Raw genomic sequence first — 107,149 nt, 5'->3', positions numbered from 1 at the left:
CAATAGCCCATGACCGGCTCGACCCCGGCGCGGTTGTACCAGGACCGGTTGAAGATCACCGTCTCGCCCGCCGCCGGCAGGTGCGGGACATAGCGCTGGAAATACCACTGGCTGGTCTCGCGGTCGCTGGGTTTGGGCAGGGCGATGACGCGGGTCTGGCGCGGCGACATATGTTCGGTCAGGCGCTTGATCGCGCCGTCCTTGCCGGCGGTGTCGCGCCCTTCCAGCACGATGACCACGCGCGAGCCATGCTCGATGCTCCAGGCCTGGGTCTGGACGATGGCCAGCTGGATCTGTTCCAACTCGGCGTCATAGGCGTCGGATTTCTTTCCCATGGCAAGAGAGTGGGCCGAGGGCCGGCAGAGAGCAAGGGCGAGGGAGCCGACTGCGAAGCTGGGCGTTAAGGCGCCGGGCCCGTCCGGCCTGCGAGGGGCCGAATGAAGCGCGATCTGGCGGACATGTGGAATCTGGTGTGGGAGCTGGCGCTGCTGGTCTGCGCCGGCTTTGCGTTGCTGAACGCCTTCGCCCCGCCCCAGGACCTGCCGTGGAAGCCGCTGGATCTGGATCGGCCTTTGGGCCGCGCGACAGCTGCCAAGGTCGCCGGATTCGATGTGCCGACCGCCGCCACCCCCGAGGCCGTGGAGGGCGCGACCGAGGCCTGTATGCAGGCGCTGCGCAATGCGGGGGTTCAGGTCGAACGCGCGCCCGACCGCGACGACGGCGGCTTCTGCGTGGTGCGCGGGGCGGTGCGGATCACGGGCGGCGAGGTGACGCCGCTGGCCCCCGCCGATGTCGTCATGCAGTGCCCGCTGGCGGTCCGCTACGTTATCTGGGATCGACAGGTGCTTCGCCCGGCCTCGCGCGACATTCTGGGCTCGGCCCCCGCACGGGTGGAAAACTATGGCGCCTATTCGTGCCGCCGCATCTACGGCTCGCAGGATGAGGCCGAGCGGCCCAGCGAACATGCCAAGGCCAATGCGCTGGATGTCGCAGCGGTGACCTTGAAGGACGGTCGGACCGTCAGCGTGCTGAACGACTGGCGCGGCGAGGGGCCCGCAGGCGAGCCGGGCGGCCGCTTCCTGCATGCCTTGCGCGACGGGGCCTGCCAGCTGTTCTCGACGGTGTTGACGCCGGACTACAACGCCGCCCACGCCAACCATCTGCACATCGACGGGGGCGCGCGGGGCCTCTGTCGTTAAGCCTGAATGCGTCCGGTGCGACTCGCTTTGCTGTTGACCGTCTGGAAAAGCCGGGTGACAACATCGCTGCAGTCCGGATTTCGCGTGGGGTCCAAACCCGCGTTTCGCTCCTTCGCCTGAACGAGCTGTCCAGATGGATTGTCGGGTCACCTCGAGGGGGATCCGCCTGGAAAAGCGCGTTTACGGAGACGCAGACATGGCGACCGGCACGGTCAAGTGGTTCAACCCCACCAAGGGCTACGGCTTCATCCAGCCCGATAGCGGCGGCTCCGACGTGTTCGTTCACGTCACCGCCGTTCAAAAGGCCGGACTTCAGGGCCTCGATGAGAACGCCAAGGTCGAATACGAGCTGGAAAACCAGCGCGGCAAGACCTCGGCGATCGACCTCAAGGTCCTTTAAGTCGATCCAGCCTTCAAGGCTTAGAGGCGGGCGCGGGAGTTTCTCCCGCGCCCGTTTTCTTTTTTGGCTACCGCGCTTTGCGCTGCTTGAGCCCGTCGGGCTTCGCCCTCTGCGACCGCTGCGCCAGGACGATGGCGCCCAGCACCAGCACGCCGCCCAGGGCCTGAATCGGCGTCAGGGTCTCGCCGAAGATCCACCAGCCCAGCAGGCCCGCGACCACCGGCTGGATCAGGATGGTCACGGCCGTGACCGAGGCCGGCAGCTTGCCCAGCGCCCAGGCCACGCCGCCTTGTCCGAAGACGTGCATCACGCCCATGGCGACGCAGGCGGCCCAGCCGGCCGGTCCGGCGGGGATGACAGCCTCGCCCAGCGCCAGGGCGACGATCAACAGCAGGGGCGCGCCCAGCAGCGTCGCCCAGAAGGTCACCCGCATCGCGCCGGCCGTGCGCCGCGCCGCCTGCACCGCCAGGAAATAGCCCGAGTACCAGACCGCCACCGACAGGGAGAACAGGTCGCCCAGCATGGGATTGGTCCCCTGGCCGCCATCGGCGCCCGCCGCCATGGCGAAGGCGCCGCCCATGGCCAAGGCCAGGGCCAGGATAAACAGCCGGTGCGGCCGCTCCTTCAGCACAAACCAGCCGAACAGGGTCACGACGACCGGCGTCAGGTTGCACAGCACCGTGGCGTTGGCGACCGAGGTCATGACGATGCCGTAGTGCCAGAAGCTGAGGTCCAAGGCGAAGAACAGGCCCGCCAGCAGCGCCCACTTCGACGGCGTCGAAATCCCGCCGGGCTCGCGCGCCGCCAGGACCGTCAGCAGGGGCAGGGCGAACAGGAACCGCCAGAACCCCGCCGCCGCCGGCCCCGTTTCGGTCAACCGCACCAGAATGGGCGCCAAGCCCAGCACGCTGGCGGCGATCAGCAGAACGATCAGCGCAAAGGCGCGCGAGGAGGGGCGAAAGGCCAGGGCGGACATGGCCCGGCTCTTACGGCGCCCTGCGACCTGAAGCCACAGGAGCCGTCAGGCCGCGCCTTAAACGAGCGGGTCGATCCGCGCCCGCAACACGACGCTGAGGCCTGGCGCGCGGTCGCGATAGTCGATCGTCCCGTCCAACTGACCGACAAGGCTCTTGATCATCATCGAGCCGAACCCCTTGCCGGCCAGATGCCCGCCGGCGCCCTCGTCCTCCACCGTCATGCGGAAGAAGGCGCCGTCTTCTTGGAAGGCGATCCGCAGCGGTCCGGGCTTGCCGCCATAGGCGTATTTCTGGGCGTTGATGATCAGTTCCGTCAGGATAAGGCCGATGGTGATGGCGCGGCCTGGCTCGATGCAGACCGGGTCCAGATCGGTTTCGATGGCGGCGGCCCAGTCGGGCCCCATGCTCGAGCCCAGGTCGCCGATCAGGTCGCCGATGTATCGGCTCATGTCGATGGTGGTGACCTGGTCGCTCTGATACAGGCGGCTGTGGACCCCGGACACGGCGCGCACACGACGCCGCGCCTCGTTCAGCGCCGTCGCGGCCGGTCCGCTCGCCTGCTCGCGCGCCTGAAGGCCCAGGAAGCTGGACACCAGCGTCAGGCTGTTCTGCACCCGGTGGTTCACCTCGCGGATCAGATATTGCTGCTGCTCCAGCCGCAGGTCGCGTTCGGACAGGCGGTCCTGCAGCGATCGGTTCAGCCTGCGGATCTGATGGACGGCGGCATAGTCGGCCAGCGCGTCCCTCAGTCGGGCGGCGGACTCGACTGCGGCGGGACCCCAGCGGTGCGCGCGGCCCGAGACGGTGTCCGACCAGCTTTCGAACGAGGCGCGGGGCGTCAGAATGGCGTTGGGGCCAGTCTTCTCCGCCGTTGAGGGATTGCCGGCCCAACGCACCGTTTCCAGCACCTCCGAGCGGAACCACAGCAGCGAGACCGGCTGATCCAGAGGCAGGGTCACCGCCAGCAGACCGCTGGCGTGTGTCTTCCAGGCCTCGGCGGCGGGCAGAACCGAGGCCAGGTTGTGCGACGAGAAGGGGCGCAGGCCCGGCCGTCCCGCAGCCCAGGCGGCGATGGCGCGTACGCCGTCTTCGGGCGGCGTATGGCCAAAGGTCTGGATGTCCCCGTCGCTGACGATGGCCAGACCGTCCGCGCTGGTCAGCTGCATCAGGGCGTCGGCCTTTTCGGCCAGCGCTTCTCGCATCGGCCGGTCTGGCGACAGCCGCGAAAGCAGTTCGTCCTCCATCCGACGCAGGCGCGTGCGCTCGCGATAGAGGTCGGCGTCGGTCCTGGACTTCAGCTGTCGCGCCAGATTACGCGCCAGGGCCGTGCAGCCTACGCGCAGCTCATAGGGCAGCAGTTTAGGCGAGGCGTTGTGGCAGGCCACCAGCCCCCACAGGGCGTCATCGACGATGATCGAAACCGAAGCCGAGGCCCGAACGTCCATGTTGCGCAGATATTGCAGATGGATCGGGGACACCGAGCGCAGGCCGCTGTCGCTCATGTCCAGCGGCGCCTCGCCGGGCGCAATGGGGCGCAGGGGCTGGGGCGTATAGCGGCTGTCCGGAATGACCCGCACGGGGTTGCGCAGATAAAGGGCGCGCGCCTGCTGCGGGATGTCTGTCGCGGGGAAGTGGTGGTTCAGGAAGGAGCCGGACCCATCGGCGCGGCTTTCGGCCACGACCTGACCCGCCTCGTCGTCCTGGAAGCGATAGATCATCACCCGGTCGAAACCGGTCAGACGACGGAAGGCGTCCGCCGCCCGCTCGCACACCGTTTGGATCGTCACCGCCCGTTCCAGCGCGGCGCCGGCGGCGTCCAGGTTGGCGATCAGATCGACGCCGAGCCGGGCCTGCTGCGAGCTCTGCTCGACCTCGATGATCATCAGATCGTTGATCGTGCCGGAAGTCGTCCCCGGCGCACGATGCACCACAACGTCGTATTCCAGACGATTGGTCGCGCGCCAGCGACAGGCGAAGCCGGCCTCCTGATGCGCGGCCATGGCGCGCACGGCCCGGTCGGCGACATCGCCCAACACGTCGGCGACGGTGCGGTCGATCCAGACCTTGCGGCCCGTCAGCTCCTCGATCGCGCCCGCCCCCTGGCGGATGGTCAGGGATTGCAGATCCAGCACCAGCATGAAGCCGTGCGGCTGGATCGATTGAGGAATGTGGATCGGCTCGCGATCGCACTCGTTCAGCGCGGCGTCGGCCAGGTCGAGCGTCTCGGTCATGCCGCGGCCTCCTGCGGCTGGGGTTGCAAGGTGCGGTGGGCGAAGGCGAAACCGTCGACGCCGCCCTTCACCACCTGATCGATCGTGACAAGGCCGCTGACGCAGGCTCGGTCCAGCAAATCCATGAAGGCGCGCCAGCGTGCGCCGGTTTCTTCGCCGTAGGGATCTAGAAAGCCGAGGCCGTCCAGATCGCGACCCTCGGCGGCCAGCCGGCGTCGAATGATCCGACCGCCCAGCATCGACCCTTCGGCGACATAAACCCAGCCCAAAGCTTCGCCTGCCGAGGCGGGCGCAGCCAGGTGAGCGGGCGGAGGAATGCGATGGCCCAGTATCGTCAGGTCCTGGGCGATCCCGTTCGCGCGGGATCGCGGTTCAAAGCTGGCGTCCAGTTCAGCGTTCAACGCCGCCGCCAGCGGATGGCTGAGCGGCTCCAGTCCGGCATGAAAGCGGTAAAACGCCGCCACGGTCGCCGCCCGGGTGGCGTGGTCCGACAGACGCGGCTCGATCCGGGCCTGGACTTCCAGGGTTTCGTGGGCTGAGGCGGTGGCTTCCCGAAGAGCGAGAAGGGCAGGGGAAGCGATCATGGGGCTCAGATTAACACATTGTCTTGTCTTGTCGATTTGCACAGGCCAGAAGGCGCGGACCGCCACGGAACGGCCCAGACCGCGTGGCGTTCACCAGCAACCTTCTCATCTCCCTTTGATCGGCAGATTTTCATGAAACTGCGCGTCCGCGCCGAACTCGTCTATCGTTTCGATCCGCCGACGGACGCCATCTACAAGATCCAGGTCGCCCACTGGCCGGGTCAGGACATTCTGGAAGAAACCCTGACCTTCGACCCGCCTGTCGATTTTCATGAAGACGAGGACGTCGACTTCGGCGCACGGACCCTGCGTTGCCACGTCGAGGGCGAGGTCAAGCTGACCTATGAGGCGGTGGTCGAGAACGGCGTGCTGAAGGGCCTGCCGCCCAGCGTGTCCCAGCATGACTGGGGCGAACTGCCTGCCGAGGTCCTGCCCTATCTCCAGCCCAGCCGCTATTGCCCGTCGGACCAGTTCGGCCGCTTCGTGACGCGCGAGTTCGGCGACACGGCGGGCGGGGCGCGGGTGCTGGCGATCCTGAACTGGATCACCGAGAACGTCGATTACGAGCACGGCGTGTCGGACACCGAAACCACGGCGGCGCGCACCTTCATCGACCGGGCCGGCGTGTGCCGCGACTTCACCCATCTGGGCATGACGCTATGCCGGGCGTCGGGCATTCCTGCGCGGGCGGTCAGCGCCTTTGCTCACCAACTCAGCCCGCCCGACTTCCACGCCATCTTCGAAGTCTGGCTGGATAACGGCTGGTGGCTGGTCGATCCGACGGGCCTGGCGCCGGTCGAAGGCCTGGTGCGGATCGCCTGCGGGCGGGACGCGGCGGACATCGCCTTCCTGACGACGCAGGAGCGCTGTCAGATGGTGCGCCAGTCTGTGACTGTGGCGGCGGCTTAACGATTTTTATGTCCGCTCATCCCCGCGAAAGCGGGGACCTAGAGTTTTGGGCGCTCAGATGCAGATCAGAGTAGGCCTTGCTCAATCCGATTTGCGATGTGAAAGGACTGGGTCCCCGCTTTCGCGGGATGAGCGGGTTCAATGCGCCGCCTTCTGCGCCGCCTTGTAGGCCTGCAGCTCGTCGATCACGTCCATCTGGCGCAGCACCTTGTTCTGTGGATCGATCAGGACATGGGCGCCGGCTGGAACCGCAATCTGGCCCCGCCCGCCGGTCATGGCCACGGTCTGAAGGCGCCCGTCGATCTCGATCTCCAGCGGCATGGGGAAGACGCCGCCGTCACCCGTCGTCCACTCCAGCTTCAGCACATCGCCGTCCCGGGTCTGGTTCAGAACCGGCAGGGCGGCGTTGTAGAGATAGCCGCGGAAGAACCAGCCGTAGTCCCGGCCCGTGACGTTGTTGATGATCGCGAGGAAGTCGCCGGTGGACCGGTACAGCGGCGCGAAGTTGCCTGGTCTGGGGTCGGGTCGCCCATAGACGAGACGCGTGACCGCGTCGTGGAAGGCGGCGTCGCCGATCAGCATCCGCAGCGTATGGCTGATCAACGAACCCTTGTTGTAGATGTCGAGACCCGGCCCGACGTCGCCTTTGTAGACCTCGTCCTCGGTCTTGGGCGTGCCTGAAACGACGGGATATTTGTTGTTCAAACCCTCGCGCTGATTGGCCAGTTCGCGCTGCATGTAGCGGTCGCCCAGCAACCAGCGCGCATAGAGCGGCTGCATGTAGCTGCCCAATCCCTCGTGCAGCCACATGTCGTCGGCGTTCTGATTGGTCAGCTGATTGCCGAACCATTCGTGGGCGAACTCGTGCTGCAACAGCCAGTCATAGCCTCGCCCGTCGATGTTGTAGCTGTTGCCGTAGGCGTTGATCGTCTGGTGCTCCATGCCCAGGTGCGGGGTCTCGACCACGCCCATCTTCTCATCGCCGAAGGGGAAGGGGCCGACCGTGGCTTCGAAGAAGTCCAGCATCTTGGGGAACTGGGCGAACAGGCCCTGGACCTGTTCGGGCGTGTCCGATTTCAGATGCCAGTAGCGCATCGGGATCGTGTTGCCGAACCGGCTGGCGTACTCGCCCGACACCTCCTCGTAGGGGCCGACGTTCAGCGCGATGGCGTAGGTGTTGGGCGATTTCGCCGACCAGTTCCAGGTGGTCCAGCCGTCGCCGTGATCGACCTTGCCCAAGAAGCGGCCATTGGACGGCGCCGAGAGGGTCGACGGGACGGTGATGTGCAGATCGACCCGGCCCGGTTCGCCGTGCGGGCTGTCGATGCAGGGCCAGAAGATGTCGCAGCCCTCGCCCTGAACCGCCGTGGCGATCCATGGCTCGCCCGACGGCGCGGTGGACCAGACGAAGCCGCCGTCCCACGGTGCACGGGGCGCCACGCGCGGCTGGCCGGCGTAGGCGACGCGCAGGGCCACCGACCGGCCCGTGGCCAGGGTCTCGGGCAACTGCACCGTCAGCCGGCCTTCGGGGTTGGACCAGCGATCGACGGCGACTTCGACCCCGTCGATCTGGACCGAGGAAATCGTCAGCAGAGTGTCCAGTTCGACGACCAGAGCGGTCAGGAGCGCCTTGGAGGTGAAGTCCAGCACGGCGACCGCATCGATGGCCTTGTCTTCTGGCAGGACCTTGATCGACAAATCGGCCTTATCGAACTGCATCACCTGCTGTTCCGGCGTCAGCGGCTGATCGGTGGCCAGGGTGAAGGCGGTCGATTCGCGCGGCGTCGGCACCGGCTGGGCGACGGTGGCGCAGGCCGACAGCGTCAGGGCGCTGGCTGCGGCCAAAAGCAAAACCTTGATGCGCATGAACCGCTCCCCGTCTGAGGCGACAGGCTAGCGCGAGCGGGCAATGGCGCAAAGAAAAAGGCCGGTGTTTCCACCGGCCTCTTCCAGAACTCTATGTCGCGGTCGCTGATCAGGCGGCGGCTTGTTCGGCCAGCTTGGCGCGAATCTGGCGCTTGATGCGCTGAGCGGCGATCGACAGCTGCTCGTCGCGGGCCTTGACGATGAAGACGTCCAGGCCGCCCTTGTAGTCCAGGGTGCGCAGCGCGGCGTTCGAGATGCGCAGGCTGAACGTCTGGCCCAGGGCTTCCGACGTGACCTTGACCGTTTTCAGCGACGGCAGGAAGCGGCGCTTGGTCTTGATGTTCGAGTGGCTCACGTTGTGGCCGACCATGGGGCCGATACCGGTGAGTTCGCAACGACGCGACATCGTCAGATCCTTAAGGTGCGGCGTCCAGCCCGAGCGTGGGAGAGGACGCATGAAACAGTTGCGCGCGGGAACCAGCCCGCGCGAGAGGGGGCCGTATAAGGGAAGAGGCGGTTCGGCGTCAAGCCGAGTCTAGACCCATCGTCCCCGCGCCTCGTTCAGCCGTCATTCAAATGCCGCCCTGTATGGCCCATATGATGACGACCTCAAAAGAGACCCTAGCAGAACAGAAGGCTTCCATGTCCCGTCCGTCCTTGATCGATCGCCTGCCCAAGCGCGCGCTCGCCGTCCTGGCCCCGGTGATGGCCGGAGGCTTCATGCTGGCCTCGCCCGCCATCGCCCCGGCCCAGACTGCGGCTCAGTCCGAAGTCCTGCCCGGTTATTGGGAATACACCACCAGCGCGGTGGGTCAGCGCGACACCGAGCAGAAGTGCGTGCGGCCCAGCGAGATCAACCGATTCTTCGGCGGCCTGTCGACCAACAAGTGGCGCTGCACCTATCCGACCCGCGTGGTCGGCAACGGCAGCGCCCGCTTCGAGGGGACCTGCCAGGATCGCAAGGGCCGTCGCATCGCCGTTCGCCTGAACGGGACCTACACGGAAACCAGCTTCAGCTTCCGCGGCGGCGCCCAGATCGTGCGCGGCACCCCCTATATCCCCGCCAGCATAACCGCGCGCCGCATCAGCGCCCAGTGCCCGGCCAACGCCGAATACTTCTGACGGCGGCTCTGCGACGCATCCAAAAAAGGCCCCGGATCGTTCCGGGGCCTTTTCTTTTGTTCGAGGTCGAAGCTTAGGCGGCTTCGGCGGTCGGGACCGGCTTCTTGGCGCTGAGCGACTTGGCGAGCAGCTCGACGGCGGCGTCTTTGTCGATCTTGTTGGCGGCGGCGACTTCGCGCGCCATGCGGTCCAGGGCCGATTCATAGAGCTGGCGCTCCGAATAGGACTGTTCCGGCTGGGTGTCCGCGCGGTGCAGATCGCGGACCACTTCGGCGATGGAAATCAGGTCGCCCGAGTTGATCTTGGCTTCGTATTCCTGGGCGCGACGCGACCACATGGTGCGCTTGATGCGCGCGCGGCCCTTCAGGGTGGTCAGGGCCTTGGTCACGACGTCGTCGGCGGCCAGCGAACGCAGGCCGGCCGTCACGGCCTTCTTGGTCGGGACGCGCAGGGTCATCTTCTCGTGGTCGAAGGTCACGACATAGACCTCCAGCGACATGCCCGCGACTTCCTGGGTCTCGATCGCCGCCACCTTGCCGACGCCGTGCGCCGGATAGACGACCGCGTCGCCAACCTTGAACTCCAGACCAGTCTTGCTCGTCATAATCGTCCTTTCCCGGTCAGGGCCGGGCGAAACGAAGGCGCAGGAAACGCAAACAGAATCTCATCCGCCGGATCGCTCCGTCGGAGGGGATGATGTCAGGCGTCAAAAGCGGAAACGGATCACCAAACCTCTGGCCGATCCCGTCTAGGGCGGGATTCTGTCGCAAACACGGGCGGCGCGAAGATTTCGCGGACCGCCCGATCCAATGAAACAGAACCTATCACAAATCTGCGGAATTTCAAAACGTCCACAGGGCGGACGTGCAAATACGGCAAGGCTTGAGCGTCGCCAGTCCTGAAATCAGGAACCCTTGCCCGGCTTGGGGCTGAAGTATTTCTCGTATTTGCCCGTTTCGCGCTCGTACTGCTCGCGATCGGCGGGGGGCGTGCCCTTGACGGTGATGTTGGGCCAGACCTTGGCGTATTCGGCGTTGACCTGAAGCCATTTGCCGTCGGGCTCGTCCTCGGTGTCCGGCACGATGGCGTCGACGGGGCATTCCGGTTCGCACACGCCGCAGTCGATGCATTCGTCGGGCGCGATCACCAGAAAGTTCTCGCCCTCGTAGAAGCAGTCCACCGGACACACCTCGACGCAGTCCATGAACTTACATTTCACGCAGGCGTCGGTGACGATGTAGGTCATTGGGCGAAAAACGGGTGTCGGTCTGTGGGCGGGAGGCCTGCGACATGGCGGCCACGCAACCAACTGTCAACAGCGCGGCTTAAGGCGAGAGCCATTCGCAGCGCCTTGACAGAACGGCGCCTAATCGCAACTGTATTGATTGCATATCCGCCCATCGACAGGAACTCCCATGCGCAACCCCTTCATGAAATACGCCGTCGCCGGCGCCGCCGCCCTCAGCCTGGTCGCAGGCGGCGCGGTCGTGGCTCAGGCCGCTCTGACCAAGAACCCCGCCGAAGTCACCGCCGGGACCTACGATCTGGAATCCAGCCACGGCAAGATCACCTGGTCGGTCAATCACTTCGGCCTGTCGACCTATACGGGCCAGTTCGTGAACGTGAAGGCGGTGCTGAAGCTGGATCCGGCCAACCCGTCGGCCTCGACCCTGACCGCGACGATCCCGCTGACCGACGTGGCGCCCAACGACGACCGTCTGAAGGCCCACCTGCAAACCGCCGACTTCTTCGACACCGCCCAATACCCAACCGCGACCTTCGTCTCGCGCTCGGTCACGGTCGACGCCGATGACGCCAACGAGGCGACCGTGGTCGGCGATTTGACCCTGAAGGGCGTGACCAAGCCCGTCACCATCGAGGTCGAGTTCAACGGCGCCGGAACCGTCATGGGCGCCTACAAGGCCGGCTTCGACGGCGAAGCGACCATCAAACGCTCGGACTTCGGCATCAACTACGCCCTGCCGGCCGTTTCCGACGAGGTGAAGCTGCACATCGAAGGCGAGTTCGTCATTCAGAAGTAGGGGCTACCGCGCTCTCGCGCTGTTTAAGCCCTCAAGACGTCATAGAATAGAGCGCGCGGGCCTCTTCGGCAGGCCCGCGCCTTTCGCCCAGCGCCTCGACCTTCAGGCTGGTGACGCGGCCCTTCTGGGCGAAGGTCAGCAGGTCGCCGACATGAACGCACCGGCTGGGCTTGTCGAGCCGCGTCTCGCGCCCCTGATGCGTCAGTCGCACCGCTCCCCGCTCGACCAGACCGGCCGCCAGGCTGCGCGTCTTCACGAACCGCGCGCGCCACAGCCAGATGTCGATGCGACAGGCGTTCTCGTTCAAGCCTTCGCCTTTCGACGCGGACGACGACGCTTGGGCCGCGCCGGGAGAGCCTCCGTCAGGGCGGCAAGGGCGGCGAAGGGCGAGTCCTTGACGATCTTCGGCGCTGCGCCCGGCTTGTCGGGCAGGCGGGCGCGTTCGACCTTCAGGGCGGCGATGATCTGTTTGGCCTGATCGGCGCGCCAGCCCAGATCGGTCAGAGCCTCGTCGGACAGCCGGCCGTGATTGGCGGCCCGCAGCTCGGCCATCTTCTCCAGCGTCTCCACCGGCGCCAGCCACCGTCGCGCCAATCGCAATCCGTGTGCGGACAACAGCCGCGCCGACGGCGGCTCCACCGGGGCGGGGATCAGATCGGGCGTCGCCGGGATCAGCGGCGCGGCGACGAAGGCCTGGGCGAAATGGCGCGCGCGCGGCTTCTGAAGACCGGGCAGCCACACCGAATGCGCCCCGATGCGGATGGCGAAACTGCGCAGCGTACGGCGCTCGACCTGGCTTAGCGCAGCCAGATCGCGTTCGACCTCGCGCCGGTCGATCACGCCGCCGGCCTCGATCAGGCGAAAGGCGATGCCGCGCGGCAGGCCTTTCAAGGTCCCCGACTCCACCGCCTGACGCAGCCGCCGCAGATCGCGCAGCGCCCGGCCCGCTTCCGCCGCCAGCCACGCCTCGACGCGGCGCTGGGCGCGCTCGCGGGCGGGCGTCGGTCCCAGATCGCCGAGCAGGCGCACGGAGGGCGTAAAGGGATCGACCCCCTGCGGCGTCGCATTGATCTGCGCCGTCAGCACGCCGCGCCACAGCACCGCCCCGTCCGGCGTGACCGAAAAGCCGTCGTCGGTCTCGGCCGCCAGACGCCCCAGCCGTCGATTGATCTCGGGCGTCACCGCACGCACGGCCGCCTGACGCAGGGTGCGGTCTTCCAGGGCCGACGAGCCCTTCTCCATCTGGAAGCGCACGCCCTCCAGCTGGCCGACGACCTGGCCTTCGACCGTGACCTCGCCGTCTTCGGCGACGCCTGCGAACGTGTCTTCGCGCACGTTCAGCGCCCGCATCAGGGCGGTGGTGCGGCGATCCACGAACCGGGCGGTCAGCCGCTCGTGCAACACGTCGGACAGCCGGTCTTCCAGCGCGCGGGTCTTGTCGCGCCAGCCTTGCGCGTCATGGACCCAGTCCGGCCGGTTGGCGATGTAGGACAGGGTGCGGACCGCCGACAGCCGCGCCGACAGCTGGTCGATCTGACCATCGTCACGGTCCACGAAGGCGAAGCGCGGCGCCATCCAGTCGTCAGTCAGCCGGCCGCGCTTGCCGGTCAGGGCGTGAAAGACGTCCTTGGCCAGCCGGGCGTGTTCATCCAGCGTCGTCTTCTGGAAGTCCGGCAACTGGCACGCCTCCCACAGACGCATGACCGCCCCGCGCGAGCGCCCCACGCGCGCGATTTCCTCGTCCTTGATCAGGCGACGCAGCAGGGTCTCGTCCAGCGCCTCCGCCGTCAGGCTCAGCCCCGATCGCTGGGGCGTCACCGTCAGCGAGCGCAGCAGATCGGGCAGGGTGTCGAAATCCAGCCGGGCGTTCCGCCACTCCGCCGCCTCGATCGGATCGAACCGATGCTCGACCACCTGTTCGACCAGGTCGGGATCCAGATCCTCGGCCTCGGCCGTGACGCCGAAGGTGCCGTCGCGCAGATGCCGGCCGGCCCGCCCGGCGATCTGGCCGATCTCATGGGCGTAAAGCCAGCGGGTGCGTCGCCCGTCGAACTTTCTCAGCCCCGCGAAGGCGACATGGTCCACATCCATGTTCAGCCCCATGCCGATGGCGTCGGTGGCGACCAGGAAATCGACCTCGCCCGACTGATACAGCGCCACCTGGGCGTTGCGGGTCCGAGGAGACAGACTGCCCATGACCACGGCCGCGCCGCCGCGCTGACGCCGGATCAGTTCGGCGATGGCGTAGACCCGATCGGTCGAGAAGGCGACGATGGCGCTGCGGCGGGGCAGGCGGGTCAGCTTCTTGGAGCCTGCATAGGACAGAGTGGACAACCGGTCGCGCGTCACGATCTCGACATCCGGGACCAGGCGGCGGATCAGCGGCTCCATGGTGCCGGCGCCCAGGAACATCGTCTCGAACCGGCCGCGCGCGTGCAGCAGTCGCTGGGTGAAGACGTGGCCCCGTTCGGGGTCGGCGACCAGCTGGATTTCGTCGATGGCCAGAAACTCGACCGATCGCTCCAGCGGCATGGCCTCGACGGTGCAGACGAAATAGTGCGGGCGCGGCGGGACGATCTTTTCCTCGCCGGTGATCAGGGCGACGGCCGCCGCGCCGCGCTGTTTGACGATCCGCTCATAGATCTCACGCGCCAGCAGCCGCAGCGGCAGGCCGATCATGCCCGAGGCGTGACCCAGCATCCGCTCGACCGCCAGATGGGTCTTGCCGGTGTTGGTGGGCCCCAGGACCGCAGTCACGCGGGACGGGGCGAGGCCTGCGGACCGGTCGCTCATGTCGCGACTAAGGTGGCGACGAATCTCGTCCGGCTCAAGCGTCGCCGGCGCGCATTCCGATCCGGACCAGGGTGGACAGGTTCGCGGCCTGCATTTTCGTCATCACCTTGGCGCGAAAGATCTCCACCGTGCGCGGGCTGATCTCCAGCCTTTGCGCGATCTCCTTGTTCGAACAGCCGTCGATCAGGGCGTCGAAGACCTGCCGCTCGCGCGGGGTCAGGGTGTCCAGTCGGGCCCTGGCGTCCTCGCGCGCGATCCGCTCGGCTTCAAGACTGGTCAGCGAGGCCAGGCAGCTGGAGACCGCGTCCAGTATCCGCTGTGGATCGAAGGGCTTTTCGACGAAATCGACGACGCCCGCCTTCATCAACTGAACCGCAAGCGCCACCTCGCCGTGGCCCGTGATGACGATTACCGGCCAAGTATCGCCGCGCAGGCTTTTCAGACGCCCGACCAGCTCAGAACCCTGAAGCCCCGGCATCCGCACATCGGTGATGACGCAGGCGCTGCGGTCTTCGGGCAGATTGGCCAAGAAGTCGTCGGCGCTGAGGAAACTGCGCGCCCGATACCCCGCCCCGCGCAGCATCAGCACCAGAGCGTCTCGCATGAAAGGGTCGTCGTCGATGATGAAGACGGAATGTGAGCTCATGGGAGGTCGGGCTCCGTGAGGCGAGGCAGACAGAACGAGAATGTCGCTCCACCTTGAGGATTACGGCTGACGACCAGAGCGGCCCCGTGACTTTCAACAATCGAACGCGTCACGGATAGACCCAGGCCCATGCCGCCGGGCTTGGCGGTGGTCATCGGATGGAAGATCTCGTCCATCTGCTCCGCAGGTATGCCGTCGCCGTTGTCCGAAACCGCGATTTCATAGCCATCCGATCCGTGCGAGCGTCCCGTCAGGGTGACACGTCCGCCCTCGCGTCCGATGACCGCATCCACGGCGTTGCGCACCAGATTGGCCAACGCCTGCTGAATCTGGATGCGGTCGACCAGCACCCGATCGTCGGTCTCTTCCATGTCCAGATCGACAGGGGTGTCGGTATCCTGTCCGATCAGGGCGAAGACAGGCGCAAGATCCAGGACGATCAGCGACGCGCGTTCCTCTGTAACGGACCGAGCCCCCGTGGCGACGTGTTCGCGCATGCGACGGATGATGTCTCCCGCACGCAGCAACTGCGCCTTTGCCAACTCGATGGTCTTGGTCGGGCCGTCCGCTGCGGGCCCCAGACCTGCCAGCTCAACCTGGCTGGCATGCAGATAGACGGCGGCGGCGCTCAGCGGCTGGTTCAGCTCGTGGGCCAGTGTCGCGGCCATCTCCCCCATCGAGTTCAGACGCCAGACTTTGCTCAGCCTGGCGATCAGATCTCTTTCGCTGCGCCGGATTGTTTCGGCCTCGCTGTCATCGCCCAGCGTCAGGATGATGTGCTCTGGCGAGATGTCGTCGGGCAGGACGTTGGCGTGAAGCGTCAGGGGCGGGCCGGGCAGCGGCGACGGCCCGCTCGTCCACGGGCCGGACGATGGTGCGAGAACCTCGCCGCCTTGACGGGCCTTTGTCAGGGCCGTCTCGTCAAACCCCGGCAGCAGCGACCCGAATGGCTGGGCGATCGCCGCCAGACGATCCACGCGCAACAGATTAGCGGCTGCAGGGGTCACCCGACGCGTCCGTCCCTCGCGGTCCAGAGTCACGATCGGCGTGGAGGCCACGATGGTGTCGAGCAGCATCTCCCGCACCGCTAGATCACGCGTCAGGGCGCGGGCCTGTTCCAGCGCGTCGATCAACCGACGACAGACTTCTGCGATGACCCAGGCGATGACGGCGAACAGGGCCGCATTCGTTGCGGCGTCCAGCACGTCCTCACGTTGCACCAGCCATAGATTGGTTCCTATGGCCAACAGTATCGCAAGCGCCACGGCCAGTCTTCCAGCCAGCAAGGCCGTCGTCATCACCGCCGGAACAAGCGGAAGGTAATAGAAATTTCCAAACCGTTCGAGAACGCTGCGAATAAGCGTCGCAATAAGCACCGTTGAACATGCAATCAAGACCCCCTTCCACCCTGTCTTTGATCGAAGGATCATCGGCGTGGCTAGGTGACCGTAGGCGAAATCAATGCGAGGTGACGCGAGCTCATGAGCATGGACGTGTTCTACCGGGATCCAACGAACTTCGACACTTTTCTGACAACTTTTGTACAGGGCTTTTAGACCTACGTGAACCTACGTATTCCAAAAAATGTCCGATCCGCCGTCGTCGGTGTCGCGTGAAGCGCGGTCGGACTGCGCCATAAGCGTCGGAATGGATACGCAATCCTACTTAGCGCTCGGTTCAGATTTGATATTAATCATCGCCTCATCCTTGAGCCTCAGAATGCAGAAGCTTCAGGGGTCATCATGTTTCGTTCGTCAGCCTTCTTTGTTGCTGCGGCAGTAGGCCTCGCAGCGCCGGTCACTTCCCAGGCCCAATCGTTCGGTCTCGATGTCGGTGTCGCCAGCCAGTATGTCGGCAAAGGGCTGGGCAAGAGCAATCAGGACGTTGCTCCTTTCGCCAAGGCGGAAGTTGGCTTCGGCGAAGGCTACGCCAGCGTCTTCGTCTCGGACGCCGCCGGCGCTCAAGGCTACGACATGGAAATCGTCAGCATGGTCGGTTGGCGGCCCAAAGCGGGCGGCTTTTCCTTCGATCTTGGGGTCATGAACCGCGACCTGCCAGGGTCGCGCGCCGGCGTCGATAACAACTACTGGGAATATCAGGCGGACGCTTCACGCAAGATGGGCCCGGTGTCGACGCGCCTGCGCGTCAACTATTCGCCCGACGGTTTCGCCGCCACGAAAGAAGCCTGGTGGCTGGAGTTGCAAGGCACGGTCGCCGTCGCCGCCAAGACAAAGGTTTCGGCCGCCGTCGCCAATCGGATGGCCGACGGCGGGGTCGATTACAATGCCTGGAACATCGGCGCCAAACACAAGCTGACCGACGCCTTGGCCGTCGATCTGCGCTGGTACGACACCGACCGCCACAGTGTCGGCGAGCCCTACGAGGGCCGCCTTGTCGCCGCCGCCACCTATTCGTTCTGAGTAACCGATCCATCGGGGGATGCTGAGTTGAAGTTGATCGAGAATATGCCCGTCGGCCGCAAGCTGTTCGCGGCCTTTGGCCTCGTTTTGGCGGCGATCGCCGTCATGGGCGCCATCATCATCGCCAGCCTGTTGCAGCTTGAGGCCGCTGGTGAAGTGCGCACGGTTGAAAACCAGGCCAACCGCTCCACGGCGACTGCGGAGTTCTATATGGCCCGCCAGGAGAACGCCTTGCGCGGCTATCTACTGTCTCAGGATCCCTACTATCTCGAGCGCGTCGACGCGCACCGCGCCAAGTTCCTCGCGGCCATGAATGAACTGCGTGGCGAGCTGCCGGCCGATCGCGCCGCCCTGATCGACAAGGCCGTCGCGGGCAATGCGGTCTGGTACAAGAATGTCGTCGAAGCCGGTTCGGCGATGGTCCGAGACGGTCGCGGCGCCCAGGCCGTGCAGATGGTCGGTCGCAACGGAAGCGCTGACAACTTTGTCGCGCCGGTCGAGGAGGCGGTTGACGCGATCAAGGCCGCCAACGACACGGCGCTGAAAGCGGCGGTCGAAGCTCAGGACACCGCCAGCCGCACCGCGCTGATCGCTACGATTGTCGGCCTGATCTCGGCCTTGGTGATCGCCCTGATGGCCGGCTTTGTCGCAACCCGGTCCATCGTGCGGCCGGTCTTCACGATGATCGGCTATATGCAGAAGCTGATGGCCGGCGACACCGACATCAAGGTCGCCAGCGCCGAGCGCAAGGATGAGTTCGGAAAGATGGGGCAGGCCATCCTGGCCTTCCGCGACGCGGCGATCGAGAAGGTTCGCGTCGAACGGGAAGCCACGGCCCATCGCTCCATGAGCGAGCAGGAACGCGTCGAACGCGAGGCGGACAAGGCGCGCGAAGCCGCCGAGGACGCCCGTGCCATCGCGGCCCTGGGCCAAGGTCTGTCGGCCATGTCGAACGGCGACCTGACCCACCGCATCGACATCGAGTTCAATGCCAAATCGGCTCAGCTGAAGACCGATTTCAACGCCGCCATCTCCCAGCTGCAGCAGGCCGTTTCGGTGGTGGTCAACAACGTCTCAGGCATCCGCTCGGGCGCCGGCGAGATTTCGCAGGCCGCCGACGACCTGTCGCGCCGCACCGAACAGCAGGCCGCCTCGCTGGAGGAAACCGCCGCCGCGCTGGATGAAATCACCGCCACGGTGAACAAGACCGCCTCGGGCGCCCGCCAGGCCTCCGATGTCGTGCGCGCCGCCAAGGGCGACGCCGAGACCTCCGGCGTGATCGTGCGCGACGCCGTCCAGGCCATGACCGCCATCGAGGGCTCGTCCACCCAGATCAACCAGATCATCGGCGTGATCGACGAGATCGCCTTCCAGACCAACCTTCTGGCTTTGAACGCCGGCGTCGAGGCCGCGCGCGCCGGCGAGGCCGGTCGTGGCTTCGCGGTGGTCGCCTCCGAAGTCCGCGCCCTGGCCCAGCGTTCGGCCGAAGCCGCCAAGGAGATCAAGACCCTGATATCGGCCTCGACCGGCCAGGTCGGCGCAGGCGTCAAACTGGTCGGCGAGACCGGCGAGGCCCTGCAACGGATCGTGGACCGCGTCGCCGAAATCGACAGCCTGGTCACCGAAATCGCCGCCTCGGCCCAGGAACAGGCCGTCGGCCTGGCGCAGGTGAACACCGCCGTCAACCAGATGGACCAGGTCACCCAGCAGAACGCGGCCATGGTCGAGCAGTCGACCGCCGCCAGCCACTCGCTGGCCCAGGAGGCGGAAAGCCTGCAGGCCTCGGTCGCCCAGTTCCGTGTCGGGTCTTCGCCGTCGCGCGCCGCCTCGCCCGCGCCGGTTCGCACCCCCGCGCCCGTCGCCAAGCCGTCGAGCCACATGGCCGCCGCTCTGAAGGTCATCGGCCGAGGCGGCGCCGCACCCAAGCCTCAAGCCACCGCCGTCGAGGACGGCTGGGAGGAGTTCTGATGACTGAAACCCTGATCCTGTCCGACGTTCTGGACCTGAATGCAGCCGAGCCGTTGAAGGCGGAATTGCTGGCCCTGCGCGGTCACCCGGTAGTTCTGGACGCCTCCGCCGTCCAGCGTCTGGGCGGCCTGTGCCTGCAGATTCTGTTGTCGGCGCGAAAGACGTGGGCGGCCGACGGCGTCAACCTAAGTTTAGGGTCTGTGTCCCAATACTGGACGGAACAATGGGCCGCCTATGGCGCGCCGGACTTCAACACCGAGGGGGCGTTGGCATGACCAAGACTGTTCTGACGATCGACGATTCACGCACCATGCGCGACATGCTGCTGATGGCGCTGGAAGATGCGGGCTATACCGTGATCCAGGCCGTCGACGGCGTCGACGGGCTGGAGACGCTGGACGCCAAGGGCGCCGACGTCATCATCACCGACATCAACATGCCCCGCATGGACGGCTTTGGCGTCATTGAGGGCGTGCGCGCCAACCCGAACCACCGCACCACCCCGGTGCTGGTGCTGACGACCGAAAGCGACGTGGAGAAGAAGGCGCGCGCTCGCGCCGCCGGCGCCACCGGCTGGATCGTCAAGCCGTTCGACCCCGTCAAGCTGGTGGACGCCGTCCGCCGCGTCGCCGCCTGATCGCTTAAAGCCCGCCGGACCCCGAACCAATGGACGCCTTCGAAGCCATCAAAGCCACCTTCTTCCAGGAGTGCGACGAACTGCTCGCCGACCTGGAAGCCAAGCTGATGCTGCTTGAACAGGGTCAGACGGACCTTGAGACGATCAACGCCGTCTTCCGCGCCGTCCATTCGGTCAAGGGCGGGGCAGGAGCCTTCGGCCTGGAGGCCCTGGTCCGGTTCGCCCACGTCTTCGAGACCCTGATGGACGAACTGCGCGCGGGGCGTAAGCCGTGCGATCCGATCACCATCAAGACCCTGCTGCGCGCTTCCGACGTGCTGGCCGATCACATTCAGGCGGCCCAGGGTCTGATCCCGCCGGTGGACGAGGCGCGGTCGGCCGGCTTAGTCGCCGAAATGCAGGTCCTGACCCACGGCGGCGAGGCGCCGGTCGAGGTCGAAGAAGACGAAGACGACTTCGGCTTCACCCCCATGGCCTTCGACATGGCGCTGGACGACGCCGCGCCCCTGCCCATCGAGGATCTGGGCGGCGACTTGGGCGCCGACACGACGTCGACCGGCTGGCGCGTCGTGTTCAAGCCCATGGGCCGGATGTACGTCAACGCCAACGAGACCAGCCTGCTTCTGCGCGAACTGGGCCGCCTCGGCCCGGTCACGGTCGTCGTGGACGACAGCGAGACGCCGACGCTGGACGCCCTGTCGGTCGAGGACGGCTGCCTGACCTGGACCGTCGATCTGGCCGCAGCCGTCGATGAGGCCGCCGTGCGCGAGGTCTTCGATTTCGTCGAGAGCGACTGCGAACTGACCATCACGCCCTTGGGGAACGGCGCAGCTGGCGCATCCGACATCGGTGCGTTTGAGGACGAGCCGGCCGCCGTCCTGCCCGCCAGCGACGAGCTGGACATCGCCGCCCTGCTGGCCAAGGCGAGCGGCGCGGCCGCCGAGCCTGAGCCCCAGCTTCAGCCTGAAACCATCCCCTTGGCCGCGGTCAAGCCAGAGCCTGCGCCGGTCCCGCCCGTCGCTCCGCCAGTCGCCGCCCCTGTCGCTGCGGCGACGACTTCCGCCCCTGTCGCTGCGGCGACGACTTCCGCCCCTGTCGCCCCCGTCGCGCCCGCGCCGGTGACGATCCGCGTCGATCTGGATCGCGTGGACCGCCTGATCAACGTCGTCGGCGAACTGGTCATCCAGCAGGCCATGCTGTCGCAGCGTGTTTTGGAAAGCGGCCTGGCCCGGTCCTCCGGCATCGCGCTCGGAATGGAAGACCTGGAACTGCTGACCCGCGAGATCCAGGACAGCGTCATGGCGATCCGCGCTCAGCCGGTGAAGTCGGTGTTCCAGCGCATGCCGCGTCTGGTCCGCGAAGTCGCCGACATGGTCTCCAAACAGGTCCGTCTGGTGACCGCCGGGGAGGATACCGAGGTCGACAAGACCGTGGTCGAACGCTTAGCCGAGCCCATCACCCACATGCTGCGCAACGCCATCGACCACGGACTGGAAACGCCCGAAGAGCGCGTCGCCGCCGGTAAGCCGGCCGAGGGCACGGTGCGCCTCGCCGCCCTGCACCGCTCGGGTCGGATCGTCATTGAAATCTCCGACGACGGCCGCGGCATCAACCGCGAACGCGTCAAGAAAATCGCCGTCGACAAGGGTCTGATCGCCGCCGACGCCCCCCTGACCGACGAGCAGATCGACAATCTGATCTTCGCGCCGGGCTTCTCCACCGCCGCCGTCGTCTCCGACATCTCGGGCCGGGGAGTGGGCATGGACGTGGTCAAACGCTCGATCCAGGCCCTGGGCGGTCGCATCTCCATCAGCTCGGTTCCGGGCAAGGGTTCGACCTTCACCCTCAGCCTGCCGCTGACGCTGGCGGTGTTGGACGGCATGGTGGTAACCGCCGCTGAACAGACGCTGATCGCACCGCTGCCGGCCATCGTCGAGAGCCTGACCCCGCAGGCCGTGGACCTGCATTTCGTCGGCGGCGTGGATCCCGTCATCCGCTTCCGCGATCGCTTCCTGCCGCTGATCGACGTGGCCCTGATCATGGGCTTCCGCGAACAGCCGATGAACCCAACCGAAGGCGTCGCCGTGGTCGTCGAGACCGAAGGCGGCCAGCAGGCGGCCCTGCTGTTCGACGCCATCCAGGGCCAACGCCAGGTGGTCATCAAGAGCCTGGAAACCAACTACCAGCAGGTCGAGGGCGTCGCCGCCGCCACCATCCTGGGCGACGGGCGCGTGGCCCTGATCCTGGACGTCGACGTGCTGGTCACCGACATGCGCCGCAAATCCGTCCGTCCCGACTTCAAGCTCGCGAGCTGAACCATGACCGAAGCCAAAGATCTCCAGCGTGAACTGATCGCCTTCCGCATCGGCAGTCAGGAATTCTGCGTCGACATCATGTCTGTGCGCGAAATCCGCGGCTGGACGCCGGCGACGCCTTTGCCCCGTTCGCCGGGATACATGAAGGGCGTCATCAACCTGCGCGGCACCGTCCTGCCGATCATCGACCTGGGCGCACGCTTCGGTCTGACGACCTCGGAACCGACGGCGCGTCACGTCATCATGGTCGCCCATATCGGCGGCCGGATGGTCGGCCTGCTGGTCGATGCGGTGTCCGACATCCTGCAGATGAGCGACGCCTCGGTGCAGCCGACGCCCGATGTCGCCAGCGATCAGGTCAAGACGTTCGTCAAGGGCATCTTCTCCATCGACGGGCGCATGATCAGCCTGATCGAACTGGATTACATCCTGCCGCAAGTCGAGGCTGAAGCCGCATGAACGCCGCCGCCGGCCGGGGATCGATCGTCGAGGGCGAATTCGTCTTCACCGCCGAGGATTTCCGCCACATCGCCCAGATGCTGCACGCCCACGCCGGCATCGCCCTGAACGAGGGCAAGGCCGCGCTGGTCTATTCGCGCCTGGCCAAGCGCCTTCGCACCCTGGGCCTGACCAGCTTCCGCGACTACTGCGCCCTGGTCGAGGGCGTGGATGGTGTCGACGAGCGCCAGAAGATGACCGCGGCCCTGACCACCAATGTCACCCGCTTCTATCGCGAACCGCACCATTTCGACGACCTGCGCGACCGGGTCATGCCCGAACTGGCGGCGCGTGCCCGCGCCGGCGGCCGGGTCCGCCTGTGGTCGGCGGCCTGCTCGAACGGGCAGGAGCCCTATTCGATGGCCCTGACCGTGCTCCAGGCCCTGCCCGAGGCGGCCGAGCTGGATGTGCGCATCCTGGCCACCGACATCGATCCCAACATGGTCGCTCAAGGTCATGACGGCGTCTATTCGGAAGAGGCGCTGGAGCCCGCGCCCGTCACCCTGTGGCGCAAATATTTCGACCGCGCCGATCGCGGCCAGTGGGTCGCCGGCCCGCAGTTGAAGCGCCTGGTCAGCTTCAAGGAACTGAACCTGATCGGCGACTGGCCCATGAAGGGCAAGTTCGACGTCATCTTCTGCCGCAACGTCGTCATCTATTTCGATGACGCGACCCAGGAACGGGTCTGGAAGCGGTTCACCCCGCTGATGAATCCTGGCGCGACGCTCTATATCGGTCACTCCGAACGCGTCTCCGGCCCGGCGACCAGCCAGTTGCAGACGGCCGGCCTGACCACCTATCGTTTGGGTGGCGCATGAGCCCCGTTCGCGTCCTCGTCGTCGACGACAGCCTGACCATGCGTGGGCTGATCTCGGCCGCCCTGAAGTCAGACCCTGAGATCGAGGTCGTGGGCACCGCCGCCGATCCCATCGAGGCGCGCGCCGCGATCAAGGCCCTGAACCCAGACGTCATCACTCTGGACGTCGAAATGCCCAATATGAACGGGCTGGAGTTCCTGGAAAAGATCATGCGGCTGCGGCCCATGCCTGTGGTCATGGTCTCGACCCTGACGGCGGCGGGAACCGACGTGACCTTGGCCGCGCTGGAAATCGGCGCCGTGGATGCGGTGGCCAAACCCGCCGTCGCCAGCGTCGACGCCTTCCACGACCTGATCGGCAAGGTGAAGACCGCCGCCCGCTCGCGCGTCCGCGCCCGCGGCGACACGCCGGCCGGCGCCGCAGCGCCGCAGACCTATCACGCCGATCCCAACCATATCCTGGCCATCGGGTCGTCCACCGGCGGGGTCGAGGCCCTGCTGACCGTGCTCAGCGGGTTCCCGCTCGACTGCCCCGCGACCGTGATCACCCAGCATATGCCGGCGACCTTCACCGCCAGCTTCGCCGCGCGTCTGGACCGCGTCTGCGCCCCGAGCGTGAGCGAGGCCGTGGACGGCGCCCCGCTGAAGCCGGGGCATATCTATCTGGCCCCCGGCGGCGCGACCCATCTGGAGGTGACCGCCGGCCTGACGCCCCGTTGCCGCCTGGTCGCCAGCGATCCGGTCAACGGGCACCGTCCGTCGGTCGATGTGATGTTCGACTCCGTCGCCCGGCTTAAGCGTCCGATGACCGGCGTCATCCTGACCGGCATGGGCCGCGACGGCGCCAAGGGTCTGCTGGCCATGCGCCAGGCCGGCGGCCGCACCCTGGGGCAGGACGAGGCGACCTGCGTCGTCTACGGCATGCCTAAGGCCGCCTACGAAATCGGCGCCGTGGAGCGGCAGTTGCCGCTGCACCGCCTGTCCCCCGCCATTCTCGAACTGTGCGCCGATCCGGCCGCGCGGTCAGTCGCCTAACCGGGAGCGTAACCTATGCCCGCCGCCGCCTCACTTCACTGCCTGGTCGTCGATGATCAGATGACGATGCGCTCGCTGGTCCGCACCAGCCTGCAACAGCTGGGCGTGCGCGAGATCCGCGAGGCCGCCGACGGCGAAATTGCGCTGCGCGAGATCGTGTCCAAGCCCGCGCACCTGATCATCTCCGACTACAATATGCCGAACCTGGACGGTCTGGGCCTGCTGCGCGCCGTGCGCGCCCATCCCCCCACCTCCAAGACCGCCTTCATCATGCTGACGGGCCGCGCCGACCGCGAACTGGTCCAGCGCGCGGTGCAATTCGGCGTCAACAACTACCTGGTCAAGCCTTTCACCGTGGCCCAGCTGAAGGGCAAGCTGGAAGCCGTCTTCGGTCCTCTGACATGACGTTCGCGGCGCTGAAGGACACGACCGAAAAACGCGTTCACGTCGGTCAGGGCGAGCACCACATCACGTCCGATCCCAACGTCGTCCTCAGCACCATCCTGGGCTCCTGCGTCGCCATGTGCGTGCGCGATCCGCTGGCCGGCGTCGGCGGGATGAACCACTTCCTGCTGCCCGAAGGCTCGGGCGCGGGGACGGACGCTGGGCGTCGCTATGGCGCCTATGCGATGGAACTGCTGATCAACGACATGCTCAAGGCCGGCGCCCGGCGCGACCGGCTGGAGGCCAAGCTGTTCGGCGGCGGCCGCATGTTCGATTCCTTGCGAGACGTCGGACGCAGCAATGCCGACTTCGCCGAGAAATTCCTCCGCGACGAAGGCATTCCCGTGGTGGGCGGCAGCCTGCGTGGCGACGGCGGCCGGCGCCTGCACTATTGGCCCGTCACCGGCCGGGCCTTGCAACGCGCCGTGACTGACGTCGTCGCGCCCAAGCCCGTGCCCGTCATGGCCCCGGTCGACACCGGCGCCCTGGAACTGTTCTGACAATGAGCGCCCCTCCCGAACACGCCGATCTGCTGGCCGCGGTCGCTGATGAGCTGATGATGGTGCGCGAAGGCATCGACGGGATCGAGGCCCTGGTCAGCGATCTGGTCCGCCGCGCCCCGCCGGAGGAACGTCCAAACGCCCTGACCCAGGCCCAGGCTCTGGACGCCCTGACCCAACGTCTCGAAGCCCTGTCCGGCGTCCTGCGCATGTTGGGCGGCGGCGCCAGCCCGTCCGAGGCCGTCAGCCGTCTGTCGCTGGCCGACATGGCCGGCCGCCTGCGCCCCGCCGCCGGCGAGCAGCGGCAGGCAGCGACCGCCGACGCCGGCGACCTGATGCTGTTCTGACGTCATGGCCAAGAGCGATCGGGTCAACCTGGCGCACACGACGGTCCTTCTGATCGACGACCAGCCCACGTCGCTGGATATGCTGGCCTCCATCGTTCAGGGCTTCGGTTGCAAGGAGCAGATCAAGTGCACCTCGGCCCAGGCGGCGGTCGAGCTGCTGGCGCGGCGTTCAGTCGATCTGATCCTGATCGACTGCATCATGCCGGACATGGACGGTTATGACTTCGTCCGCTGGCTGCGGCGCGACGCGCCTGCGCCGACTCGCTATGTGCCCGTCATCATGATCCTGGGTCACGCCTCCCAGGCCAAGGTCCATCAGGGCCGCGACTGCGGCGCCAGCTTTATCGTCGCCAAGCCCCTGTCGCCCTCGCTGCTGCTCAAGCGGATCATCTGGTTGGGCGGCGAGGACCGGGATTTCGTCGAGACCGAACACTACATCGGCCCCGACCGCCGGGTGCACAACTACGGCCCGCCGCCCGGCACCGATGGTCGTCGCGAAAGCGATCTGTCCGGCGACCTGGGCGAGGCGGTGGAGGAAAACATGGACCAGGACGAGATCGACATGCTGTTGAAGCCGATGAAGGTCAGCCTGTGACCGGGTCCGCCGCCGCGCCCAAGCCGGCCAAGATCCGCCGAGTCCACACCTCGCTCCAGCGCCAGATGGCGCGTCCGGGCGGTCGTCTGATCGTCGAGGCCGAGTCTCGCGCCAACCAGGCGCTGGACGAACAGCGCGACAACGTCTTCGCCCTATTGGCGGCCAACGTCGACGCCATCGCGGCCCTATGCGCTACGCGTTCCGACGATGCTCCGGTCCAGATCTACGCCTTGGCCTCCGCCATGGTCGACATGGCCGGCTATCTGGATGTGCCGACCTTCTTCGAGGCCGCCTTCAGCCTCTGCGAGATCGCCGACCGGATGCAGGACGCCGGCGCATGGTCGTGGCCGTCGGTCGAGGTCCACGTGCGCGCGCTTCGGTTGACCCTGGCCGCCCAGGGTCAGGCCAGCTCAGATTCCGACCGCCTTCTGGAGGGCCTGCGCGCCCTGATCGCCCACGTCCCGCCCGTCGGTTAACGGCCGTTCCGTTCACGCGGAACAAGGGCGAAACGAATCAGGACCGAATCGCTGACATCGCCCGTTTCGTCCTTTGTTCACCGCGATATCTGGTAGGTTAAGGCCCCTTAACCACAAACGCCTTGCCAAGACGCGCCCCACTTTTTCGCCGCCCCGACTTCCCCCCGCCGCCCCGACCCGCTACGGCGTCCTGCGTGGCCCCGTAGCTCAGCTGCATAGAGCAAGGCTTTCCTAAAGCCGAGGTCGCAGGTTGGAGTCCTGCCGGGGTCGCCATCTTCGCCGTGTGATGTCATCGGTCCGACGGTCGACAACTGAGGCTGGAACGGAAGAGAGGCGCGGCCTTTCGACCGCGCCTCTCATCGTTTTACTCAAGGCTCAGCCGCGACGATTGTCGTGATCGCGGCGTTCGTAGCGGATCTGGACCGAGAGGCGGTCGAAGCGACGGTCCAGGTCCTGGCGTTCCCAGGCGGTCAGGCCGCCGCGGCGGTAGTTGGCTTCCAGGCGCAGCAGGCTGTCGAACTCGCTGCGCAGGCGGATAGCCTCTCGGCGGCTTAGCTGGCCATTGCGGTAGCCCTGGTCGATGCGGCGGTCCAGGTTGGCCTGGCGGGCGTTGATCGACTGCCACGAGCCATAACTAGCGTGATGGGGCGGGGCCGGGCGGTGGTGATAGGATTGAGCGAAGGACGGCGCGGCGACCGAGGCGGCGGCCAGGGCGATGGCGGGGACGATGAGCTTGCGCATGGCGATCTCCTCAAATGTTGTGCCGGTCGGGGTGACCAGCGATGAGGCGATTTGAGCACCCGGCGACTGAGCCGGTTCTGAACAGGATCGATCAGGTTCGGTTCATCTGGATGAAAAGACGTCACGCCGCCGTCTTTTGATCTGGTCTCCGGTTTGGAGCAGCGTTCGCTTTAAACTATACGACGTATTCAGCGCCCGTTCAGATGATCGGGACTAGATCGGTCGCCATGTTTCGTAAACCCGCCCCTCTCCTGATCGCCCCTCCGGCCCTGGCTCTGGCTCTCGGTCTGGCTTTTGCGCCCGTCATGACGACGTCGGCGCAGGCCCAGTCGCGCGACCAGGATCAGCGCTCGCAGGACCGTGGTCCGCGCGTCAGTCCCGACGAAGCCCGTCGTCGTGGCGGCGAGGCCGGCGGCGGTCGTCCCATCGACACCCAACCGCGCCGCGACGGCAACTATTCCGTCCTGGTCGAACGCGACGGACGCGTGCGCGAGGTGGTGGTTGACGGCCAGACCGGACAGGCGCGTCCAGACAACAACAATCAACGTCGCAGGCCGAACTGATGCGGGTGCTTCTGGTCGAGGACGACGCGGATCTGTCGCGTCAGCTTAAGGCGGCGCTGGGCGACGCGGGCTATGCCGTGGACCATGCACCGGACGGCGAAGAAGCCCATTATCTGGGCGAGAACGAACCCTATGACGTCATCGTCCTGGACTTGGGTCTGCCCAAGATCGACGGCGTGTCGGTGCTGGAGCGCTGGCGGCGCGAGGGCAAGACGACGCCGGTCCTGATCCTGACGGCGCGCGGCGCCTGGTCGGACAAGGTGGCGGGCTTCGACGCCGGCGCCGACGACTATCTGACCAAGCCCTTCCATACCGAAGAGCTGCTGGCGCGCCTGAGGGCGCTGCTGCGCCGTTCGGCGGGCATCGCCTCTGCGACCCTGTCGTGCGGCGGCTTGCGGCTTGATCCTCGCGCGGCGCGGGCCAGCGTCAATGGCGAGCCCCTGCGCCTGACCTCGCTGGAATACCGGCTGCTGCACTACATGATGATGCACCAGGGCCGCGTCATCAGCCGCACCGAACTGGTCGAACACCTCTACGACCAAGACTTCGACCGTGATTCCAACACCATCGAGGTCTTCATCGGCCGGGTGCGCAAGAAGGTCGGATCGGACCGCATCGAGACCGTGCGCGGCCTCGGCTATCGGCTGACGCCGCTGGCGGGCGAATCCGACCCGGCGTGACCGAGGCGACGGCTTCGAAACCCAACGCCGGCGGGCTCCACGACTGGGGCCGCTGGTTCGGTCGCCCCGGTCGCTCCCTGACCCGTCGGCTGATCTGGCTGGCCTCGGCCTGGATCGTGGTCGCTCTGGTCATTTCAGCGCTGGTGCTGACCCAGGCCTTTCAGGAATCCGCCCTGCGGCGTCTGGGCGCCATGCTGAACGAGACGATCGACGAGATCGTGGTCAGCGCCAGTCGCACGCCGCAAGGCGAAGCCATTCCGCAGATCCAGGACGCCCGAACCTTGCGCCTGCTGTCGGGCAAATACTGGCAGATCATGGAGGTTCGCCCCAACGGTCGGCTGGTCAATCTCGCCCGCTCCAACTCGCTGTGGAGCTATGACCTCGCCCTTCCCGCCGACCTGCCCGCGCGCCTGGATGCGGCCTTTGGCGACGTCATCACCTTCAACACCACCGGCCCCAAGGACGACGCCGAGACGCGCGAGCCGCTGCGCGTCGCCGCCAGTATGAAGTCGATCCCCCGGCACGAACATCCGGTCATCTTCATCGCCGCGCTGGATCGCTCCGACGTCGACGCGGACACGCGCCAGTTCGCCCGCGTAACCTGGATCGCTTTCCTGATCTTGGGGCTCGGACTCGTATCGGCGGTCTTCATTCAGGTGCGCATCGGCCTGCGCCCCCTCTTCGACCTGCGCGACGAGATCGCGGATGTGCGCAAGGGCAGGTCGGCGCGGATCGGCCGCTCATACCCCCAGGAAATCCAGCCTTTGGCCGAGCAGGTGAACCGCCTGCTGGATCACAATCAGGAGGTCGTGGATCGCCAGCGCACCCACGTCGGCAACCTGGCCCATGCGTTGAAGACGCCGATCTCCGTCATGCTGGCGGAGGCGGGGACGAGCGAGGGCGATCTGCCTGAGCTGGTGCGGCGCCAGACCAGGATCATGCAGGGCCAGGTCGATCACCACCTGCGCCGCGCCCGCGCCGCCGCCCGCGCCGCCCACGGTCTGGGCGAGACGACGCCCGTCGCCGAGGTGCTGGACGAGCTGGCGGTGATGATCGAACAGGTGTTCCGCGACAAGAACGTCGAGATCGACTGGCGCGCGCCCGACAGCCTGTCCTTCCTGGGCGAGCGTCAGGATTTGCAGGAAATCCTGGGCAATCTGATCGAGAACGCCGCCAAGTTCTCCCGGCGCCGGGTGCGCGTCTCGGCGGGCGGCAGCGGCCTGGGCCAGATGATCCTGGTGGTCGAAGACGACGGGGCGGGCCTGCCGGCGGATCAGCGCGACACGGTCATGCAGCGCGGCGCGCGGCTTGACGAGAGCGCGCCGGGTTCGGGTCTGGGCCTGTCGATCGTGGACGACCTGACGCGCGCCTACGGCGGGCGGCTGATGCTGTCGGACAGCGACATGGGCGGGCTGAAGGCGGTGCTCGAACTGCCGGCCGCCCAGGTCGACTAGGGCTGCCGGTCTCCGCCCCGGCGGTAGCATTCGCAGGCTGCGCGTTCCAAGGCGGCGCGATCCAGCACGGTTATCCGGCCGCGCGAATAGGCGATGGCCCCCGCCTTCTGAAGCCCCTGCGCCGCCTCGTTCACCGTCGTCCGCTGGGAGCCCAGCATGGAGGCCAGATACTCCTGCGTCAGATTCAGGGTGTCGCCCTCGACCCTGTCGTGGCATCGCAGCAGCCATTTGGCGAACCGCTGCCCGGCGTGGTGCAGGGCGTTGCAGGCGGCCGACTGCTCCAACTCGCCCTGAAGCCGCGCCATGTAGTCGGCGACGGCGTCGCGAACGCCCGGCCGTTGCGCCGACAGGGCGCGGAACTTGGCGGCGTCCACCCGGCGCGCCGTCCCGGCGACCTGGGCCACACTGCGGGTATGGGCTTGTTGCGGCACGACCGAAGCGACGACGCCCAGCACGCCCTCGCGGCCGATCATCACGGTCTCCACCGTCCGGCCGTCTTCCAGAACCGCCACCGAGGAGCAGAAGCCGCTGTCGATGAAATGCAGGTGTTCGATGGCGTCGTCAGGCTCGCTGAACACGTGGCCGGGCGCGAATTCCATCGCTGTGGCGATGGCGAGCAGGGCGTCTCGATCGTCAGGGTTCATCCCTTGGATCAATCGGTTACCGGACGAAAGGCGGTTCATGAGTTCGCGCATAAGGCGATCTGATCGCGGCGTCTGTCGAAACTCGACACAGCGTTGCTATATATCACACGGCTTGCTGGGGAAAAGTCGTGTCTTTACTGCGCTGTGTACGCCAGCGAGCAGAGCGCCAACGAGGTTCAGCGGGTGACGCGCCCGACCAGACGGCCGGCCTCCAGAACCTCCACCCCCGCGCAGGAGGCGTGATGCGAGAGCTGCGTCCTCGCCGCCTCCAACGCCGATGCGTCGTCGGCCCCGTCGAAGAAGTCGAGAAGGGGGCGGCGATCCGCCTCGTCGAAGAAGTGAAACTCGTAGATGTTCAACTGAACGCCTCCCAAGGACGCGAACCTTAACGGCATACGCCTGCGGGCGTCTGTCGGATGTCGACACAGGGTGAAGCGGAGCCTTTGTCGTCGTCACAGCGTTGAGGGCGTCCTGACGCCGCCGAGAGACGCCTCATGAACGCTGCCAAGTCCCTTCGCCTGCCGCCGCTGGCGACCCTGATCGAATGGGCGGCGCGGGTCGGCTATGGGGCGCGGGGCTTCGTTTACCTGTCGGCCGGCGCGCTGACCCTGCTGGCGGCGACGGACCGGATCGGCGATGCGGTGGGGACCAGCGGGGCGGCGGGCTGGCTGGCCGAGCAGCCGTTCGGCAAGGTCTGGCTGGTGCTGCTGGGACTGGGGCTTTGGGCCTTCGTCGGCTGGCGGGTGTTGCAGGCGGTGTTCGACGCGGATCACGAGGGCAGCGACCTGAAGGGCTGGGCCACGCGCGCGGGCCAGGCGGTCAGCGGCCTGTTCTACGGCGTGCTGGCGTTGGGGGTGTTCGAATATCTGGACGAGTTCGGCGAGGCGACAAACGCCTCGACGGCCCAGGCCGAGAGCGTGGCCGAGAATCAGGAGAAGGCTGCCATGCTGCTGGGGATGCCATTCGGCGAGGTGCTGCTGATCGGTGCCGGGCTGGTGGTGCTGGGCGTCGGCGTCGGCAATATCGTCAGGGCTGTCCGCGACGATTTCGACGACGCCCTGGCCTGCCCCAAGGCCTTCTGCGGCACGGCGACGGCGCTGGCGCGGGCGGGCTATGCGGCGCGCGGGTTCGCCTATCTGCCGCTGGGGGTGTTCGTGGTTCTGGCGGGGCTGCATGCGCGCTCGGGCGAGGTGACGACGACGGCGGCGGCCTTGGATGCGCTGGAGGCCCAGCCGGGCGGATCGTGGATCCTGGGGCTGACGGCGGCGGGGCTGATGGCCTTCGGCGCCTTCGCCTTCGTGGAGGCGCGCTGGCGCCGGATCCGCCCGCCGAGAGATTTGAGCCTGGGCTGAGACTTGTCGCGCGGCGCGGCGTCGCCATATCCTTATGCAACACACGCTGTTCCAGAAGGCCGCGCCATGAACGCTCCGCTCAAGACCCTGAAGATCGACTTCATCTCCGACGTCGTCTGCCCCTGGTGCGTGGTGGGGCTGGGCGGGCTGGACACGGCGCTGGACGCGCTGAAGGACGAGGGGATCGCCGCCGACATCGCCTTTCAGCCGTTCGAGCTGAACCCACAGATCGCGCCCGAGGGCGAGAACATCGTCGAACACATCGGCCGCAAATACGGCGCGTCGCCTGAGCAGTCCGCCGCCAACCGCGCCATGATCCGCGAGCGGGCGGGCGAGGTCGGCTTCGACATGCGCATGACCGACGACAGCCGCATCTGGAACACCTTCGACGCCCACCGGCTGCTGCACTGGGCGCACGAGACGGCGCCGGAGAAGCAGAAGGCCCTGAAACAGGCGCTGTTCAGCGCCCACTTCACCGAGAACAAGAACCTGACCGACGCCGGCGTCCTGACCACCGCCGCCGAAAAGGCCGGGCTGGACCGGGCCGAGGCGGGCGAGGTTCTGGCCTCGGGCCGCTACGCCCAGGCCGTGCGCCAGGCCGAAGACCTGTGGCGCGCACGCGGCATCACCTCGGTCCCGGCCGTGGTGGTCGAGGGCAAATATCTGATCAGCGGCGGACAGCCGGCGCAGGTGTTCGAAGAGGCGCTGCGCAAGATCGCGTCGGAGGTCTAGGCCGTCTCCTCCCTGCGCAGCGGGGAGGTGGCGCGGCGCCGCTTGGCGCCGTGACGGAGGGGGTCCTTCTGCAAAATCGACGTCTGTGAGGCCTCAAGAGCCCCTCCACCCCGCCCGAAGGGCGCGGTCCCCCTCCCCATCGCAGGCGATGGGGAGGAGACGGTCAGTCCGGCGGTCGGGGGACAAAAACACCGTCTATTTCGTCTAATTCGTCTGATCGCGGGGCCGGTTTCAGGTCGTCGAGCGCTTCGAGGCGGGCCATCAGGGCGTCACGGCCGGCGTAATCGCCGCGTTTGAGGGCGCAGGCCTCGCGGGCGATCTGGCCGACCTGTTCGGCGACGGCGGCGGCGCGTTCGCCCAGGTCGGGTTCCTTGGGCGGCGCTGGGGGCGGCGGCGGTGCGGGCGGGGACGGAGACGAAGGTGCGGGCGGGGCGGCCGCCATCCGGGTCAGGTCGGCGTGCAGCCGCACCCAGCGCGCGGCCTCCAGCGCGCGCCCGGCCTGAAGCGCCCGGTTCAGCCGAACCAGGGCGTGGCCCGCCATGGCCCCATAGTCAGGCAGACCCTCGGCCGTCTCGGCCTCCAGGTCGATCGGCTCGCGCAGCGGATCGGGCTGATCCTCGCGCCGCCAACCTTCGTCCCTGGCGCGGGCGCGAAAGGTGCTGACCGCCATGCCATAGACGGCGCTGACCTCCTCCGCCGTGGACCCCGCCAGATAGGCCGTGCCCGCCGCCTCCCACGCCTCCTTCGACAGGCGGCGATAGCCCCGGTTCTGCACCCGGTCGGCCGCGCGCGCAGCGGGGTCCGAGGCAGCCAGATCGGGCAGCCGCAACAGATGCATCGGCAGGCCGTGCGCGCGCCAGAAGGCGGCCTCGGCCTCGGGCGAGGAATCGTGATGCAGGGCGTCGCGATACGTCTGCTCCAGACCCGCCTCGCGCAGGATGCGGATCTGATCCAGCGCCTGCTGGGTCATCGCATCGTAAAACGGATCGCGCGGCCCCTCGAACCCGCCGTCGTCATAGCTGTGGTCGTCGTCCATCCCATCCCCGGCCTGTCGCCCGCGCCCGACACAGGACGCGCCGCCAGTCTAAGGCCGCCCCGAGGCGTGATCGGGTAGAGGGCGTCGATTTCGCGAAAGGCGAGGGATTTCAACGGCCGGGGTAGGGACGTCGTGCATAGGTAGAGGGGCTAGCTATGCATTCCCTCTCCCGTTGGGAGAGGGAAAGCTTAGGCCCGCTTCTTCGACGCAGGCGCGGCGTCGGCGGCGGTGACCAGATGCCCCTTCCAGCCGGGCGGCGGCAGGAACTTGCCGGACTGCTCCTCGCGCGTGCCATGCTTCGCCATTTCGGCGGCGCGGCGCGCGGCCTTCAGCGCCGTTTCGTGGTCGATCAGCATCTTGTTCATCGCGGTCCCCAATCTAGCAGATCGAGACCGTCGTCGCCATTGGCGTAGATTTTCCAGGCATCGACGGCGGGCTTGTAGGTCGTTTCGAGATATTCGGCGCTGAGCAGGAAGCGGCGGCGCAGGGTATCTTCGGGAATGCCATGTCCGCCGCGTGCGACCCGGCGGGCGACGCGTGCAACCGAATAGTCGGCGTTGGGCAGCCGCAGATAGACCAGTTCCACTCGATAGCCGAGCGCCCGCCAATGCCGAATGCGAACGGCATGCGAGCGCGTCGCCAGAGTGGTTTCAAGAATCACGTCCGCCCCGGCGCGCGTCAGCCCGTCCAGCCGCTCCAGAACCAGACGCCCCGCCGCCAGATCGCGTGCTGGACCGTCGCCGGTCAGGCCACGGGCGACTTCATCCGGATTGACGAACTGAAACGTCTCCGTTCGCTCGCGCAGGAAGCCGTTGATGAAGGTGGTCTTTCCGGCGCCGTTAGGCCCGGCGAGGAGGACGAGGGTGGGCATGGTCAAATCGCTAGGGCGGCGCGGAAGCCCGCTAAGTCTCCCGATTTTACCACTACGAGCGATACGCCCATCTCTTCTGAATAGCCCCTGCAAACGGTTAGCGATCGCTCTTGATGTTCATTGAGTTCTGAAGTTGTCCGCACGGGGCGTGGACGGTCACCAGAAAGTCGACGTGTCGCAATGGCGGCGGGGTCGTCCGTTAGAAAGATCAATCTACTAGGCTTAAGGGACGCAATCGCATCTACCGGAATGTCCACCAGCACTTTGTCATTATCAATAACGCTGTGTGCATCCAGAAGGATATGTCGAGTGCCGGCAGGGAACGGCCATTCACTGAGTGCTGACGCCAATACCTGCTGATTTTCGACCAAACGGTCTTGTTGGGCCGTTCGAAGCTCTTCCCCGGTTTGTGAATGTGCAGCCTTAAGCAAGTCGCTGGCGGAAACGTGAGAAATACCCGTCTCTTGATCTATTACTCGTCTTCCCATCGTGGTTTTTCCCACGCCCGAAAGGCCAAATAGAATAGAGACCTCTCGCTTCATTTTTGAACCTAGAGAAGTTGTAAAGTTTCGTTTTCATGGGCTGATCGCCGTCTTCCGGCATCATCCACGTACATATACGACTGAGGTGGTACAAAATTGTCGATTATTTCGTGTGGCATTACAGGCTCTGGGTACTGAATCACATTCTCAATTTTCAGAGCAAATGCACAGTCTCGCCCATTGAAATAGCTTTCAAAAAGTTGCTGAGAAATTCCAGCGCCTTTTCTTGTTGTCTCCCACAATTTTTCAGGAGTATCCGACATGATATCAGCAACATCAAACTCTCCAACCAGTCTTCCAACCGGCTGAGTTGCGTATACTACGACCGTTTTTACGGATCGATCTTTGTAAACGCTCTTTCTGAATTCGAAGGTTTTTTCGCCGGAAAATATTCTATCCGCGAATTCGGGTTTAATCGACAACAAGACTTTCATTGATTTTCCCTAACTTCAAAATGTGATCGAACTGAGTCTGGGAGAGTTCGAAAAAGTCATAGCGGCGCGTAGAGCTCAGCCCAACGGTGTCGATGAGCTGCCCTCGAGTGGTGCGTTTTTCAAAGGCGGCATTGTAGGTCATGCGAATGACGTGCATTCGCTTGCCGGAATCCCACCACGCCTCCAACTCGTCTTCACTGAAGACGCTATGTGGGCGAGCGTAATTTAGGAAGTCGCCCTTGTCGCGAAAATCCTTCCGCGACCGGACCTCTTCTACCACGCAGATAGAGGTTACGACGGACCGGAAATATGCCGCTCCCTTACCGTCGGAGCATCGGTACATTACGAGGATGTCGCCGCGCTTCAGTCCGCCCACATTCATAGAGCAAATATAGACTTTATGTATAGTGTTGGTGTGGGACAGGTCCTCTACAATATCTTTAGATTCGTTGTTTAATATTGAATCTGGTAGCAGTTTTGTGTGCCATTCGGGATATATGGCAAGTAGATACTTTTTGTGCCCATTTTGGTGAATGAATGGGTAGTCGCGGCGAATTTTGCCGGTCAGAACCGAGAAATCACGAATAAAAACTAACTCTGTTCCGTTTGGGCTCGTTTTTGTAGCGTATTGCGTGAATCCGTATCGTTTGAATAGACGTATTAGGCCCGCGTGCTCTTCGAAAACTGTAACGTAAACGCCATCGACTCCTGCCTTTATAGCTGCATCAAATATTTTCTTTACGTAACGCTCGCCAAGCTTCGTGCCGTGGGCAACGATTTTTAGCGTGCCCACCTTCATTCTGTCTGCAGCAGGGAGAGGTGGATCGACATCATCGATGATGCCGTGCTCGACTTTTAGGTAAAGAAAGCCGCGAAGCTGTCCATCTTCTTTAAATGTGACGTAGACTGGTTCGCTTGCCTTTGATGCAAACCAAACCGGAAACTCTTTGTATGCAGCTTTGAGAGAGTCGAAGAACGGGTCGCTCAAATCCACCTCAGCGAAGGTGGTCAGGATCATTGGAGCCGCCAAGTCGCCCTCCCAAGCGAATCATGTTCTCCGAATCTAGACTAAGTTGTCGGTTGTTAACCAGAGGTCATTGCGGCTACGCCCTCACACCTTCACCTCCACCACGCCGCCCCCGGCCCGGAATTTCGCGCTCATCTCCGCCATGCCGGCTTCGGCTTCCGACAGGGAGGCGCCGGCGTCGTTCTGGGCGGCGGCGGCGTCGCGGATGTCCTGGCTGATCTTCATCGAGCAGAACTTGGGGCCGCACATGGAGCAGAAGTGGGCGGTCTTGTGGGCCTCCTTGGGCAGGGTGGCGTCGTGGTATTTGCGGGCGGTTTCGGGGTCCAGACCCAGGTTGAACTGATCCTCCCAGCGGAACTCGAACCGGGCGCGTGACAGGGCGTCGTCGTGCAGGCGGGCGGCGGGGTGGCCCTTGGCCAGGTCGGCGGCGTGGGCGGCGATCTTGTAGGTGATGACGCCGTCCTTGACGTCCTGACGATCCGGCAGGCCCAGGTGCTCCTTGGGCGTGACGTAGCAGAGCATGGCCGTGCCGAACCAGCCGATCATGGCCGCGCCGATCGCGGATGTGATGTGGTCATAGCCCGGCGCGATGTCGGTGGTCAGGGGCCCGAGCGTATAGAAGGGCGCCTCGTGGCAGTGCTTCAGCTGCTCGTCCATATTCTGTTTGATCTTGTGCATCGGCACATGGCCGGGGCCCTCGATCATGACCTGGCAGCCCTTGGCCCAGGCGATTTTCGTCAGTTCGCCCAGGGTGCGCAGCTCGGCGAACTGGGCCTCGTCATTGGCGTCGGCGATGGAGCCGGGGCGCAGGCCGTCGCCCAGGCTGAATGACACGTCATAGGCGCGCATGATGTCGCAGATGTCCTCGAAATGCTCGTAGAGGAAGCTCTCCTTGTGGTGGGCCAAGCACCACTTGGCCATGATGGAGCCGCCGCGCGAGACGATGCCGGTCACCCGCTTCGCCGTCATCGGCACGAAGGGCAGGCGCACGCCCGCGTGGATGGTGAAATAGTCCACGCCCTGTTCGGCCTGTTCGATCAGGGTGTCGCGGAACACCTCCCACGTCAGGTCCTCGGCGACGCCGCCAACCTTCTCCAGCGCCTGATAGATGGGCACGGTGCCGATGGGGACGGACGAGTTCCTGATGATCCAGTCGCGGATGTTGTGGATGTTCCGGCCCGTCGACAGATCCATGACGTTGTCCGCGCCCCAGCGGGTGGCCCAGACCAGCTTGTCGACCTCGTCGTCGACGGAGCTGAGGACGGCCGAGTTGCCGATGTTGGCGTTGATCTTCACCAGGAAGTTGCGGCCGATGATCATCGGCTCGACCTCGGGGTGGTTGATGTTGTGCGGGATGATGGCGCGGCCGCGGGCGATCTCTTGCCGCACGAACTCGGGCGTCACGAAGTCGGGGATGCTGGCGCCGAAGGATTCGCCGTCGCGCTCCAGTGGCGAGTGGCGAGTGGCGAGTGGCGAGGTCGATGCGGGAAGCGGCACGGTCGAGCCGTCTGCCAGGGTGACAGTCTGAGCAGTTTGGCTCGCCACTCCCCACTCGCCACTCGCCACTGCATCCCGTCGCAGGTTCTCGCGGATGGCGACATATTCCATCTCGGGCGTGATGATGCCGGCTTTCGCGTATTCGTACTGGGTGACGGGGCGGCCCTCGACGCCCTTGAAGACGCGGTGGTTGGAGGTGTCGAAGCGCGGGGCCAGGTGGCGGCCGGACGCATGGCCGTTGTCCTCGGGCTTGACCTCGCGCGGATTGGCGACGGGGGCGATGTCGCCGCGATCCAGCTGCCAGCTGGATTTGACGTGGGGCAGGCCGCGCTTGATGTCGATGGTCACGGTCGGATCGGTGTAGGGGCCCGATGAGTCATAGATGGTCACCGGCGGCTCGTTGGCCGAGGGGTGGACGGCGACCTCGCGGAAGGGGACGCGGATGTCGGGATAGAGTTCGCCGGCGACATAGACCTTGCGGCTGCCGGCCCGTTCGCCGGTCGGGATGGTCCCTGTCTCCTTCATCACCTGCTCGCGGGCGTCTTTCAGCGCCAGATCCACATTCCCTTCGTGGCTAGCGCTCGCGACACGGTCGCTCGCTGCTTGAGCCAGGTCGAGCTCTTCGGGCAGGGCGGGCGGGGTGACTTGGATGTTCATGGCGGCCTCAAACGGTTTGAGGTCCGCCGACGTCGGGCGCGAGGGTCCTGTAGCGTGGACCAGAAGCGTACTCATCCCTTCGCCGGCATGACCCGGATCAGGTTCGACGGGTCAGAGGAGAAACCTCTATCTCAGCCGCTCGATTGCGACCCCCCGGAGAACGTCGCCACCATAACCCAGGCTCAGGGCGCCGACCAGCCCATGACCGAGACGGCTGCTGAGCGCGGATCGGCGTCGAAGCGGAGGTAGGCCTTGGCGTGGCCGTGGCCGGGGACATAGTCCAGGCTGGCGGTCGCGGTCTGATCGCCCAGAACCCCTTCGATGTCCACGGCGGCGGCGGTGTCGTCGCCGTCGTTCTGAACCCGGACGGTCGCGACCTGGCCTGCGGCGGTGACGTCCACGGCGACGATGCGGGCGCTGAGCGCGGGCGGGGCTGTGGGCTGGAGCGCCTCCCACACCACGATGCCGATGGCGGTCAGGGTGATGACGGCGCCGAGCAAGGCCATGCCCCATTGCAACAGAGGGCGGGTCGATGCGGCGGGCTTCTTCTTCGTGGGCATGGGGTCAGACCAACAGACGGGCGGCGGCGGCGCCTATGGCGGCGGGGAAGCCCAGGACGACCATGGTCTGGACCACGCCGGCGACGGCATGGCCGTCGGTGCGGCCGAACAGGAACAGGGTGAACAGGCTGACGGCCAGGGCGATGGCGTAGCCGGGCAGGGTGAAATGCAGGAAGGCCTTGATCGGATGATCGGCCTCTTCCTGACCGGCGAAGCCCGCCTTGAAGACGATCAGATGGAGCAGAAGGATGGAGACGGCGATCAGGGCCAGGATGTGGGCGGGCGTCGCCTTGTAGGCGATCAGGATCATCTCCTCGGTCGGGGCCACGTTCAGGGCGAAGAAAAGGGCGCCGGCCGCCATCAGGAACAGTTCGCCGAAATAGGAGGCCTGATCCTCGTCGGTGTCGCCCCCGCCGTCCCCGCTGAGCTGACGCCGGGCCAGAAGCGCGCCCATGGCGCCGGGAATGGCCTGAAGCGCGACCATGCCCAGGCCCTCGCGCGGCGGCGCGTCCCATTCCACGACGCCGAACAGGATCAGGAGCATGGAGGCGGTGATGAAACCGACGGCCAGGGCCACGGCGGTGTCCAGCGCTTCGTTGACCGGCCCGCGCCGCTTGGAGAAGCCGGCGTAATAGGCCAGGCCGTACAGCAGCGGCAGGCCGGCGACGATGAAGGTCAGCAGCCGCCAGCGGTCCATGATCACGCCCTGCGCCCACATCTCCATCGTCATCAACAGCGGGATGTTGAACACCAGGGCGCCGGCGAAGGCGCGGCCCAGATCGCGGACATAGGCGCGCTCGCGTTGCAGATCCAAGAGCGGCGCGGCGGCGGTCATGCGGCGGCAACGCTTGGGCACCGGCTTTGGCTCCCGACGTCCTCCGCCACGGCGATCAATCCGGCCAGACCTGCATCAGGCGATCGATCGCGGCCTCGATTCGGGCCCACCCCGGGTCGTCCAGTTCAACGCCGGCGAAGCGGCCCCGCGCGTCGGAAGCCAGGGCCAGGTGCTGAACCGCCGCCAGAACGATGACGTTCAGCGCGACCGCATCCCCCTCGGCGGGAAGAGCGATCTGAGGGCGACGCGCGGCCATCCAGTCCTGCATCACGCGCGACCGGGCCGCTTCCAGGCGCCGCAGAAGCGGCGTGTCCTGCGCGATCTCCCAGGCCAGCATCCGCAGAACCAGAGGCTGGGTGCGCAGGACATGCAGATAGGCCAGGACCGACTCGCGCATGAAGTCGCGATAGGTGCTCGCCGTCGACGGCGGCCGTTTTGCAAGAGCCTGGCCCAGCCAGATGTCTGCTCGTGCGGCCAGGCGTTCGACCACGCCGTCGAGATCGGTGAAATAGCGATAGATCAACTTGCGATCCACGGCCGCCTCGGCGGCAAGAGCCTGGACATTCAGTGCTGTCCAGCCGTCGCGGAGGAGTAGTCGGCGGGCGGCCTCGACGATGGCGGTTTCGGTCGCGGGTCGATCGCGAGGGCGAACCTTTGGGAGTACGGTTGACATGTCCCATACATGAGACATATCCATATGTCCCACAAGCGGGACATATGGAGCGCCTGATGAGCGGCATGACGACGGTCCCCGCGATGCGGAACTGGCTGAGGCTGGAAAGCCTGGCGATCCTGGTGTTGTGCGTCGGGCTCTACGCCCATATCGGCGCGCCATGGTGGCTGTTTGTAGCAGCCTTCCTGGCGCCTGACCTGTCGTTCGCGGGCTATCTGTTTGGCGGCCGCGTCGGGGCCTGGGCCTATAATCTGGCGCACAGCCAAGCGGGTCCAGTGGTGCTGGGTCTGGCCGGTCTGTGGGCGGCGCCCATGCTGACGCCGCTGGCGTTGATCTGGGGCGCCCACATCGGCTTGGATCGGATGCTCGGTTATGGGTTGAAGATCGGAGGGTCGTTCGACCAGACCCATCTGGGGCCCATCGGCAAGGCGGCCTCCACTGAGGCGTGATCGCGCGGCGTGGCATCGGAAAGGCCCGTCGTTAGCCAGACCGTGGGAGGGCCATGTGATGAGGGCGAAGGTTATTGCAAGCGCTTGTCGAACAGCGTTCAGGCGGAGTTCATTTTCTGTCACGCTTGGTGAGGGCCTCTAGGGAGAGGGAACCATGAAACAGATCAAGACGACCGCCATCTTGGCGTTTCTGGCGTGTGCGGGACTGACGGCCTGCGCCTCGGTGGATGTCGGCGGCGAGCCGATGGCTCTGTCGCCGGCCATGGCCGAGCAGGCGCGGATCGGCAGCGTCACAACCACGACCGGCTGGCTGGACGCCGAGGACGACTTCGCCGACACCTTCAACGACGAGGTGCTGAACGAAATGGGGCTGTGCGCCGGCGGTCGGCATCGGCTGAACCTGAGCATCCACGTCGAGGCGCTGAGCCGGGCGCCGCGCCTGGCCATTCTGGCCGGCGATCGCGCCGAACACCGGGTGCGGGCGACGGCGGAACTGCGCGATCCGGCCCAGGGCGGTCAGGTGGTTGGGCGTTATCCGCTGGTCGTGACGGTGGATGCGGGGGCCGGAGTGCTGGACGCCCTGATGGATCGGCAGGCGGTCACGTCGCAAGCCTTCGCCCAGGCCCTGTGCGACGCCGCCTTCGTTGCGCCGACGCGTGTGGCCGAGGCCGGCGCGCCGGGCTGAGGCCGAAGGCGGGGCGAAGGGGCGGACGGCCTGGGTCTGGCGCTTTTGAATGTCACGGGCGCGGGCTATCAAGACGGCGAACAGGAAACCGTCCCATGCATCTCGCCCGTTTCGCCCGTATCCGCCTGGCCCATCTGCCGACGCCGCTGGAGCCGCTGCCCCGCCTGTCGGAGGAGTTGGGTCTGGATCTGTGGATCAAGCGCGACGACTGCACCGGCCTGGCCGGCGGCGGCAACAAGACCCGCAAGCTGGAGTTCCTGCTGGGGGCGGCGTTCGAACAGGACGCCGACACCCTGGTGACGCAAGGGGCGGTGCAGTCGAACCATGTGCGCCAGACGGCGGCGGCGGCCGCCGCCCACGGTCTGGCCTGCGAAATCATTCTGGAAGAGCGGACGGGGTCCAAGGCGACGGACTATGTCGGCAACGGCAACGTGCTGCTGGACCGGCTGTTCGGCGCAACCCTGCGCACCGTGCCGGGCGGGACGGACATGGTCGCCGAGCTGGAGAAGACGGCGGACGTGGTGCGGGCGCGGGGCGGCAAGCCCTATGTCATTCCCGGCGGCGGATCGAACCCGATCGGGGCTTTGGGCTATGTCGATTGCGCGCGCGAGATCGTGGTCCAGGCCGATGAGATGGATCTGGAGGTCCACCGGATCGTGACGGCGACGGGCAGCGCGGGCACCCATGCGGGCCTGGTCGCCGGGCTGGCGGTCATGGGGGCGGACATTCCCGTGCTGGGCATCGGTGTGCGGGCGCCCAAGGACAAGCAGGAGGCGAACGTCTTCAAACTGGCCGAGGAGACGGCCGCTCTGTTGGGCCAGCCCGGTCGGGTGACGCGCGAGATGGTCGTCGCCGACTGCGACTATGTCGGCGAGGGCTATGGCCTGATCGACCAGGGGGTGATCGACGCCTTGACCCTGGCCGCGCGTCTGGACGGGATCGTGCTGGACCCGGTCTATTCCGGCAAGGCGATGAAGGGGCTGATCGCCCTGGCGCGCGCCGGCCGGTTCACTTCTGGTTCTGGGGGCGAGACGGTGGTGTTCCTGCACACCGGCGGGGCGCAGGGGCTGTTCGGCTATCAGACCGAGATCGAAGGGGCGCTGTAGGCGCGCCGTCGGTCATGGACCCGCGCGAGGCGACCCTGGCGCTGCTGGCCGCTCGGGCCGAGGGCGCCACCGTCTGCCCCAGCGAGGTCGCGCGGGTGGTCGCGGGCGAAGGCGGCGCGTGGCGCGAGGCGATGCCTGACGTCCACGCCGCGGTGGACGCCCTGGTGAACGAGGGCGCGGTGCGACTGAGCTGGAAGGGGCGGCCGCTGGCGGTCCGCGCGGGACCCTATCGGATCGCGCGGGCTCGAGGCGGTCAAGACGGGGGCTGCGACTTTGGATGATCGCGTCTATGCCGCGCTGCTTGTGCTGGTTTAGGCTGACGCCGGTGTCATAGCTGGGCTGCGGATCGGAAAGCGACATTGACGAAGGTGAGCATCTTGAAAGTTCTTGTCCCCCTGCTTGTCGCCGCGGGCCTTTTGGGTTGCGGATCAGAACCCGCCACTTCGGCCGAAAACAAGCGTGAAGCCAGTGCTGGGCAGGGTATCCAGCCGGTTGCCTCGAACACCTTGGGCCAATGCTCGACATTTATGGGCGCCTCGCTATCCGACGCCGATCGTGCGGCGCTTTGGGACGGTCGTGGCGACGCTCAGCCTCTGTGTCTGTTCGTGGCTTCGGTGGCTTGGGCGGATCATGATCGACACAAGGCGTCTGACCTCTACGCACTGGCGATGGTCCGTTATCGATACGACGCCGTGAGATGCGCGGCGCCTGTCCCAGACGCGCTCGTGTCATCGATGGTCGCCGCCCGCATGGCCACCGAAAGTCGGCTTGCCGACCTTGGCATTTTTGTCGGGCCTCAAGAGATCGGCGCCGCAGCGCAGCGATCGGAAAGTTACGTCTATCCCGTGGGCCACCTTCAACAGCAATGCGAGGGCAAGCTGAGGCCCGAAAGCGAGTGGGCCGGCTTGAGGGTGGAGATGCAGGACGCGGTCGCAAGAGCCATGGCCAGCCCTGAGTAAGGGCTGGCCTGACTTGCAAACCCTTTTAGCGAGATCGGGACTGATCGGATGATTGCGCCGCAGTCCGAACCTGTCCCGCCGGCGCTGTCTTTGACGGCGGTGTTTCTGCGGTTTCTGCGGTTCGGGCTGCTGGCGTTTGGCGGGCCGGTGGCGCAGATCGCGATGATCCGGCGCGAGCTGGTCGATCAGGACGGGTGGATGTCCAGCGCGCGGTTCAACCGGCTGCTGGCGGTGTTGCAGGTCCTGCCGGGGCCGGAGGCGCACGAGCTGTGCGTGCACATGGGCATGCGGGCGCGGGGGCGGATCGGCGGCCTGCTGGCGGGCCTGGGGTTCATGCTGCCGGGGCTGATCCTGATGCTGGGGATCGGCTGGGCCTATGTGGCGCTGTCGCCGGTTGTGGGCCTGCTGGCCGGGGCGTTCCTGGGGGTTCAGGCGGCGGTGGTCGCGGTGATCGTGCGCGCCGTCTGCAAGATCGGATCGCATATTCTGGAGGATCGCTGGCTGTGGGCCGTCGCCGTCGTCGGCTTTGCGGCGACCCTGGCCGGGGCGGCGTTCTGGATCGTGCTGGCGGCGGGCGGGGCGGCCTATGTGCTGGTCCGGGCCGGGCGGGTCGGCTTGGCCGTCGGGGTCGTGGCGCTGGCGGTCGTTGCAGCCTTGGCGATGCACGGGCTGGGGGACGGAGGGCCGGTCTTGGGACAAGCCTCGGGGCAGGGGGGCGACGTGGGCGCAGCCGCGATGTTCTGGACGGGGCTGAAGGCGGGGCTGCTGACGTTTGGCGGCGCCTATACGGCCATTCCCTATGTGCGCGCCGATACGGTGGGGCGCGGGCTGATCGACGACGGGACGTTTCTGGACGGGATCGCCTTTGCGGGAGTGATCCCGGCGCCGCTGGTGATCTTTTGCACCTTCGTCGGCTTCGTGGTCGCGGGCTGGGGCGGGGCGCTGGCGATGACGGCCGGGGTGTTCGCGCCCGCCTTCGCCTTTTCGATGATCTTCTATGAGCGGCTGGAGGCGGTGGTCGAGGACCGGCGGCTGCACGATCTTCTGGCCGGGGTCGCCGCCGCCGTCGCAGGCATCATCGCCGCGACCAGCGTGGAACTGGGCTGGGCGACCTTGCAGCGGGCGCCGTCGATGGCGGCGGCCGTGGCAATCTTTGCGGGCGCCCAGGCGGTGGCGTGGGCCTGGAAGAGCCGCTACGCCGTGCCGGCAGTTCTGGCCGCCGCCGCGGTCGTGGGATGGGGCGTGATGCGATGAGCAAAATCCTGGGCGTGATCGGCGGCATGGGACCGGCGGCGACGGTGGCGTTTCTGGCGCGGGTGCAGGCGCTGACACCGGCGGACGGGGACGCTGATCACATCCGGGTGGTGATGGACCTGAACCCCCAGGTCCCCGATCGCAACACGCGGCCGGGCGAGGCCGAGGTGGTGCTGGGACAGATGGCCGAGGGGCTGGCGGCGGCGGGGGCCGAGGTGATCGCCATGCCCTGCAACACCGCCCACGCCCAGGCGGGAGCCATCCGCGCGCTGTGCGCCGCGAAGGGCCTGGGCTTCATCGACATGATCGCGGCGACCGCGGACGCGGCGGCGGTCTCTGGAGCCAAGCGGATCGGGGTGCTGGCGACGCCGGGGGGCGAGCGGCTTTACACGCAGGCGCTGGCGGCGCGCGGGGTCGAGACAGTGCTGCTGGAGGGCGCGGACCGCGAGGCCTTCATGGCGCTGGTCTACGGGGTCAAGCGCGGCGATGTCGGCGAGGCGGCGCGGGCAGGGATGTTGCGGCTGGCTCAGACCCTGGCGGAGGCGGGCGCGCACGGGCTGATCGCCGGCTGCACCGAGGTGCCGCTGCTGCTGAGGGCCGAGGATACGCCGGTTCCCCTGACGGATTCGGCGGAGGTGCTGGCCCAGGCGTGCGTGGAAGCGTGTCGGGTCTGAGGCGCGGTTGCGGCTTGCTCCGCGCGGCCGGCCTGCCTAGTCATGGGCGGTGTCTATTCAGTCCCTGATCATCGATTGCGACCCCGGCGTGGACGACGCCGTGGCGCTGTTTCTGGCCTTCGCCGCGCCCGAGCTGGAGCTGCTGGCCGTCACCACGGTCGGGGGCAATGTTCCCGGCGCCAAGACCCAGCGCAATGCGCGCATCATCCGCCAGATCGCCGGGCGCGAGGATGTTCCGGTGTTCGGCGGGGCCGAGCGGCCGCTGAAACGTCCGCCGGCGGGCGCGGGCGCGTTTCACGGCGCCGAGGGTCTGGGCGATCTGGAGCCGTTCGAGCCGACGGGGATCGTCGGCGACGGGCCGGCCGCCAACGCCATCGTCGATCTGGTGATGAGCCGGCCCGAAGGTTCGGTCGCCATCGCCGTTCTGGGGCCGATGACCAATCTGGCGCTGGCGATGCGGCGTGAGCGGCGGCTGGCCGAACGGCTGGGGCCGGTGGTCGTCATGGGCGGGGCGCGGTCGGAAGGCGGCAATGTCACCGCGTCGGCCGAGTTCAACATCTGGGCCGATCCCGATGCGGCGGCGGTGGTGTTCGGATCGGGGTGTCAGGTGGTCGCCTTCGGCCTGGATGCGACCCATCAGGTGCGTGCGACCGAGGCCCGGATCGCGGCGATAGAGGCCATCGACAGCGAGGCCGCGCGGGCGGCGGCGTCAACGCTGCGGTTCTCGCAGCGGGTGGAGCGCGAGATCGTGGGCTGGCCCACTTTCGATTGGGGCGCCCCATTGCATGACCCGTGTCCCATCGCCTGGCTGATCCGGCCTGACCTATTCGAAACCAAGCCCTGCCGGATCGAGGTGGAGACGGGTTCGGACCTGACGCGCGGGCATACGGCGGTGGAGTTCCGGATTGATCCGGCGACGGCGCGGCATCGCTGGGCGGTCGCGGCGGATGCGCAAGGGGTGTTCGACCTGATCGTCGCCAAGCTGAAGGCCCAAGCTCTGGAGGTTGAGCCGCTGGAGGCCGGCGCATGAGGATCACCGTCGTCGGCTCGATCAATCTGGATCTGGTCGCCACTGCGCCCCAACTGCCGGCACCGGGCGAGACGGTGACGGGGGCGACCCTGGCGCGCCATCCCGGCGGCAAGGGCGCCAATCAGGCGCTGGCGGCCGAGAAACTGGGCGCCGAGGTCTGTCTGATCGGCCGGGTCGGGAACGACGCCATGGCCGGCGAGGCCTTGGCTCTGATGGAGGACCTGGGCGTCGATCTGGCGGGGGTGGAGGTCGATGTGGCGGCCCCGACGGGCGTGGCCCTGATCGCCGTCGATCCGACCGGCGAGAACCAGATCGTGGTCGCGGCCGGCGCCAACCATATGGTCACTCCTGAACAACTGCCCCAGCGGATCGAGGGCGCGCTGATCGTGCAGCTGGAGCTGCCGATCGAGACGGTGGAGGCGGCGGTGGGCCGGGCGACGGGCTTCGTCTGCGCCAATCTGGCGCCCGCCGCGCCGGTGTCGGAACTGCTGCTGCGCCGCGCCGACCTGATCGTCGTCAACGAGACCGAGGCGGCCTTCTATGGCGACGGCCTGCACCGGGGCGGGGGACGGGTCGTCGTCACCAAGGGCGCCCGAGGCGCGGCCCTGTATCAGCGGGGCGTCGAAATGGCCTGGGCGACCCCGCCGGCCGTCGAGGCGGTCGATGCGACGGGCGCGGGCGACGCCTTCGTCGCCGCCATCACGGTGGCTTTGCTGGAAGGCATGGACCCGGCCGAGGCGCTGCGCTTCGCCTGCGCCGCCGGGGCCTTCGCCGCGACCCGCCCGGGCGCGCAGCCCTCAGCGCCGGAGCGCGATCAGGTCGAGGCGCTTTTAGCGTCCTGAGCCTCACCCCGTCGGCGTCAGTCCGGGACGTCCGGAGGACGAACCCGGAAGCCAGGAGGGGGAGCTGGATGCCTGCTGTTTCAATGGCGAGGCGCTGGTCCTGGGTTCCGGGTTCCTCGCTGCGCTCGGCCCCGGAATGACGATTTGGGAGGTGTTCGCCAATCCGCTCCTCCCCGCGAAAGCGATACTCGAACGTAACACAGTAACAGCCTTCGGGGTTGGCGTCGGGGTCGGGGGCGCGTAGGTCTAGGGTTCGGGATTTGTGGGGACTTCCGACGATGATGATGCGTCGACGTGGGGTTGGGCCGGTTCTGGCGGCGGTGCTGCTGCGCGGCGTGGCGGGTGGGGCATTGGTCAAGAGTGCGGGGGGCTTAGAACGCAGCGCCGCCGTCGAAGCCATTGTCTGTGCCTGCGTGACCTATGATTGCCGCTAGTGGCGCTGTGCAAGCAAACCAAGGTGCAGCTTTCACCGAGGCCCAATGGGATTGTTATTGCGACCGCGACACCAACTAACTGAAATGCTGTCAGTGGGATAAGGGCGCCGATCTGGGCTGGCGCTCTATTTTCGGAGGGTTAGAATTCATGATGCATCGGCTTTTGACTGCAATCGCGATCCTAAGCATCAGCGGCTGCGCGACATCCGCTCCAAAATCTCGCTCTCCCGTCGGACGCGTGATCTGTTCTGAAGGCTTTGCTCCGCTCAGATTTACACCGAACGCGGACAGCCTCTCACCATTCTTTGCAAAGGTCATCGACTGGCCCGCGCAAGCCGCGTTGGATTGCAGCAGTGTGGTCCTGATTGTCAGAGGGTTGCCGCAACCGACGCAAAGCTCTCTTGAAGGCCGTCGCGCGACAAATGTCGCCAAGGCGCTACAGAGCTTTGGCGCGCCAATGCCGTCATTCGAGCTAGGTGACGAAATGGACCAGGCAGAGCCTTCGCTTCAAATCTACGCCAAACCTTAGATCGCCAAGGCCATCCTAAGCGTGTGTCGCGTCGTCCAAGTTACCGGCCAAATCATGGAGCATTGACGGCCGCGAGACGGGCGTCCTGTTCCGCCTGGGGCGGGACGCCGAAGACGGCGCGCAGGCTGTCGGGGATCAGGGCGCGGTCGTAGGGATCGAGGGTGGCCGGGGCGTCGCGGGTCTTGCGGGTCTGGGTGCCGTAGATCTGGGGCTTGTCGGTCATCTGCAGATAGCGGTCGAGGGTGGCGGCGGCGATCCAGGCGCCTTCGGGCGAGCCCTTGGCGACGGCGGCGACGGCCAGGCTATGGGCCAGCAGATAATCCTCGGGCGTGGAGCCGTGCTGGAAGACGAAGGCGGCGGCGCGGTAGTCCTCGCCGGTCTGGAGCGCGCCGGCGTCCAGCAGGGCGCGGGTCTGGACCCGGCGCGCGGCGTCGCCCGTGATCATTTCGGTCATGCGGGCGCGATCCTTGAAGAAGTCGGGCGACAGATTCTGACGCACGGCCTGGTCGGCGGCGAAGATGGCGGCCATTTCCGCGTTGTTTTGAGGCGAAGTCTCCTGCGCCAGGGCCGGAACGGCGAAGGCGAGGGCGATGGCCGACATCGCGGCGGCGCAGGACAGGCGAGACGGGCGCATGGGAGATCTCCGCTGAAGCTTGAGCGGACATTGGTCTGCGGATTTGCGGCCGAAAGCGGGCGGCGGGATTACAGTGTCGTCAGGGTCTGACGATCAGCCGCACCACCTCCCCGGCGTGGAGGCGGTCGAAGCCGGCGTTGATGTCGTCGAGGGGAATGACGCCGCTCATTAGGCGATCGACGGGCAGGCGACTCTGGCGATACAGGGCGACGTAGCGGGGGATGTCGCGGCTGGGGACGCAGGTTCCGATGTAGGAGCCCTTCAGCGTGCGCTCCTCACCGACCAGGGAGACGACGTTGACGGCCAGCGTCGCATCGGGCGGCGGCAGGCCGGCGGTGACGGTGGTTCCGCCGCGCCGGGTCATCTTCCACGCCGCCTCCAGCGCCCGGACCGCGCCGGCCATTTCGAAGGCGAAGTCGGCGCCGCCGTTCGTCAGCGCGCGGACCTGATCGACGGCGTCCGCGTCAGCGGCGTTGACCGTGTGGACAGGCCCCAGGGTGCGGGCCAGGGCCAGCTTGTCCTCGGACAGGTCGACGGCGACGACGGGGCTGGCGCCGCTGGCGAGAGCGCCGAGCACGCTGGCCAGGCCCACGCCGCCCAGGCCGATGACGATGACGCTCTGGCCCGCCTTGACCTCGGCGGTGTTCACCACGGCGCCGACGCCGGTCAGGACGGCGCAGCCGAACAGGGCCGCCTCCTCGAACGACAGGTCGGGATCGATCTTGACCAGGGAGCGGCGCGAGACGACGGCCCGCTCGGCGAAGGCGGAGCAGCCGAGGTGGTGGTTGACCGGCTCGCCCTCGCGGAAAATGCGGCGGGCGCCGGACAACAGCTCGCCCCGGCCGTTGGCGGCGGCGCCGGGCTCGCACAGGGCGGGACGGCCGCCGGCGCAGGGGTTGCAGTGGCCGCACGACGGCATGAAGACCATGACGACGTGATCGCCGATGGCCAGATCGGTGACGCCGTCCCCCAGGGCCTCGACCACGCCCGCCGCCTCGTGCCCCAGGGCCATGGGCAGGGGGCGGGGGCGGTCGCCGTTGATGACGGAAAGGTCCGAGTGGCACAGGCCCGCGGCCTTGATCGCGACCAGCACTTCGCCGGGGCCGGGCGGGTCCAGCGTGACGGACTGGACCGACAGGGGGCGGCTGTCGGCGTAGGGGCGGGCGGCGCCCATGTCAGACAGGACGGCGGCGCGGGTCGTCAGGGTCATCGGAACTCCCTTTGGAACGCGCTGCGGCCAGCGCGTTCGTGATCAGACTGTTACCGATAGGCGCTTGACCTAACGTCGTCCAAGCGAGAGCGTCGGTATCGAGAGCGACGGTTCGCGTCGCCGAGGGAGACGACGATGCCGAAACGAGACGAGGGCGCGCTGGCGCAACGGGCGACCTACAAGGCCTTTCACATGGTCTCCACCCGCTGGGCCGACAACGACCAGTATGGTCATATCAACAACGCCAAATTCTACGAGTTCGTCGACTCGGCGGTGAACGCCCATCTGCTGATCGCCAATGCGCTGACGGAATCGATCGGCCTGGTGGTGGATTCGGGCTGTCGCTACACCTCGTCGCTGAAGTTCCCCGATGTGATCGAGGTCGGGATCAAGGTCGATGCGATCGGCACATCTAGCGTCACCTACGGCTTTGCGGTCTTTAAGCGCAGCGTCGACGTCCCCGCCGCCATCGGCCATTTCGTCCACGTCTATGTCGACGCCGAAACGCGCCGGCCAAAGCCCCTGCCGGCCCGGCTGAGGAGCGTGGTGGAGAACCTGCGCGCGGGGTAGGGGCTAGGGCCTGACGGCGATGGCGGACAGGTCCTTGGACCGGTCTAACGGCGTGCCTTGCGCCTTTCGCTCGGAGTAGCGATCCACGAGCTGCGCGGCATGGGGCCGGGTCAGGACTGTGAACCGCACCAACTCTTCCATGACGTCGACGATGCGGTCGTAATAGGCCGACGGCTTCATGCGGCCTGCGTCGTTGAACTCCATGAAGGCCTTGGCGACGCTGGACTGGTTGGGGATGGTGATCATCCGCATCCAGCGGCCGAGCAGGCGCAGGGTGTTGACGGCGTTGAAGCTCTGGGAACCGCCCGAGACCTGCATCACCGCCAGGGTGCGCCCCTGCGTCGGTCGCATCCCGCCCATGTTCAGCGGCAGGTGGTCGATCTGAAGCTTCATGATCGCCGAGATCTGGCCATGGCGTTCCGGGCTGCACCAGACCATGCCTTCGGACCACATGGCGTGCTCGCGCAGGGCGTGGACGGCCGGATGGTCGTCGCCGGCGACCTGATCGGTCAGGGGCAGGTCGGACGGATCGAAGATGCGCGTCTCGCACCCCATGACCTGCAACAGCCGCGCCGCCTCCTCGACGCACAGGCGCGAGAAGGACCGTTCGCGCAGGGAGCCGTAGAGCAGCAGGATGCGCGGCGCGGGATCGCCCGGACCCAGGCCCTGTGCGGGCGTCGCCGAAAGATAGGCCGGATCGAGCGCCGGCAGATGGTCGGGATCAGGCAGGGCGCGAAGGCGGCTCATCCGATCACGCGGCTTTCGTCGGCGTCGACGACGACCTCGCCGTCTTCCTTGGTGAAGGGTTTCAGTCCCTCTTGAGGCAGCAGGTCCAGAACCGTCTCGGACGGGCGGCACAGTTTCACGCCTAGGGGCGAGACGACGATGGGACGGTTCATCAGGATCGGATGCGCCGCGATGGCGTCCAGCAGTTGGTCGTCCGACAGGCTTGTGTCATCCAGGCCGAGGTCGGCGTAGGGCGTGCCCTTTTCGCGCAGGATATCGCGCACCGATCCGCCCATTCGTTCGACCAGTTGGGTCACCAGCGCGCGGCTGGGCGGAGTCTTCAGATACTCGATCACATGCGGCTCGATCCCGACGTGGCGGATCAGGGCCAGGGTGTTGCGCGACGTGCCGCAGGCGGGGTTGTGATAGATGACGACGTCCATTGGCCTCAGTCGCAGCAGGGGGCCAGTTCGGCCAGCAGGGGTTGGCAAAGCTCGGCGCGGCCCTGGCAGCAGTCCTTGAGCAGGAACAGCACGACCTCGCCCAGTCGATCCAGATCGGCCCGGTAGATGATCGACCGGCTGCGCCTTTGGGACGCGATCAGTCCGGCGCGCGACAGCACGCCCAGATGCGCCGACATCGTATTGGTCGGAACGGCGAGCCGGTCGGCGATCTCCCCGGCCGGCAGGCCGTCCGGCGCATGGCGGACCAGCAGCCGGAAGGCGTCCAGTCGCGTGGATTGCGCCAGGGCGGCGAGCGCGAGAATGGCGGGTTCAGATTCCATTATTCCAAGATACTGGAAATATGATGTCGTGCAAGCTAGAGGGGGCGCTGCGGTCGTCGGTCGACCGGGATGGAGCCGCCCATGATCGTCGCCTTTCTGATCTTCGCGGTCACCATCACCCTGGTGATCTGGCAGCCGAAGGGCCTGCAGATCGGCTGGAGCGCGATGGGCGGTGCGGCGGCGGCGCTGTTGTTGGGCGTCGTCACCCTGGCCGACATCCCCGTGGTCTGGGACATCGTCTGGAACGCCACGGCGACCTTCGTCGCGATCATCATCATCAGCCTGTTGCTGGACGAGGCCGGCTTCTTCGAATGGGCGGCGCTGCATGTCGGGCGATGGGGCGGCGGCCATGGGCGCAGGCTGTTCGTCCTGTTCGTCCTGCTGGGCGCGGCGGTGTCGGCGATCTTCGCCAACGACGGGGCGGCGCTGATCCTGACGCCCATCGTCATCGCCATGCTGCTGGCGCTCGGCTATGGCCCCAAGGCGACGCTGGCCTTCGTCATGGCGGCGGGCTTCATCGCGGATGCGGCCAGCCTGCCGCTGGTGGTGTCCAACCTGGTCAACATCGTCTCGGCCGACTTCTTCGACATCGGCTTCGACCGCTATGCGGCGGTCATGGCGCCGGTGAACCTGGCGAGCATCGCGGCGACGCTGATAGTTCTGCTCATGGTCTTCGGGCGCGATATTCCCAAGGCCTATGACGTGGAGCGGTTGGCAGCGCCGTCCAGCGCGATCAAGGACCGGGCGACCTTCCTCTGGGGCTGGATCATCCTGGCGTTTCTGCTGATCGGCTTCTTCGTGCTGGAGCCGCGAGGGGTGCCGGTGTCCGCCGTCGCCGCGACGGGGGCGGTCATCCTGCTGGTCGTGGCGGGGCGCGGCGCGGTCATCAGCACGACGAAGGTGCTGCGCGAGGCGCCGTGGCAGGTCGTGATCTTCTCACTGGGGATGTATCTGGTCGTCTATGGGCTGGGCAACGCCGGTCTGACACGCCAGATCGCGGGCCTGCTGGACGGATTCGCGCAGGGCGGGGTCTGGGGCGCGGCCTTCGGAACCGGGTTCCTGACGGCCTTCCTGTCGGCCATCGCCAACAATATGCCGACGGTCCTGATCGGCGCCCTGTCCATCGACGCCTCGGGCGCGACCGGCGCAGCGAAAGAGGCGATGATCTACGCCAATGTCATCGGCAGCGACCTGGGGCCGAAGATGACGCCCATCGGCTCCTTGGCCACATTGCTGTGGCTGCACGTCCTGGCGCGAAAGGGCGTGAAGATCGGCTGGGGCTATTATTTCAAGATGGGCGTGGTGCTCACCCTGCCGGTCCTGGGCGTCGCCCTGGCGGCCCTGGCCTTACGCCTGAGCGTCTAGGGCGTTAGTCGTCCAGACGGCCGATCAGGAACAGGGCGCCGACGGCGGTCAGGGCGCCCAGAGTGAAGGCAGTGACGATCGCGCCGGTGGCCACGGCGGTGGAGACGGTGACCGGGCGGGCTTCGTACCACTCGACGATGTCGGCCTCGCGCAGGTCCTCGTCCATATAGCCCTCGGCTTCATAGATGGTGTCGTCGGCGGTCATGACTTTACGCTCCGTCTGTCTTGCCCGGATCAATACGCCCAAACGGTACAGGTTCCACCCCTGCCACCCCCGATCGGCGTATCGTGACAGGATGCCGCTCTTCGTTTAGGAGGCGCGGCTCAGGTTCAGAACGCTCAAAGACGATCCCATGGCCGGCCACTCGAAATTCAAGAACATCATGCACCGCAAGGGGCGCGCCGATGCGCAGCGCTCCAAGCTGTTCTCCAAACTGTCGCGCGACATCACCGTGGCGGCCAAGTCGGGCCTGCCCGATCCGGCGGCGAACCCGCGCCTGCGCCTGGCGGTCAACAACGCCAAGGCCGAAAGCCTGCCCAAGGACGTGATCCAGCGCGCCATCAACAAGGCCGCGGGCGGCGACGTCGATACGATGGAAGAGGTCCGCTACGAGGGCCGGGGTCCGGGCGGCGTGGGCATCATCGTCGAAGCTTTGACCGACAACCGCAACCGCGCGGCGTCCAACATCGGCGCGGCCTTCAAGAAGAATGGCGGCGCGCTGAGCGAGATGAACTCGGTCGCCTTCATGTGGGACAAGGTCGGCAAGATCACCTACGCCGCCGAGGCCGGTTCGGAAGACGCCGTGATGGAAGCCGCCATCGAAGCCGGAGCCCAGGACGTCGAGAGCGACCTGGTCAAGCCCGACATCTATGAGGACGCGCCGGGCCACACGATCTGGACCGCCTTCGAGGACCTGAACGACGTCGCCGAGGCCATGTCCAAGGTGCTGGGCGATCCCAAGTCCACCGCCATCGTCTGGAAGCCGCAGTCCGAAGTGCCGGTGACCGGCGAGGCCGTCGGCACCCTGTTCAAGCTGCTGGACGCGCTGGACGCCGAGGACGATGTGTCGGCGGTCTATTCCAACGAGGACATCTCCGACGAGGACGCGGCGAAATACGCGGGCTGATTTCGGCGCTCTCGCGTCGGAGCGGTCTTCGCGCTAGACTGGCGGCATGAACAGCGCCGCCGTCATTGCCGTCCTGCGCGAGCACGAAGGGGAATTGCGTCGTCAGGGCGTCACGCATGCCGCCCTGTTCGGATCGGTCGCGCGGGGCGAGGCGCGGCCCGACAGCGATCTGGACATCATGGTCGAGATCGACCCGGCAGCTGAGGTGAACCTGTACGACTATGTCGGCATCACCCAGTTCATTGGCGACTTGTTCGCCGGGCGCGCAGATGTGTCAGATCGCGAGATGCTGATCGAACCCGTCCGACGCGAGGCCGAGCGCGAGGCGATCTTTGCCTTCTGAGCCGGATCGCAAGGAGCGGCTGGCCTGGCGTGCGATTCTGGACAACTGCCTTTTGGCGCAGAGCTTCTGCGAGACCCTGACCGCCGCCGAATTCGCGGCGGATCGCAAGACCTTCTATGCGGTCACGCGGTGTCTTGAGATCGTATCGGAAGCCGCGCGGCGTCTTCGGGGCGCGCAACAGTCGGACCATCCCAACATCCGTTGGCGGCAGATCGAGGATTCCGGCAACGTCTTCCGGCACGTCTATCAGAACGTCGCGGAAAGCCGCGTTTGGGCGATTGTGCACGGCGAGCTGAACGATTTGATCGCCGCCGCAACTGCGGTTCTTGGCGACGAGCCGCAGCGGGAACATCAGCCGAAATAGGGCGCGAGTCGTTCGCACGGAACCGGGTCGTGCGCCGGGCGTAACGAGGCTTCACCGTTACGCCTGGAGCCCCCTATGGACATCACCCAGCTGATCCTCGACGACCATGCCGAACAGCGTCGACTGTTTGCGATCATCGAACAGATCGACCCCAAGGACACAGATGCGCTGAGCGCCGTCTGGTCGCGGTTGTCGGCGTTCCTGGATGTGCACGCCGAGGCTGAGGAGCGGTTCTTCTATCCCGAGCTGCTGAAGCAGGGCGAGGGCGCCAATGACGCCGAGGACGGCACGGTCGAGGGCGAGACTGAAGACGCCATCGAGGACCACAACAAGCTGCGCGACGCGGTCAAGGCGGTGGAAAAGCACAAGGTCGGGACCAAGGCCTGGTTCGACGCCGTGGGCGAGGCGAACGTCGTCAACTCCAAACACATGGGCGAGGAAGAGCGGCAGGGGCTGACCGACTTCCGCATGAACGCCGACGTCGAGACGCGCCATGGGCTGGCGGTCAAGTTCGCCGCCTTCGAGGCCGAGCACATCACCGGCGTAAAGCCGGTGAACAAGGACCCCGAGATCTATATCGAAAAGCACGGCTGAGGCGGGCGCTTCGACCACGATGTCGCAGCATCGTCCGTCCAAGGAACATTCGCGCTCGGCCCGTCGTTGAGCGCGGATGAATCTGGGTAGTCTGGAAGGCGCCGTCCTGCCGATCCTCGGCGCGGTGATCGCGGGCGGGGTCATCGGCTTCGAGCGCGAATGGCGGGGCCGGGCGGCGGGTCTGCGAACGCACATTCTGGTCAGCCTGACGTCGGCCCTGCTGATGCTGGCGGCCATGTCGCAGGCGGATTGGGCGTTCCGCGCCCTGCCCGACGAGAACATCGTCACAGACCCGACGCGGATGGCGCACGGCGTGCTGACGGGGATCGGGTTCCTGTGCGCAGGGGTGATCTTCCGCACCGGATTTTCGATCCACGGGCTGACCACGGCGGCGTCGCTGTGGATCACCTCGGCGATCGGCATTCTGTTCGGGGCGGGCCTTTATGCACTGGGCGCGGCGGCGACGGTGGTTACGGCCCTGATCCTGATCGGGCTGAAGCTGATCAGCGGGCGCTTGCCGGCGCGCACGGTGGTGGACGCCGAAGTGTGCTGGGAACGGCGCGAGGTGTCTCCGGAGCCGGCGATCGAGGCGGCGCTGAAAGCCATCGACGCGGGCGCGCGACACGACCGATTTGAGCTGCTGGATGGACATACCATTCGACGGACCTGGCGATTGAAGGCCGCCGAAGAAAGCCAGCTGAAGCGGCTGGCGGAACAGCTGTGCGCCATACCGGGCGTCGTCGCCTACAGCCTGGACCCGCGCGACGACTGAAACCGTTCATTGCCCGATAACCCTCTTTGCGGCATGAGGGGAACGGATGGCGAACGAACCTGTCAGAATCATCGGCCTGGACCCCGGTCTGCGACGCACCGGCTGGGGGGTCGTCGTGTCGGATGGCGCGCGCCTGAGGTGGGTGGCGCACGGAGTGGTGGCCCCGCCCGAGACCGCGCCGTTCAGCGAGCGGCTGCTGCATCTGTTCGAGGCGCTGGGGACGATCTGCGCCGATCACGGTTGCGAGGAGGCGGCGGTGGAAGAGGTGTTCGTCAATGTGAACCCGTCCTCGACGCTGAAGCTGGGTCATGCGCGGGCGGCGGTGATGCTGGCGCCGGCCAAGGCGGGTCTGACGGTGGCGGAATATTCGCCGAACCTGATCAAGAAGGCGATTGTGGGCGCAGGCCATGCGGACAAGAGCCAGATCGCCTTCATGGTCAAACGGCTGCTGCCGACCGCGGGCGACTTGAAGGCGGATGCGGCCGACGCCCTGGCCGTCGCGATCACCCATGCGCAACTCAGGAAGCATCGGATCCTCACCCGCATGGCGGGGAAGGGGGACCGCGAAGCGGTGGAGGGGGCGAACCCACGCACCGTGTCTGAGGTCGCCCCCTCCACCACGACGCAAGGGCGTCGCGGTCCCCCTCCCCCGTATCGCTTCGCTTCACGGGGGAGGATCGCGTGATCGGGCGGTTGAGAGGCGTGCTGGCCGAGGTCGGCGAGGCGGAGTGCCTGATCGATTGCGCCGGCGTGGGCTATGTCGTGTCGTGCGGGGCGCGGACGCTGGGGCGGCTGCCGGCGCCGGGCGACGAGGCGACGGTGCATGTCCATTCCCAGTGGAGCGAGGATGCGGGGCCGCGCCTGTATGGATTTCTGACGCGCGACGAGCGGCGAGCCTTCACGACCCTGCTGGCCATTCAGGGCGTGGGGCCAAAGGCGGCGCTGGCGGTGCTGGACGTTCTGCCGCCCGGCGAACTGGCGTCGGCGGTGGCGCGCGAGGACAAGGCGGCGGTGGCGCGGGCCAATGGCGTGGGGCCGAAGCTGGCGTTGCGGATCGTGACCGAGTTGAAGGGCAAGACCTTGGGCGACGTCAGTTTTGCGCCTGTCGCACCCGGCATGCACGTCGAGATCGCACCGCCCGTTCCGTCCATCACCGGCGAGGCCGTGTCCGCCCTGCTTGGACTGGGCGTCGCCGAGGTCAACGCACGCCGGGCCGTGGATCAGGCGTTGATCCGTCTGGGCGAAGAGGCGGAGCTGTCGGCGGTGATCCGCGCGGCCCTGCAGGAGTTGGGGCGGTGATGGGAAGGCAGTGGCGAGTGGCGAGTGGCGAGTGGCGAGTGAAGAGTGAGCCGGGAAGTGAGCGTAGGGGTGAGCGAGTCCGGAAGACCGCAGACGCGCCGCCGCTCACCTCTTGCTCACGAGCACTTCTCACTTCTCGCCACTCGCCACTCGCCACTCGCTACTCAGGTCAGCCATGACCCGCGTCATCTCCCCCGAGGCCGAGACCGGCGAATCCTTCGACCGCGCGCTGCGACCGCAGACCTTGTCGGAGTTCGTTGGCCAGTCGCAGGCCAAGGGTAATCTGAAGGTCTTCATCGATGCGGCGCGCGGGCGGGCCGAGGCGCTGGACCATGTGCTGCTGTTCGGACCGCCGGGACTGGGCAAGACGACGCTGGCGCAGATCGTGTCGCGCGAGCTGGGCGTGGGGTTCCGGGCGACCTCCGGGCCGATCCTGGCCAAGGCAGGCGATCTGGCGGCGATCCTGACCAACCTCGAGCCGCGCGACGTCCTGTTCATCGACGAGATCCACCGCCTGAGCCCTCAGGTCGAGGAGATCCTGTATCCGGCCATGGAGGATCATGTGCTGGACCTGATCATCGGCGAGGGGCCGTCGGCGCGCTCGGTGCGGATCGACCTGGCGCCGTTCACCCTGGTGGGGGCGACGACGCGGGCGGGCCTGTTGGCCACGCCGCTCAGGGACCGGTTCGGCATTCCGCTGCGACTGGAGTTCTACACCCCCGACGAACTGACGGCTGTGGTGCGCGGCACGGCGCGCAAGATGGGCGCAGCCATCGACGAGGCGGGCGCGCGCGAGATCGCGTCGCGGGCGCGGGGAACGCCTCGGATCGCCGGGCGCCTGCTGCGCCGGGTGCGGGATTTCGCCTCGGCCGAAGGGGCGGAGACGATCTCGAAACTGGTGGCGGCGCGGGCGCTGGCGCGGCTGGAAGTGGACGAGGCCGGGCTGGACAGCCTGGACCGGCGGTTCCTGAAGGCGTTGATCGAGAACTATGGCGGCGGGCCGGTCGGGATGGACACCTTGGCGGCCGCCATCGCCGAGGCGCGCGACGCGGTCGAGGACGTGATCGAACCCTATCTGCTGCAACAGGGCTTCATCATGCGCACGCCGCGCGGCCGCATGGCCTGCGCCAAGGCCTATGCGCATCTGGGCCTCAGCGCGCCGACGCAACCCTCCGCCGGACCGGTGCCGGGCGACCTGTTTGAATGAAGGTCGCCTTCGATCCAGGCAAGGATGCGAGCAATCGCGAGAAGCACGGGCTGTCGCTTGAGCGGGCGAGCGAGATCGATCTTCGCGCCGCCCACATCCTCGCCGATGATCGCCAAGATTACGGTGAGCAACGATGGCGAGCCTATGGTATGCTGGATGGGCGACTGCATATGCTGGCTTTCACCTTTCGAGACGGGACGTTGAGAGCCATCAGTCTGCGGCGCGCAAACGCCAAGGAGAGCAAACGCTATGGCTGATCCCAAACTCAGCCTTGATCCAAGCGACTACGAGGATGTCGAGATCGACGATCTGGACAATCCGGAATGGACCGATGAGGACTTCGCCAAGGCGCAGCCTCTACGAGACGTGCTGCCCGACCTGTATGCCCAATTCGACGCCGAGCGAGAGGTGGAGTTAAGACTACCCGCCGCCACCATCCGCGCCTTTGCTGACGAAGGGGAAGACTGGCGCGAGCGGATGGCGGATGCGCTGACGGAAGCGGCGCGCAAGAAGCACGCGGCGTAAACTGCAATAGGCGTTGCCAAGCGGGGCGGGCGGGGGTTTGCTGGGGGGGAACCGGAGCCGTCGTCCCATGATCCTGCGCACCCTGGCCGTGATGGCGTTTACGGCCGGCCTGACCAGTCTGGCGCCGCCTGCGCGAGCGGCGGCCCCCGTCTTCACCGACAAGGCCTGTCCCAGTGATTGGCCGACGGGTCTGCGCGAGGTGCGGTGCGGGACCCTGACGGTGGACGAGGCGCGCGACGGCTCGGTCAGCGACCGGCGCATCGAAATCGCCGTGGTGATCGTCAGGGCCAGCGCGCCTTACAAGGACGCTTCGGGCCAGGCGCTGCCGCCGATCGTGATGTTCCACGGCGGACCGGGCGGAGCCATGACGCCGGGGGCGGGGCGGATGCTGGCGGCGCTGCGCCGCAATCCGGAAGCCTTTGCGGTGGATCAGGACGTGATCCTGTTCGACCAGCGGGGCGGCGGGGCGAGCCATCCGTCGATGGACTGCCCGGGCGTCGAACTGACCGATGCGGGGCCGCCGTCCGACAAGGACCGCGACGGGCTGATCGCCTGTCTGAAGGGGTATCAGGCGCAAGGCGTTGATCTGAACCAGTACAACGCCGCCGCCATCGCCGACGATGTGAAGGACATGGCCCAGGCCCTGGGTCTGGCCAAGATCGACCTGTGGGGCGGATCGTACGGGCCTCGCATCGAGGCGGCAGTCATCACCCACCAGCCCCAGATCGTGCGCGCCGCCGTGATGGACAGCCCCTGGCCGCCCGAGGGCAACTGGGCCGTCGGCACGCCCGAACAGGTGTCGGCGGCGGTGAAGATCATCCTGGCCAAATGCGCCGCCCAGGCGGCCTGCGCGGCGCAGCATCCGAACCTTCAGGCGCGGTTCGAGGCCGAGGCGCGCAAATGGCTGGCCGGTCCGGTGAGGGGCAAGGATGGGCGCACCTTCACCGTCGACGACCTGTCGGCCTTCTTGATGGACACGACCTACAGCGCGGCGGGCGTGCGCAGCCTGCCGGTCGATCTGGACAAGATCATCGCCGGCGACCTGACGCCGGTCGCGGAGATCGCCGAGGATCGCACCTATTATTTCGAGGGTCAGCACATGGCCCATCTGTGCAAGGAAGAACTGCCGTTCGAGTCCAAGGCGCGGCTGGCCGCCGGGGCGGCGGGCGATCCGGTGGCCGAGGTGCTAGTCCCGTCGCTGTCGCGGCTGTTCGACGTCTGCGCGGCGGTGGGCGAACGGCCGGCGCTGCCGATCGAGAACCTGCCGGTCCAGAGCGACATCCCGACCCTGTTCGTCGCCGCCGAGATCGATCCGGGCTGTCCGCCGCCCCTGACCGAGGCCGCCGCCAAGGGCTATTCGAACAGCCAGGTGGTGATCGTGACCAATGCGACCCACGGCGTCATCAACGCCAGTCCCTGCACGCGCAAGATGGCGCGCGACTTCCTGCGTGATCCGTCCAAGCCGGTGGATCGGACCTGCCTGCCCGCCGCCGACACGCCGCTGGACTTCACCCTGGAAGCGCCCGCCGCATGAGGGTGATGCGCCATCGAAGCCCGCTTCAGCAGCGGCTGATGATCGCGGCGGCGCTGGTTCTCGCCCTGTGCGCGGTCGGCGTCTGGGTGCTGATGCAGCCGTCGAACACCCCGTCGCCCGAGCCGGCCGATGCGCGGGTAATGCGCCAGATCCGCACCCAGGCGGGGCGCGGCGCCGAGCTGCGCTATGCCGAGAACGGCCAAAGGCGATCGGTGTGCGGCTATGTCGGACGCGTCGCGGGCGGGCCGGCGGTGGGCTTCGTCTCCATCCCCAATCGCATCCTGTTCAGCGACGACCCCCTGCCGACCGAGTTCCGCGAAATGCGCCAAAGCTACTGCCCCGGCTTCATGGCCGCGCCGAACCGCCGGCCGTGATCCGTCAGCGGTTTAATGGGGCAGCACTCGCCCTGGTCGCACAGATCACGGCGACGGCGGCGATCAGTCTGCTGGCGATCCGGGCGGCCGGGGCGGGGACGGCGTCGGTCGCGGTCCAGGGCGCGGCGTTTCTGATCGGGGCTGTGGCAATGTGGGCGGCGTCGCGGATGGCGCGGCCGGGCCGGGGTTTGAGGCTGATCTCGGCGGCGGCGATTCTGGTCTTTGCCGTCCTGATGCTGACGACGGGCGTGGAGATGCAGGGCGCGCATCGCTGGCTAGCGCTGGGGCCGGTTCTGATTCACCCCGCTTCGCTGCTGGGCGCGCCGCTGCTCTGGCTCGTGGCGCAGGATGCAGACGATGTGTGGACGGCGGGCGTCGCGGCCCTGACGATCCTGACGTTCGGCCTCGGCTTCGACGGTGCCGCCAGCCTGGCGTTCGCCGTGGGGGCGACCGGGCTGTTGATGGCGGCGAGAGGCTCGTGGAAGACGCTGGCGCCGCTGGCGGCCCTGTCCTGGATTCTGGCGCTGTGGAACCTGACGCGTTCGCAGGCCCTGCCGCGCGTTCCCTATGTCGAGGATGTCGTGCCGACGGTCTGGGTTGTTTCGCCGATCCTCGGTTTGGCAGCGGGCCTGGCGTTGGTTGTGCTGTCGGCCCCGCTGCTTTGGATGGGATGGCGCGCGCGGGGCGTCGGAGCCGCCGCCGGACTGGCCATGGCCGGGTTCTGGATCGGTCTGTCGGCGGCCAATCTGCTGGGCGCCTATCCGGCACCGGTGGTGGGATATGGCGCTTCGCCCGTGATCGGATGGCTTGTCGCGGTCGGACTGGCTATGGCGTCTGCACGACGCACGAGGTTTCAGTGACCGCAATCTCCGACCAACCCACCGCCGGCCGTTTCGAGGGGCGCGATCACCTGCTGCCGGTGCGCGTCTACTATGAAGACACCGATTTCACCGGCCTGGTCTATCACGCCAACTATGTCCGCTATTTCGAGCGGGGGCGTTCCGATTTCCTGCGCGCCATCGGGGTGGGGCACGCCGACCTTCTTGAGGAGGCCGAGCCGCTGGCCTTCGTGGTGTCGGAGCTGAACATCAAATATCTCAAGCCCGCGCGGATCGACGACGCCCTGGTGGTGCGCACCGTCTATGAGCAGGTGAAGGGCGTGCGGCTGATCATCCGCCAGAGCGTGGAGCGGGCCGGCGAGGTGTTGTGCCGCGCCGAGGTGACGGCGGTGTGCATCCATCTGGACGGGCGGCCGCGACGGCCCTCGAAGGGTTTGGTCGAGAAGGTCACGCCGTGGCTGGCGGGCGGCGGGACCGCCGACTAGGATCGCGCCAACGAGGGGGAAACGTCATGGCCGCAGAAACCTACAATATCTCCGCCAGCGCGGTGATCGTCACGATCCTGCTGTTCGTGCTGCTGATCGGCGGCGGGCTGGTGGGCTGTCCCTATTATAAGGTTTGGGAGCGCAAGATGGCGGGCCAGGCCGAGCTGCAATACCAGCAGGGCGCGCGCCAGGCCCTGATCGCGCAAGCCGCCGCAGAAGATGAGGCGGCGATAAAACGGGCCGAGGCCGCGACGCGCCGCGTCCTGGGCTGGACCGATGCGGCCAAGCGCGGCTGCGCCGAACTGGGCCGGGCCGGCGATCGCCAGTGCGAAGAGCAACTGCTGAAGGACGCCGCCACCTATTCCATCGCCAAGGAAGGCCACGAGGGCGTCATCATCAGCGTCGGCGCACCCGTGTCGGTCGCGGTCGATCCGAACGCGCGGCGGACGGCGTCCGAGTAACCCGCCGTTAACCCTTATGACGCGCCTGTCAGATGACGGGCGGACGGGTCGGAGCTAAACGGGCCGGACGCCACACAATGGTCACGTCCGCTCGGTCGAAGAGGGGTGATCGATCCCGAATCCGCCCGGAGCGCCTGAATGACCACGCCTGTCGACGCCGCGATGATGAACCCGGTCGAGCTGTTCATGACCGCCGACTGGGTGGTCAAGGGCGTGATGATCGGGCTGGCGGCGGCCTCGATCTGGTCGTGGACCATCATCATCGACAAGGCGGTGCGGTTCACGGCGCTGAACAAGCGCGCCGACGACTTCGAAAAGTCGGTTCAATCGGGCCGATCGCTGGAAGAGGTGGCGTCCCAGGCGGGACCCGAGCCGGACCACGCCCTGCCGCGCATGCTGGTGATCGCCCTGTCGGACTGGCGCGAGGCGCGTCAACGCGGGGCGTTGAACGAGCACCAGGGCGAGCTGCTGCTGGTGCGGATCGACAAGGCGATGAACAGCCTGATCTCGCGCGAGGGCCAGCGCATCGAGAACGGCCTGGGCGTGCTGTCGGTCGTGGCCACGGCCTCGCCCTTCATCGGCCTGTTCGGCACGGTGTGGGGTATCATGAATGCGTTCGGGCGGATCGCGGCGGCGGGCAACACCAATCTGACGACGGTGGCGCCGGCCATCGCCGAAGCCTTGTTCGCCACGGCCATCGGCCTGGCGGCGGCCATCCCGGCCTATATCGCCTACAACAAGTTCTCGATCGACGCGGGCAAGTTCACGGGGCGTCTGGAGGCCTTCGCCGACGACCTGCAGGCGGCCGTGGCGCGCCGCCTGGGCAGCCCGTCGGCCCCGCCGCCTCCGCCCCCGCCGTCCAGCGACCTCAGCCTGAAGCGGGGCGCCTGAACCATGGCCTTGGGCGGTGGTGCGAGCGGCGGCGGGCGTCGAGGGCGCAGGGGGCGTAAAGGGCCTCTGACCGAGATCAACGTCACGCCCCTGGTGGACGTGATGCTGGTGCTGCTGATCATCTTCATGATCTCGGCGCCGCTGCTGACGGTGGGCGTGCCGGTCGAACTGCCCAAGACCGAGGCCAGCGCGGTCGAGATCAAGTCCGAACCCCTGTCGGTCAGCATCGACCAGCAGGGCGCGATCTTCGTCGGCGACAGCGAGACGGCGTTCGAACAGCTATCGGCGCGACTGCAGACCGAGGCGGGCGGAGCGGACAAGGCGGCCGAGCGGCCGGTGTTCGTGCGGGCCGACGGGCGCGCGCCCTATCAGGCGGTGGCGCGGGTGATGGCGCGATTGAGCGCCTCGGGCTTCACCAAGCTGAACCTGATCACCGACACGGCGCCGGAGGCCTGAATCCTTTGCGTCGGCCGAGCCCCGCCATCCTCGGATCGCTCGCCCTGCACGCCGGGGTGGTCGCGCTCGCCTTCTTGATGGTGTCGCACAAGACGGACGAGGACGAGACGCCGCTGGTGGCCTCGGTGCCGGTGACCATCGTGTCGGAAGAGGTGATCCAGGCGGCGCCGGCGGACAATCCGCAGCCCGAACCCTCGCCCGACGACGCCGCGACCGCGCCGGTGCAGCAGCCCGATCCCGTGCCGCCGACGCCCGACCCGACGCCGCCGCAACCCCAGCCGCGCCCGACCCCGACGCCGCCGCGGCCCACGCCGCCGCGTCCGGCCCCGACGCCCACGCCGACGCCGAAGCCCACGCCGACCCCGACGCCGCCGCGTCCAACGCCTCGACCCCAGCCGCCGACGCCGGCCCCGCCGACCAAGGCCCAGCCGACCCCGCGCCCGGCGACGCCCGCGCCCGCCCGCCCGGCGCCCCAGCGCACAGAGTCGAGCCTGGATCTGGACGCCCTGGCCGGACCGACGCGCCCGACCAACAATCGCGGCCGACCGGCGACGGGGCAGCAGGGGGCGGGCGCGGCGTCCCAGGCCACGGGCCCGCAGATCACGGCCATCTTCAATCAGGTCTATCCGAACTGGATCCTGCCCTGCGACATCCCCGGCGCGGACCAGCTGCGCATCCAGGTCGAGCTGACCCTGTCGGCCGATGGGCGGATCACGCGCGGGCCCAGCCTGATCAACGCCCAGTCGTCGAACGTCTATCGTGCCGCCGCCGACGGCGCCCTGCGCGCCCTGCGCCAGACCGCGCCCTTCGACGTGCCGCAGGGCTTCCCCGGCGGTGTCTATCGCCCCACCTTCAACACCGAACGGGCGTGCCGCAATCGCTGAGCGTCAGGCCGTTATGAGATGCAGGGCAGCCTTGCCGCCCTTCACCGCGTCGGGCGCCAGGCGTCGGTCGAACGTGGCCAGCCGCCCGCCGTTCGAGACGGCTAAGGCCAGCAGATAGGTATCCGTCAACTGGCCCGAGGTGAGCAGGCGATCCTGCGCGATCAAACGGTCGCCCAGCAGACTGATGTCGTCGGGCCAGAACGCATGGCCGGGTTGGCTCAGCAAGGAATGAAGCGCGGGCAACACCTGCGCAGGCGCGCCCGGCGAGTTCGGATATTTCGGATTGCTGAGGATTCGAAGCGCGCCGTTTTCGGTCAGCGGGCAGGTCGCCCAACCAGCCTGATGCTCATTTGCGAACCAGGCGTGGGCGGTGAGATGCTCGGTATGGGCTGGATCGATCAATGCGATCAGGACGCTGACGTCCAAAAGCGCGATCAAGGCAGCTCATCGCGCAGAGCGTTAATCTGTTCGGTCGTCACCACAGCGCCCTTGCGGTGCGGCAGGAGACGAATGCCGTTGCGGAACTCGGGCGACGTGTCCGGCTTGGCCTGTGTGATCGAGCGGCGCGCGAGATCGGAAATGACTTCGCCCACAGAGGTTCGGGTCTGAACCGCGATGGCCCGTGCGGCGTTCAGCACGTCGTCGTCGATGGCGAGTGTAGTGCGCATGGCTGTAAGATAATGCATCACGCATCACGCATCAATGATCGCTCCCGTCCCGAATGTCGCCCTATTCCCCGTGAAGCTGGCGAAAGTCGAACGGCCCGGCGATAAGGGGCGGCGATCCTTCGAGACTTATGGGAGCATCTGATGCGTCTGAACCTTCTTCTGGCCTCCGTGGCGGCTGTCGCGATGGCGGCTCCTCTGACGACGGCGGCGCAGACGCCTCAGCAGAACCAGCCGGTCGAGGTCGAGATCGATCAGGGCGTGCTGCGTCCCCTTCAGATCGCGGTTGTGCCGTTCGCCGGGACGCACGGGTCGGACATTTCCAATGTGGTCAGCGCCAATCTGAAGCGGTCGGGCTTCTTCGAGCTGCTGAACCCGTCCAGCTTCATCGAGACCGGCCTGACCCTGGCCAATGCGCCGAACTTCCCTCAGTGGACCCAGATCGGCGCGCAGGCGGTGCTGTACGGCGGGGTGACGACGCGCGGCGACGGGCGGCTGGACGTGGGCTTCCGACTGTATGACCCGTATCGCCAGTGCCAGCTGGTCAGCTATCAGTTCACCGCGACCCAGGAGCAATGGCGCCGGATCGCGCACAAGATTTCCGACGTCATCTATCAGCGCATGACCGGCGAGGCGGGCTTCTTCGATTCCCGCGTGATCTTCGTGTCCGAGGAGGGCACGCAGCTGAACCGGATCAACCGCCTGACCATCGCCGATCAGGACGGGTTCAACCCGACCTATCTGACGCAGGGGGACGAGGTGATCATGTCGCCGCGCTTCTCGCTGTCGCAGCCGGACGAGATCACCTATGTGGCGCTGGGCAAGGATTACAGCCGCATCTACCTGTATAATCTGACGACCGGCCGGCGCGAGAGCCTGGGCGAGTTCGACGGACAGGTGCTGGCGCCGCGCTTCTCCAACGACGGCAACAAGATCGCGTTTTCGATCATCCGGGGCGGCAATACCGACGTCTATGTGATGGATTTGCGCAGCCGCCAGATCACGCGCCTGACCAGCGACCCGGGCATCGACACCTCGCCGTCGTTCAGCCCGGACGGCAGCCAGATCGTCTTCACCTCGGACCGTTCGGGGTCGGCGCGCCTGTATGTCATGCGGTCGGACGGATCGGGCCAGCGGCCCATCTCGCGCGGCGGCGGCATCTATACGGCCCCGTCCTGGAGCCCGACCGGCAATCTGATCGCCTTCACCAAACAGGGCGGCGGCCGGTTCTCGACTGGTGTGATGAACGCCGACGGCTCGGGCGAGCGCATCCTGTCGTCCAGCTATTTCGAGGAAGGCCCGAACTGGGCGCCGAACGGCCGATACGTGATGTTCGCGCGCCAGACGCCGGGCGGCGACACGCGTCTGTGGACCGTGGACCTGTCGGGGCGCGTGGTGTCGCAGGCGGGCTATAACGGACGCGGGACCGACCCGGCCTGGTCGCCGCTGCTGGACCGTGGCCCGAGCAATCTGGGCGTGAACCAGGGCGCCGACAGCTGCCCCGCCTAAACGCCGCACCGACACCGTCGGAGCCTTAAAGCTCAACTGTGCGTTATCGCCTCTAGCGTCGAAAAATCGGCCGAGGCAGACAGTAAAGCCAAGCTTGAGGCCCGCCCCTTGCCAGAAACGATACGTCAGGAGACGACCCCATGAAGACTTCCCGCATTCTCAAACTGGCGATGGTCGGCTGCGCCGTCGCCGCCATGGCCGCCTGCACCCGAAAACCCCCGGTCGAGACTGGCGTGCCCGGTCCGAACGACGGCACGACGCAACCGACGGGTCCGGCCTATCCGACCGCGCCCACCGGCCCGGTGACCGGCGGAAACATGGGTTCGGCCGCGCCGGGCACCGAACAGGACTTCGTCGTCAACGTCGGCGACCGCATCTATTTCGACCTGGATTCCTATGAGGTCCGTCCCGAAGCCATGCCGCGTCTGGACGCCCAGGCCCAGTGGCTGCAACGCTATCCGTCGGTGACCGTCCGCATCGAAGGCAACGCCGACGAACGCGGTACGCGCGAATACAATCTGGCGCTGGGCGCCCGCCGTGCGGAATCGGTGCGCACCTATCTGATCAACCGGGGCATTCCGGCCGGCCGGATCGACACGATCAGCTTCGGCAAGGAACGGCCGATCGCGGAGGGTTCGAACGAGGACGCCTTCGCCCGCAACCGCAACGCCCACACCGCCATCGTCTCGGGCGCGCCGCGCTGACGACCGGCTGATCGGCTGATCTGAAGGAGGCGCCGGCCGCAGGGTCGGCGCCTCTTTTCATTTCCGCGCTTGTCCTGACGCCGGGCGGGCGGCAGATACGTCGCCACAGGGATCGGGGGATCAGCGAATGGACATCGAAGGGGCGGGCGCGGTCGTCACGAGCGGTCTGGCGGCGGGCGCGATCGAAAAGCCGACGGGCAAGGCCGGCGAGGATCATGCCCACGGCGCCTGTTCCGACTGCGGGGCCGAAACGAGCGGCAACTTCTGCGCAAACTGCGGTCAGCCGACCCATGTCCATCGCAGCCTGCTGCATCTGGGCGAAGAGCTGCTGCACGGGGTCATGCATTTCGACGCCCGTATCTGGCGCACCCTGCCGCTGCTGTGGCTGAACCCCGGCCGACTGACGCGCGAATGGGTCGAGGGCAAACGCACGCGCTATGTCTCGCCGCTGGCGATCTTCCTGTTCACCCTGTTCGTGATGTTCTTCGCGCTCAGCTTCATGCCGCATCCCGAGTCAAAGGCCGGCGGTGGGGGCCTGGCCGAACGGATCGCGTCCCAGCGCGTGGGTCTAGCCGAGGCCGAAAAGGCCCTGGTCCAGATGCGGGCCGACAGCGGCGCCCAGCCGGACCCGACGATGCAGATGGCGATCAACGCCGGACAGAAGCTGGTCGACGACCGCCGCGCGGCCCTGGCCCGGCTGGAGGTCGAGCAGCGCGACGGCCGCGCCGACGGTCTGAAGCCCGGCAGCTGGCAGGCCAGCATCAAGGACATGGCGACCGAAGAAGCCGGCGAGACCAAGATCAAGGTCATGGGCAAGGACGCCGAGAAGGAGGGGCACGGCGTCGTGGCCACGGTGCTGAAGAAGCTGCAGAACCCGGACCTGGCGGTCTACAAGTTGCAGCAGACGATGTACAAGTTCGCCTTCCTGCTGGTGCCCTTGTCCATCCCGTTCGTGGCCCTGCTGTTCCTGTGGAAGCGCGGCTTCACCCTGTACGACCACGGGGTATTCGTTCTGTATTCGCTGACTTTCATGGCCATGCTGCTGATGCTGATGGTGGTGTCGGCGACGATCGCCGGGTGGCTGGGCGGCATCGTCATTCCGCTGGGGCTGTTGGCCGTTCCCGTTCATGTGTTCGCCCAGATGAAGGGCGCCTATTCATTGTCCTGGTTCTCGACGCTGTGGCGGACGATCGCGCTTCTGGTGTTCTGCAACATCGTGGTCGGCCTGTTCGTCACGGCCATCATCTATCTGGGACTGGGGCACTAGCTCGGCCTTGCGGCGGCCCCAAATCGGTGAAAGCTAGACGCATGACCAAGCTCTCGATCTCTCATGTTCACCTGCTCGCCGCCGCCGCCCTTGGGGTTGTCCTGATCGGAGGTGGCGCGGTCGCCCAGCAGGCCCAGCCCAACATCATGGAGCGGACCCAGTGGGACAATCGCCGCCTGGACCAGCTGGACCGCAATGTGCGGCGGCTTGAGCGCGCCCTGACCCAGAGAAACGCCGCCGGCCAGCCCGTACTGGTCGAGCCGGACCCCGAGGTTGTGACGCTGCAGGGGCAGTTCGCCCTGATGGACCGACGCCTGGGCGACCTGGAGGCCACGGTGCGCCGGATCAACGGCGACAACGAACGGCTGACGTTCCAGCTGGACGAGGCCACGCGCGAGAACGAGACGCTGAAGACGCGTCTGGCCGACGCCGAGGGCCGGTTGCAGAAGCTGGAGACCCAGGCCGAGCTGAATGCGCCGATCGAGGCGACCTCGCCGACCGGCGATGCGACGCGCGACCTGGCGGCGGCGGTGGCCCTGTTGGCGACCGACAAGCCGCGCGGCGAGCGGGCGCTGGAGACGGTGATCGCGGCCTGGCCCGATACGCCTCAGTCGCGCGAGGCCAACTCGCGCTTGGGCGACCTGCGGGTCGCGGCCAACGACAAGGCGGGGGCGGTGCCCTATTACGCCGCCGCGCTGAAGGACTGGCCGCGCATCGGCTGGGCGGCGGACACGACGCTGAAACTGGCCGACGCCCTGTTCGCAACGCAGAGGAAGCCGCAAGGGTGCGCGGCCCTGGCGGAGTTCACGCGCCGCTATGCGCCCGCCGCCTCTGACCCGCAAAAGGCGCGGGCGGCCCAGTTGAAGACGACGGGTTCCTGCGCCTGACGTCGAACCCAGCGATTCGGGACGATCTGACGGCGCGGGTCTTCTCGCGGCTGGATGCGCGACTGACGCGCGATACAGGGCGGCCGCTGGCGCTGGCCCTGTCGGGGGGCGGAGATTCCATCGCCCTGTTGCGGCTGACGACGGACTGGGCGCGGACGCGCGGGCGTTCGGTGCTGGCCCTGACCGTCGATCATCGGCTGAATCCGGACAGCGGCCGCTGGACCGATTTTGCGACCCGGGCGGCGCGGATCGCCGGGGCCGACTGGCGCGGGTTGAGCTGGGACGGGGACAAGCCCGCGACCGGGCTGACGGCGGCGGCTCGGGCGGCGCGGCATGGGCTGATCGCGGATGCGGCGCGCGAGGCGGGGGCCTCGGTCGTCCTGTTCGCCCACACCGCCGACGACATCGCCGAGGCCGATCTGATGCGGAGCGAAGGCTCGACGCTGGGACGGGTGCGCGAATGGTCGCCGTCGCCGGCCTGGCCCAAGGGTCGAGGTCTGATGCTGTTGCGGCCGCTGCTGGGCGAGCGGCGGGCGGGCTTGCGGGACTGGCTGGCGGCGCAGGGGGCCGACTGGATCGAGGACCCCGCCAACGCCGATCCTCGGTTCGGCCGCAGCCGGGCGCGGCAGGCTCTCGCGGGCGCGGCGCCGCAACCGGACGATCAGCCGCCGGCGAAAGGCGGCGCGCGGCCGACGGTCGAGGGCGCGGCGCCGCAACCGGACGATCAGCCGCCGGCGAAAGGCGGCGCGCGGCCGACGGTCGAGGGCGAGTCCATGGCGTGCGTGGACCGCGACGTGGGCGCGCGGGCGCTGGCGGCGGCCCTGGTCTGCGTCGGCGGCGGATCGACGCCGCCTCGGGGTGCGCGGTTGGACGCCCTGATGGCGCGGTTGAAGGCGGGTGAGGATTTCGCGGCGACCCTGTGCGGGACGCGGATCGAGGCTGTCGGGCTGGCGGTGCGGCTGATGCGCGAGGCCGGCGAGCTGCGCAGACGAGACATTTCGCCGCTGGCGCTGACGCCCGGCGTCGAGGCGGTGTGGGACGGCCGGTTCGTCTTCTGCGCCGATCATCCCGGCTGGTCTGTGGTTCCGGCGCGGGGGCGGTTGGCCAGCCTGTCGGACGCCGACAGGGCCGAGCTCAATCGGTTGCCGGCGGCGACGCGCGGGGCCTGGCCTGTGTTGATCAGGGACGACGCTGTGACCCCGGTTCTTGCAGGCGAGGGGGTCGAACGGTGCGGCCTTGTCGCGGAACGGCTCAGGCTGGCGCTGGACGAAACGACGCACGAAGACGACCTGATTTCCGCCACCCGATAGCGTAACGCTGATTAAGCCCCTATTTTCCCAGACAGACACATCCAGACCGTCGATCCCACCGGGGTCGCGGACGACCGAGGACCTCAATGAACCTGCGTAATCTGGCGATCACCGGCGTGATCATTCTGGCGTTGCTGGCGGGCTATGCGGCGCTGTCGCAGGGCGGCGCCATGAACGGCGTGACGGGCCAGCCGGCCGGCAAGCCCGAGGCCATCAGCTATTCCCAGCTGGTGCAGCGCGTGAACGCGGGCGAGGTCAAACAGGTGACCATCCGCCTGGACAAGGTGAACGGCGAGCTGAAGAACGGCGAACGCTTCACCTCCACGACCACCTATCCCAACGAACAGCTGGTGGCCCAGATGCTGGCCGCCAACGTCGAGATCGACGCCAAGTCGGGCGGCCAGTCGATCTGGATGAGCCTGCTGCTGGGCATTCTGCCCATCGCGCTGCTGATCGGGGTGTGGATCTTCTTCATGCGCCAGATGCAGGGCGGGGCGAAGGGTGCCATGGGCTTCGGCAAGTCCAAGGCCAAGCTGCTGACCGAGCACAAGGGACGCAAGACCTTCGACGACGTCGCCGGCGTGGACGAGGCCAAGGACGAGCTGCAGGAGGTCGTCGACTTCCTGAAGGATCCGGGCAAGTTCCAGCGTCTGGGGGGCAAGATTCCCAAGGGCGCCCTGCTGGTCGGCCCTCCCGGCACCGGCAAGACGCTGCTGGCGCGCGCGGTCGCGGGCGAGGCGGGCGTGCCCTTCTTCTCGATCTCGGGTTCGGACTTCGTCGAGATGTTCGTCGGCGTCGGCGCTAGCCGTGTGCGCGACATGTTCGAACAGGCCAAGAAGAATGCGCCCTGCATAATCTTCATCGACGAGATCGACGCCGTCGGTCGCCACCGCGGCGCGGGTCTCGGCGGCGGCAATGACGAGCGCGAACAGACGCTGAATCAGCTGCTGGTCGAGATGGACGGTTTCGAGGCGTCCGAGAACATCATCCTGATCGCCGCGACCAACCGTCCCGACGTGCTGGACCCGGCCCTGCTGCGTCCCGGCCGGTTCGACCGTCAGGTGGTGGTGCCGAACCCCGATGTCTCGGGCCGCGAACGCATCCTGCGCGTCCACATGAAGGACGTGCCCTTGGCCGCCGACGTCAACGTCAAGACCATCGCACGCGGCACGCCCGGCTTCTCGGGCGCCGACCTGGCCAACCTGGTCAACGAGGCGGCCCTGACGGCGGCGCGCAAGGACCGTCGCATGGTCACCCACCGCGACTTCGAAGACGCTAAGGACAAGGTGCTGATGGGCTCGGAGCGTCGCTCCATGGCCATGAACGAGGAAGAAAAGCGCCTGACCGCCTATCACGAGGCCGGCCACGCCATCGTCGCCATGAACGTCAAGGCGGCCGACCCGGTGCACAAGGCGACCATCGTGCCCCGCGGCCGCGCTTTGGGCATGGTGATGCAGCTGCCGGAAGGCGACCGCTATTCGATGAAATACCAGCAGATGATCGACCGGATCGCCATCATGGCGGGCGGCCGCGTCGCCGAGGAGCTGATCTTCGGGCCGGAGAACATCACCTCGGGCGCCAGCTCGGACATCGAACAGGCGACCAAGCTGGCCCGGGCCATGGTCACCCGCTGGGGCTTCTCGGACAAGCTGGGCACGGTGGCTTACGGCGAGAACCAGGAAGAGGTCTTCCTGGGCCACTCGGTCGCCCGCAGCCAGAACATCTCCGAAGAGACGGCGCGCACCATCGACGAAGAGGTCCGTCGCCTGGTGACCTCGGGCTGGGACGAGGCGCGCACGATCCTGACCACCAAGGCCGAGGATCACGAGAAACTGTCTCAGGCCCTGCTGGAATACGAGACCCTGTCGGGCGAGGAGATCAAGGATCTGCTGGAGAAGGGCGTCGCGCCGAACCGCGACGAGAACAACTTCCCCAACGCCGGGCCTTCGGTTTCGGTGCCGGTGACGCCGGTGTCGGACGGCACGGACATCGAGGTCCCGGTCGCCGCGCCGGCCGCCACCAGCGTGCCGACGGTCCACTGAACCGGCGTTCAGTTCGGAATGAAGAAGCCCGCCGGGAGAGCGATCTACCGGCGGGTTTTTCATGAGCGGCGCCGGGGATCAGGCGGGCAGCATTTCCGCGTCCTCGATCATCACCGGCGTCAGGCTGCGTTCGGCGCCGGACGGGTCGCTCCAGGAAATGGTGTGGCCTTCGACCAGGCCGATCAGGCCCGCGCCGACGTGGGACAGGACCGAAACCTTGCCCGCGTCGATGTCGGCATCCTTGGGCAGGACGATCTGGATGCGGCGCGGATCGGACGCGCGGCCGTCGATATAGTGCAGCCAACGGTTCAGGGGCACGGCGCCCTTGGGAAGGTCGCCCGGTTCACAGATGACGGCGCGCTCCAGTTCCTCCTGAAGCATTCCCGCCACGCCGTCGCCGGGCATGTCGCCGACCAGGCGCGACAGAGTGTCGTGGTCCTGTGCGCTGAGGAAGATGTCGGGGCGGACGGGCAGGGTAGATTGGGTCATGGCGGGCTCGCAGACGGCATGGGACGCCGCACGCGCGTGGCGTCGTGCGGCGTCGAAAAGGAATGGGGTTCAGATCAATGCCCGGAACGGGGCGAAGGGCGCGCGGCCGTTCCGGGTCAGTCGCCTGCGACGAGGCGTCCCGCGTGGGAAAGGCGTCGAGCCTGGCTGACGAAATGCGCGATCACGGCTACAGGCTGGTCCCATGGCCCATGAAAGTCAAACCGCGCGGACGGCCGCCTTGTCGCAGGTGATGGGCATCGTCAATGTGACGCCCGACAGCTTCTCGGACGGGGGGCGATGGGCCTCGACCGAAGGCGCGATCGATCAGGCCATGCGGCTGGTCGTGGACGGGGCCGATGTGCTCGATATCGGCGGGGAGAGCACCCGGCCGGGGGCCGAGCCGGTGGGCGAGGCCGAGGAGATCGACCGGGTCGCGCCGGTCATCGCCGGCGTCCGCGCGCGGTGGGGCGGGGCGATCAGCATCGACACGATGAAGCCCGCCGTCGCGCGCGCCGCCGTCGCGGCCGGGGCGACGATGTGGAACGATGTGACGGCGCTGAGCCATGCGCCCGAGAGTGCGGCGGTCGCGGCCGAACTGGGGTGCGACGTCGTGCTGATGCACATGAAGGGCGAACCCCGCACGATGCAGGCGGACCCGCGCTATGACGACGTGGTGGTCGAAGTGCGGGACTATCTGCGCGGGCGGGCCGAGGCGGCGATGGCGGCGGGCGTGGCGCGCGAGCGGATCTGGCTGGATCCCGGCATCGGGTTCGGCAAGACGCTGGCGCATAACATGGCGCTGACGGCGCGGTTGGACGCGCTGGTCGATCTGGGCTTTCCGGTGCTGTACGCCGCCAGTCGCAAGCGCACGATCCAGGCCATCGATGCGACGGCGGTCGCGGCAACCGATCGGCTGGGCGGGTCACTGGCCCTGGCGCTGGAAGGCGCGCGGCGCGGGGCGCGGATGGTGCGGGTTCACGATGTGCGCGAGACGGTGCAGGCGCTGAAGGTCCAGGCGGCGGTGACGGCGGCGGATTGAAGGCCCGCGACGGACGGTCGCAGCCGGTGTAGAGGGCAGGTCTGCAACAGCCCTGATCTGCCTCATGCCCCTGACCGCCTACATCGCCCCCATCGTCATGTTGTGCCTGTCGAACGTCTTCATGACCTTCGCCTGGTACGGCCATCTGAAGTTCGATCACAAGCCGCTGTGGCTGCTGGTCATGGCCAGCTGGGGCATCGCCTTCTTCGAATACTGGCTGGCGGTGCCGGCCAATCGGATCGGCATCCAGGTCTATTCGCCGGCCGAACTGAAGACTATGCAGGAGGTGATCACCCTGTTGGTCTTCGCCGGCTTTTCGGTCCTGTATCTGGGCGAGAAGCTGACGGTGAACCATCTGGTCGGCTTCGCCTTCATCGCGCTTGGGGCCTTCTTCATCTTCAAGGGACCGCTGGGCGGCTGATCGCGGCTTGCTCCGGACCGCGGCCTGTTCCATCTGGTCGCCATGTCCTGGGTGATGTCGATCAATCCGTGGGCGACGCTGGTTGTCGCCGGTCTGCTGGAGGTCCTGTGGGCCTCGGGCCTCAAGAACGTGGGCGTCAGCCGGCCGTGGACCTCGCTGGGGGTTCTGGTCGCGCTGGCGGGCAGCATGATTCTGTTGTGGGTCGCCACGCAGAAGCTGCCGATCGGCACGGCCTATGCGGTCTGGACCGGCATCGGGGCGGTGGGCGCGGCGGTGGTCGGCATCCTGGTCTATGGCGAGCCGGCGACGGCGGTCAGGGCCGTGTGCATCCTGCTGATCGTGGCGGGCATCGTCGGGTTGAAACTGTTTTCGGGAGCGGCGGCATGAGCGCGCTTCATCAAGGACGCGTCTTGATTCTGGCGGGGTCGGACAGCGGCGGCGGCGCGGGCATCCAGGCCGATATCAAGGCCGTGACGATGATGGGCGGGTTCGCCGCCACCGCCATCACGGCCATCACGGTGCAGAACACCCTGGGGGTTCACGGCGTCCATCCGCTGCCGCTGGATCTGATCGCAGCCCAGGCGCGGGCGGTGCTGGAGGACATCGGGACCGACGCGGTCAAGACCGGCATGCTGGGCTCGGTCGAGGTGGTCGAGACGGTCGCGGCCCTGCTGGACGAGGCGGCCGCCCCGGCGGTGGTCGACCCGGTCATGGTGGCCAAGGGCGGCCATCCCCTGTTGCCGGATGCAGCGGTCGAGGCGGTGAAGCGCCTGATGATCCCGCGCGCGGCCCTGCTGACGCCCAATGCGCCCGAGGCCGAGGCCCTGACGGGGTTCGCGGTGCATGATCTGGACGGCCAGCGCCGGGCGGGCGAGTCCCTGCTGACCATGGGCGCGCGGGCGGTGCTGATGAAGGGCGGCCATGTATCGGGGCCGACGGTGATCGACCTGCTGATGACCGCAGACGGCGAGACGGTGCTGGAGGCCGAACGGATCGACACCCGCCACACCCACGGCACCGGCTGCACCCTGGCGAGCGCCTGCGCGGCGGGTCTGGCGATGGGGCGGCCGCTGGAGGTCGCGGTGGCCGAAGCCTGGGCCTATGTCGGCGAGGCGATCCGCCGGGCGCCGGGCTTGGGCGGCGGGCACGGGCCGCTAGATCACGGCTGGCCGGTGCGGGGATGAGCGAGCTGGAGGCGGAACTGACCGCCATCGTGCGCGCGGACGCTGGCCTGATGCACGTCCTGACGACCGTCCGGGCGCTGGGCCTGCCCGATTGGCGACTGGTGTCGGGAGCGGTCTATCAAGCCGTGTGGAACGCCAGGACAGGGCGGCATCCGGGCTATGGGGTCAAGGACTACGACCTGGCCTATTTCGACGCGTCGGACCTGTCCTATGAGGCTGAAGACGTCGTCATCAAACGCGTCGCCGCCGCCTTCGACGAACCGTTCCGCAGCCAGGTCGAGGTCCGCAACCAGGCGCGGGTGCACCTGTGGTTCCAGAACCGGTTCGGCGAACCCTATGAGCCGCTGGGATCGACCGACGAGGCGCTGGAGCGGTTCGTGGCGCCGACCTTTGCGGTCGGAGTGCGGCTGGAGGTGGATGACAGCCTCAGCGTCGCCGCGCCTTTCGGGCTGGAGGACGTGTTCACCCTGACGATCCGGCCCAATCCGAACCGGCCGCTGGCCAAGGGCTGGACCCGGACCATCGAGAATGCGCGCGGTCGCTGGCCCGAGCTGACGGTGATCGAACCCTAGAAAGGCCCGTGCTTGCCGTTCGAGGAGAACTCGGGCGGGGCGGCCTTGTGGACGTATTGTTCGGCGACCAGCCAGGCCTTGAAGGGGCGAAGGCACCCCAGGCACAGGGCGACCAGGATCGGCAGGGTCACGACCAGATGCACCCAGATCGGCGGGTGGACGGTGAAGTCGAACACCATCAGCAGGATCATCCCCACCACCCCGACGGCCGTCATGACGAAGAAGGCCGGGCCGTCCGCCGGATCGGCGAAGGCGTAGCTGAGCCCGCACGCGGGACATTCCGTCTGAAGCGTCAGATAGCCCTTGAACAGCGGACCCTTGCCGCAGCGGGGGCAGCGACAGGCCAGGCCGGTCTTCAGGGTGCTGAGGCGCGGATAATCGGTCATGGGACGACTATGGGCGCTTAAAACGGCGCTGTCGCGTGGACCGGTTGTCCTAACGCCATCCATCATCACGGTGAACGGCGGTTAACCGCGATTAAAGGCCTTGTGCGGCATGGGTCGGGAGATATGTCCGGGGCCTCGCCGACAAAGCGCATCCTGAAGACGACCGTGGCCGCCGCCACGGCCGGCGCCGTCGTGTTCGCGCCGATGGCGCCGCTGGCCCAGGAAGTCGGCCGGTCGCGCGATCCGCTGTCCATCAATATCGGCGCCAACGCCGAGTTCACGCGGGTCGAGTTCGGCGGCGTGATCGGGGTGCGCTCGCGCGTCAGCCGCGAGGGCGACAAGGTCGTCGTCCGGCTGGGGACCACCGCCGCGCCCGACGTCTCGCGATTGAAGGTCGATCCGCCGGCGGGGGTGAAGTCGGTCGAGACGCGGCCGAGCCGGGGCGCGGCCGGCACGGACCTGATCCTGACGCTGGAACAGGGCGCGGATGCGCGCTCGGGCGTCGCGGACGGGGCGGTTTGGCTGAACCTCTATGCGCCCGGCAAGGCGCCGGAAGGCGGGGACGCCGCCAAGCCGCAGACGACCAGGGCCGTGGTGCCGGTGCGGGCCGAGACGGCCGGCGGCAAGACCGTCCTGACCTTCGACTGGGGCGCGCCGGTGGGGGCGGCGGTCTTCCGCCGGGGCGATGCGGTGTGGGTCGTGTTCGATACGGCCGCGCGCATGGATATGACCGGCGCCAAGGCGCTGGGGTCGGCCAAGAACGCCCAGTGGGCGGCCGGGCCGGGCTATACGGCGCTGAGGATCGCCGAACCCGAGGGGTTGGGCGTCTCGGCGCAGGGGCAGGGCGGGACCTGGACCGTGACCCTGGGCGGCCCGGACGGTGCGGCGGGCGGGGTCGAGGTCGGCCGGTCCGACGACGGCGCGCCGGTGCTGGTGGCGCAGATGGCCGGGGCGACCAAGGCGGTCTGGCTGACCGATCCGCTGCTCGGAGACCGGTTCGCGGCGGTCACGGCCCTGGCGCCCGGCAAGGGCTACGCCGGCGGACGGCGCACGGTCGATCTGAGCCTGATCCCGACCGCGCAGGGCCTGGCGGTCGAAACGTCGGCCGACGACCTGAAGATCGAGGCGGCGGGCGATCTGGTGACCCTGAGCCGACCCAGGGGGCTGGCCTTGTCGTCGCCGGCGGCCGGGCTGGAGACGGGCGACCACAATGCAGATGCACCCAAGCGGGCGGCCTATCCGGCCCTGATCGACGAGGCGTGGTCCGCAACGGGCGAGGCGGGATTCTCGGACCGCTATCGCCGGCTGCAGGATGCGGCCGGGCTGGAGACGATCGCGGCGGCGGATAATCCGCGCGCGCCGATCGAGGCGCGGATGGCGCTCGCCCGGTTCCTGGTCGGGTCGGGCCTGAACTATGAGGCCATCGGGGTGCTGAACGCCCTGATCGCCAAGGCGCCCAACCTGCAAGGCGAGCCCGAAGTGCGCGGCCTGCGGGGCGTGGCGCGCGTCGGCGTCGGGCGGTTGGAGGAGGCACAGGTCGATTTCGCGGGTGCCGCCCTGGCCAACGATCCGGCGACCAAGGTCTGGCTGGGCTATATCGCCTCGGAAATGGGCGACTGGGAGGGGGCGCGTCGCAACTTCGCCGCCGGCGCCCCCGCCATCGACAGCTTCCCCAAGGAATGGCGCGCGCGGTTCGGCGCGGCCCACGCCATGGCCGCGATCCAGTTGAATGATCTCGCCGCCGCCCAGCAGCTGTTGGCCTATGTGTTCAGCCAGGATGCGCCAGCGGTCGATCAACTGACCGCGCGGCTGGTGCAGGCCCGGATGTTCGAGCTGAACGGCGACAAGAGCCGGGCGCTGGCGGTCTATAAGGCCGTGGCGCGCGCGCCGCTGGACGGGATCGCCACGCCGGCGAAACTGGGCGCCATCAGCCTGGAGCTGGACAAGGGCGCGATCACGCCGGATCAGGCGACCGCCCAGCTGGAACAGCTGAAATGGCGCTGGCGCGGGGATGCGACCGAGATGGCGGTCGTGCGCAAACTGTCGGGCATCTATCTGCAGCAGGGGCGATACCGCGAGGCGCTGGACGCCCTGCGCGGGGCCGGCAAGCGGATGGCGGGCGTGCCGGGCGCAGCCGAGGTGCAGGCGGATCAGGCCAACGCCTTCCGCGCCCTGTTCCTGGACGGGGCGGCGGACGGTTTGCAGCCGGTGCAGGCGCTGGCGCTGTTCTATGACTTCCGCGAACTGACCCCGATCGGGGCGGACGGCGACGAGATGGTGCGGCGTCTGTCGCGCCGGCTGATCGACGTGGACCTGCTGGATCAGGCCGCCGAACTGCTGAAGCACCAGGTGGATGAGCGTCTGGACGGGGTGGCCAAGGCCCAGGTCGCGACCAATCTGGCTACCGTCTATCTGATGGACCGTCAGCCGGAGAAGGCGTTGCAGGCCATCTGGGGCTCGCGCACCACCCTGCTGCCCAATGCGATGAACAGCGAGCGCCGGGCGCTGGAGGCGCGCGCCCTGATGGATCTGGGCCGGTTCGACCATGCGCTGGAGGTGCTGGACCGGGATCAGTCGAACCCGGCGCGCGAGGTGCGGGCCGACATCTTCTGGAAGCAGCAGAAGTGGGGCGAGGCGGCGCCGATCTATGAGGCGCGGCTGGGCGATCGCTACAAGACCGCGACCACGGCCCTGACGCCGGCCGAGGAGAGCTGGCTGATCCGGGCGGGCGTCGGCTACTCGCTGGCGGGCGATCGGGCCGCGTTGCAGCGGCTGAGCGGGCGCTTCGGGCCGATGGTTCCCGGCGCGAGGTCGGCGGCGGCGCTGCGGGTCGCGCTGGATGACAATCTATCGGGCGTGGCGGGAACGGGCGACTTCGCCAATCTGTCCAGCCAGGCCGACACCTTCGTCGGCTGGGTCAACAGCGCCAAACAGGCGTTCAGAAAAGAAGCCGACGCCAAGAGCGCCGCCTGAAATTGAAGCGGGCGGAGATCGCGTCGCGACCCCCGCCCGTCGAAGCATAATCCTCCCCCGTGCTTTACGGGGGAGGGGGACCACGAAGTGGTGGAGGGGGCGGACCCAGCACCGGTGATGCCGTCGCCCCCTCCACCGCCTTACGGCGGTCCCCCTCCCCCGCGATGCGGGGGAGGATCTAAGGCTTAGCCGTTGACGGCGTCCTTCAGCGGCTTGGAGACGCGGAAGCGCACGGCCTTGGAGGCGGCGATCTTGATGGTCGCGCCGGTAGCCGGGTTGCGGCCTTCGCGCTCAGCGCGGTCGGCGGTGTCGAAGACGCCCAGGTTCGAGATGCGGATGTCGCCGCCCGACTTCAGGGTCGAGTGGATGTTTTCGACGATCGCGGTCAGCACCTTGCCGGCGTCGGCCTGCGAAACACCAGCGTCCTTGGCGACGGCGGCGATCAGTTCGGCTTGAGTGGTCATAAGAAGCGTTTCCAGTGTTAGTCGCCCGATTCCGAGCGAGGACCGGGGGATCAACACGGATTTCCATACGCTTTGCAAGCGCCGATGACGCTTAAAGCCATATGGGGCGGGGGATTATCCGGTACCGGACGCCCGCTGGAAGCTCTCGACCAGGCTTCCGGCGACCAATCGCCAGCCGTCCACCAGCACGAAGAAGATCAACTTGAAGGGGAGGGAGACCACCACCGGAGGGAGCATCATCATGCCCATGGACATCAGCACGCTGGCCACCACCAGATCGATCACAAGGAACGGAACGAAAAGGAGAAATCCGATTTCGAACGCCTTCTTCAGCTCGCTGATCATGAAGGCCGGGGTGACCACACGCAGGGGCAGGTCCTGGACGTTCTGGGGCGGGTCGATCTTCGACAGCCGGGTGAACAGGGCGAGGTCCCCACGGTCCACCTGGGCCAGCATGAAGGTTTTTACGGGTTCGGACGCCTGATCGAAGGCCTGGGGCAGTTCGATCTGCTGATCCATCAGCGGACGAATGCCCGAATCATAGGCGTCCTGCCAGGTCGGGGCCATGACGATGGCGCTCAGGAACAGCGACAAAGACACTAGGACGGCGTTCGGCGGCGACTGTTGCAGGCCCAGCGCCGTGCGCAGCAGCGACAGCACCACGATGATCCGCACGAAGCTGGTGGTCATGATGACGATGGACGGCGCCAAGGACAGGACGGTCATCAGACCGACCAGCTGGACCACGCGCTGGGTCAGGCCGGCGCCGGTGCCCAGATCAATGTTGAGGGCCGAGCCGCTTTGCGCCGCCTGCTGAGCCAGGGCCGCGACAGGCCAGGCCAGGCAGACAAGAGTGGTGAACAGCGACAGCAGGGCCGCACGCTTCAGCTCGGCGCCGGTCGGCTTGACGAAGACGGCGGGCTTCACTGGCCGCCTCCTGTTTTGCCGAGAGAGGGCTGACGCGGTTCGATCAGTTCGCGGCCTTCGCCCAGCAGGATCAGCCGCTCCTCGTCGTCGACGCGGACCAGAACGAGGCGACGGGCGGGGTCCAGCACCAGGGTCTCGACGACCTGAAGCCGGCGCTCGCCGCGCTCCGCATTCAACCGGGCCAGGATTTGCGGCGCATAGCGGCGCGCAGCCCAGGCCGCGATCCCGATCAGGCCGAGGGTGAAGGCCAGGCCGAAGACCGCCCGGGCGAGATCGAGGAAATTCATGACGCTGCAAAGGCCCCGCGCAGTCCGCGCTCAGGCCGCGAATGTTAACCACCACGGTTAACGACCCGTTGAGATAACCCCCTATTAACCATCTAGGCGGCATTTTCTGCCCATCGCGCGCATTCGCGTCGCACGGGAGACCGCCATGGGCGTCGCCGACATACCGCTGCTGGGGCAGATCAAGGGCCGGCTGGGCTGGCTGGACGCGCGCCAGCGGGTCATCGCCGAGAACGTCGCCAACGCCGATACGCCGGGCTTCGTCGGGCGCGACCTGAAACAGCCGACCGACTTCGCCGCCGCCATGCGCTCGGGCGGGGGGCTGCAGATGGTGCGCACCAATGCGGCCCATATCGCGCCGGCCGGTTCGCCGGTGCGGTTCGCTCCGACCAAGGCCCCCGATTCGGAGACCACGCTGGACGGCAACTCGGTGGTGGTCGAAGAGCAGATGCTGAAGATGGCCGAGAGCCGCATGGCCTATGACGCCGCCATCGGCTTCTACCAGAAATCCATGTCCATGATCCGCATGGCCGCCAAGCGGCCGGGCGCCTGAGCCGATGGCCGAGAAGGACTGACCCATGCCTGATCCCATCCCCCCTTCGAACAGCGCCATGGCGGTGGCGGCCTCGGCCCTGAAGGCGCAGCAGTCGCGCATGCGCGTGATCGCCGAGAACATCGCCAACGCCCAGTCGACGGCGCGCACGCCGGGCGGCGAGCCTTATCGCCGCCAGATCCCGGTCTTCCAGGCGCGCGAGGTCGATGGGGCGACCGGCGTCACCCTGGCCGAGGTCCGGCCTGACCAGGGCGACTTCAAGATGGACTATGACCCGTCGCACCCTGCAGCGAATGCGCAGGGCTATGTGATGCGGCCCAATGTCGACACCCTGGTCGAGGCGATGGACATGCGCGAGGCGCAGCGCGCCTATGAGGCCAATCTGAACGTCATCGAGACGGCGCGGTCGATGGACAGCCGCACCCTCGACATCATCAAACGCTGAGGACTAGGCCATGAATCCGATGATGGCCGCCAAGGCCTATGCCGCCGTTCAGGGCGGCGCCATGCCGACCGCCGCCCAAGCGCCCGGCGTCGGGGACGGCGGCTTCGCCGACCTGGTCAAGAACGCCATGACCGACATGACCCAGCAGTCGCGCGCGGCCGAAACCCAGATGACCCGCTCGGTTCAGGGCCAGGGCAATCTGATCGATGTGGTCACGGCGCTGAGTTCGGCTGAGGCGTCCCTGGAAACGGTGATCTCGGTCCGCGACCAAGTGATTTCCGCCTATAAGGAAATCATGGCGATGCCGATCTGACGGCAGGTCAGAAGTAGCGTTCGCCGATCCGAAGGGTGTCGCCGGGCGAAACACGCGCATCGGCGGTCAGCGGCTGGGCCTCTTCGACCCGTGATCCGGCGCGACGCACGAAGACGCGGCGCGTGTTGGCGCGATAGGTGAAGCCTTGGGCCGTCGCCACGGCGTTCAGCACCGTCAGGTCCGGCAGATAGGGGTATTCTCCCGGCCGATTGACCTCGCGCAGGATGTAGATCGGCCGATAGGTCAGGACCTGGGCGGTGACGCGCGGCTGGTTCAGATAGCCCTGGCTCAAGGCTTGAGCGACGGCGTCCTGAAGCTGGGCGCCTGTCAGGCCGGCAGCCTGGACCTCGCCGATCAGGGGCAGGGCGATCCGGCCGTTGGCGTCGATCACGAACTCGCCGCCCAGCGCCGCCTCGCCGAAGACGTCGATGCGCACCTTGTCGGCGGAGGCGAGGCGATAGTCCGACACGCTCTGAGGCGCAAAGGCGGTCAGGCCCAGCGACAGGATCGCGACCAGCAGGCCGATGCCCGTCTTTACCCCCATGTCATCGCCCCTGATCGTTTCGGGTGTGAAGGCTAAACGCGTCGGTTGTTCCGGTCTAGGGGCGGGTCGAGGGTCAAAAAGAGAGGTCTCTCTGCTCGTCATTCCGGGGCTGAGCGGAGCGAAGAACCCGGAACCCAGGGCAGCAGTCGCGCTGTTGAACACGTCCAGCGCCTGATGCCCGCCTCCTGGGTTCCGGCTTCGTCCTTCGGACGCCCCGGAATGACGTCCCCAGGCTGATTTCCGATTGGACTTACAAGCGGTCCGACAGGATACGGGCGGCGAGATCGCGGGCCTGGCCGCGCAGGTCGGGCACGGCCGTCATTTCCCAGAAGGCGCCGCGCGTCAGGGGGCCGATGGCGTGAAGACCGCGCGCGGGTGCGCCCGCGCCGTCCAGCAGACCGCCCTCGTCATCGACCTGCAGGCCCAGGCCTAGGGGATCGGGGCGACCGTAACCCTTGTCCAGGATGTCGCGGATCATCGGTTCGGTGCTCTTGGAGATCACGCCCAGCGGCCCGGTGCAGTTCACGACCAGATCGAACCGTTCCTTGATGGCGCGCTTCTTTCCGCGCGGACGCCACGAGACCTCGATGACGTCGGTCGCCTTCAGCTCGGTCAGCTTGCCGGCCAGGATCGTCAGCTCGCCGCCGGCAAGCATGGAATGGATGTCGCGCGCCGGGCCGGGCGACAGGCGGTGGCGATGCACGTCCCAAAGCGGGCGCAGATGGCGCAGGAAGCGGCTGCGCTCGACCCGCGACCAGCCACGCCAGATGTCGCGCGCGGAATGGCGCAGGCGGTCGAACACGGCGCGCCAATCCGCCTCGGCCGTCGCGGTCCGGATCTGACGCAGGATTTCGGCCGGGCTGCCCAAAAAGGCGCCGACATAGGGCGTGGGCGGAACGGTCGCGTGGGCGCGGGGCAAAAGGCCGTGACGCGACAGGGCGGTCAGGCGGCGTCCGGGCCGGCGCAGGGTGATGGCCGCATCCACCATCGTCAGGCCCGACCCGATCAGCAGGACATTGCGGGCGTCGCGCGCGGTCTGGGGATCGAACCGCCAGGGGTTTTCGACATAGGCAGGGGAGGCGCGGACCGCGTCCTCGACGCCAGGGGGCGAGGCGGGCTCCAGATTGCCCAGCGCCAGCACGACCTGATCGGCCGCAACCTCTCCGTCGCTGGTCACGATGCGCCAGCCGTCGTCCCGGCGATCGATGGACTGCGCCTCGGCGCCGATCAGGGTCAGGCGGTCGGGGGCGTCGTCCAGCGCCTCGTCCAGCAGGGCCTGAAGATAGTCGCCATAGACGCCGCGGGTGATGAAGCCGTCCTGGGCGCGCCACGACGGCTGTTCGGCCAGCCAGTCGGCGAGGTGACTGGGCTGGTCGGGAAAGGCGCTCATATTGTCCAGGCGGACGTTCAGCAGATGGCCGGGATTGCCGGTGTCGTAGGTGGTGCCGGGACCGAAAACGCCGCGCCGTTCGATCAGGGTGACGCGCACGTCGCGCGAGGCCTTGAGCAGATTGACGGCGGTCAGCAGACCGCTGAAACCCGCGCCGACGATGGCGACATGCGGTCCATTCTGCTGCGGCACGCGCACCCCCGTCTTCCGTTTCCGTCGCTGTCGATAACACGCGCCGGGCCAGAGGGATCATGGCGATAAATATCTATCTGACAGTAGGAATAACGTGATCAGTGGCGGCGACGCCTGGCCTGGCGGATGTCGCGCAGGGCCAGCGGAAGGAGCGTCCAGGGCTCGACGCAGTAGCGGACGAACAGCCGTTTGGGGTCATGCAGCAGGCGATAGGCCCATTCGACGCCGGCGCGTCCCATCCAGCGCGGGGCCGCGCTTTGAACCCCCGCCTCATAGTCGAAAGCGGCGCCGACCGACAGGATGACGCAATCGGGCAGGCGCTCGAAATTGTCGGCGATCCATAGCTCCTGGCGCGGCATCCCCATGCCGACGAATAGGATATGGGGCTGGAAGGCCGTGATCCGATCCAGGACGGCGGCGTTCTCGGACGAACCGGGCCGGGCGTCGAAGAAGCCGTGGTGGATGGCGATGTCGGCGTCCGGATAGCGGAGCTTCAGCCGGCGGGCCGCCTCGTCGCCGACGCCGGGCGCGCCGCCGACGGACAGGACGCGCCAACCCTGACGGTTCCCCACGCTCCAGAAATGGTCGCGCCAGTCCAGATACGTGCAGCGGTGAAAGTACCGACTGTGCAGGCCCAGGGCGCGCGAGAAGGTCAGCAGCGGTGTCGAATCGACCTCGATCAGATCGGCCTTGTCGTAGAAGGCGCCGAGTTCAGGCCGCTTCTGCATCAGATACAGGCTGTGCAGATTGTGATTGGCGATCAGGCTCTTTGTCCCCTGTCGCACCGCCTGCTGGATGTGGTGCAGCACCTCTTCCGGCTTCACCAGATCCATCGGTTGCCCCAGGATCGTGACCCGCTCGTGAGCGCGGCGGTTCTGGCGGAACGGCGCGCGCGGCCGAGCGCGACGTTCCGTGACGACGCGCTCTGGCGCAGAGGGGCTGAGAGACGGGTCCGCCATGAGGCGCTTCTAGACGACCCGGCCTCAAGACGGGGTTAGAAAACAGGCTTAGCGCCCATTAAGTCGCCGCCGGACGCGGATCGAAAATGATGTGCGGCCAGGGTTGGCGCGCCGCGCGCGCAAGAAATCTCACAAAGGCGAAAAATCCTTGTTGACCCCGCCCGGAGCCTCCCTTAGAGGTCCGCGCCTTCCCGATGGAAACGCCGCAAGGCGCTGCCGACGGGGCCCAGATGGCGGAATTGGTAGACGCGCTGGCTTCAGGTGCCAGTGGCTTAACGGCCGTGGAGGTTCGAGTCCTCTTCTGGGCACCATCTTTCAGAAAGCGTCGCACCGAACGGTGCGGCGCTTTCTTTGTTTTGGCCTATCGAAATGCGCGCGGCGGCATTTTTTGTGGCCTATCGGAATACGCGCGGCGCATTCCTGCTTGAGGCCGTTTCGTGAATAAGCTTGCCCGTTTCGCGCGCCGTGTTCGCCGTGTAAGAGCCTGAGCATGACCGTTTACCTGCATGAGGGCGATCTGCCCGACGATCTGGACCTGGGGTCCGAGGTCGCCATCGATTCCGAGACGATGGGCCTGCGTTTCCGCCGCGATCCGCTGTGCGTGGTGCAACTGTCGTCGGGCGACGGAAACGCCCATGTCGTGCGGCTGAACCGGCCCGCCTATGACTGTCCGAACCTGAAGCGGGTGCTGACCGATCCGGCGGTGACCAAGATCTTCCACTTCGGCCGGTTCGACATCGGCATGTTCCTGCTGCACCTCGGAGTCGAGACGCGGCCGGTCTATTGCACCAAGATCGCCTCCAAGCTGGCGCGCACCTATACCGACCGGCACGGGCTGAAGGACGTGGTGCGCGAGACGGTGGGCGTGGACCTGTCCAAGGCGCAGCAGTCCTCGGACTGGGGCGCCGAGACGCTGAGCCAGGCGCAGCTGGACTATGCGGCGTCGGATGTCCTGTATCTGCATGCGGCCAAGGCCAAGCTGGACATGATGCTGGCGCGCGAAGGGCGAACCGATTTGGCCGCTGAATGTTTCGATTTCCTGCCGACGCGGTCGGCGCTCGACCTGGCCGGCTGGGACGAGACCGACATCTTCGCCCACAGCTGAGGCGCGCTTGACCGAACACGGCGAACAGTCCCGCATCGAGGCCGACGAGGCCAGGGTCGCCCTGGCCGGCGCGCGCTGGCGTGCGCGTTCGCGGCGGGTCAAGCTGTATCGCCGCGTCCTGCCGATCGTCATCCTGGTGCTGGCGGGCGGTGCCCTGACCTGGACCGTGTTCCGCACCGTCATGTCGGGGGTGGAGCGCAAGGCCAGCCAGAGCCAGGAGGTCCGCCTGGACGCCCCCCTGTTTCACGGCCAGGATGCGCAGGGCCGCGCTTTCACCGTCGGCGCGCAGGGCGCTGTGCGCGACCCGAACACCGGCAAGTTCAAACTGATCGGCCCGGCGCTGAAGCTGAACCTGGGCGGACGCAAGGTCACCGAACTCACCGCCGACGGCGGCGTCTATGACGAGCAGGCCAAGACGGTGACGATCGGTCCGAACGTGCGCATTTCGGACGGCGGGACGGGCTTTGTCCTGACCACGCCCGAGGCGGTGGTCGACACCTCGACCGGAAACGTCACCGGTTCAAAGGGCGTTCAGGGTTCCGGCCCTATTGGAACCATCAACGCATCGTCCTATGCGATCTACGATCAGGGACAGCGCGTCGTGTTCGACGGCGCAGGCGACAACAAGGTGAAGGGCGTTCTGACGCCCAAGGGATCAGGCGGATGATCGTGACGAAGATTTCGAAGACGCTGGCCGTCGTCGCGGCGGCCGCCGTCGTGGGCATGCCGGCCCTGGTCGATGCACAATCTCGCGCCGGGGCCCAGGCGACAAATCAGCCCGTCGCCTACGGCGCGGACTCGGTCGAATACGCCCCCAATCGCATCATCCTGCGCGGCCGGGCCGAGGCGACGCAGGGCGGCAATCGTTTCCGCGCCGACACCCTGACCCTGGTCAGCGGCGAGGGCGGCGATCTGCAACGCGCCGAGGCCAGCGGCACGGTCTATTTCGTGACGCCCGACCAGTCGATGCGCGGCGACCGCGCCGTCTACAACCTGGGCAACGGCGAGATCGTGGTGACGGGCAACGTCATCCTGACCCAGGGCAAGAACGTCCTGACCGGCTCGCGCCTGGTCTACAACATCAACACCGAGACCGCCCGCATGGACGGCGCGCCGCGCGGCGCCGCCGGAAGCCGCGTGCAGGGCGTCTTCTATCCCAACTCGAACTGAGGCCGTCTGGCCGTCACGGACCTGAGCATTTGGCGCGCAAGGAACTGTCAGCCCTGAACCTGGACGAGCGGCCGCAACGGGCCGCCGTGGCGCCCGCGCCTGCGGAAAAGGGCCTGCGGGTGATGAACCTGGCCCGGTCGTTCGGCCAGCGTCAGGTGGTGCGCGACGTGTCGTTGACGGTGCAGCGCGGCGAGGTCGCGGGTCTGCTGGGTCCCAACGGGGCCGGCAAGACCACCTGCTTCTACATGATCACCGGCCTGATCCCGCCGGATTCAGGCGCGATCTGGTTGGACGGCGAGAACATCACCGGCCAGCCGATGTATCAGCGCAGCCGCATGGGCCTGGGTTATCTGGCGCAGGAAGCCTCGATCTTTCGCGGCATGACGGTCGAGCAGAACGTCAAGGCGGTGGTCGAGCTGAACTATCCGCGCGACCAGATCCGTGCCGAGACCGATCGGCTGCTGAACGAACTGCATATCGACCATCTGCGCCATGCGCGGGCTACGGCCCTGTCGGGCGGCGAGCGCCGGCGGGTGGAGATCGCGCGGGCGCTGGCCGGGCGGCCGTCCTTCATGCTGCTGGACGAACCCTTCGCCGGCATCGACCCCCTGGCCATCGCCGACATCCGCACCGTGATCCGCTATCTGGCCAGCCAGGGCATCGGCGTGCTGATCACCGACCACAATGTGCGCGAGACCCTGGACATCACCGACCGGGTGTCGATCATCTCGAACGGCGCGGTGCTGTTCGAAGGCACGTCCGACGAGGCGATCCACGACGCCGAAGTGCGCCGGGTGTATCTCGGCGAAAACTACATCTAAGTCGCCTCGTCTCCTCCCCATTTGTGGGGAGGGGGACCGCGAAGCGGTGGAGGGGCTTTGAAAGTCTCACCGACGCTAGCGATGCGGTGAAGACCCCCTCCGTCGCGGCGCTTGAAGGAAGCGCCGCGCCACCTCCCCATGAAATGGGGAGGAGACAAAAGGCGCGTTCGTCTCGCGTTAACCGGTTCGGCGACATTCTGTCCCAGCAAGTTCCGGGCCACTCGGCGGCCGGGCGGGAAGATTTCGAACGTGATCGGGCAAAGGTTAGAGGTCAGGCAGGGGCAGGGGCTGGTCATCACGCCCCAGCTGCAGCAGGCGATCAAGCTGCTGCAACTGTCGAACCTCGAGCTCGAGGACTTCGTCGAGGCCGAGCTGGAGCGCAATCCGCTGCTGCAACGCGAGGAGCCGGAGGGCGAGACGCCCGAGCCGGTCGAGCGCGTCGAGGCGACGGCGGACGGTGAAATGTCTTTCGGCGACGGGGTCGGCCATGAGGCCGTGTCCGGCATGGATGCGGGTTCGGACGATGTCTATGGCGACGCCGCGCCGGGCGAGCGCACCAGCGACCGGATGACTGACGAAGCCCAGCCTGGGCTGTCGGACTGGTCCAGCGCCGGCAAGGGTGGCCAGATGTTCGAGGGCGAGGGCGAGCGGCCCGACGCGCACGAGTTGACACTGTGGGAGCATCTTCAGGCCCAGGCGTCGAGCGCGGGCCTGACGCCGGCCGACCACGGCATCGCCCTGACCCTGATCGATGCGACCGACGAGGGCGGCTATCTGCGCGGAGAACTGACCGAATTCGCCGACCGGCTGGGCGTGCCGCTGGAGCGGATCGAGGCGGTGCTGAGCGTTTGTCACGGCTTCGAGCCGACCGGGATCATGGCGCGGTCGGTGCCGGAATGCCTGAAGCTGCAACTGATCGAGCGCAACCGGTTCGATCCGGCGATGGCGGCTCTGCTGGACAATCTGGATCTGTTGGCTAAGCGCGATCTGGCGGGCCTGCGCCGCGTCTGCGAGGTCGATGGCGAAGACTTGACCGACATGATCGCCGAACTGCGGGCGCTGACGCCGCGTCCGGGCGCCGGGTTCGGCGGCGAGCCGGCGCAAACGGTCGTGCCCGATGTGCATGTGCGGCCCGATCCCGCCGGCGGCTGGCGGGTCGAGCTGAACGCCGACACTCTGCCGCGCCTGTTGGTGGACAAGCGCTATCACGGCCTTGTCCAGGCCGGCGCGCGCTCGGACACCGAAAAGACCTTCGTCGCCGACTGCGCCGCCCAGGCCAACTGGCTGGTCAAGTCGCTGGATCAGCGGGCCAAGACCATTCTGAAGGTGTCGTCCGAGATCGTGCGCCAGCAGGACGCATTCCTGGCCTTCGGCGTCGAGTTCCTGAGGCCGCTCAATCTGAAGACCGTCGCCGACGCCATCGGCATGCACGAATCCACGGTCAGCCGCGTCACCTCGAACAAATATATCGCCACGCCGCGGGGCGTGTTCGAGCTGAAATTCTTCTTCACCGCCGCCATCCAGTCGGTGGATGGCGCATCGACCCATTCGGCCGAAGCCGTCCGTCACAAGATCAAATCCATGATCGACAGCGAGGGGCTGGAGGGTGACGTTTTGTCCGACGACCGGATCGTGGAAATCCTGAAGGAAACGGGCATCGACATCGCGCGCCGCACGGTGGCCAAATATCGGGAAGCCTTGAGGATTCCGTCCTCGGTCGAGCGCCGCCGAATGATGAAGACCGGCTGACATCCACAGCCAAGCGTGACCACAAATCGGTGATCTGGATTGACACCAAATCGGGTCGGGCGCGTTCTATCGGCATGCAAGTCCAAGTCAGCGGCAAGCAAGTGGATGTCGGCGAAGCGTTAGGCTCGCGCATCTCCCAGGAACTCGAAGACGGGGTCGGAAAATACTTCGCCCGAGGCGGTGAAGACGCCGAGGTCGTGGTGTCCAAGGACGGCCACAACTTCAAGGTGGACTGTTGGGTCCGCCTCGCGTCGGGCCAGACCCTGGTGACGACCGGCATGGGCGGCGACGCCCACTCGGCCTTCACCGAGGCGCTGGATCGGCTCGAAAAGCGGGTTCGTCGCTATAAGCGCCGGCTCAAGGACCACCACATCGGGCCCAAGGGTCTGTCGCCCGAGAAGACTGAAAACGCCGCCCGCGAAGTCGCACGCAGCATCGTGCTGCGTGATCCCGACAGCGTGGAAGACGATGTCTTCGGCGACGCGAGCGAGAACGACGGTCCGCCGCCGGTGGGCATGGTCATCGCCGAGACCGAGCACGAAATCCGCACCATCACGGTCGGACGGGCTGTGCTGGAGCTGGACATGACGGGCTATCCGGTCGTGCTGTTCCGCAACGCGGCCCACGGCGGTCTGGCGGTCGTCTATCGGCGTCCGGACGGCAATGTGGGATGGATCGATCCCGAACGGACCGCCAAGTCCAACGGTTCGGTGAACTAAGCCTCAGTTTGACTTCGGCGCGGTTGTCTCTAAACGGGCGGCCGCGCCGTTGTCTGCTGCGTGTATCGAGGTTGTGTAATGGACATCGGTGATCTGCTCGCGCCCAAGGGCGTGGTGCTGCGCAGCGGCGCGTCGTCCAAGCGACAGGCGCTCCACGCGCTGGCCGAGGCGGCGTCGCATGCGCTGGGCCTGGACGAAGCCCGGATCTTCGATGCCTTGATGGAACGCGAGACGCTGGGATCGACCGGGCTGGGGTCCGGTGTCGCGGTGCCGCACGCGCGTCTCACCGAGGTCGAGAAGGTGACGGCGGTGTTCGTGCGGCTGGATACGCCTGTGGCCTATGATGCGGTGGACGACAGGCCGGTCGATCTGATCGTCGGCCTTTTCGCGCCGCCCAAGGCGGGCGCCGAGCATCTGAGGGCATTGGCGGCGGTGTCGCGCGCGCTGCGGTCGCCCGAACTGCGGGAGCAACTGAGACAGGCGCGCACGATCGATGCGATCCGCGCCCTGTTCGTCAAGGACGCCGCAGCCGCGACGGCGGCTTGATTGCTTGGTGAAAGGCGGCGCCTGCGCGCCGCCATCCCTCAGATCAGTGAACGGAAACCGGCTCCAGCTCGTGCGCCACGGCGGCGGCGAAGGCGGTGTCGCGGTCGATCATGACCGCCAGACGCTCACCGTCGGCGCTGTGGACGGCATAAAGCATCTGGCCGGGGTTCAGATCCACGTCCTTGATCTCGACCGCTTCTTCAAGCAGGTCCGAAGCCTTGATCTCGCGCACATACACGAGGTCGGGGGCGCCCAGTCCGGCAAAGTCTTCCTTGGTCATCGTCATCGGCGTCATTAGGACCGCCTCCTTCATATTTGACAACGCCCGGATCGCCGGGCGGTTCGAATGGCTGTGGTTTTCACCCGGTCGTGATGGGCCCGGACGTAATGGGAATGCGCCGCACCTGGCGCTCGGCCTCGGGCCGGATCAGGTCGACGTGGAGCAGGCCATGCTCCAGCCGGGCGCCCTCGACCTCCAGCCCGTCGGCCAGGACGAAGTTGCGCACGAAGCCGCGCGCCGCGATGCCGCGATGCAGAAAGGCCTGTTCACCCCTGCCGGCATCATCGCGCTTGCCGGCGATGGTCAGCTGGCGGCCGTCCAGGGTGATGGCCAGTTCTTCGGGCGCGAACCCGGCGACGGCCAGGCTGATGCGGACGCCCGCATCGCCGATCTGTTCGACATTGTAGGGCGGATAGCTTTCGGCCGCGGCCTTGGCGGCGCGGTCGATCAGGGCGCGGGTGTGGTCGAAGCCCAGCAGAAAGGGGCTGTCGAACAGAAGGGTGCGCGTCGTCGTCATCTGGGGTCCTTGCGTCAGCGACCGAGCGGTCGGTCTCCCGCAATCGGCAAGACCGTCCGTCACAGATGAAGATGGGGGCTGGCGAGGGCGGGATCAACCGTTTGGGGCCGGCGGTCCCCAATCTCGTCATCCTCGGGCTCGACCCGAGGCTCAGGCGTTGCGCCGCTCATGCAGAAGAAGGTCGCACGGCCGAGGCCAACTTCTAATGCGAAGCGGCGGATGATCCGGTCCTCGGGTCGAGCCCGAGGATGACGGACGGGGCGAACGCGCCCCTAGTGGATGGCCTCGCCGTGCTGGGTATAGTCCAGCCCCTCGACCTCTTCATCCTTGGTGACGCGCAGGCCCGTGGTGAACTTGCAGATCATCAGGACGACGAAGGTGCCGACGGCGCTCCAGGCGATGACGCCGACCAGGCCGACGGCCTGTTTCCACACGGTCGCCCCCTCCGACAAGGCGTTGACGGTCGTGGTGGCGAAGACGCCGGTCAGCAGGGCGCCGACGATGCCGCCGACGCCGTGCACGCCAAACGCGTCCAGACTGTCGTCGTATTTCAGCGCGTGCTTCAGCCAGACCGCGCCCGCATAGCAGGCGGGACCGCCGATCAGGCCGATGAAGAAGGCGCCCTTGGGATCGACGAAACCGGCGGCGGGGGTGATGGCGACCAGACCGCCGACGACGCCCGACAACAGGCCCAGCAGGGTCGGACGCTTGCGATCGAACCATTCGATGGTCATCCAGCCCAGGGCGGCGCTGCCGGCGGCCAGTATGGTGTTGAAGGCGGCGGTCGCGGCCAGCGCATCCGCCGCGCCCGCCGATCCGGCGTTGAAGCCCAGCCAGCCGACCAGCAGCAGGCCCGTGCCGATGGCGCTATAGACCAGATTGGCGGGGGCCATGTTGTCGCGCCCGAAGCCGTGACGCGGCCCCAACACCAGGGCGCAGACCAGGCCGGCGATCCCGGCGTTGACGTGGACGACCGCACCGCCGGCGAAGTCGAGCACGCCCAATCCGCCCAGCCAGCCGCCGCCCCAGACCTGATGACAGATCGGCGCATAGACGATCAGGTGCCACAGGCCAAAGAACAGCAGGCTGGCCGAGAACTTCATCCGCTCGGCGAAGGCGCCGGCGATCAGGGCCGGGGTGATGATGGCGAAGGTCATCTGGAAGGCGACGAACAACAGTTCGGGCAAACCGGGCAGCAGGCTGTGGGCCGTCCGGGCGGTGACGCCGTTCAGGAAGGCCGCCTGCACCCCGCCGATAAAGCCGTTGATCGCCTCCGGTCCCTTGCCGAACGACAGGCTGTAGCCGACCAGGAACCACAGGACCGAGACGATGGCGAAGGCGGCCGCCGACTGGGCGACGACGCTTATGATGTTCTTCTTCCTGACCATGCCGCCGTAGAACAGGGCCAGACCCGGCAGGGTCATCAGCAGGACCAGGGCCGTCGAGGTCAGGATCCAGGCCGTCGCCGCCGTATCGATGACCAGCGGCGCCTGATGCGCCAGCAGGGCCGGGTCCGCCAGGGTTGGGGCCGCCAAGGCCGGCGAGGCGAAGGCCACCGCCCCGGCGACGAGCGTGACGGCGAGGGCGGCGGATCGGGTCATGGCGGCTTTCTACGGCAGGCTGTTCGGTGTCAGGCGGAGGTTTTCAGGCGTTCCGTGCGGGCGACGATGTCGGTCAGGGGCACGATGCGGACGAAGCGGTGCAGGCTGTTGTCCCAATCCGCCAGCAGACGCCGCGCCAGGGGCGAGGCGGTCGCCGCCAGATGGGCCTCGATCAGGCCCTTCAGTCGATCGGCCGCCTGTGCGTCAATGTCGGTCACGCCCGCCAGGTCGCCGTTCAAGGCGCGCTCGGCATGGCCCGGCTGGTCCAGCACGAACAGCTCGCCGCCGCTCATGCCCGCCGCCAAGTTCCAGCCGACCGACCCCAGGACGACCACGAGCCCGCCGGTCATATATTCGCAGCCGTGCGCGCCCAGCCCCTCGACCACGGCCTCGGCGCCGGAGTTCCTGACCGCGAACCGTTCGCCCGCCGCGCCGGCGACGAACAGACGGCCCGAGGTCGCGCCATACAGGGTGGTGTTGCCGCAAATCAGCTGATCCTCGCGCCATTCGGGCGTGCGGATCGAGATTTCGGCGCCCGAGAGCCCCTTGCCGACATAGTCGTTGGCCTCGCCCGTCAGGTGCAGTTCCAGACCCTTGGCCGCAAAGGCGCCGAAGCTCTGGCCCGCAATGCCTTCCAGTCGCAGCTTCAGCCGGCCGGCGGGCCCTTGCGCGCCGAAGCGGCGCACGATGGCCGAGGACAGGGCCGCGCCGACCGTGCGCTGGGTGTTGTTCAGCGGATAGGACAGCTCCAGCGTCTGACCGCGATCCAGGAAACGCACAGCGTCTTTCAGCACGGCGGCGTCCAGACTGTCGGCGATGGGCTTGCGCGTCGTCTTGTCGGCCCATTTGCCGGCCGCGCCCTCGTCCACCTGAACCAGCAGCGGGTTCAGGTCCAGGTCGTCCAGGTGCGATCCGCCGCGGCGCACCTGACGCAGCAGGTCGGTGCGGCCGATGATCTCGTCCATCGTGCGCGCGCCAATCGAGGCCAGGATCTCGCGCGTCTCCTCGGCGATGAAGGTGAACAGGTTCACCACCTTGTCAGGCGTGCCGGTGAACTTGTCGCGCAGCCGCTCGTCCTGGGAGCAGACGCCGACCGGGCAGGTGTTGGAATGGCACTGCCGCACCATCAGACAGCCCATGGCGATCAGGGCGGCGGTGCCGACGCCATATTCCTCGGCGCCCAGCATGGCGGCGATGACTACGTCGCGGCCGGTGCGGACGCCCCCATCGGTCCTCAGCGTGACCGAGCCGCGCAGATTGTTCAGCGTCAGCACCTGGTGGGCCTCGGCGAGACCGATCTCCCACGGCAGGCCGGCGTGCTTGATCGACGTCTGGGGCGAGGCGCCGGTGCCGCCGTTGTGGCCGGCGATCAGGATGGCGTCGGCGTTGGCCTTGGCCACGCCCGAGGCGATGGCGCCGATGCCCGAGGCGGACACCAGCTTCACCGTCACCCGCGCGTCGGGGTTGATGGCCTTCAGGTCGTAGATGAGCTGGGCCAGATCCTCGATCGAATAGATGTCGTGGTGCGGGGGCGGCGAGATCAGGGTCGTGCCGGGCACGGCGTGGCGCATCCGGGCGATGAATTCGGTGACCTTGAAGCCGGGCAGTTGCCCGCCCTCGCCGGGCTTGGCGCCTTGGGCCACCTTGATTTCGATCTCGCGGCACTGGTTCAGATATTCGGCGGTGACGCCGAACCGGCCCGAGGCCACCTGCTTCACCGCCGAGTTGGCGTCGTCGCCGTTCGGACGCGGGTGATAGCGTTCGGGATCCTCGCCGCCCTCGCCCGAGACCGAGCGGGCGCCGATGCGGTTCATGGCGATGTTCAACGTCTCGTGCGCCTCGGGGCCCAGGGCGCCCAGGGACATGGCCTGGGTCAGGAAGCGACGGCGGATGTCCGACACGCTCTCGACCTGGTCCAGCGGAATGGGCGTGCCTTCGCGGAAGTCCAGCAGGTCGCGCAGCGAAAGGTCGGCCTGGGCGCGGACGACTTCGGAGAACTGCTTGAAGCGGCGATAGTCGCCGCGGTTGCAGGCGTCCTGCAGCAGATGGATGGTCCTGGCCTCGTGGGCGTGGGCCTCGCCGCCCGAACGGATCTTGAAGAAGCCGCCGATGGCCGGGGAGGGGACAGCGTCGCCCCAGGCCGTGCGGTGCCGCTTCATCGCCGCCTGCTCCAGACCGGCAAGGCCGATGCCGGAGATGCGCGACGGGGCGCCGGGGAAGAACTCGGCGGTCAAGGCGCGCGACAGGCCCAGCACCTCGAACTCGCAGCCGCCGCGATAGGCGGAGATGACGCTGATCCCCTTGCGGGCCAGGGTCTTCAGCAGGCCCGCCTCGATGCCGGCCTTGTAGTTCAGGCAGGCGTCGCGCAGCGTCAGGCCGGGATACAGGCCCCGATCCAGACGCTCCTGAAACAGATCCTGGGCCAGCCAGGCGTTGACGGTGGTGGCGCCGACCCCGACCAGAACGGCGAACCCGTGCGGATCCAGCGTCTCGGCGGTGCGAACCACGATGGAGCAGTAGGAGCGCAGGCCCGCCTTGGTCAGGCGGCCGTGCACCCCGGCGGTCGCGAGGATCATCGGTGCGGCCAGGCGATCCGCCGACCCGGCCTGGTCGGTCAGCACGATCAGGGCGGCGCCGTCGCGGGCGGCGGCCTCGGCCTCGTCCATGATGCGGTCCAGCGCGGCGCGCAGGGCCACGCCAGGCCTGTAAGCTTCCTTGGCGTCGTCGGACGGCAGGGCGTAGCTGCAGTCGATGACCACGGTCGAACCGGCGCCGACCGTGTCGATCATCCGCTCGTACATGCCATTGGTCAGGACGGGGCTGTCCAGCACAAACACGTCGGTCTGGGCCTCTTCCTCAGCCAGGATGTTGCCCAGGTTCTTGAACCGGGTCTTCAGGCTCATGGCCCCCGCTTCGCGCAGAGGGTCGATGGGCGGGTTCGTGACCTGGGAGAAGTTCTGGCGGAAATAGTGGCTCAGCGGGCGCGGCAGAGCCGACAGGACGGCGGGCGGGGCGTCGTCGCCCATGGAGCCCACAGCCTCCTTGCCATCACGCACCAGGGCGTCGAGCAACAGGTCGAGGTCCTCGCGGCTGTAGCCGGCGGCGATCTGGCGGCGGGTCAGGGCCTCGCCCGAGGCCGAGCGCGGCTCTGGTCCGGGGCCGATGATCGGCTCCAGATCGACCATATTGTCCAGCCACTTGGTATAGGGGTGGGCGGCGGACAAGGCGTCGATGGCCTCATGCTCGTCATAGACGCGGCCATGCTTCAGATCGACGGCGATCAGCTTGCCCGGGCCGATGTGCAGGCGGCGCTTCACCCGGCTCTCGGGGATCGGCACCAGCCCGGCTTCGGAACCCGCCATCAGCAGGCCATCGACCGTCTCGACGGCGCGCAGCGGACGCAGGCCGTTGCGGTCCTTGCCCGCCACGATCCAGCGGCCGTCGGCGGCGCAGATGGCGGCCGGGCCGTCCCACGGCTCCATCACCGCGTTGCAATAGGCGTAGAAGGCCCGGTGTTCGGCGGGCATGACCACGTCGTCCTTGGCCCAGGCCTCGGGGATCAGCAGGGCCTTGGCCATCGGCGCGGGGCGACCGGCGTGGACCAGCACCTCCATGACATTGTCCAGGGCCGCCGAGTCCGATCCGCCCGGCTGAACCACCGGCTTGACCTCGCCGTCGCGGTCGCCGAAGGCGCCGGCCGCCATGCGGATTTCGTGCGACTTCATCCAGTTGAGGTTGCCCTTCAGCGTGTTGATCTCGCCGTTGTGGGCCATCATGCGGAAAGGCTGGGCCAGCTTCCATTCGGGGAAGGTGTTGGTTGAATAGCGCTGGTGGAAGACCGCGTAGGCCGAGACGAAGCGCGGGTCCTCCAGATCGGGATACAGGTCGCCCAGCAGTTCGGCCCGCACCATGCCCTTGTAGGCGATGGAGCGTGCGGACAGGGTGCAGATATAAACGCCGGCCAGGTTCTCGGTCTTGACCGTCTTTTCGATGCGGCGGCGGCACAGATACAGTTCGCGCTCCAGCGCCTCGCCGTCCAGCGGCTGTCCAGCGTCGTCCAGCGGCGGGGCCAGCATGATCTGTTCGATCTCGGGCCGGGTAGCGCCGGCCTTGGTCCCGACGACCGACAGGTCGATGGGCGTCTGGCGCCAGCCATAGATCCAGAAGCCGGCGCGCAGGGCTTCGGTCTCGACGATGGCGCGGGCGCGGTCCTGGGCGCCCAAGTCGGTGCGCGGCAGGAAGACCTGACCCACGCAGATGGGGCCGGGACGCAGGGACTGGCCGATGGAGGCTACCTGTTCGGCGAAGAACCCTTGCGGCAGTTCGGCCATGATGCCCGCGCCGTCGCCCGACAGGCCGTCGGGGTCGACTGCGCCGCGGTGGGCCACGGCCTTCAGGCTGCGGATCGCATATTCGACCACGTCGCGGCGCGGCGTGCCGTCGATGGAGCAGACCAGGCCCACGCCGCAGGCGTCGCGCTCCGAGCTGCGGTCATAAGCGTTTGCGGCTTCCAGACGGTCGCGGGTTTGTTCGTACGTGTTCAGCCAGGTCATGCCGCGACCTCCTCGGTGCGGGTCTTGAAGTAACGGTCGATCTCGGCGGCGGCGTCCTGTCCTTCGCGGACGGCCCAGACGACCAGGGAGGCGCCGCGCACCGCGTCGCCGGCGGCGAAGACGCCGGGCAGGCTGGTGGCGAAGCTGACGGAGCCGACCTTGATCGTGCCGTCGTCGCGCAGGCGTAAGTTCGGCTCATGCGCCGCGAACGGCTCGGGCGAGAAGCCCAGGGCCTCGATGACGATGTCGGCGGGAATGTCGAAGTCGGCGCCGGGGACGGGCACGATGTCGCGACGCTGGCCGGGCAGGCCTTCCGTCAGCTGCATGCGGGCGGCGCGCACGCCCGTGACCTGGTCGCCTTGCGACAGCAGGGCCTTGGGCGCGGCCAGCCATTCGAAGACGACGCCCTCTTCCTCGGCGTTGACGACTTCGCGGGCCGAGCCCGGCATGTTCTCGCGGTCGCGGCGATACAGGCAGGTGACGCTGGCCGCGCCTTGACGGACGGCGGTGCGGACGCAATCCATCGCCGTGTCGCCGCCGCCGATGACGACGACCCGCTTGCCGCGCGCCTCGTGCCAGCCGTCCTGTTCGGCGTCGCCCAGGTCGCGCCGGTTCTGGTGGGTCAGATAGGACAGGGCGGCGACGGTCGAGTCCGGCCCGCGACCGGGCGCGGACAGGATGCGCGGCTGATAGACGCCCATGGCCAGCAGGACGACGTCGTGGCGGTCGCGCAGCTCGGTCAGGGTTACGTCCTTGCCGACCTCGCAGCCCAGAACGAACCGGACGCCGCCGTCGATCAACCGGTCCACGCGCCGCTGCACGACGTGCTTTTCCAGCTTGAAGCCGGGGATGCCGTAGATCAGCAGGCCGCCGGCGCGGTCGTGGCGGTCATAAATCGTGACCTGGTAGCCCTCGCAGCGCAGCCGGTCGGCGGCGGCCAGACCGGCCGGGCCGGCGCCGACGATGCCGACCGTTTCGCCGCGTTCGGCCGCCGGGCGGATCGGCTCGACCCAGCCGTTGGCGAAGGCCTGGTCGCCCAGCCAGGCCTCGACCGAGCCGATGGTCACGGCGTCCCAGCCGGACTGGTTCAAGGTGCACGACCCTTCGCACAGTCGGTCCTGCGGGCAGATGCGGCCGCAGATTTCGGGCATGGTCGAGGTCAGGGACGCCACGCGCCAGGCCTCGCGCGGCTCGTTCTCGGCCGACAGGCGCAGCCAGTCCGGAATGTTGTTCTGAAGCGGGCAGGCGTTCTGGCAGAAGGGCACGCCGCAGTCGGTGCAGCGCGACGCCTGTTTCTCGGCCGTCTCTGTGGAGGGCGGAATCGTAATCTCGCCGAAACCGCGTGCGCGCAGTTCGGCCGAGGCCTTGGACAGGCGGCGAGGTTCGACGACGAATGTCCCGCCTTGCTTCAGGGTCTTATGCATATCTCGCATATGCCGCAAACGGTGCGTTAGAGGCAAATATTATTGCCGCGAGGCGTTCTCAGTGGAACAAAAAGAATAAATCATCCAATAGGGCGCGGTTTGTCGTCAAAAGTTGCTGATGCAGGCCGTTTGCGCCGCAACAGGATTTTGTTCCAGGGGTGCGACAATAGGAACCGGCGCAGTCTCGAGGCGTTTTCCACGCTGATTTCAGCCGACCACAGAGAGTGCGCCCATGCCCCGATGGACAACCCCGACCGGCCTTGGGGGATGGCTGACGTTACTGCTTGGGGTCCTGCTGGCCGTGATCGGTCTGGTGCTGACGGTCGGCGGCGTTCAGCTCGCGATGCTGGGGGGCTCCTGGTATTATCTGATTGCAGGCCTGACGCTGATCGTGTCGGGCCTTCTGCTTGTCTGCCGCGACGTGCGCGGGGCCTGGCTCTATGGCGCGGTCTTCGTCGCCACGGTGATCTGGGCGCTGTGGGAGAAGGGCCTGAACGGCTGGGCCATGATCCCCCGCCTGGTCGGGCCGCTGGTGCTGATGTTCCTGGTGCTGGCGACGCTGCCGGTGTTGCGGTCGCGCGGCGGCGGCAAGACGGCGGGCATCGGCGCGCTTGGCCTGGCGGTCCTGACGGTCGTGTTCGGCCTGGTGGTCGGTCAGATCAACGCGCCCGGCGTCGACAGCCCGGTGCCCGGCGATCGGAGTGTGGCCGGCGATCCTGCCCTGATCAAGGCGGGCGTCGATTGGCCCGCCTATGGCGGCTCGGACGCGGCCCAGCGGTACTCGCCCCTCGCCCAGATCAACAAGGACAATGTGGGTCAGCTTGAGCGGGCCTGGACTTTCCGCACCGGCGACCTGCCGGGCGAACGGTTCGGCGCCGAGACCACGCCGCTGAAGATCGCCGACACCGTCTATCTCTGCTCGGGTCGCAACAAGATGTTCGCCCTGGACGCTGACACCGGCCGGCAGAAGTGGGCCTATGATCCCAAGGTGGCGGACGACCAGATCCCCTATACGGCCGCTTGCCGGGGCGTGACCTATTACGCCGCGCCCAATGTCGATCACGCCCAGCCCTGCGCGAACCGCATCATCGAGGGCACGCTGGACGGCCGGATTATCGCGGTCGATGCGCGCACCGGCGTGCCTTGCCCCGCCTTCGGAACCAACGGCGCCGTCAGCATCAAGGAGGGGATGGGCGATCCCTATCCCGGCATGGTGTCGATCACCTCGCCGCCCGTCGTCGTGCGCGGCGTCATCGTCACGGGCCATCAGGTGCTGGACGGCCAGAAACGCTGGAACGCGTCGGGCGTGATCCAGGGCTATGACGTCGTCACGGGCCAACTGCGCTTCGCCTGGGACATGATGCGTCCCGACATCACCACCGCGCCGCCGGCCGGTCAGACCTATACGCCGGGCACGCCGAACATGTGGACGACGGCGACGGGCGACGAAGCCCTGGGCCTGGTCTATCTGCCGATGGGCAATTCGGCCGCCGACTACTATTCGTCGCTGCGCCGGCCCCAGGAGAACCAGTATTCCAGCGCCCTGGTCGCGCTGGATGTCACGACGGGCAAGCCGCGCTGGAGCTATCAGACCGTCCGCCGCGACGTCTGGGACTATGACCTGGGGTCGCAAGTCACCCTGCTCGACCTGCCTTCGGCCGGGGGCATGACACCGGCGGTGATCCTGCCGTCCAAGCGCGGCGAAATCTTCGTGCTGGATCGCCGCACGGGCCAGCCTCTGCACGGTGTTCAGGATCGTCCCGCCCCGCGCGGCGGCGTCGAACCGGCCCAACGCGCGGCGACCCAGCCCTATTCGCTGTTCAACACCCTGGCCAAGCCCGATCTGCGCGAAGCCGACATGTGGGGCATGTCGCCGATCGACCAGATGATCTGCCGCATCCAGTTCAAGAAGGCGTCGTATCAGGGCCAGTTCACGCCCCCGACCGCCGATCGTCGCTTCATCGAATATCCGGGCTACAACGGCGGTTCGGACTGGGGTAGCGTGGCGCTGGATCCGCGTCGCGGCGTGATCATCGCCAACTATAACGACATGCCCAACTACAACCGTCTGGTGCCACGCGCCGAGGCGAACAAGTTGGGCTGGTTCCCGCGCGACGACCCTCGCTACCAGGAAGAGAAGACCGGAGAGGGCGCCAAGGCCGAGGGCGCGGGCGATCCGCAGATGGGCGTGCCCTATGCGATCGACGTCAACGCCGGCTGGCGGATGCCCTTCACCGGCCTGCTGTGCAAGGAGCCTCCGTACGGCGGCATCCGGGCCATCGATGTCCAGAGCGGCAAGACCCTGTGGGATCGTCCGTTCGGCACGGCGCGCAAGAACGGGCCGTTCGGCATCCCCTCGATGCTGCCGCTGGAGATCGGTACGCCGAACAACGGCGGGTCGGTGGTCACGGCCGGTGGCCTGATCTTCATCGCCGCAGCGACCGACGACCTGATCCGCGCCATCGATATCGACACGGGCAAGACTGTCTGGTCCGATGTCCTGCCCGCCGGCGGTCAGGCGAACCCGATGATCTACGAGCAGAACGGCCGCCAGTATCTGGTAATCGTCGCCGCCGGCCATCACTTCATGGAAACCCCGGAGGGCGATTACGTGATCGCTTATGCTTTGCCCAAGGGCAAAGCATAAGCTCTCTCGCTGGGCCTATCGCGCTTCGCGCTGATTGAGGCCGAATTGAACGTCAGAGGGGCGCGGATGGCTTGCATCGTCCGCGCCAATCGCTCGTCGTCGACGCGTCCAAGAGGGGTCGCAACGGCGACGTCGATTGTCGCGATTTTGGCGGCACGGATGACGGACGGCGCGGGCAATCCGGCGTCGGCGTAGGTCTCCGCCAATGACACATCGTCCACCCAGGGCCGGTTGTCGGCGCTGGTGATCATTACGACCCACAACAGCCTGCCACCATCGCCCAGCGGGCCATCGGACACGACCAGGGCCGGGCGATGCTGTCGGGTGCTGCGATCGGTGTAAGCGAAGGGGACGCGGACGACGTCGCCGCGACTAAAGTCCGGCATAGGCCTTGCGGTCCGCGTCGCTGTCCCATTCGTCGAACGCTGCGAAGGGGTCTTCGACCGGCGCCCTGCGGGCCTTGCGCAGGATCACTCGGTCGCCGTCCAGATCATATTGCAACTCGTCGCCGTCCTGCAGGCTCAGCGCGGCGCGCACCGCCTGAGGGATGGTCGTCTGGGCCTTGGATGTCAGGCGGCTCTTGATCATGGCTTGAGAGTAAGGAATTTCCTTACTGCCAGCAAGTTGGGCTTCAGGGTCTGATCTGGCCCTGGCCGCGCACCACATATTTGTAGGTGGTCAGTTGCTCGGCCCCGACAGGGCCCCGGGCGTGGAGGCGATTGGTGGAGATGCCGATTTCGCCGCCGAAGCCGAACTCGCCGCCGTCGGCGAACTGGGTCGAGGCGTTGATCAGGACGATGGCGCTGTCGACCTTGGCGGCGAACCGTTCGGCGGCGGTCGCGTCGGTGGTGACGATGGCCTCGGTATGGCCCGAGCCGTAGCGGGCGATGTGGTCGGTCGCGGCGTCCAGATCGTCCACGACGCGGACGGCGAGGATCGGGGCCAGATATTCGGTGGTCCAGTCGGTCTCGGTCGCGGGCGTCATGGCGTGGACCAGGGCGCGGGCGTCGGCGTCGCCGCGCAGTTCGCAGCCGGCGGCGATCAGGTCGGCGGCGACGGGATGCAGCAGGCGCTGGGCGGCCGCCCGATCCACCAGCAGGGTCTCGGTCGCGCCGCAGACCGAGACGCGGCGCATCTTGGCGTTCAGGACGATGGCGCGGGCGGTCTCAAGATCGGCCGCCTCGTGCAGATAGGTGTGGTTCAGGCCTTCCAGGTGGCTGAGCACGGCCGTTCGCGCCTCGGCCTGGACGCGGGCGACCAGGCTCTTGCCGCCGCGCGGCACGATGACGTCGATGGCGCCGTTGAGCCCGGTCAGCATCAGGCCGACGGCCTCACGGTCGGGGGTGTCGATCAGCTGCACCGCATCGGCGAGCAGGCCGGCCTCGGCGAGGGCTTCCGCGATCAGGGCGGCGATGGCCAGGGAGGACTGAAGGCAGTCCGAGCCGCAGCGCAGGATGGCCGCATTGCCCGAGCGGATGCACAGGGCGGCGGCGTCGGCGGTGACGTTGGGGCGGCTCTCATAGATGACGCCCAGCACGCCGATGGGGGTGCGGACGCGGGCGATGTCCAGGCCATTGGCCGGGGTCCAGCGTTCGGTCTCGACGCCCAGCGGATCGGGCACGGCGGCGATGGTCGCCACCGCCTCGGCGATGCCGGCGATGCGGGCGGGGGTCAGCGAAAGCCGGTCGATCAGGGCCTCGGTCATGCCGTTCGCGCGGGCGGCCTCCACGTCGCGGGCGTTGGCCGCGAGCAGGGCGGGTTCGGCGGCCGTCAGTTTTGCGGACAGGATTTCCAGCGCGCGGGTGCGGGCGGCGGCCGGGGCTTCGCGCAGACCGGCGGCTGCGGCGCGGGCGCGCTGGCCCAGGTCGAGCATTCGAATCGAGAGGTCGGTCATCGGTCGTCCAGCACCATGTCGTCGCGGTGGATCAGGACCGAGGCCCCGCGATAGCCCAGCAAGGCCTCGATCTCGTCCG

At 67.3% G+C, this 107,149-nt stretch carries 125 protein-coding genes, 2 tRNA genes, 1 pseudogene and 1 riboswitch (2 of these 129 only partly in view); of the genes and pseudogenes, 78 read left to right on the top strand and 50 right to left on the bottom strand.

From position 1 onward, the window contains the following. A protein-coding gene (ppk2, locus tag O2K97_RS15475; RefSeq protein WP_269219946.1) for a polyphosphate kinase 2 crosses the window boundary here: on the bottom strand, window positions 1–335 show its 5' portion. 415 nt of this gene lie to the left of the window's left edge; the window shows 335 of its 750 coding nt (coding positions 1–335); the start codon lies at window positions 333–335; its stop codon lies beyond the left edge, outside the window. A gap of 102 nt (window positions 336–437) precedes the next feature. On the opposite strand from ppk2, the gene O2K97_RS15470 reads away from it, so the two are divergent. After that, the gene (locus tag O2K97_RS15470) at window positions 438–1,199 is read left to right on the top strand and encodes an extensin family protein (RefSeq protein WP_269219945.1); all 762 of its coding nucleotides are present in this window, start codon (window positions 438–440) and stop codon (window positions 1,197–1,199) included. Between the two features lie 196 nt (window positions 1,200–1,395). Then, on the top strand, window positions 1,396–1,599 hold the full coding sequence (locus O2K97_RS15465; protein ID WP_017505920.1) for a cold-shock protein: 204 nt from the start codon (window positions 1,396–1,398) through the stop codon (window positions 1,597–1,599). 67 nt (window positions 1,600–1,666) lie between these two features. Here the strand turns inward: O2K97_RS15465 and O2K97_RS15460 are convergent, their stop codons facing one another. Genes O2K97_RS15460 through O2K97_RS15450 form a run of 3 tightly spaced genes read right to left on the bottom strand, consistent with a single transcriptional unit; the run spans window position 1,667 to window position 5,391 of the window. Beyond that, window positions 1,667–2,575: a DMT family transporter gene (locus O2K97_RS15460; protein ID WP_269219944.1), complete on the bottom strand. Its 909-nt coding sequence runs from the start codon at window positions 2,573–2,575 to the stop codon at window positions 1,667–1,669. A gap of 57 nt (window positions 2,576–2,632) precedes the next feature. Further along, entirely contained in the window at window positions 2,633–4,807 is a 2,175-nt protein-coding gene (locus O2K97_RS15455) for a histidine kinase dimerization/phosphoacceptor domain -containing protein (protein ID WP_269219943.1), read from the bottom strand. Next, on the bottom strand, window positions 4,804–5,391 hold the full coding sequence (locus O2K97_RS15450; protein WP_269219942.1) for a biliverdin-producing heme oxygenase: 588 nt from the start codon (window positions 5,389–5,391) through the stop codon (window positions 4,804–4,806). The genes O2K97_RS15455 and O2K97_RS15450 overlap by 4 nt, the downstream gene beginning before the upstream one ends. A gap of 132 nt (window positions 5,392–5,523) precedes the next feature. Between O2K97_RS15450 and O2K97_RS15445 the strand changes: the two genes are divergently transcribed. Next, on the top strand, window positions 5,524–6,300 hold the full coding sequence (locus tag O2K97_RS15445) for a transglutaminase-like domain-containing protein (protein ID WP_205681765.1): 777 nt from the start codon (window positions 5,524–5,526) through the stop codon (window positions 6,298–6,300). 138 nt (window positions 6,301–6,438) lie between these two features. Here O2K97_RS15445 and O2K97_RS15440 read toward each other — a convergent pair whose 3' ends face one another. Together O2K97_RS15440 and rpmB are read right to left on the bottom strand one after the other, a co-directional pair. Continuing rightward, window positions 6,439–8,166 (bottom strand): M1 family metallopeptidase, encoded by a 1,728-nt coding sequence (locus O2K97_RS15440; RefSeq protein ID WP_269219941.1) that lies wholly within the window; start codon window positions 8,164–8,166, stop codon window positions 6,439–6,441. 109 nt (window positions 8,167–8,275) lie between these two features. Then, entirely contained in the window at window positions 8,276–8,572 is a 297-nt protein-coding gene (gene rpmB / locus O2K97_RS15435) for a 50S ribosomal protein L28 (RefSeq protein ID WP_026108540.1), read from the bottom strand. Between the two features lie 236 nt (window positions 8,573–8,808). On the opposite strand from rpmB, the gene O2K97_RS15430 reads away from it, so the two are divergent. Next, window positions 8,809–9,288, top strand: a complete 480-nt coding sequence (locus tag O2K97_RS15430) for a DUF3617 domain-containing protein (RefSeq protein ID WP_269219940.1) — start codon at window positions 8,809–8,811, stop codon at window positions 9,286–9,288. A gap of 73 nt (window positions 9,289–9,361) precedes the next feature. Here the strand turns inward: O2K97_RS15430 and O2K97_RS15425 are convergent, their stop codons facing one another. Together O2K97_RS15425 and fdxA are read right to left on the bottom strand one after the other, a co-directional pair. Then, entirely contained in the window at window positions 9,362–9,892 is a 531-nt protein-coding gene (locus O2K97_RS15425) for a CarD family transcriptional regulator (RefSeq protein ID WP_017505911.1), read from the bottom strand. Window positions 9,893–10,192: 300 nt separating this feature from the next. After that, window positions 10,193–10,534, bottom strand: a complete 342-nt coding sequence (fdxA, locus tag O2K97_RS15420; protein ID WP_017505910.1) for a ferredoxin FdxA — start codon at window positions 10,532–10,534, stop codon at window positions 10,193–10,195. 169 nt (window positions 10,535–10,703) lie between these two features. Between fdxA and O2K97_RS15415 the strand changes: the two genes are divergently transcribed. Then, entirely contained in the window at window positions 10,704–11,330 is a 627-nt protein-coding gene (locus O2K97_RS15415) for a YceI family protein (protein ID WP_269219939.1), read from the top strand. 31 nt (window positions 11,331–11,361) lie between these two features. Here O2K97_RS15415 and O2K97_RS15410 read toward each other — a convergent pair whose 3' ends face one another. The 4 genes from O2K97_RS15410 to O2K97_RS15395 are packed head-to-tail and all read right to left on the bottom strand — an operon-like array spanning window position 11,362 to window position 16,067. After that, window positions 11,362–11,637: an RNA-binding S4 domain-containing protein gene (locus O2K97_RS15410; protein ID WP_269219938.1), complete on the bottom strand. Its 276-nt coding sequence runs from the start codon at window positions 11,635–11,637 to the stop codon at window positions 11,362–11,364. Continuing rightward, window positions 11,634–14,123 (bottom strand): helicase-related protein, encoded by a 2,490-nt coding sequence (locus O2K97_RS15405; protein ID WP_269219937.1) that lies wholly within the window; start codon window positions 14,121–14,123, stop codon window positions 11,634–11,636. Before O2K97_RS15405 ends, O2K97_RS15410 begins: the two co-directional genes overlap by 4 nt. Before the next feature lie 34 nt (window positions 14,124–14,157). Beyond that, window positions 14,158–14,769 (bottom strand): response regulator transcription factor, encoded by a 612-nt coding sequence (locus tag O2K97_RS15400; protein ID WP_269219936.1) that lies wholly within the window; start codon window positions 14,767–14,769, stop codon window positions 14,158–14,160. After that, on the bottom strand, window positions 14,766–16,067 hold the full coding sequence (locus O2K97_RS15395; protein WP_269219935.1) for a sensor histidine kinase: 1,302 nt from the start codon (window positions 16,065–16,067) through the stop codon (window positions 14,766–14,768). The genes O2K97_RS15400 and O2K97_RS15395 overlap by 4 nt, the downstream gene beginning before the upstream one ends. Before the next feature lie 444 nt (window positions 16,068–16,511). Between O2K97_RS15395 and O2K97_RS15390 the strand changes: the two genes are divergently transcribed. The 14 genes from O2K97_RS15390 (at window position 16,512) to O2K97_RS15325 (ending at window position 27,094) form a co-directional block, all read left to right on the top strand. After that, complete coding sequence (locus tag O2K97_RS15390; RefSeq protein ID WP_269219934.1) at window positions 16,512–17,189, top strand: TorF family putative porin; 678 nt, start codon at window positions 16,512–16,514, stop codon at window positions 17,187–17,189. A 45-nt stretch (window positions 17,190–17,234) separates the two neighbouring features. Next, on the top strand, window positions 17,235–19,157 hold the full coding sequence (locus tag O2K97_RS15385) for a methyl-accepting chemotaxis protein (RefSeq protein ID WP_269221151.1): 1,923 nt from the start codon (window positions 17,235–17,237) through the stop codon (window positions 19,155–19,157). After that, a complete protein-coding gene (locus O2K97_RS15380; protein WP_039246221.1) occupies window positions 19,157–19,432 on the top strand; it encodes an STAS domain-containing protein in 276 nt (91 codons plus the stop codon). The genes O2K97_RS15385 and O2K97_RS15380 overlap by 1 nt, the downstream gene beginning before the upstream one ends. Further along, window positions 19,429–19,794: a response regulator gene (locus O2K97_RS15375; RefSeq protein WP_017505900.1), complete on the top strand. Its 366-nt coding sequence runs from the start codon at window positions 19,429–19,431 to the stop codon at window positions 19,792–19,794. Before O2K97_RS15380 ends, O2K97_RS15375 begins: the two co-directional genes overlap by 4 nt. Window positions 19,795–19,823: 29 nt before the next feature. Then, on the top strand, window positions 19,824–22,109 hold the full coding sequence (locus tag O2K97_RS15370) for a chemotaxis protein CheA (protein WP_269219933.1): 2,286 nt from the start codon (window positions 19,824–19,826) through the stop codon (window positions 22,107–22,109). A gap of 3 nt (window positions 22,110–22,112) precedes the next feature. Next, window positions 22,113–22,568: a chemotaxis protein CheW gene (locus O2K97_RS15365; RefSeq protein ID WP_017505898.1), complete on the top strand. Its 456-nt coding sequence runs from the start codon at window positions 22,113–22,115 to the stop codon at window positions 22,566–22,568. After that, window positions 22,565–23,425 carry a CheR family methyltransferase gene (locus O2K97_RS15360; protein WP_269219932.1) on the top strand — a complete coding sequence of 287 codons (861 nt, stop codon included), beginning with the start codon at window positions 22,565–22,567 and terminating at the stop codon, window positions 23,423–23,425. The genes O2K97_RS15365 and O2K97_RS15360 overlap by 4 nt, the downstream gene beginning before the upstream one ends. Next, window positions 23,422–24,459: a protein-glutamate methylesterase/protein-glutamine glutaminase gene (locus tag O2K97_RS15355; RefSeq protein ID WP_269219931.1), complete on the top strand. Its 1,038-nt coding sequence runs from the start codon at window positions 23,422–23,424 to the stop codon at window positions 24,457–24,459. The genes O2K97_RS15360 and O2K97_RS15355 overlap by 4 nt, the downstream gene beginning before the upstream one ends. A gap of 15 nt (window positions 24,460–24,474) precedes the next feature. Next, window positions 24,475–24,864 (top strand): response regulator, encoded by a 390-nt coding sequence (locus tag O2K97_RS15350; protein ID WP_039246211.1) that lies wholly within the window; start codon window positions 24,475–24,477, stop codon window positions 24,862–24,864. Next, window positions 24,861–25,403, top strand: a complete 543-nt coding sequence (locus O2K97_RS15345; protein WP_017505894.1) for a chemotaxis protein CheD — start codon at window positions 24,861–24,863, stop codon at window positions 25,401–25,403. The genes O2K97_RS15350 and O2K97_RS15345 overlap by 4 nt, the downstream gene beginning before the upstream one ends. A gap of 2 nt (window positions 25,404–25,405) precedes the next feature. Continuing rightward, entirely contained in the window at window positions 25,406–25,750 is a 345-nt protein-coding gene (locus O2K97_RS15340) for a hypothetical protein (protein WP_269219930.1), read from the top strand. Window positions 25,751–25,754: 4 nt separating this feature from the next. Next, window positions 25,755–26,345, top strand: a complete 591-nt coding sequence (locus O2K97_RS15335; RefSeq protein ID WP_017505892.1) for a response regulator — start codon at window positions 25,755–25,757, stop codon at window positions 26,343–26,345. Then, window positions 26,342–26,821 carry a hypothetical protein gene (locus tag O2K97_RS15330; protein ID WP_269219929.1) on the top strand — a complete coding sequence of 160 codons (480 nt, stop codon included), beginning with the start codon at window positions 26,342–26,344 and terminating at the stop codon, window positions 26,819–26,821. The genes O2K97_RS15335 and O2K97_RS15330 overlap by 4 nt, the downstream gene beginning before the upstream one ends. A gap of 196 nt (window positions 26,822–27,017) precedes the next feature. Beyond that, window positions 27,018–27,094, top strand: a tRNA-Arg gene (locus O2K97_RS15325). A 102-nt stretch (window positions 27,095–27,196) separates the two neighbouring features. Here O2K97_RS15325 and O2K97_RS15320 read toward each other — a convergent pair. Next, window positions 27,197–27,562, bottom strand: coding sequence for a hypothetical protein (locus O2K97_RS15320; RefSeq protein ID WP_269219928.1), 366 nt, complete (start codon window positions 27,560–27,562; stop codon window positions 27,197–27,199). A 227-nt stretch (window positions 27,563–27,789) separates the two neighbouring features. Between O2K97_RS15320 and O2K97_RS15315 the strand changes: the two genes are divergently transcribed. The 3 genes from O2K97_RS15315 to O2K97_RS15305 are packed head-to-tail and all read left to right on the top strand — an operon-like array spanning window position 27,790 to window position 30,259. Beyond that, window positions 27,790–28,125: a hypothetical protein gene (locus O2K97_RS15315; protein ID WP_055806585.1), complete on the top strand. Its 336-nt coding sequence runs from the start codon at window positions 27,790–27,792 to the stop codon at window positions 28,123–28,125. Next, window positions 28,125–28,805 (top strand): response regulator transcription factor, encoded by a 681-nt coding sequence (locus O2K97_RS15310; RefSeq protein WP_017505887.1) that lies wholly within the window; start codon window positions 28,125–28,127, stop codon window positions 28,803–28,805. The genes O2K97_RS15315 and O2K97_RS15310 overlap by 1 nt, the downstream gene beginning before the upstream one ends. Next, on the top strand, window positions 28,802–30,259 hold the full coding sequence (locus tag O2K97_RS15305) for a sensor histidine kinase (protein WP_269219927.1): 1,458 nt from the start codon (window positions 28,802–28,804) through the stop codon (window positions 30,257–30,259). Before O2K97_RS15310 ends, O2K97_RS15305 begins: the two co-directional genes overlap by 4 nt. Here the strand turns inward: O2K97_RS15305 and O2K97_RS15300 are convergent. Together O2K97_RS15300 and O2K97_RS15295 are read right to left on the bottom strand one after the other, a co-directional pair. Beyond that, entirely contained in the window at window positions 30,256–30,903 is a 648-nt protein-coding gene (locus tag O2K97_RS15300; RefSeq protein WP_269219926.1) for a Crp/Fnr family transcriptional regulator, read from the bottom strand. The two genes, O2K97_RS15305 and O2K97_RS15300, sit on opposite strands and share 4 nt — an antisense overlap. 176 nt (window positions 30,904–31,079) lie before the next feature. Continuing rightward, a complete protein-coding gene (locus tag O2K97_RS15295) occupies window positions 31,080–31,262 on the bottom strand; it encodes a hypothetical protein (RefSeq protein ID WP_205681750.1) in 183 nt (60 codons plus the stop codon). A gap of 135 nt (window positions 31,263–31,397) precedes the next feature. Between O2K97_RS15295 and O2K97_RS15290 the strand changes: the two genes are divergently transcribed. Continuing rightward, a complete protein-coding gene (locus O2K97_RS15290) occupies window positions 31,398–32,255 on the top strand; it encodes a DUF1206 domain-containing protein (RefSeq protein WP_269219925.1) in 858 nt (285 codons plus the stop codon). 66 nt (window positions 32,256–32,321) lie between these two features. Beyond that, window positions 32,322–32,987, top strand: coding sequence for a DsbA family oxidoreductase (locus O2K97_RS15285; protein WP_269219924.1), 666 nt, complete (start codon window positions 32,322–32,324; stop codon window positions 32,985–32,987). Window positions 32,988–33,150: 163 nt separating this feature from the next. Here O2K97_RS15285 and O2K97_RS15280 read toward each other — a convergent pair whose 3' ends face one another. From O2K97_RS15280 to O2K97_RS15235, 10 genes are all read right to left on the bottom strand, one after another. Further along, a complete protein-coding gene (locus tag O2K97_RS15280; RefSeq protein ID WP_269219923.1) occupies window positions 33,151–34,023 on the bottom strand; it encodes a hypothetical protein in 873 nt (290 codons plus the stop codon). Between the two features lie 188 nt (window positions 34,024–34,211). Next, on the bottom strand, window positions 34,212–34,388 hold the full coding sequence (locus tag O2K97_RS15275; RefSeq protein WP_269219922.1) for a hypothetical protein: 177 nt from the start codon (window positions 34,386–34,388) through the stop codon (window positions 34,212–34,214). Beyond that, on the bottom strand, window positions 34,385–34,894 hold the full coding sequence (locus tag O2K97_RS15270) for an AAA family ATPase (RefSeq protein WP_269219921.1): 510 nt from the start codon (window positions 34,892–34,894) through the stop codon (window positions 34,385–34,387). Before O2K97_RS15270 ends, O2K97_RS15275 begins: the two co-directional genes overlap by 4 nt. Window positions 34,895–34,896: 2 nt before the next feature. Further along, on the bottom strand, window positions 34,897–35,436 hold the full coding sequence (locus tag O2K97_RS15265; RefSeq protein ID WP_269219920.1) for an ATP-binding protein: 540 nt from the start codon (window positions 35,434–35,436) through the stop codon (window positions 34,897–34,899). Window positions 35,437–35,444: 8 nt separating this feature from the next. Continuing rightward, on the bottom strand, window positions 35,445–35,870 hold the full coding sequence (locus tag O2K97_RS15260) for an ASCH domain-containing protein (protein ID WP_269219919.1): 426 nt from the start codon (window positions 35,868–35,870) through the stop codon (window positions 35,445–35,447). Further along, window positions 35,848–36,888 carry a GNAT family N-acetyltransferase gene (locus O2K97_RS15255; protein WP_269219918.1) on the bottom strand — a complete coding sequence of 347 codons (1,041 nt, stop codon included), beginning with the start codon at window positions 36,886–36,888 and terminating at the stop codon, window positions 35,848–35,850. The genes O2K97_RS15260 and O2K97_RS15255 overlap by 23 nt, the downstream gene beginning before the upstream one ends. Before the next feature lie 93 nt (window positions 36,889–36,981). Beyond that, window positions 36,982–38,919, bottom strand: coding sequence for a phosphomethylpyrimidine synthase ThiC (gene thiC, locus O2K97_RS15250; protein WP_269221150.1), 1,938 nt, complete (start codon window positions 38,917–38,919; stop codon window positions 36,982–36,984). Window positions 38,920–39,107: 188 nt separating this feature from the next. Next, a riboswitch (TPP riboswitch) is annotated at window positions 39,108–39,217 on the bottom strand. Between the two features lie 16 nt (window positions 39,218–39,233). Continuing rightward, a complete protein-coding gene (locus tag O2K97_RS15245; protein ID WP_269219917.1) occupies window positions 39,234–39,611 on the bottom strand; it encodes a hypothetical protein in 378 nt (125 codons plus the stop codon). 4 nt (window positions 39,612–39,615) lie between these two features. Continuing rightward, complete coding sequence (locus O2K97_RS15240; RefSeq protein WP_269219916.1) at window positions 39,616–40,467, bottom strand: TIGR02587 family membrane protein; 852 nt, start codon at window positions 40,465–40,467, stop codon at window positions 39,616–39,618. Between the two features lie 34 nt (window positions 40,468–40,501). Continuing rightward, the gene (locus O2K97_RS15235) at window positions 40,502–41,119 is read right to left on the bottom strand and encodes a TetR/AcrR family transcriptional regulator (protein WP_269219915.1); all 618 of its coding nucleotides are present in this window, start codon (window positions 41,117–41,119) and stop codon (window positions 40,502–40,504) included. A gap of 56 nt (window positions 41,120–41,175) precedes the next feature. Here O2K97_RS15235 and O2K97_RS15230 point away from each other — a divergent pair, with 56 nt between their 5' ends. The 10 genes from O2K97_RS15230 (at window position 41,176) to O2K97_RS15185 (ending at window position 49,081) form a co-directional block, all read left to right on the top strand. Beyond that, window positions 41,176–41,568 carry a DUF4260 domain-containing protein gene (locus O2K97_RS15230; RefSeq protein WP_269219914.1) on the top strand — a complete coding sequence of 131 codons (393 nt, stop codon included), beginning with the start codon at window positions 41,176–41,178 and terminating at the stop codon, window positions 41,566–41,568. Between the two features lie 154 nt (window positions 41,569–41,722). Then, window positions 41,723–42,253 carry a hypothetical protein gene (locus tag O2K97_RS15225; RefSeq protein WP_269219913.1) on the top strand — a complete coding sequence of 177 codons (531 nt, stop codon included), beginning with the start codon at window positions 41,723–41,725 and terminating at the stop codon, window positions 42,251–42,253. 95 nt (window positions 42,254–42,348) lie between these two features. Further along, window positions 42,349–43,359 carry a D-cysteine desulfhydrase gene (locus O2K97_RS15220; protein ID WP_269219912.1) on the top strand — a complete coding sequence of 337 codons (1,011 nt, stop codon included), beginning with the start codon at window positions 42,349–42,351 and terminating at the stop codon, window positions 43,357–43,359. Between the two features lie 14 nt (window positions 43,360–43,373). Next, window positions 43,374–43,640 carry a DUF3253 domain-containing protein gene (locus O2K97_RS15215; RefSeq protein ID WP_269219911.1) on the top strand — a complete coding sequence of 89 codons (267 nt, stop codon included), beginning with the start codon at window positions 43,374–43,376 and terminating at the stop codon, window positions 43,638–43,640. 96 nt (window positions 43,641–43,736) lie between these two features. Further along, the gene (locus O2K97_RS15210; protein ID WP_269219910.1) at window positions 43,737–44,318 is read left to right on the top strand and encodes a hypothetical protein; all 582 of its coding nucleotides are present in this window, start codon (window positions 43,737–43,739) and stop codon (window positions 44,316–44,318) included. 48 nt (window positions 44,319–44,366) lie between these two features. Continuing rightward, a complete protein-coding gene (gene chrA, locus O2K97_RS15205; protein ID WP_269219909.1) occupies window positions 44,367–45,572 on the top strand; it encodes a chromate efflux transporter in 1,206 nt (401 codons plus the stop codon). Continuing rightward, complete coding sequence (locus tag O2K97_RS15200) at window positions 45,569–46,246, top strand: aspartate/glutamate racemase family protein (protein WP_269219908.1); 678 nt, start codon at window positions 45,569–45,571, stop codon at window positions 46,244–46,246. Before chrA ends, O2K97_RS15200 begins: the two co-directional genes overlap by 4 nt. A 49-nt stretch (window positions 46,247–46,295) precedes the next feature. Further along, a complete protein-coding gene (locus O2K97_RS15195; RefSeq protein ID WP_269219907.1) occupies window positions 46,296–47,276 on the top strand; it encodes a nucleoside hydrolase in 981 nt (326 codons plus the stop codon). Further along, window positions 47,273–48,118 carry a ribokinase gene (locus tag O2K97_RS15190; protein WP_269219906.1) on the top strand — a complete coding sequence of 282 codons (846 nt, stop codon included), beginning with the start codon at window positions 47,273–47,275 and terminating at the stop codon, window positions 48,116–48,118. The genes O2K97_RS15195 and O2K97_RS15190 overlap by 4 nt, the downstream gene beginning before the upstream one ends. A gap of 582 nt (window positions 48,119–48,700) precedes the next feature. Further along, window positions 48,701–49,081: a hypothetical protein gene (locus O2K97_RS15185; protein ID WP_146756729.1), complete on the top strand. Its 381-nt coding sequence runs from the start codon at window positions 48,701–48,703 to the stop codon at window positions 49,079–49,081. A 52-nt stretch (window positions 49,082–49,133) separates the two neighbouring features. Here the strand turns inward: O2K97_RS15185 and O2K97_RS15180 are convergent, their stop codons facing one another. Together O2K97_RS15180 and O2K97_RS15175 are read right to left on the bottom strand one after the other, a co-directional pair. Further along, a complete protein-coding gene (locus O2K97_RS15180; RefSeq protein WP_269219905.1) occupies window positions 49,134–49,715 on the bottom strand; it encodes a hypothetical protein in 582 nt (193 codons plus the stop codon). Window positions 49,716–49,794: 79 nt separating this feature from the next. Then, complete coding sequence (locus O2K97_RS15175) at window positions 49,795–50,925, bottom strand: zinc-dependent alcohol dehydrogenase family protein (protein ID WP_269219904.1); 1,131 nt, start codon at window positions 50,923–50,925, stop codon at window positions 49,795–49,797. Between the two features lie 135 nt (window positions 50,926–51,060). Between O2K97_RS15175 and O2K97_RS15170 the strand changes: the two genes are divergently transcribed. Then, window positions 51,061–51,495 (top strand): acyl-CoA thioesterase, encoded by a 435-nt coding sequence (locus tag O2K97_RS15170; RefSeq protein WP_017506452.1) that lies wholly within the window; start codon window positions 51,061–51,063, stop codon window positions 51,493–51,495. A 3-nt stretch (window positions 51,496–51,498) separates the two neighbouring features. Here the strand turns inward: O2K97_RS15170 and arsH are convergent, their stop codons facing one another. From arsH to O2K97_RS15155, 3 genes are read right to left on the bottom strand one after another with little or no spacing between them, the layout of a single operon-like run. Further along, window positions 51,499–52,242, bottom strand: coding sequence for an arsenical resistance protein ArsH (gene arsH / locus O2K97_RS15165; RefSeq protein WP_269219903.1), 744 nt, complete (start codon window positions 52,240–52,242; stop codon window positions 51,499–51,501). Further along, the gene (gene arsC / locus O2K97_RS15160; RefSeq protein ID WP_017506450.1) at window positions 52,239–52,664 is read right to left on the bottom strand and encodes an arsenate reductase (glutaredoxin); all 426 of its coding nucleotides are present in this window, start codon (window positions 52,662–52,664) and stop codon (window positions 52,239–52,241) included. Before arsC ends, arsH begins: the two co-directional genes overlap by 4 nt. Window positions 52,665–52,669: 5 nt before the next feature. Further along, window positions 52,670–53,005, bottom strand: coding sequence for an ArsR/SmtB family transcription factor (locus tag O2K97_RS15155; RefSeq protein WP_017506449.1), 336 nt, complete (start codon window positions 53,003–53,005; stop codon window positions 52,670–52,672). Between the two features lie 81 nt (window positions 53,006–53,086). Here O2K97_RS15155 and O2K97_RS15150 point away from each other — a divergent pair, with 81 nt between their 5' ends. Next, window positions 53,087–54,370: an arsenic transporter gene (locus tag O2K97_RS15150; protein WP_269219902.1), complete on the top strand. Its 1,284-nt coding sequence runs from the start codon at window positions 53,087–53,089 to the stop codon at window positions 54,368–54,370. Window positions 54,371–54,374: 4 nt separating this feature from the next. Here O2K97_RS15150 and O2K97_RS15145 read toward each other — a convergent pair whose 3' ends face one another. Then, on the bottom strand, window positions 54,375–54,575 hold the full coding sequence (locus O2K97_RS15145; protein WP_017506446.1) for a hypothetical protein: 201 nt from the start codon (window positions 54,573–54,575) through the stop codon (window positions 54,375–54,377). 148 nt (window positions 54,576–54,723) lie between these two features. Between O2K97_RS15145 and O2K97_RS15140 the strand changes: the two genes are divergently transcribed. From O2K97_RS15140 to O2K97_RS15055, 18 genes and pseudogenes are all read left to right on the top strand, one after another. Beyond that, window positions 54,724–55,497 carry a YebC/PmpR family DNA-binding transcriptional regulator gene (locus O2K97_RS15140; protein ID WP_055753937.1) on the top strand — a complete coding sequence of 258 codons (774 nt, stop codon included), beginning with the start codon at window positions 54,724–54,726 and terminating at the stop codon, window positions 55,495–55,497. A gap of 46 nt (window positions 55,498–55,543) precedes the next feature. Then, window positions 55,544–55,840: a nucleotidyltransferase family protein gene (locus tag O2K97_RS15135; protein WP_017506444.1), complete on the top strand. Its 297-nt coding sequence runs from the start codon at window positions 55,544–55,546 to the stop codon at window positions 55,838–55,840. Continuing rightward, window positions 55,830–56,204: a DUF86 domain-containing protein gene (locus O2K97_RS15130; RefSeq protein ID WP_112862636.1), complete on the top strand. Its 375-nt coding sequence runs from the start codon at window positions 55,830–55,832 to the stop codon at window positions 56,202–56,204. Before O2K97_RS15135 ends, O2K97_RS15130 begins: the two co-directional genes overlap by 11 nt. Before the next feature lie 75 nt (window positions 56,205–56,279). Continuing rightward, window positions 56,280–56,798, top strand: a complete 519-nt coding sequence (locus tag O2K97_RS15125) for a hemerythrin domain-containing protein (RefSeq protein WP_269219901.1) — start codon at window positions 56,280–56,282, stop codon at window positions 56,796–56,798. Between the two features lie 76 nt (window positions 56,799–56,874). Continuing rightward, window positions 56,875–57,570: an MgtC/SapB family protein gene (locus tag O2K97_RS15120; RefSeq protein ID WP_269219900.1), complete on the top strand. Its 696-nt coding sequence runs from the start codon at window positions 56,875–56,877 to the stop codon at window positions 57,568–57,570. Window positions 57,571–57,616: 46 nt separating this feature from the next. Further along, window positions 57,617–58,108, top strand: a pseudogene (gene ruvC / locus O2K97_RS15115) (crossover junction endodeoxyribonuclease RuvC); the annotation flags it as partial. A gap of 143 nt (window positions 58,109–58,251) precedes the next feature. Further along, on the top strand, window positions 58,252–58,869 hold the full coding sequence (ruvA, locus tag O2K97_RS15110) for a Holliday junction branch migration protein RuvA (RefSeq protein ID WP_269219899.1): 618 nt from the start codon (window positions 58,252–58,254) through the stop codon (window positions 58,867–58,869). 175 nt (window positions 58,870–59,044) lie between these two features. Continuing rightward, window positions 59,045–60,076 (top strand): Holliday junction branch migration DNA helicase RuvB, encoded by a 1,032-nt coding sequence (ruvB, locus tag O2K97_RS15105; RefSeq protein WP_269219898.1) that lies wholly within the window; start codon window positions 59,045–59,047, stop codon window positions 60,074–60,076. Then, on the top strand, window positions 60,073–60,333 hold the full coding sequence (locus tag O2K97_RS15100; RefSeq protein WP_066626794.1) for a BrnT family toxin: 261 nt from the start codon (window positions 60,073–60,075) through the stop codon (window positions 60,331–60,333). The genes ruvB and O2K97_RS15100 overlap by 4 nt, the downstream gene beginning before the upstream one ends. Next, window positions 60,326–60,601 (top strand): BrnA antitoxin family protein, encoded by a 276-nt coding sequence (locus tag O2K97_RS15095; RefSeq protein ID WP_017506436.1) that lies wholly within the window; start codon window positions 60,326–60,328, stop codon window positions 60,599–60,601. The genes O2K97_RS15100 and O2K97_RS15095 overlap by 8 nt, the downstream gene beginning before the upstream one ends. A 67-nt stretch (window positions 60,602–60,668) precedes the next feature. Beyond that, window positions 60,669–62,135, top strand: coding sequence for an alpha/beta hydrolase (locus tag O2K97_RS15090; RefSeq protein WP_269219897.1), 1,467 nt, complete (start codon window positions 60,669–60,671; stop codon window positions 62,133–62,135). Between the two features lie 5 nt (window positions 62,136–62,140). Continuing rightward, window positions 62,141–62,509: a hypothetical protein gene (locus tag O2K97_RS15085; RefSeq protein WP_017506434.1), complete on the top strand. Its 369-nt coding sequence runs from the start codon at window positions 62,141–62,143 to the stop codon at window positions 62,507–62,509. Further along, a complete protein-coding gene (locus O2K97_RS15080) occupies window positions 62,506–63,369 on the top strand; it encodes a hypothetical protein (RefSeq protein WP_269219896.1) in 864 nt (287 codons plus the stop codon). The genes O2K97_RS15085 and O2K97_RS15080 overlap by 4 nt, the downstream gene beginning before the upstream one ends. Window positions 63,370–63,374: 5 nt before the next feature. Continuing rightward, window positions 63,375–63,833 carry a tol-pal system-associated acyl-CoA thioesterase gene (gene ybgC, locus O2K97_RS15075; protein ID WP_269221149.1) on the top strand — a complete coding sequence of 153 codons (459 nt, stop codon included), beginning with the start codon at window positions 63,375–63,377 and terminating at the stop codon, window positions 63,831–63,833. A 26-nt stretch (window positions 63,834–63,859) separates the two neighbouring features. Next, window positions 63,860–64,294 carry a hypothetical protein gene (locus O2K97_RS15070; protein WP_269219895.1) on the top strand — a complete coding sequence of 145 codons (435 nt, stop codon included), beginning with the start codon at window positions 63,860–63,862 and terminating at the stop codon, window positions 64,292–64,294. Window positions 64,295–64,432: 138 nt separating this feature from the next. Further along, on the top strand, window positions 64,433–65,185 hold the full coding sequence (tolQ, locus tag O2K97_RS15065; RefSeq protein ID WP_269219894.1) for a protein TolQ: 753 nt from the start codon (window positions 64,433–64,435) through the stop codon (window positions 65,183–65,185). 3 nt (window positions 65,186–65,188) lie between these two features. Then, the gene (gene tolR / locus O2K97_RS15060) at window positions 65,189–65,641 is read left to right on the top strand and encodes a protein TolR (protein WP_205681722.1); all 453 of its coding nucleotides are present in this window, start codon (window positions 65,189–65,191) and stop codon (window positions 65,639–65,641) included. A 5-nt stretch (window positions 65,642–65,646) separates the two neighbouring features. Next, on the top strand, window positions 65,647–66,525 hold the full coding sequence (locus O2K97_RS15055) for a cell envelope integrity protein TolA (RefSeq protein ID WP_269219893.1): 879 nt from the start codon (window positions 65,647–65,649) through the stop codon (window positions 66,523–66,525). A gap of 3 nt (window positions 66,526–66,528) precedes the next feature. Here O2K97_RS15055 and O2K97_RS15050 read toward each other — a convergent pair whose 3' ends face one another. Both O2K97_RS15050 and O2K97_RS15045 read right to left on the bottom strand, forming a co-directional pair. Further along, the gene (locus tag O2K97_RS15050) at window positions 66,529–66,963 is read right to left on the bottom strand and encodes a TA system VapC family ribonuclease toxin (RefSeq protein WP_269219892.1); all 435 of its coding nucleotides are present in this window, start codon (window positions 66,961–66,963) and stop codon (window positions 66,529–66,531) included. Beyond that, window positions 66,960–67,193, bottom strand: a complete 234-nt coding sequence (locus O2K97_RS15045) for a hypothetical protein (RefSeq protein WP_017506756.1) — start codon at window positions 67,191–67,193, stop codon at window positions 66,960–66,962. The genes O2K97_RS15050 and O2K97_RS15045 overlap by 4 nt, the downstream gene beginning before the upstream one ends. Before the next feature lie 141 nt (window positions 67,194–67,334). On the opposite strand from O2K97_RS15045, the gene tolB reads away from it, so the two are divergent. The 6 genes from tolB to ftsH all read left to right on the top strand — a co-directional run bounded on the left by tolB (window position 67,335) and on the right by ftsH (window position 74,909). After that, the gene (gene tolB, locus O2K97_RS15040; RefSeq protein ID WP_269219891.1) at window positions 67,335–68,699 is read left to right on the top strand and encodes a Tol-Pal system beta propeller repeat protein TolB; all 1,365 of its coding nucleotides are present in this window, start codon (window positions 67,335–67,337) and stop codon (window positions 68,697–68,699) included. Between the two features lie 140 nt (window positions 68,700–68,839). Next, window positions 68,840–69,403 (top strand): peptidoglycan-associated lipoprotein Pal, encoded by a 564-nt coding sequence (gene pal, locus O2K97_RS15035; RefSeq protein ID WP_039246161.1) that lies wholly within the window; start codon window positions 68,840–68,842, stop codon window positions 69,401–69,403. Window positions 69,404–69,530: 127 nt separating this feature from the next. Further along, entirely contained in the window at window positions 69,531–70,670 is a 1,140-nt protein-coding gene (locus O2K97_RS15030) for a DUF3667 domain-containing protein (protein ID WP_269219890.1), read from the top strand. A 41-nt stretch (window positions 70,671–70,711) separates the two neighbouring features. After that, window positions 70,712–71,557 carry a tol-pal system protein gene (locus O2K97_RS15025; RefSeq protein WP_269219889.1) on the top strand — a complete coding sequence of 282 codons (846 nt, stop codon included), beginning with the start codon at window positions 70,712–70,714 and terminating at the stop codon, window positions 71,555–71,557. A 128-nt stretch (window positions 71,558–71,685) separates the two neighbouring features. Then, a complete protein-coding gene (locus tag O2K97_RS15020) occupies window positions 71,686–72,867 on the top strand; it encodes a tRNA lysidine(34) synthetase (protein ID WP_419466069.1) in 1,182 nt (393 codons plus the stop codon). A gap of 86 nt (window positions 72,868–72,953) precedes the next feature. Next, window positions 72,954–74,909 (top strand): ATP-dependent zinc metalloprotease FtsH, encoded by a 1,956-nt coding sequence (gene ftsH, locus O2K97_RS15015; RefSeq protein ID WP_269219888.1) that lies wholly within the window; start codon window positions 72,954–72,956, stop codon window positions 74,907–74,909. A 78-nt stretch (window positions 74,910–74,987) separates the two neighbouring features. On the opposite strand, the gene O2K97_RS15010 is transcribed toward ftsH, so the two are convergent. Continuing rightward, the gene (locus tag O2K97_RS15010; RefSeq protein ID WP_269219887.1) at window positions 74,988–75,398 is read right to left on the bottom strand and encodes a GreA/GreB family elongation factor; all 411 of its coding nucleotides are present in this window, start codon (window positions 75,396–75,398) and stop codon (window positions 74,988–74,990) included. A gap of 202 nt (window positions 75,399–75,600) precedes the next feature. Here O2K97_RS15010 and folP point away from each other — a divergent pair, with 202 nt between their 5' ends. The 5 genes from folP to O2K97_RS14985 all read left to right on the top strand — a co-directional run bounded on the left by folP (window position 75,601) and on the right by O2K97_RS14985 (window position 78,614). Beyond that, window positions 75,601–76,437: a dihydropteroate synthase gene (gene folP / locus O2K97_RS15005; RefSeq protein ID WP_269219886.1), complete on the top strand. Its 837-nt coding sequence runs from the start codon at window positions 75,601–75,603 to the stop codon at window positions 76,435–76,437. Between the two features lie 64 nt (window positions 76,438–76,501). Next, the gene (locus O2K97_RS15000) at window positions 76,502–76,858 is read left to right on the top strand and encodes a DMT family protein (protein ID WP_055806433.1); all 357 of its coding nucleotides are present in this window, start codon (window positions 76,502–76,504) and stop codon (window positions 76,856–76,858) included. 42 nt (window positions 76,859–76,900) lie between these two features. Further along, window positions 76,901–77,245 (top strand): DMT family transporter, encoded by a 345-nt coding sequence (locus O2K97_RS14995; RefSeq protein ID WP_055806430.1) that lies wholly within the window; start codon window positions 76,901–76,903, stop codon window positions 77,243–77,245. Further along, window positions 77,242–78,042, top strand: coding sequence for a bifunctional hydroxymethylpyrimidine kinase/phosphomethylpyrimidine kinase (thiD, locus tag O2K97_RS14990; RefSeq protein ID WP_269219885.1), 801 nt, complete (start codon window positions 77,242–77,244; stop codon window positions 78,040–78,042). The genes O2K97_RS14995 and thiD overlap by 4 nt, the downstream gene beginning before the upstream one ends. Further along, window positions 78,039–78,614, top strand: a complete 576-nt coding sequence (locus O2K97_RS14985) for a nucleotidyltransferase family protein (protein WP_269219884.1) — start codon at window positions 78,039–78,041, stop codon at window positions 78,612–78,614. The genes thiD and O2K97_RS14985 overlap by 4 nt, the downstream gene beginning before the upstream one ends. On the opposite strand, the gene O2K97_RS14980 is transcribed toward O2K97_RS14985, so the two are convergent. Further along, on the bottom strand, window positions 78,611–79,000 hold the full coding sequence (locus O2K97_RS14980; RefSeq protein ID WP_039246144.1) for a DUF983 domain-containing protein: 390 nt from the start codon (window positions 78,998–79,000) through the stop codon (window positions 78,611–78,613). The two genes, O2K97_RS14985 and O2K97_RS14980, sit on opposite strands and share 4 nt — an antisense overlap. A 123-nt stretch (window positions 79,001–79,123) precedes the next feature. Here O2K97_RS14980 and O2K97_RS14975 point away from each other — a divergent pair, with 123 nt between their 5' ends. After that, entirely contained in the window at window positions 79,124–81,973 is a 2,850-nt protein-coding gene (locus O2K97_RS14975) for a tetratricopeptide repeat protein (protein ID WP_269219883.1), read from the top strand. A 185-nt stretch (window positions 81,974–82,158) separates the two neighbouring features. Here O2K97_RS14975 and O2K97_RS14970 read toward each other — a convergent pair whose 3' ends face one another. The 3 genes from O2K97_RS14970 to O2K97_RS14960 all read right to left on the bottom strand — a co-directional run bounded on the left by O2K97_RS14970 (window position 82,159) and on the right by O2K97_RS14960 (window position 83,651). Beyond that, window positions 82,159–82,437 carry an HU family DNA-binding protein gene (locus tag O2K97_RS14970; protein WP_017506838.1) on the bottom strand — a complete coding sequence of 93 codons (279 nt, stop codon included), beginning with the start codon at window positions 82,435–82,437 and terminating at the stop codon, window positions 82,159–82,161. Between the two features lie 114 nt (window positions 82,438–82,551). Next, window positions 82,552–83,364: a flagellar type III secretion system pore protein FliP gene (gene fliP, locus O2K97_RS14965; protein ID WP_039244769.1), complete on the bottom strand. Its 813-nt coding sequence runs from the start codon at window positions 83,362–83,364 to the stop codon at window positions 82,552–82,554. Continuing rightward, the gene (locus O2K97_RS14960; RefSeq protein WP_039244767.1) at window positions 83,361–83,651 is read right to left on the bottom strand and encodes a FliO/MopB family protein; all 291 of its coding nucleotides are present in this window, start codon (window positions 83,649–83,651) and stop codon (window positions 83,361–83,363) included. The genes fliP and O2K97_RS14960 overlap by 4 nt, the downstream gene beginning before the upstream one ends. A gap of 145 nt (window positions 83,652–83,796) precedes the next feature. Between O2K97_RS14960 and flgB the strand changes: the two genes are divergently transcribed. From flgB to O2K97_RS14945, 3 genes are read left to right on the top strand one after another with little or no spacing between them, the layout of a single operon-like run. Continuing rightward, the gene (gene flgB / locus O2K97_RS14955; protein WP_017506835.1) at window positions 83,797–84,201 is read left to right on the top strand and encodes a flagellar basal body rod protein FlgB; all 405 of its coding nucleotides are present in this window, start codon (window positions 83,797–83,799) and stop codon (window positions 84,199–84,201) included. A gap of 25 nt (window positions 84,202–84,226) precedes the next feature. Further along, a complete protein-coding gene (gene flgC, locus O2K97_RS14950; protein ID WP_369796239.1) occupies window positions 84,227–84,646 on the top strand; it encodes a flagellar basal body rod protein FlgC in 420 nt (139 codons plus the stop codon). A 10-nt stretch (window positions 84,647–84,656) separates the two neighbouring features. Further along, on the top strand, window positions 84,657–84,959 hold the full coding sequence (locus tag O2K97_RS14945) for a flagellar hook-basal body complex protein FliE (RefSeq protein ID WP_045809720.1): 303 nt from the start codon (window positions 84,657–84,659) through the stop codon (window positions 84,957–84,959). 7 nt (window positions 84,960–84,966) lie between these two features. Here O2K97_RS14945 and O2K97_RS14940 read toward each other — a convergent pair whose 3' ends face one another. The 3 genes from O2K97_RS14940 to O2K97_RS14930 form a co-directional block, all read right to left on the bottom strand. After that, window positions 84,967–85,503, bottom strand: coding sequence for a polysaccharide biosynthesis/export family protein (locus tag O2K97_RS14940; protein ID WP_269219882.1), 537 nt, complete (start codon window positions 85,501–85,503; stop codon window positions 84,967–84,969). A gap of 250 nt (window positions 85,504–85,753) precedes the next feature. Continuing rightward, window positions 85,754–87,085: an FAD/NAD(P)-binding protein gene (locus O2K97_RS14935; RefSeq protein WP_269219881.1), complete on the bottom strand. Its 1,332-nt coding sequence runs from the start codon at window positions 87,083–87,085 to the stop codon at window positions 85,754–85,756. Between the two features lie 98 nt (window positions 87,086–87,183). Beyond that, a complete protein-coding gene (locus O2K97_RS14930) occupies window positions 87,184–88,044 on the bottom strand; it encodes a WecB/TagA/CpsF family glycosyltransferase (RefSeq protein ID WP_269219880.1) in 861 nt (286 codons plus the stop codon). A gap of 224 nt (window positions 88,045–88,268) precedes the next feature. Here O2K97_RS14930 and O2K97_RS14925 point away from each other — a divergent pair. From O2K97_RS14925 to O2K97_RS14890, 8 genes are all read left to right on the top strand, one after another. Further along, a tRNA-Leu gene (locus tag O2K97_RS14925) sits at window positions 88,269–88,355 on the top strand. Between the two features lie 179 nt (window positions 88,356–88,534). Beyond that, window positions 88,535–89,149, top strand: coding sequence for a ribonuclease D (locus O2K97_RS14920; RefSeq protein ID WP_045809722.1), 615 nt, complete (start codon window positions 88,535–88,537; stop codon window positions 89,147–89,149). A gap of 7 nt (window positions 89,150–89,156) precedes the next feature. Further along, complete coding sequence (lptC, locus tag O2K97_RS14915; RefSeq protein ID WP_269219879.1) at window positions 89,157–89,816, top strand: LPS export ABC transporter periplasmic protein LptC; 660 nt, start codon at window positions 89,157–89,159, stop codon at window positions 89,814–89,816. Further along, window positions 89,813–90,319 carry an LptA/OstA family protein gene (locus O2K97_RS14910; RefSeq protein ID WP_269219878.1) on the top strand — a complete coding sequence of 169 codons (507 nt, stop codon included), beginning with the start codon at window positions 89,813–89,815 and terminating at the stop codon, window positions 90,317–90,319. The genes lptC and O2K97_RS14910 overlap by 4 nt, the downstream gene beginning before the upstream one ends. A gap of 29 nt (window positions 90,320–90,348) precedes the next feature. Then, window positions 90,349–91,140: an LPS export ABC transporter ATP-binding protein gene (gene lptB, locus O2K97_RS14905; protein ID WP_269219877.1), complete on the top strand. Its 792-nt coding sequence runs from the start codon at window positions 90,349–90,351 to the stop codon at window positions 91,138–91,140. A 249-nt stretch (window positions 91,141–91,389) separates the two neighbouring features. Further along, entirely contained in the window at window positions 91,390–92,889 is a 1,500-nt protein-coding gene (gene rpoN, locus O2K97_RS14900) for an RNA polymerase factor sigma-54 (protein WP_269219876.1), read from the top strand. 74 nt (window positions 92,890–92,963) lie between these two features. Then, window positions 92,964–93,608, top strand: a complete 645-nt coding sequence (hpf, locus tag O2K97_RS14895) for a ribosome hibernation-promoting factor, HPF/YfiA family (protein WP_112861301.1) — start codon at window positions 92,964–92,966, stop codon at window positions 93,606–93,608. Window positions 93,609–93,686: 78 nt separating this feature from the next. Then, on the top strand, window positions 93,687–94,154 hold the full coding sequence (locus O2K97_RS14890) for a PTS sugar transporter subunit IIA (RefSeq protein WP_269219875.1): 468 nt from the start codon (window positions 93,687–93,689) through the stop codon (window positions 94,152–94,154). A gap of 43 nt (window positions 94,155–94,197) precedes the next feature. On the opposite strand, the gene O2K97_RS14885 is transcribed toward O2K97_RS14890, so the two are convergent. From O2K97_RS14885 to O2K97_RS14865, 5 genes are all read right to left on the bottom strand, one after another. Further along, window positions 94,198–94,449 carry a DUF1150 family protein gene (locus O2K97_RS14885; protein ID WP_017506777.1) on the bottom strand — a complete coding sequence of 84 codons (252 nt, stop codon included), beginning with the start codon at window positions 94,447–94,449 and terminating at the stop codon, window positions 94,198–94,200. A gap of 64 nt (window positions 94,450–94,513) precedes the next feature. Beyond that, a complete protein-coding gene (locus tag O2K97_RS14880; protein ID WP_269219874.1) occupies window positions 94,514–94,951 on the bottom strand; it encodes an Hsp20 family protein in 438 nt (145 codons plus the stop codon). 272 nt (window positions 94,952–95,223) lie between these two features. Then, the gene (locus O2K97_RS14875) at window positions 95,224–96,552 is read right to left on the bottom strand and encodes an ammonium transporter (RefSeq protein WP_269219873.1); all 1,329 of its coding nucleotides are present in this window, start codon (window positions 96,550–96,552) and stop codon (window positions 95,224–95,226) included. A 29-nt stretch (window positions 96,553–96,581) separates the two neighbouring features. Continuing rightward, window positions 96,582–101,105 (bottom strand): glutamate synthase large subunit, encoded by a 4,524-nt coding sequence (gene gltB, locus O2K97_RS14870; RefSeq protein ID WP_269219872.1) that lies wholly within the window; start codon window positions 101,103–101,105, stop codon window positions 96,582–96,584. Continuing rightward, window positions 101,102–102,529, bottom strand: coding sequence for an NAD(P)-dependent oxidoreductase (locus O2K97_RS14865; protein WP_269219871.1), 1,428 nt, complete (start codon window positions 102,527–102,529; stop codon window positions 101,102–101,104). The genes gltB and O2K97_RS14865 overlap by 4 nt, the downstream gene beginning before the upstream one ends. 232 nt (window positions 102,530–102,761) lie before the next feature. Between O2K97_RS14865 and O2K97_RS14860 the strand changes: the two genes are divergently transcribed. Continuing rightward, a complete protein-coding gene (locus O2K97_RS14860) occupies window positions 102,762–105,176 on the top strand; it encodes a membrane-bound PQQ-dependent dehydrogenase, glucose/quinate/shikimate family (RefSeq protein WP_269219870.1) in 2,415 nt (804 codons plus the stop codon). Here the strand turns inward: O2K97_RS14860 and O2K97_RS14855 are convergent. The 4 genes in view from O2K97_RS14855 to proB are tightly spaced (at most 43 nt apart) and all read right to left on the bottom strand, a layout consistent with a single transcriptional unit that may run on beyond the window. Then, window positions 105,149–105,562, bottom strand: a complete 414-nt coding sequence (locus O2K97_RS14855) for a type II toxin-antitoxin system PemK/MazF family toxin (RefSeq protein ID WP_269219869.1) — start codon at window positions 105,560–105,562, stop codon at window positions 105,149–105,151. The two genes, O2K97_RS14860 and O2K97_RS14855, sit on opposite strands and share 28 nt — an antisense overlap. Continuing rightward, window positions 105,549–105,764 carry an AbrB/MazE/SpoVT family DNA-binding domain-containing protein gene (locus O2K97_RS14850; RefSeq protein WP_269219868.1) on the bottom strand — a complete coding sequence of 72 codons (216 nt, stop codon included), beginning with the start codon at window positions 105,762–105,764 and terminating at the stop codon, window positions 105,549–105,551. Before O2K97_RS14850 ends, O2K97_RS14855 begins: the two co-directional genes overlap by 14 nt. A gap of 43 nt (window positions 105,765–105,807) precedes the next feature. Beyond that, on the bottom strand, window positions 105,808–107,070 hold the full coding sequence (locus tag O2K97_RS14845; RefSeq protein ID WP_269219867.1) for a glutamate-5-semialdehyde dehydrogenase: 1,263 nt from the start codon (window positions 107,068–107,070) through the stop codon (window positions 105,808–105,810). Continuing rightward, window positions 107,067–107,149, bottom strand: partial view of a glutamate 5-kinase gene (gene proB / locus O2K97_RS14840; RefSeq protein ID WP_269219866.1) — the final stretch only. It continues 1,075 nt past the right edge of the window; only the last 83 of its 1,158 coding nucleotides appear in the window; its start codon lies beyond the right edge, outside the window; the stop codon is at window positions 107,067–107,069. The genes O2K97_RS14845 and proB overlap by 4 nt, the downstream gene beginning before the upstream one ends.

Origin of the sequence: Brevundimonas vesicularis, from assembly GCF_027105095.1 — a bacterium.
GTDB classification, from domain to species: domain Bacteria; phylum Pseudomonadota; class Alphaproteobacteria; order Caulobacterales; family Caulobacteraceae; genus Brevundimonas; species Brevundimonas vesicularis_E.
This window is presented reverse-complemented; position numbering and strand designations above follow the sequence as displayed.

Bases quoted from the DNA above. Each gene is read 5' to 3' on its own strand.
- O2K97_RS15155 (WP_017506449.1), bottom strand. From the start codon at position 53,005: ATGGAATCTGAACCCGCCATTCTCGCGCTCGCCGCCCTGGCGCAATCC.
- O2K97_RS15415 (WP_269219939.1), top strand. From the start codon at position 10,704: ATGCGCAACCCCTTCATGAAATACGCCGTCGCCGGCGCCGCCGCCCTC.
- O2K97_RS15380 (WP_039246221.1), top strand. From the start codon at position 19,157: ATGACTGAAACCCTGATCCTGTCCGACGTTCTGGACCTGAATGCAGCC.
- O2K97_RS14970 (WP_017506838.1), bottom strand. From the start codon at position 82,437: ATGACCACTCAAGCCGAACTGATCGCCGCCGTCGCCAAGGACGCTGGT.
- O2K97_RS15335 (WP_017505892.1), top strand. From the start codon at position 25,755: ATGGCCAAGAGCGATCGGGTCAACCTGGCGCACACGACGGTCCTTCTG.
- O2K97_RS15340 (WP_269219930.1), top strand. From the start codon at position 25,406: ATGAGCGCCCCTCCCGAACACGCCGATCTGCTGGCCGCGGTCGCTGAT.
- O2K97_RS15200 (WP_269219908.1), top strand. From the start codon at position 45,569: ATGAGCAAAATCCTGGGCGTGATCGGCGGCATGGGACCGGCGGCGACG.
- O2K97_RS14995 (WP_055806430.1), top strand. From the start codon at position 76,901: ATGTCCTGGGTGATGTCGATCAATCCGTGGGCGACGCTGGTTGTCGCC.
- O2K97_RS15170 (WP_017506452.1), top strand. From the start codon at position 51,061: ATGCCGAAACGAGACGAGGGCGCGCTGGCGCAACGGGCGACCTACAAG.
- O2K97_RS15285 (WP_269219924.1), top strand. From the start codon at position 32,322: ATGAACGCTCCGCTCAAGACCCTGAAGATCGACTTCATCTCCGACGTC.
- O2K97_RS15265 (WP_269219920.1), bottom strand. From the start codon at position 35,436: ATGAAGCGAGAGGTCTCTATTCTATTTGGCCTTTCGGGCGTGGGAAAA.
- O2K97_RS15090 (WP_269219897.1), top strand. From the start codon at position 60,669: ATGATCCTGCGCACCCTGGCCGTGATGGCGTTTACGGCCGGCCTGACC.
- O2K97_RS15010 (WP_269219887.1), bottom strand. From the start codon at position 75,398: ATGACCCAATCTACCCTGCCCGTCCGCCCCGACATCTTCCTCAGCGCA.
- O2K97_RS14860 (WP_269219870.1), top strand. From the start codon at position 102,762: ATGCCCCGATGGACAACCCCGACCGGCCTTGGGGGATGGCTGACGTTA.
- O2K97_RS14855 (WP_269219869.1), bottom strand. From the start codon at position 105,562: ATGCCGGACTTTAGTCGCGGCGACGTCGTCCGCGTCCCCTTCGCTTAC.
- chrA (WP_269219909.1), top strand. From the start codon at position 44,367: ATGATTGCGCCGCAGTCCGAACCTGTCCCGCCGGCGCTGTCTTTGACG.
- O2K97_RS14890 (WP_269219875.1), top strand. From the start codon at position 93,687: ATGGACATCGGTGATCTGCTCGCGCCCAAGGGCGTGGTGCTGCGCAGC.
- O2K97_RS15345 (WP_017505894.1), top strand. From the start codon at position 24,861: ATGACGTTCGCGGCGCTGAAGGACACGACCGAAAAACGCGTTCACGTC.
- O2K97_RS14945 (WP_045809720.1), top strand. From the start codon at position 84,657: ATGAATCCGATGATGGCCGCCAAGGCCTATGCCGCCGTTCAGGGCGGC.
- O2K97_RS15460 (WP_269219944.1), bottom strand. From the start codon at position 2,575: ATGTCCGCCCTGGCCTTTCGCCCCTCCTCGCGCGCCTTTGCGCTGATC.
- O2K97_RS15450 (WP_269219942.1), bottom strand. From the start codon at position 5,391: ATGATCGCTTCCCCTGCCCTTCTCGCTCTTCGGGAAGCCACCGCCTCA.
- O2K97_RS15360 (WP_269219932.1), top strand. From the start codon at position 22,565: ATGAACGCCGCCGCCGGCCGGGGATCGATCGTCGAGGGCGAATTCGTC.
- O2K97_RS15455 (WP_269219943.1), bottom strand. From the start codon at position 4,807: ATGACCGAGACGCTCGACCTGGCCGACGCCGCGCTGAACGAGTGCGAT.
- O2K97_RS15350 (WP_039246211.1), top strand. From the start codon at position 24,475: ATGCCCGCCGCCGCCTCACTTCACTGCCTGGTCGTCGATGATCAGATG.
- rpmB (WP_026108540.1), bottom strand. From the start codon at position 8,572: ATGTCGCGTCGTTGCGAACTCACCGGTATCGGCCCCATGGTCGGCCAC.
- O2K97_RS15405 (WP_269219937.1), bottom strand. From the start codon at position 14,123: ATGAGCGACCGGTCCGCAGGCCTCGCCCCGTCCCGCGTGACTGCGGTC.
- O2K97_RS14975 (WP_269219883.1), top strand. From the start codon at position 79,124: ATGTCCGGGGCCTCGCCGACAAAGCGCATCCTGAAGACGACCGTGGCC.
- O2K97_RS15220 (WP_269219912.1), top strand. From the start codon at position 42,349: ATGCATCTCGCCCGTTTCGCCCGTATCCGCCTGGCCCATCTGCCGACG.
- O2K97_RS15365 (WP_017505898.1), top strand. From the start codon at position 22,113: ATGACCGAAGCCAAAGATCTCCAGCGTGAACTGATCGCCTTCCGCATC.
- O2K97_RS15095 (WP_017506436.1), top strand. From the start codon at position 60,326: ATGGCTGATCCCAAACTCAGCCTTGATCCAAGCGACTACGAGGATGTC.
- thiC (WP_269221150.1), bottom strand. From the start codon at position 38,919: ATGAAGGAGACAGGGACCATCCCGACCGGCGAACGGGCCGGCAGCCGC.
- O2K97_RS14930 (WP_269219880.1), bottom strand. From the start codon at position 88,044: ATGGCGGACCCGTCTCTCAGCCCCTCTGCGCCAGAGCGCGTCGTCACG.
- O2K97_RS15085 (WP_017506434.1), top strand. From the start codon at position 62,141: ATGCGCCATCGAAGCCCGCTTCAGCAGCGGCTGATGATCGCGGCGGCG.
- O2K97_RS15255 (WP_269219918.1), bottom strand. From the start codon at position 36,888: ATGATCCTGACCACCTTCGCTGAGGTGGATTTGAGCGACCCGTTCTTC.
- gltB (WP_269219872.1), bottom strand. From the start codon at position 101,105: ATGACCTGGCTGAACACGTACGAACAAACCCGCGACCGTCTGGAAGCC.
- O2K97_RS15025 (WP_269219889.1), top strand. From the start codon at position 70,712: ATGACCAAGCTCTCGATCTCTCATGTTCACCTGCTCGCCGCCGCCGCC.
- folP (WP_269219886.1), top strand. From the start codon at position 75,601: ATGGCCCATGAAAGTCAAACCGCGCGGACGGCCGCCTTGTCGCAGGTG.
- O2K97_RS15045 (WP_017506756.1), bottom strand. From the start codon at position 67,193: ATGCGCACTACACTCGCCATCGACGACGACGTGCTGAACGCCGCACGG.
- O2K97_RS15315 (WP_055806585.1), top strand. From the start codon at position 27,790: ATGTTTCGTAAACCCGCCCCTCTCCTGATCGCCCCTCCGGCCCTGGCT.
- flgB (WP_017506835.1), top strand. From the start codon at position 83,797: ATGGGCGTCGCCGACATACCGCTGCTGGGGCAGATCAAGGGCCGGCTG.
- tolR (WP_205681722.1), top strand. From the start codon at position 65,189: ATGGCCTTGGGCGGTGGTGCGAGCGGCGGCGGGCGTCGAGGGCGCAGG.
- O2K97_RS15425 (WP_017505911.1), bottom strand. From the start codon at position 9,892: ATGACGAGCAAGACTGGTCTGGAGTTCAAGGTTGGCGACGCGGTCGTC.
- O2K97_RS14920 (WP_045809722.1), top strand. From the start codon at position 88,535: ATGACCGTTTACCTGCATGAGGGCGATCTGCCCGACGATCTGGACCTG.
- O2K97_RS15275 (WP_269219922.1), bottom strand. From the start codon at position 34,388: ATGAACAAGATGCTGATCGACCACGAAACGGCGCTGAAGGCCGCGCGC.
- O2K97_RS15030 (WP_269219890.1), top strand. From the start codon at position 69,531: ATGGACATCGAAGGGGCGGGCGCGGTCGTCACGAGCGGTCTGGCGGCG.
- O2K97_RS15300 (WP_269219926.1), bottom strand. From the start codon at position 30,903: ATGAACCCTGACGATCGAGACGCCCTGCTCGCCATCGCCACAGCGATG.
- O2K97_RS15270 (WP_269219921.1), bottom strand. From the start codon at position 34,894: ATGCCCACCCTCGTCCTCCTCGCCGGGCCTAACGGCGCCGGAAAGACC.
- O2K97_RS15135 (WP_017506444.1), top strand. From the start codon at position 55,544: ATGAACAGCGCCGCCGTCATTGCCGTCCTGCGCGAGCACGAAGGGGAA.
- O2K97_RS15280 (WP_269219923.1), bottom strand. From the start codon at position 34,023: ATGGACGACGACCACAGCTATGACGACGGCGGGTTCGAGGGGCCGCGC.
- O2K97_RS14980 (WP_039246144.1), bottom strand. From the start codon at position 79,000: ATGACCGATTATCCGCGCCTCAGCACCCTGAAGACCGGCCTGGCCTGT.
- O2K97_RS15100 (WP_066626794.1), top strand. From the start codon at position 60,073: ATGAAGGTCGCCTTCGATCCAGGCAAGGATGCGAGCAATCGCGAGAAG.
- O2K97_RS15385 (WP_269221151.1), top strand. From the start codon at position 17,235: ATGCCCGTCGGCCGCAAGCTGTTCGCGGCCTTTGGCCTCGTTTTGGCG.
- O2K97_RS15445 (WP_205681765.1), top strand. From the start codon at position 5,524: ATGAAACTGCGCGTCCGCGCCGAACTCGTCTATCGTTTCGATCCGCCG.
- O2K97_RS15390 (WP_269219934.1), top strand. From the start codon at position 16,512: ATGTTTCGTTCGTCAGCCTTCTTTGTTGCTGCGGCAGTAGGCCTCGCA.
- O2K97_RS15235 (WP_269219915.1), bottom strand. From the start codon at position 41,119: ATGTCAACCGTACTCCCAAAGGTTCGCCCTCGCGATCGACCCGCGACC.
- O2K97_RS15190 (WP_269219906.1), top strand. From the start codon at position 47,273: ATGAGGATCACCGTCGTCGGCTCGATCAATCTGGATCTGGTCGCCACT.
- hpf (WP_112861301.1), top strand. From the start codon at position 92,964: ATGCAAGTCCAAGTCAGCGGCAAGCAAGTGGATGTCGGCGAAGCGTTA.
- O2K97_RS15225 (WP_269219913.1), top strand. From the start codon at position 41,723: ATGAAACAGATCAAGACGACCGCCATCTTGGCGTTTCTGGCGTGTGCG.
- O2K97_RS15230 (WP_269219914.1), top strand. From the start codon at position 41,176: ATGAGCGGCATGACGACGGTCCCCGCGATGCGGAACTGGCTGAGGCTG.
- O2K97_RS14880 (WP_269219874.1), bottom strand. From the start codon at position 94,951: ATGACGACGACGCGCACCCTTCTGTTCGACAGCCCCTTTCTGCTGGGC.
- ruvB (WP_269219898.1), top strand. From the start codon at position 59,045: ATGACCCGCGTCATCTCCCCCGAGGCCGAGACCGGCGAATCCTTCGAC.
- O2K97_RS14875 (WP_269219873.1), bottom strand. From the start codon at position 96,552: ATGACCCGATCCGCCGCCCTCGCCGTCACGCTCGTCGCCGGGGCGGTG.
- O2K97_RS15440 (WP_269219941.1), bottom strand. From the start codon at position 8,166: ATGCGCATCAAGGTTTTGCTTTTGGCCGCAGCCAGCGCCCTGACGCTG.
- flgC (WP_369796239.1), top strand. From the start codon at position 84,227: ATGCCTGATCCCATCCCCCCTTCGAACAGCGCCATGGCGGTGGCGGCC.
- O2K97_RS14845 (WP_269219867.1), bottom strand. From the start codon at position 107,070: ATGACCGACCTCTCGATTCGAATGCTCGACCTGGGCCAGCGCGCCCGC.
- O2K97_RS15400 (WP_269219936.1), bottom strand. From the start codon at position 14,769: ATGAGCTCACATTCCGTCTTCATCATCGACGACGACCCTTTCATGCGA.
- thiD (WP_269219885.1), top strand. From the start codon at position 77,242: ATGAGCGCGCTTCATCAAGGACGCGTCTTGATTCTGGCGGGGTCGGAC.
- pal (WP_039246161.1), top strand. From the start codon at position 68,840: ATGAAGACTTCCCGCATTCTCAAACTGGCGATGGTCGGCTGCGCCGTC.
- O2K97_RS15140 (WP_055753937.1), top strand. From the start codon at position 54,724: ATGGCCGGCCACTCGAAATTCAAGAACATCATGCACCGCAAGGGGCGC.
- O2K97_RS15465 (WP_017505920.1), top strand. From the start codon at position 1,396: ATGGCGACCGGCACGGTCAAGTGGTTCAACCCCACCAAGGGCTACGGC.
- O2K97_RS15125 (WP_269219901.1), top strand. From the start codon at position 56,280: ATGGACATCACCCAGCTGATCCTCGACGACCATGCCGAACAGCGTCGA.
- O2K97_RS15245 (WP_269219917.1), bottom strand. From the start codon at position 39,611: ATGCCCACGAAGAAGAAGCCCGCCGCATCGACCCGCCCTCTGTTGCAA.
- O2K97_RS15185 (WP_146756729.1), top strand. From the start codon at position 48,701: ATGATGCATCGGCTTTTGACTGCAATCGCGATCCTAAGCATCAGCGGC.
- O2K97_RS15355 (WP_269219931.1), top strand. From the start codon at position 23,422: ATGAGCCCCGTTCGCGTCCTCGTCGTCGACGACAGCCTGACCATGCGT.
- O2K97_RS15320 (WP_269219928.1), bottom strand. From the start codon at position 27,562: ATGCGCAAGCTCATCGTCCCCGCCATCGCCCTGGCCGCCGCCTCGGTC.
- O2K97_RS15000 (WP_055806433.1), top strand. From the start codon at position 76,502: ATGCCCCTGACCGCCTACATCGCCCCCATCGTCATGTTGTGCCTGTCG.
- O2K97_RS14865 (WP_269219871.1), bottom strand. From the start codon at position 102,529: ATGCATAAGACCCTGAAGCAAGGCGGGACATTCGTCGTCGAACCTCGC.
- O2K97_RS15180 (WP_269219905.1), bottom strand. From the start codon at position 49,715: ATGCGCCCGTCTCGCCTGTCCTGCGCCGCCGCGATGTCGGCCATCGCC.
- O2K97_RS15290 (WP_269219925.1), top strand. From the start codon at position 31,398: ATGAACGCTGCCAAGTCCCTTCGCCTGCCGCCGCTGGCGACCCTGATC.
- O2K97_RS15430 (WP_269219940.1), top strand. From the start codon at position 8,809: ATGTCCCGTCCGTCCTTGATCGATCGCCTGCCCAAGCGCGCGCTCGCC.
- O2K97_RS15370 (WP_269219933.1), top strand. From the start codon at position 19,824: ATGGACGCCTTCGAAGCCATCAAAGCCACCTTCTTCCAGGAGTGCGAC.
- tolB (WP_269219891.1), top strand. From the start codon at position 67,335: ATGCGTCTGAACCTTCTTCTGGCCTCCGTGGCGGCTGTCGCGATGGCG.
- O2K97_RS14960 (WP_039244767.1), bottom strand. From the start codon at position 83,651: ATGAATTTCCTCGATCTCGCCCGGGCGGTCTTCGGCCTGGCCTTCACC.
- fdxA (WP_017505910.1), bottom strand. From the start codon at position 10,534: ATGACCTACATCGTCACCGACGCCTGCGTGAAATGTAAGTTCATGGAC.
- O2K97_RS15120 (WP_269219900.1), top strand. From the start codon at position 56,875: ATGAATCTGGGTAGTCTGGAAGGCGCCGTCCTGCCGATCCTCGGCGCG.
- O2K97_RS15150 (WP_269219902.1), top strand. From the start codon at position 53,087: ATGATCGTCGCCTTTCTGATCTTCGCGGTCACCATCACCCTGGTGATC.
- O2K97_RS14940 (WP_269219882.1), bottom strand. From the start codon at position 85,503: ATGGGGGTAAAGACGGGCATCGGCCTGCTGGTCGCGATCCTGTCGCTG.
- O2K97_RS14850 (WP_269219868.1), bottom strand. From the start codon at position 105,764: ATGATCAAGAGCCGCCTGACATCCAAGGCCCAGACGACCATCCCTCAG.
- O2K97_RS15310 (WP_017505887.1), top strand. From the start codon at position 28,125: ATGCGGGTGCTTCTGGTCGAGGACGACGCGGATCTGTCGCGTCAGCTT.
- O2K97_RS14885 (WP_017506777.1), bottom strand. From the start codon at position 94,449: ATGACGCCGATGACGATGACCAAGGAAGACTTTGCCGGACTGGGCGCC.
- O2K97_RS15470 (WP_269219945.1), top strand. From the start codon at position 438: ATGAAGCGCGATCTGGCGGACATGTGGAATCTGGTGTGGGAGCTGGCG.
- O2K97_RS15145 (WP_017506446.1), bottom strand. From the start codon at position 54,575: ATGACCGCCGACGACACCATCTATGAAGCCGAGGGCTATATGGACGAG.
- O2K97_RS15395 (WP_269219935.1), bottom strand. From the start codon at position 16,067: ATGACGACGGCCTTGCTGGCTGGAAGACTGGCCGTGGCGCTTGCGATA.
- O2K97_RS15375 (WP_017505900.1), top strand. From the start codon at position 19,429: ATGACCAAGACTGTTCTGACGATCGACGATTCACGCACCATGCGCGAC.
- arsH (WP_269219903.1), bottom strand. From the start codon at position 52,242: ATGAGCCGCCTTCGCGCCCTGCCTGATCCCGACCATCTGCCGGCGCTC.
- O2K97_RS14985 (WP_269219884.1), top strand. From the start codon at position 78,039: ATGAGCGAGCTGGAGGCGGAACTGACCGCCATCGTGCGCGCGGACGCT.
- O2K97_RS14910 (WP_269219878.1), top strand. From the start codon at position 89,813: ATGATCGTGACGAAGATTTCGAAGACGCTGGCCGTCGTCGCGGCGGCC.
- O2K97_RS15070 (WP_269219895.1), top strand. From the start codon at position 63,860: ATGGCCGCAGAAACCTACAATATCTCCGCCAGCGCGGTGATCGTCACG.
- tolQ (WP_269219894.1), top strand. From the start codon at position 64,433: ATGACCACGCCTGTCGACGCCGCGATGATGAACCCGGTCGAGCTGTTC.
- O2K97_RS15260 (WP_269219919.1), bottom strand. From the start codon at position 35,870: ATGAAAGTCTTGTTGTCGATTAAACCCGAATTCGCGGATAGAATATTT.
- O2K97_RS15175 (WP_269219904.1), bottom strand. From the start codon at position 50,925: ATGACCCTGACGACCCGCGCCGCCGTCCTGTCTGACATGGGCGCCGCC.
- arsC (WP_017506450.1), bottom strand. From the start codon at position 52,664: ATGGACGTCGTCATCTATCACAACCCCGCCTGCGGCACGTCGCGCAAC.
- O2K97_RS15215 (WP_269219911.1), top strand. From the start codon at position 43,374: ATGGACCCGCGCGAGGCGACCCTGGCGCTGCTGGCCGCTCGGGCCGAG.
- ftsH (WP_269219888.1), top strand. From the start codon at position 72,954: ATGAACCTGCGTAATCTGGCGATCACCGGCGTGATCATTCTGGCGTTG.